Origin of the sequence: Alteromonas sp. RW2A1 (assembly GCF_001886475.1) — a bacterium.
GTDB lineage: Bacteria > Pseudomonadota > Gammaproteobacteria > Enterobacterales > Alteromonadaceae > Alteromonas > Alteromonas hispanica.
This window is the reverse complement of the sequence record NZ_CP018031.1, coordinates 1,421,614-1,536,956: the sequence shown is the minus strand read 5'-3', so window position 1 is coordinate 1,536,956 and position 115,343 is coordinate 1,421,614. Positions and strand designations below refer to the sequence as shown.

Genomic DNA, 115,343 nt, shown 5'->3' with positions numbered 1-115,343 from the left:
CGTAAAGCGCTAACCCGCCAAAAATGAGGGCTAAACCTAACCCGATAGCCATATTAGGAGAAATAGCGTTTACGGATGGGTCTATCAGGTAGGCAGATGCGCCAAAATAGTAAACGATAATCAGTAGTGCAAAGCCCGAAAGCCACGTTGTATAAGCTTCCCACTTAAACCAATGAAGCGTTGTCGGCATCTGTTCAGGCCCATAGGCATATTTAGCCACCTCGTAGAAGCCGCCGCCATGAATGGCCCAAAGATCCCCTTTTATGCCTTTATCAACCTTCCACTGCGGGGGGGCTTTAAGGTTATTATCGAGCCAGATAAAATAAAACGAAGCACCAATCCAGGCGACTCCCGCAATAACGTGAAACCATCTAACAAACAAACTGAACCAGTCAAGCCATGGCATCTAAATTCTCCTTTTTGGAATAACAGCATTGGCCGCTAATCCATGTTTCTTCAATCATACGATCATCGCCTAAAATACTGAGCGCAAAAAAGACGTCTTTAAACAGAGCATCCTTATCGATACGCAGCGCAGTAAGCTCATCAAACCTGGGTTCAACAACGATGAAATCGGCAGCGGTGCCCGGGTTGAGGTTACCAATTTCGTCATCTAACTTGTGGGCCGCTGCCGCGCCTTGAGTCATTAGATAAAAGCCTTCGAGAGGGCTAATAGGAGCGTTGCGCAGTTGACTGACTTTGTAAGCATCACCATAGGTTTTAAACATGTTGAATGTTGTTCCAGCGCCTACATCGGTGGCAAGCGCAACGTGAACATTACTCGCTCTAGCCTGTTCCATATTAAACAAACCACTGCCTAAAAATAAATTTGATGTAGGGCAGAAAGCAATGGTGGCCCTCGCTTCGCCTAATCGCTCCCATTCTTCTTGGTTAAGGTGAATTCCGTGCCCAAATACAGCGCGCTCGCGAACGAGGTTGTACTTATCATAAACATCCAGATAGCCATTAGCGCTCGGAAATAGAGATTTAACCCACGCAATTTCATCATGGTTTTCCGACAAATGAGTCTGAATAAACACATCAGTATATTGACTCGCTAATTCGCCAATAGCGCCAAGCTGTGCATCACTGCTCGTTGGTGCGAAGCGTGGAGTAAGTGCATATTTGTTGCGCCCTTTGTTGTGCCACTCATCAATTAAATCAGCGCTTTCTCGCTGGGCCAATGCTGGCGTATCTTGTAAGTTTGACGGGCAGTGCCTGTCCATACACACTTTGCCTGCAACAATAGCCATATTGATGTCACTTGCGGCGCGGAACAGGGCCTGGCTACTCGACGCATGCACAGTGGTAAATACAAAACCGGTAGTGGTTCCATTTTTAAGAAGCTGGTTTAAAAATACTTTGGCTATATGAGCGGCATGCGCTTCATCCTCAAACGCCATCTCTGCAGGAAACGTATAGTTCTCTAGCCAGCTAAGCAGTTGGTCACCGTAATTAGCGATACTTTGAGTTTGAGGGTAGTGTAGATGACTGTCTATTAAACCCGGTAATATCCATTTGCCCGAATAATCTTTTATTACAGCATCGGGATAGCGCGTGTGCATTGACGAATAGTCACCCACGTCTTGAATGGTGTTGGCCTTAACTATTAATGCACCGTCAGTGAAAATCTCAACCTTCTCATCGAAATTCAATGTTGTAGTAGGGAAGTGTGCAATGCTTGCACGCAATAGCTGTGTTGCTTCTGCGTGCTTATTTTTTAATAGCATAAACGTTAGCTGCCCCTGTAGCTGCTGAAGCCAAAGGGCGATATAAGCAGCGGTACGTGGTAGTGGCCGCCGTTTTCCTCAAGCTCAAACGCAATATCAATATGAGGATAAAAGCTTTTGCTATGGTTATTTAAAAGGTATTCCTGGCAGTGAAAACGCAGGGTGTAAGTACCGGCTTCAAACCCCTTTGCTGAGTTTTCTGCCCAGCCGTTAAATCTGCCATCGTCGTTAGTTATTCCTTCAGCAGTGCTTCCGTCGGGATAAGTAAGCGTAAGCGCTATGCCTTTTGCAGGCCTTCCGTTTGTGGTATCGAGTACATGACTTGATAATGTGTTCATATTCGTGTCCTTAATATTGCGGCTAAAACAAAAATTTAACGCCACAACTTTCGATAATCTGTGATTCAAGTTGATAAAAAAGCGTTACGCTTGCATTTATAAAACAGTGATATAAGCACCTAATTACGAAAGCGCTTTGCGCAACCTTAACAGCGTGATTTTTAGCTGCTCACCCGCAGCAATTTTTATCTCTTCATCAGTGTTATTAACGATGCGAGATTGAAGTGCTGACAGCATGGTTTCTGCTGATAACCCTGTTGCACAAATGATAAAAATAAACTTATGCTTTAAAAGATATGCCATATTCATTTCGTGCAATTGCTTGAGAGTTTCCTCAGAAGCTTTTGACGTACCCGATTGCTCACCCGCTGCTATCGCCTTAGTATTGGCAAATTTTTCTCGTAAAGAATCTACATTGCCAATCATAGGGTGGGCTTTGAAGGCCTCTAAAATGTCTTCGTTTGTGCAGGTTTCCCAAACGTTTTCGGCTTCTTGTTCCAACGCTTCTAGGCTGGTGTAAGGGCGTGCGACTACCATTCCCTCTATCCAAGCCTGAGAGGCGCAGCACTGCTCAAACCACTGGGCAGCCATTTGAGCATCTAAATAGTTTAATTCATCAAGTGTCATGTTTTACTCGTCGTCATGCTTTACTCTGTTATCCTGGCGCTCACACCTTTCATCTTGAGATGGAGGTTTTTTATCTACTGGAATCGTCTTATTGTGCAGCATAGTAATGAGTTGCGCGCTAATAGAAACCGCCACCTCAATGGGCTGTTTGCCAGGTATTGTGGGGCTGCCTATTGGCGTGTGTAATCTTGCAAGCGCAGAATCGTCAAACCCACGATGAGTGAGCTTAGTGACAAATCGCTTCGCCTTGGTTTCAGAGCCGATTAAGCCAACAAAGGGCAGTGAGGCAAATTTAAGCGCCTGTTCGGTAATTCGAAAATCTAACTGGTGGTCGTGAGTAAGAATAACTAGCCAGCTACCCGGCGGCAATTGGCTCACCTCAGAATCTGGCTCTTCTTCTACAATCACCTTTACATTGTTCGGTACATCAGTGGGGAAAAGTGCTTCACGAGCGTCTATCCAGCTAATATTCACCGGCAGTTGCGCAATAATCGGGATCAGTGCTTTAGCGACATGACCTGCACCAAATACAGCAACATGCTGCTGGTGCACATTACACACATCGAATAATACCTTCACCGCGCCTCCACAGCATTGCCCTAACTTACTGCTTAACGGGTAGCTACAAAGTTCTGTATGCGGCTTTCCAGCAACAAGTAGCTCTCTTGCAGTGTGTATCGCGTGATGCTCTAAATGGCCGCCGCCGATAGTGTCGATACTTTCACAAGCGGTTACCACCATTTTACTGCCGCTTTCTCTCGGCGCAGAGCCTGCGACACTTACTACAGTAACTAATACATAGGCCTGGTTGCTTTGTTGGCAGTGTGCAATGCCCTCATGCCAAGTTTTTGAGCGCCATGACGGAGTATTCATGACACCTCCGGAGCCGAAAAAGCGTCGCCGTATTTCGAGTGTGACGTTCTTGTTTCTGCTTCTGTGTGCATGGCCTCAGTGGTAGCAACAACTGCATTCAGCACTCTTTCCGGCGTGGCTGGCGTGTCCAGTTGCGGATCAATAGCGTAATTCGACAGACTTGAAATAGCGTCTTTTAGCGCGCACCACACAGATATTGCAAGCATAAACGGTGGCTCTCCTACTGCTTTGGAATGGTAAATACTGTCTTCGGCATTTTCCTTTCCAAACAGCTCAACATTAAAGTTAACGGGGGTGTCGCCAATGGCTGGGATCTTATAGGTAGCCATATTCTCACTGATCAGTTTGCCGCTATCATTCCATTTTAGGTCTTCGGTAGTTAGCCAGCCCATTCCCTGAATAAACGCCCCTTCAATTTGGCCAATATCTATAGCGGGGTTAAGGCTGTTACCAACATCGTGAATAATATCAACGCTATCAACCTTGTATTCACCAGTAAGGGTATCAATAGAGACTTCTGACATAGACACGCCATAAGCGAAGTAGAAAAACGGACGGCCTTCCCCCGTTTCGCGGTTATATGCGAGTTTCGGGGTTTTATAATAGCCGCTGGTAGACAGCGAGATACGCTCAAAATAGGCTGCTTGAACAAGTTCAGAGAACGCCATACTCTCGTCGTTTAAGCGCACAAGGCCATCGGTGAAGGTAACGTGATTTGCCAGCTCAGGTTTCCCAATTTTCGTGGCAAAGCAGGAAGCTAAACGAGCTTTCAATATAATACAGGCATTTTGTACCGCTTTGCCGTTCATATCTGTACCGCTTGACGCCGCGGTAGGCGAGGTGTTCGGCACTTTGTCGGTGCGCGTCGAGGTGACCTCAATCATTGATAAGTCTACCCCAAACTCGTTTGCTGCAATTTGGCCTATTTTCGTGTGTAGGCCTTGCCCCATTTCGGTTCCACCGTGGTTAACCTGAATGCTACCGTCGGTATAGATATGCACCAAAGCGCCAGCTTGATTAAGGTGCTTAGAGGTAAATGAAATGCCAAACTTTACGGGAGTCAACGCCAGTCCTTTTTTAATAATAGGGCTGGTTTGGTTAAATGCTTTTATCGATTCTCGGCGTTGCCAATACTGGGCTTTTGTCTCAAGGGCTTCAATCATGTCTGGAAGTAAGTTGTGCTCTACCTCCATCCCGTAAGGTGTTTTTGTGCCAGTGGTTTTACCGTAAAGATTACGCTTTCTAACCGTTAAGGGATCTAACCCAGTATAACGCGCAATTTTATCAATCATAGCTTCTGCCATAATCATTCCCTGAGGGCCGCCGAAGCCTCTGTACGCGGTATGAGAAACCATGTTGGTTTGCAAGCGATGACCAACAATATCGCTGTCACCTAAAAAGTATCCGTTGTCCGCATGAAACATGGCTCTGTCTACAATAGCATCAGAAAGATCGGGTGAATGCCCACAAATACCATTAATTTCCATGCGAGTAGCGGTGATCTTGCCTTCAGCGTTAAAGGCCACATCAAAGGCATTACTGAAAGGATGGCGTTTTCCCGTTACGTGCATGTCGACAAAGCGGGGAAGTCGCAACTTCACCGCTTGTTGGTTTCTATGCGCAAGTAATGCAGCGATACAGGCCCATTGGGCTGCTTGCGTTTCTTTACCCCCAAAACCACCGCCCATTCGTCGCATGTCTACCAACACACGGTGTAAGCGCACATTTAATACCTCGGCCACCAACTTTTGTACTTCACTTGGGTGTTGGCTAGAGGTGTAGATATTCATTCGATCTTCTTCATCAGGTACAGCTAAACTTACCTGACCTTCAAGATACATATGTTCTTGCCCACCAATATTAAGTGAACCGCTTACCTTGTGCTCGGCGTTTTCAAGCTGGGTATCTGCGTCACCTTGTCCAAAGCGATGCATTGGTCTTACGAAAGCTTGTTGTTCATGTGCTTGCTTCGGCGTAAGGATAGCGTCTTCGCACTCAACTTCTATTTGGCCTTTAAGTGCGGCCTGTCGTGCTAAATGCGCTGATGATGCAAGAACGGCAAATACGGGTTGCCCAAAAAACTTTATTTCGCCGTCAGCAAGTAGTGGATCGCCTTTGAATACTGGCCCTATATCTTTGTGACCGGGCACATCATCAATAGTCACAACGTCAATGACGCCCTCACTGGCACACACAGCATCAAGATTAATTGCAAAAATGCGACCTCGCGCGCAGTCGCTAAGACCTACTGCTGCATGCAGTGTGCCTTGAGGCTCAGTTATATCGTCAACATAATTCGCAGCGCCTTGCACTTGGCGAATCGCGCTTTCATGTTTTTCAGAAGTGTGAACGCGCCCGGTAGATTTGTCTTGTGAAGATGGGGTTATGAGTTTACGCATGATTCACCACTCGTGTCGCGATGGTATTGTCTGTTTGATGTTCAAGCCAAAAGCGATGCCATAAATTGGCTAGAACCGTATTTCTATAGGCTGCTGTTGCTCGCACATCGTCAATAGGGGAAAAGGCTGTCGACAGTATTTTCTTGCCAGTTTCTAAACAGCCCTTGCTTGCAAAAGGTTCTCCAACAAGCCCGTCATTTAATGCCTGACAGCCTTGTGGTGTAGCCGCCACGCCACCGAAACCAGCACTTATTTTTTCAATAATTCCATCGCTAATGGTGACATTAAATACAGCACACACTGCAGAAATATCGTCCTCCGCGCGCTTAGATATTTTGTAAGCGGCAAGGCGTTGATTATCTGACAGAAACGGAATTTCGATATGGCTTATCCACTCGCCGGTATTAAGTGCGGTCTGTCTGTAGCCAACAAAAAACTCTGTGATAGGGATTCGACGTTTGTCTGCGCCATTATCTGCAATAACTACTGCATTAAGGGCTATTAAAGCAGGCGGCATATCGCCAATGGGCGAGGCGTTGGCAACGTTGCCCCCCATAGTTGCTTGATTTCTTATGGGAAGTGACGCAAAACGGGTAATCAATTCTGCCAGCTGTGGAAAGTGGGCTAACAGCTTAGGTGTGATATCCATAAACGGGTTAGCTGCACCAATAACGAGAGAATGCTGTGTTTCGGTGCAGCCTTTTAGCTCGTTAATATGAGACAAGCTTATAAGCTTATCGATATTTTTTAGCTGTTGAGTAAAACTTAGGCTTAAATCTGTACTGCCCGCCACAAGCTTAGCTTCTGGGTTTTCCCGAATGGCTTGAGCAAGCTCAACTCGGTTTTGCGGCATTAAGAGACTGGTGGTGCCTATCTCACTATCATCATTTAAGTCTTTCAATAACTCTAAGGTGCGTGACGCATTTTGTGTAAAGTGATCGTCAGCAGGCTGTTCACAGGCGGCCAGAGTGGCGTCGATAATGGGGCGATAGCCTGTGCAACGACACAAATTCCCAGATAATGCATAAAGCACATCATCTCTATTTGGCGCGCTGTTGGTGTGATAAAGCGCAAACATCGACATAATGAAGCCCGGAGTGCAAAAACCACATTGAGAGCCGTGGTTGTCTACAAGCGCTTGCTGAACAGGGTGAAGCTTTTTACCTGAACTTAAATGTTCAACCAAAATTAATTGCTTGCCGTGAACGGCGCTCATTACAGTGATGCAGCTATTAACCGTTCTGTAATGCAGCGACGTGTAATCAGCGTTAGGCTCAGCAATTACAACGGTACACGCACCGCAGTCGCCGGCAGCGCAGCCCTCTTTTGTTCCTGTCTGCTTTTTGTATTCACGTATGTATTGAAGAAGAGTGAGATCGGCCCTCGCATTATCTATTTCAACGTGCTCTTGATTAATGAGGAAGCGAATCATATACACACCCTTTCGTTTTTTTCATTTTGATATCCGCTAATATAGCTGGATTTTGAATATAAAAGTAGACCATGTGGTCAATTTTTTGCTTATAAAAAAAGCCAGTAGGTTACATGGCTGTTTTTTTGCGTTCTTAAACTCAGTTACTTATCTAAGATAAGCAACATTCATGCAAATTTGACAGCAATGGCAAAGGCTTTAGGAAAAAGCATATATTTTCCGAGCGCAGAAAAATTCATGCTAACGTAAATGGCCTAAAAAAGAGTTTGCGCGTCACACTGGATTGGCACTAGAGTAGTGGCACATTTTGCAGGTTAACCGTGTGATAGCTGCGTTGTAACAGTGTTGTAAGCGAATATAAGAGAGCGTCTTACACGAATGCATTTAAAAGTTTATGCATATTATGATGTAAAGGAACGAACAAAAAATGATAAAGGCAAGAGGCTCCGAAATTGGTGTCGGGGCTGCAAATAGACGAAAAATAATTCAGGCTGCGGAAAAATGCTTTGCCCAATTTGGACTCAAAGGTACGGCAGTACAAAAAATAGCCGACGAGGCGGGCCTTCCGAAAACTAACGTACTCTACTATTTCAAATCGAAGCAAGAGCTTTATGTCGCGGTATTAGAAGAAACTCTATCGCTGTGGAACTCTCATTTTGATAAAGCAACGGTGGCTGATGATCCAGCTGATGTGCTAGCAACATATATCGCTGAAAAAATGGAAGTGTCTCGCATTCACCCTTTAGCATCTAAAATATTTGCGATGGAAATTATCAACGGTGCGCAAAATTTAAGTGGCTATTTTGATGAAGAGCACGGCCGCTGGATGGCTGGACGCGTTGCGCTGATCAACGCATGGATAAGTGAAGGTAAACTGCAGCCACTTAACCCTGAGTATCTACTTTATACTATTTGGGCAAGCACCCAGCACTATGCCGATTTCTCCGCTCAAATCACTCGCCTGCGCGGTAAAAAAATGACCAAGGCAGACTTTGAAGAAGCGACAAAAGAAGTTGTTAAGCTTGTATTGGGCGGCTGTGGTTTAGCGGTGCCATCGCAATTTATGGAGTAGGGAATGATAGATAGAAAAAGCGCTGCAAATTATCCTCGAGACCTAGTGGGTTATGGCCAAAATGTGCCTCACGCCAACTGGCCTGGTAATGCCAAAATCGCACTTCAGTTTGTTATCAATTACGAAGAAGGTGGCGAGAACTGCGTACTGCACGGTGACGAGTCATCTGAAGTTTTTCTTTCTGAAATTATTGGTGCGCAGGCATATAAAGATCGTCATCTTAGTATGGAGTCGATATATGAGTACGGCAGCCGAGCCGGCTTCTGGCGTCTGCACCGTTTATTTACTCAGCACCAAATACCAGTAACCGTTTTTGGTGTTACCATGGCAATGCAGCGACATCCTGAAGCGGTAGAAGCCATGCAAAGTGCTGGGTGGGAGATAGCCTGCCACGGTATGCGCTGGGTTCACTACCAACACATGGATGAGCAGCAAGAGCGCAAAGAAATTGATGACGCCATTGTGCTTCATGAGCAGTTAACGGGCAAAAAGCCCGTTGGATGGTATACCGGCCGCACAAGTCCCAATACGCTAAAACTTATTGCAGAACGAGACGATATTCTTTACTGCGCAGACTCGTATGCCGATGACTTACCGTATTTTGATAACCATTACAGCAAGCCTTTGCTTATGGTGCCGTACACTCTCGATACCAACGACATGCGGTTTGCTTCTCCTCAAGGATTTAACAGTGGCGACCAATTTTTTACCTATCTAAAAGATGCCTTTGATGTGTTGCTTGAAGAGGGAGAGGACGCGCCTAAAATGTTATCTATCGGTTTGCACAACAGAATCATCGGTCGTCCGGCGAGGTTGGCTGCCCTAAAGCGTTTTATCGAATACGTAAAATCTCACGATAAGGTGTGGTTCGCAACAAGAGAAGAGATTGCCCGACATTGGCTAAACGAGCATCCTGACAAAGGGGCCGACAACATTGATTAATGCTCAGTTTATGTGAACGAATAACTGTATAGGCTTTGCATAAATAGGCTACTATTAAGCTAAGTGGCTAATTGGCTAAATGCTAAATAGCGTTTTGCTAGTAATAATGTATAAATACAAAAAAGGATTTCAGCATGAAACTCAAAACAATCGCGATAATTGTGGGCGCATTAGCACTTACAGCATGCTCTAAACTTTCTAAAGAAAATTACGACAAGCTAGAAATGGGCATGTCACAAAATGAAGTAGAAAGCGTTCTTGGCGGTGCGGATAACTGCTCAAAAACAATGGGGACAATGGCCTGTACTTGGGGGAATGAAGAGTCTAAATACGTCAAAATTGTATTCATGGGCGATAAGGCTATTACATTTAACTACAGCGGTCTTTAACTTATCTTTCGATAACCTACTTTCAATAGCCTACTTTCAAGTCGCGGTGAGCTTGAAGCGCTAGGGCACCCTTCGCATTCACCGCGATTTTCCAAAGTCTTACTTCAAATCTAGAATATATCTGAGTATAAACACGCCAGCTAATATATAGGTTAGCCAAGTCACTTCTCGGAACTTCCCAGTACCGACTTTAATGCCCACATAGGTAATGAAACCAAGGGCTATGCCCTCACTAATGCTAAACGTCAGTGGCATGGCGATAAGGGCAACAGACGCGGTGGCTAAGGCGCCGAGGTCGTCAAAGTCAAGCTGACGAATAGACTCCATCATTAAAATACCTACCATTAACAGGGCTGGCGTAGTCGCCATTAGTGGTATTACTTTCATAAGTGGGGTGAGAAACAGCGATAATACGAAGCAGGCCGATACCACCACGGCGGTAAGCCCAGTACGTCCGCCAGCTGACACGCCTGTAGCAGACTCAACATAGCTTGTAACCGGAGACGTTCCCACCATAGCCCCTACAACACTTGCAGATGCATCTGCCGTCATTGCTGGCCCAATTTTAGGTAATCTTCCGTCTTCAGCGAGCAAATTTGCTTTTCTAGATACACCTATTAGCGTGCCAATGGTATCAAACATATTAACGAACATAAGTGCGAAAATAAGGTCCCAGGTTTGCGCGAAGTGTTCTATGGGATACCAAAGGTCCATGGCAAAAAAGGTGTTAGATATTGGCTCAGGCATACCCACAATTGCTTGCGGTGTTTGCGTTAATGTGCCCGAGTCTGTGGGAATAAACGCACCAATAACCGTAAGGGTGATAATAGAAATGAGAATGCCGCCGGTCACTTTTTTTATCATTAGCACAATAGTAAAAATTATACCTAAAAGTGCTAGCAGAACCGCGGGTTCTGAAAGGTCGCCTAATTGAACAAATGTAGCTGGATTATCAACAATAAGCTCAGCGTTTTTTAAGCCAATAAAGGCTATAAATAGGCCTATTCCACACTGCACGCCTATTTTTAGTGAGGGTGGGATAGACTCCGCAATTTTGGTTCTCACACCGGTTAACGACAAAATTAAAAACAGAATGCCGTTATAAAACACGATACCAAGTGCGGCTTCCCAGGGCACCTCTCTTCCTAAACAGATGGTAAACGCAAAAAATGCATTCAAACCCATGCCTGGTGCTAGGGCGATAGGGTAATTAGTCATAAGTGCCATTAGCAAAGTACCTAAACAGGCAGCAATGGCTGTTACGGTAATAAGGCCCTCAATAGGCATTCCGCTCAACCCTAAAATGCCAGGGTTGACTACTAAAATATACGACATAGCAGCAAAGGTAGTGAGGCCGGCAATGATTTCTGTTTTTACGGTGGTGCCGTGCTGCTGAAGTTTGAAAAGCCGCTCTATGAGGTTGTTGAACATCTAGTCATCTCTATGTGTTGAGTCAGTGATTCGTTTTAAAATAGGAGGTATCTTTCTTTTTTCGCTAACGTTGCAAGCGCAGACATTCGTTAATACGTTGTCTATCCATTATCTGTAATCGCAAAGCAAGGCTAATTTCTGAAAGTACCTGCGTTAGCCATAAGCAATTAACTGACCAAGTAGTCAACGTTTTGGCGCGTTTCATGCTACGCTTTCTCTTATTCAGTTGCTTAATGTACTTGCTGCATCGCTAAATTATCAAGCTGTCTGTAACACACCGAACCTGTTTTGGTCGCTACCGTTGATCTATAGGTGCGATCAAACGATACCTTTATAGCACTATTATGGCGCTGTGATTGCGTTGTGATGGCGCTATTGTGGTGCTATCACATGAAGCTGAGTTGCCTAACATTGTCTTACGGAAGGCATCTTTTTTCGGAGAAGCATTGTGTGAAACAGCGGCACGAAAAATAGCACTATGGAAAATATAGCGCCAATATTATTGATAAAACTGCATTTGTGGTTAAATAAGAATACGGAAAGACGCAGAAAATTATCTCCAAATTAAGAGTGTATGCACCAATGTGGTTGGCTTGCCTTTATTTGGTGCAAAAGTGAGGTGCCATGTCGCTAATCGAAACAATTAAAAATATACCGAAGGCCGAACTTCACCTTCATATTGAAGGTAGTTTAACGCCTGAACTTATGTGGCAGCTTTCAGAGAAACACAGCATAGCGCTTCCTTATAACAGTGTGGAAGAAATAGCAGATGCATATAATTTTTCAAATTTGCAAAGCTTTCTTGATCTCTATTACGCTGGCGCGGGCGTACTGATTAATGAAGATGACTTTTATCAGCTGATGTGGGCGTATCTCAGCCGCTGCTCTAATGAAAATATCGTTCATACTGAAATAATGTTCGACCCACAAACGCACACTGAGAGAGGCGTTGGTTTTGACGTTTTCATGCCTGGCTTTTTACGTGCTATTGAAGACGCAGAGCGAGAATATGGCATTTCTAGTTATCTAATTATGTCGTTTTTGCGTCATTTGCCCGAATCTGATGCTTTTGAAACACTGGCTCAAGCTCAGCCCTACGCTGACAAAATTCATGCGATAGGTTTAGACAGTTCTGAATTAGGTCACCCGCCGTCAAAGTTCCAGCGAGTCTTTAAAAAGGTGAAAGAGCAGGGCTTTAAAATAGTGGCCCACGCGGGTGAAGAGGGGCCGGCCTCTTACATTTGGGAAGCAATAAATCTGCTGGGTGTAGATAGAATTGACCATGGCGTGAGATGCCAGGAAGACCCGGCGCTCATGTCTTACTTAAAAGAAAAGCAAATACCGCTAACAGTTTGTCCACTCAGTAATTTAAAGCTTTGCGTTATTGACGATATGAGACAACATAATATCTTGTCACTTTTAGAGGAAGGGCTTTTAGTTACTGTTAACTCTGACGATCCAACTTACTTTGGCGGTTTTTTAAATGATAATTTTATCGCATTGAGCCATTCTCTAGACATGAACAAAGAGCATGTAAAAGCGTTGGCAATGAATAGTTTCAAAGCGAGTTTCTTACCACAGTCAAAAAAGCAAGAGTACTGCAATCAAATTAGTGCAATGCTTTAACCCATAATTAAATGGTTTGTGTAAAGCTGGTTCAACGATAGGTGCAGGCAGTTAGTCTGCCTGTAACTACCTGCTTAGGTATTTAAGATGATTTGCTAAATAAGGCGCCTTCATTTTTTTACGCTCTTTTCCATATGAGTAACAGTGGCTTCTATTACTGCATTGAGTTCAACAATTTCCTTGTTCACTTTATCCATTTGATTGCTTTTAGCGAGTAGCTCTATTTCAGATGCTTTTTCTCTCACCGCGTCAGCGCCCACATCTCCCGACAAGCCCTTTAACGAGTGACTTTGAAGTTGAACTTCTTCCACGTTCATGGTTTGAACAGCGTTGGAAAGTTGTTGTTGTTTAAGGTGTATTTGATCAAGATACATACTCACAATTCGATTTAATAGGGTTTCATTTCCTCCTAGTCTTGCTAGGGCGGCTTCAACATTCCAAATGTCGTGCAATTGTGTGTTCTTATCTATAGACATAAACTACTCCTCAACTCGCAAAGTTAGCGCCGGATAAAGCACCACAGTTTTGTATTAGTTCTTTTCGGTTCGAGTTCCATTAAATACTCAAGTGTGCCGCATGTCGCGATAGGTATTCGACAAATTACCCAGTCAATAAGGTAAATGTGTGCAAGACCTATTACAACCTATACTAAAGTTTTATATAATCCGGCACAGATAATGAAGTCTATGTAACCCGAACGTTATTTTTTGTATAGCAAGCTTCGGAGGTAATAAGGCCTTTATAGTCTTAGCAGCGCGTAAACTTTTATAAGAATGAACTTACACAGATTCTATTCACTATTCATGTTCCTTTTTAAAAGGCCACTTCCCAATTAAAGTCTTTATAAAAATATGTTAGAAAAAATCAAATCGCTGTCACAGTGTAAGGTGCTAATTGTTGATGATGAGCATGCAAGTAGAATTCTGCTCGAGTCGGTACTTGAACCTCATGTAGTTTGTGACACTGCAAGTAGCGGTAGGGAGGCCATAAGAAAATGCCGTCTTGAGGTTCCAGATTTGGTTCTTCTGGATATGAATATGCCCGATAAAAATGGATTAGAAGTTTGTCAGGCGCTTCGCGTGTCCCCAGAAACAGCCAATATTCCCATTATTTTTATTACCGCTACCATGGATATTCAGGTGGAAAATGCGTGTTGGGAAGTGGGCGCATCCGATTTTGTAATCAAACCAATTAACGCTTCCACCCTCACTCACCGTATTAAAACACACTTAGAAAATAAGACGCGCTTTGAGTATTTGCAGAGTATGATTTATCACGACCAGTTAACTGGTCTCTACAATCGCACTTATCTGGCAAAAGAAACGCCTCAAACGTTAAAGCAGGTTGCCAGAGATAAAGGTAGTGTTGGTGTTATTTTAGTCGATATCGACTTTTTCAAACCATTCAACGACAACTACGGGCATTTAGAGGGGGATATTTGCTTGCAGCGCGTGGCCGAAATTATTGAAAATACAGTTAAGCGCCCGAAAGATGCCGTAATTCGTTTTGGTGGCGAAGAGTTTTTAGTGGTGTTGCCGTACGCAGATTGGGATGGCGCTAAAGTGGTGTCACAAAATATTGTAAAAGCGGTGTACGACGCCAATATTCTTCACCAATATGGTGCTGAAGACCGAGTAACCATTAGCGCTGGCTATGCAGCAAATGATGCACTGGATATTATTAGCAGCTCGCTCTCAGGTGTTATTAAAGAGGCTGATATAGCGCTTTTTGATGCAAAAGATAACGGTAAAAATCGCGCCTGCGGTTTTACTAAGCGCTAAGTGGTGATAACGCTTTTTTAAATCATTCCGGATAAAAAACATTCGCTTCTATCCTATTGTTTAATATCAAACATTTACTTTTTTAAGTAATCTAAGTCGTATCAATCGTTGAATTAAAGCAGAGTTCGACACGCTTTAATTCAATACGCCTTTAAGAATTTGTTTTAGCAATTATTTTTCACCCCAACACAGGAAGGTGTTTTGGGGCAAGTTTTGGCATTGTCATCAGCGGAATGGGTGTTTAAAAGAGGTAGAAGGGATACTTAAATGATTTTTTATGACGAGCAGTCTAATTTAAATGCGGTGTTGGGTGAGCGGTTGCAAGGCACCTTTCATAACATTGTTAAAAGTGCTGCTAAAACAATGAGCGTTTTTCAATGTGTGCTCGTATGCCTGCACAAAGAGTCGGTAGAAGTTGTTGCTAAGGCTTCTTCAGCCCATGCTCCGTCATTTTCCGTCATTCCCTCATTCGCTGGGCATTTTTCTCTTGAGAGTAGTGCGGCTGAAAATAGCTTCATTGATAGCAGCGCCCTCATTGAGCAACATTTCCCTGAATCAAGTGCTTCAGCTTCTTCTGTGTTTAAAAAATGGTCGAAAACCTACTTTGGGGCCACTACCTTTTTACGTGGAAAAGCCCATCGACTTGAGGATAAATGCGTCTTCCTTGTTGCAATTAACGTAAACCCTGAACGCAAAGATGACGTTGATAAGTTGGGTTTACTCGATGAGTGGCTTGATACTGAGCTATCGAAATTTCAATTAGAGAAAGCCGAAAATAAGCAAAACACGCTGTATGAAAAGCTACAAAGTGTGGCCGACATTGGCACGTGGGAAGTTGAATTTGCCACCAATACCCTCACTTGGTCTTCGCAAACAAGAAAGATTCATGAGGTGGACAGTACCTTTAAGCCAACATTAGATTCGGCAATAAACTTCTACAAAGAGGGATTCGACAGAGATGAAATTGCCCGTATTGTTGCTAATACCATTGAAACTGGCGAGCCGTGGAGTTCAACTTTGCAACTTGTTTCGGCAAAGGGAAATATCGTTTGGATAGAAACCCACGGTATGGCTGAAATGCAAAACGGGAAGTGTTTGCGTTTATTTGGAACCTGTCAAAACGTAAACAAAGCCGTGAAACTGCGTATTGCTCTTGATGAGAAACGCCAGGAAGCCGAAGGTATTGCTGCCGAAAAAGGGGCCTTATTATCTCGGGTAAGTCATGAGTTGAAAACGCCGTTAAACGGTATAACAGGCATGTTAGAGGCAATTAAAGGAGAGAATGAAGAGGCTAGGCGAATTAAAAAAGCGGAGTTTGCCTTGCGCAGTGCAAAACGCCTCAGTGCATTGATTAATGATGTGGTCGATTACACTAGCATTATCAAGCGTGACTTTACCCTCGATATGGCTCCTTTTAACCTGAAACTTTTATTCGAAGATATCGTGAGCGTGCTCAAAATGCGCTGTGAAGATCAAAACAGTCGCTTAACTGCTTACTATGTTTTTGACTCTACTACTGTAATTCAGGGCGACGCTGCCAGGCTAGCACAGGTTATGAAAAATGTGGTGTCGTACCTTACTAAGTATTCGCAAGACAAAGAGATAGTGTTACATGTGGCTCTGAAGCAAAGAGAAAATGATGCCACACTTATGGCGTCAGTAAGTGGCAAAGAGGTAGTACTTGATGAAGACGCAGTTGCTCAATTATTCGAACCGCTTGCAGGTACAAGAGCTCAAGCCTCTGAAGAGCTCAACGACAATGGTTTAGCACTTACGGCGGCAAAACAACTTGTATCAAAAATGGAAGGGGAGCTTACGGTTAGCTCAAACGACGACCAAGGAACCTGTTTTGATATTGTCATCCCAGTAGAGTCGGTTAAGCAATGTGATGGTTTAAATGAGGAAGTGTCTTTCACTCCGGAGCTATTAGAAGAAAAAATAAACATTCTTGTGGTCGACGATAACGACATTAATAGAATGGTACTTGAGTCTATGTTCGACGGATTACCGTTTACTGTGGATAGCGCTGAAAACGGCCAAATAGCAGTGGATAAGGCACGCTCAACATCTTACGACCTTATATTTATGGATTGTGCAATGCCTGTTTTAGACGGTATTGGGGCAACGAAAGTTATTCTTGCAGAAAAACTGCTTTCTGAAATTGGACGAATTGTCGCGGTAACGGCCAATACGTCAATAGAGGATAAAAAAGCCTGTTTGGGGGCCGGTATGTCGGGCTTTTTACCAAAACCTGTAGTAAAAAACGATGTGCTTTCTCATGTTAAGCAAACGCTAGTGAGTAAGCTAACGTTTACTTGAGGTATGAACAGGAGGCCACCGTCACTACTCAAGTGACGGTGGTGTGTCTTTTACAGTATCCCAATGCTCAATAATGTAATTAGTGAACTGAACGCCAACAAGGTAGGCGCTCTCAATAGCGCTTCTCATAGCAGCATAGCCCTCACCAGAGCTCTCATTTTCTAAGTTTTGCGCTGCACAAAGGCCTGGAGGCTGCATAGTGAAGTTACTTGCCGTGCGCAATATCACCATTCTGTTTTTATCTACTAAACCCGCATTGTGTAAGTAACTCATGCTCTGCAGTGTTGCAGAGTCTTCCATACCCGACGTCATGAAGTTGCCTTTAGAGCCGGTCCAATAGGATACCCAGTTGTTTGCCCACTCGTTAAGTTTTTCGCCGTGCCAAAAGGTAGATGCAGAAAGGTGTGAGCCATAACTAACTGAAGGCTTTTTTAACGCATGTTCATAGCCTTGATACTTTGAGCGAAGGGTGTCCATAGCAGGAGTATTAGGCAGTTGTGTGTCTTTGGTTAAATCGTATGCCCATTTTGCTAGTTGTTGATTAAGTACAAACACCTCGCCATTTGGGCTTTTTTGAGTGTTTACCTTGTCTGCATTGGCATAAGGGCTATGAGTAAATAGCGGAAAATACCCCGTATCCCAATCCTCGGGTATTTCTCGTGCGTCAATTTGATGGGCTAAATCGCCATCTACTACAAAATCTGTCCACACCGCGCTTCCTATGGTGCTGTCATAAGGATCTATGCCTGCAATGCCCGCTACAATCCAATAGGCCTGCGACAGGTCGAAGCGGTCGTCTAAACCCAGCGCCATAATGGCTGCCGATGCTTTTGCTATTCCCATACCCGTTACAATACCTATTATGCCTTTTTCTTCATTAGCAAAAATATCGTGGTGTCCGTGGGGCAATGGGTATCGAGTGTCCAGTGACTGTCTTTCACGCCAAAGTTGAAACTCTCCTGGTGTATCTTCGGTATCGTCACCAATTTCGAACATACTCACCACCACTACTTTTACCTTCATTTTGGTGAGTTGATTTGCTTTCTTGGAAAGATGCGTCTTTGTTGGCGAAGAGGGCTCGGTTGATGAAGAAAACTGTGTTTTTGTAGAAGACGGTTTTAACGAAGCACTAGTTGGATGGGCATTACTTGCTGAATAAACAGCAAAAGAAGAAATACTTAAGCTTAGTAAAAGCATGTTGCTTAGCGACGTTAACGGCTTGCAAAATATACGGAAATACATAAATGACTCCAAACAAAAAAGGTAAATCTGGCGAACCAGATTTACCTTTGATCTTAGCCTAAAGCTAGCGTAACACTAGCCTATCACTAGCCTAGAACTTGTACGCAAAGGTGGCGTTCCAGTGACGAGGTAACTCTGGTAATACAATTTGACTACCAAACAAGTCTGGGAAGTTAGCACGGAAATAACGCTCGTCGGTTAAGTTTTTAACCGTTACGTTGAACGACCAGTCTTCTGCCTGATAAGACAAACCGGCATTAACTAATGTGTACGCTGGCAGTGTTACCGCCGCAGAAAAGCCAGAAGCCACTTCTTCTACATCTACCACGCTCACGTTAGCAGCATATCCATTTTGGAAGTCGTAGGTAGCGGTGAGGGTATAAATATTTTCAGGAATACCCGCTTTGCGACCGTCGGAGTTGGCAAATCCTTCACCAATCAAGTTAAGGCCAATGACGTTACCACCAAAAACCAATGACGGATCGGTAAGATTAACTAAATCTTCAGCGCCTAAAAATCCAAACTGGTTACCATTTTCCAGTGCGGTAAGGTTAATAACTTCAATGTTTGTGTAGCCTGCAGATACTACTAAGTTATCGTTTACTACCCAGCGAAGTTCAAATTCAATACCTTCGTTATTGGTGGTGTTGTTTGTTACCACGTTTTGAGTATTAAAGTCGGTACGCTCTTGTTCAAACGCCGATAGCGCGAAATATAAGGTGTCGTCTAATAGCGATCCCTTCACCCCGTATTCAATCAGTTCTGAGGTATCAAAAGCACCGCTTGAACCTGGTTGGTTCAGCTGACCTACACCAATCTCAGCGCCCTGCCCAGCAACTAGTGTAGCTTGTTCTGCAGCGGTGAAGTATGGGATAAGACCAAATCCAAATTCGTAAGAAATACTGGCATTCCAAGACCAACCATCGACGGTCTCCTCAGCATATGCAGGCGTTTCTTCACCTGTAGCGAAAAGTAATAAGTCGCTGCGCGAGGTACTTTCAATGTCAATAGTGTCGTAACGCACGCCAAGCACAAGATTTAAGCCCCAATCCCAAGTGAGATCGGTCATTGCTGCTATGCCTAAATCAAGATAATTACCCACATCGTAGTTATCGTAATTTTTACCCGAGCGGGTAGACAGCAGGCGGCGATCTAACGCAGAGGAAGGCATTGTGAGATCGCGACGGTTAAAGTATTCAAACTCAAAGTCATCGCCATGTTCAAAGTCTGTATAACGAATGGAAGGCGAGAATTGGAATTGTGCCAATAGGCTGTCTTTCTCATACTCTGTAGCGAAGATAAGTTTGTCTTCTACTACCCAACTTTCATGGAATTGAGAAAACCCGTATGCATTCTCGTTGATGTTGTCGTAATAATCGTAAAATAATTGGTTACGAATTTCCCAATCGTCAGCATAAAAAATAGTATCGAAATAAAGGGTTATAGCCTCATTACCTAGTTGGTCGTCAGGGGCAACAAGCACCTGATTGCCATTGAGTTTTGTGGTACCTACATTTTGAAGCTGCATTAACTCAGTGGCTTCATCGTCGGTAAACGCAGCGGCAGGCACGTAGAAGAAGCTATTGCCTGCAATATTCACGGCGCCATATTCTTCATGGCTAATCTGCCCATCACCATCGGTGTCTAGCGGTAATGCAGTCCCCGTAATATAAGTGCCGTCGTCAACCAAGTCCTGCGTTAAACGGTTCCAACCTGCAACTTGGTTACCGTCGTAGTCATGGTACATACCGCCAAATTCAAAACGAAGGTTGTCGGTAACGTCAATGTTAAACGAGGCTTGTAGAATAGATTGGTCGGTTTGTGTATTGTCGTAGTAGCTGTCAGAGTTCTCCACCTCACCATAGAGGTAGTATCCCATCTCTTTTCCACCCACGCTGGCAGGGCCACCAACTTCAGCAGTAAGGATGCTTTTACTCCACGACCCTGTGGTGTAGGAAAGTGCACCTGTTGGAGACTCTAAGTATTGACCAGATGATGCACGTGCAGACTTTGGATTAAAGTTGAGGTAGCCACCAATTTTAGACGGCCCGTAAATAGGCGACGCTGGACCACGAACAATATCTATACGGCTAGACGCGCCAATTGGTGTTGGGTAGTTGCCCGGGTTATCAAGTCTTTTTACACCTCTAAAGTAGTTTTCACCCGGCGTGCCTCGCACATCGAGTGAGCCGGCAACACCGAAAAACGACTGTGTAAATGTACCTGGCGCGAAAGCCACTAATTCGTCAATATCCGTGACGTTAAAACGTTCCATTTGCTCTTGTGAAATAGTTGATGCCGAGCGGGGAGTCTCTAAAATTGATTTCCCAAACCCGAAAACTGACTCTACATCCTGTCCTGGCAGGCTGCCAAGAGAGCCCGTTACTTCAATTTTTTCTACATCTGCTTCTTTTGGTGTTTCTTCTTGTGCAAATGCACTGGCAGAAATTGATGTGATAGTGCCGATACCTATGCCAATGGCAAGTGCCCGAGCAAGGGGGGATAAAGCGAACGTAGTATGTTTCATGGCTTCCTCGTATTTTATATTTTTATTGCTCTATTGATGAGCATTTTCACGCAGTTCTTGCTAATTTGTTTTATAGAGCAGAAAAAATGCCAATTTGTTGTCCAGTTGGTCTATTTTTTATTTTTCATAAGCCTTTGAAATTATTGGTTTTAATTTAATTTTTGTTTGATAGTTTTGTTGTCTTGATGTTAATAAATTGTACTGCTAAATGACTTGCACCATTATTGTGATTTATGGGCAAGCGTTGCACCAATAAATGCAACTTGTGTGAGCTAGTTCACAGGCTTTGTTACTGCCTTCGCAAATAAAGGTGGTTGTGAGGGCAAGCGTGGTTTCGCGGCTGATATACAGGGCTCAGAAGGGTCTTCGCAATCCGAAGAGTCAGATGTCGTCTGAGACAAAGCTTGATGGGGTGAGGTATCTGTCATTCTCGGAAGTGTAAGGTCGAGTAGAACCGCAGTCATCCCCGCCGAGGTGACAGGAGACAGCAAAATATTTTCTAGCCAGTTAGGCAGTTGAGCCAAAGCTTCAGGTACCATCATTACGCCTATAGCAATGCCAAGTGAGCAGGCGGTAACCAAGCTACTTCTTCTATCAAGGGCATGACTAGCCAGTAACTTAAGCCCCCCAACAGCAACCATAGCAAACATAACCAGCGTGGCACCGCCAAGCACTGGTTTGGGTATAGCTTGAAGCACGCCGCCCACAATGGGGAAGAAGCCAACCGTCACAAACATTCCTGCAACGTAAAACCCCACTTTTCTGCTGGCAATTCCGGTAAGCTGAATAACGCCATTATTCTGCCCAAACGTTGTATTTGGAAAAGTACTAAATGCACCGGCTATGATGGAGTTTATACCGTCGCCGAGAATTCCACCCTTAATGCGAGATAAATACAGCGGCCCGCTTATGGGCTGCTTGCAAAAAAGACTGTTTGCAGTGAGATCGCCTGCTGTTTCGATAGCGCTAAAAAGATAGATTAGCGCTATGGGCAAAAATAGTGAAATGTCGAAATCTATGCCAAACGCAAAGGGCTGTGGAATCGAGAGGGTAGGTAAGGTAGATAAATGTTGAAAACTTATCCCTTTTGTCATCGCCACAAAAAAGGTACCAGCAGCCATGCCAATAAAAATGGCCGACAAGCGCAACCAGTGATTAGAGGATGCGTTCAAAAAAACAATAATTAACAAAACAACCAGCCCAACGCCAAGGTTTGACACATCAGCAAACCCTTCTGCGTTAAAACCACCGGCTAAATCGATCATGCCTACGTTGATTAAGGATAAGCCAATAGCTGTGATCACTATTCCGGTAGTGAGCGGGGTAATTATCCGTTTTAGCCTTGAGATAAATAAACTGAAAATGACTTCTACTAAAGCTCCCGCCATGGTGAGGCCAAACAGGAGCGCTAAGATATCCTCCTCAGTGCCGCCTGAATTCTTAACGTGATTCCCTGCCAGTAAAAGCGCACTGATAAAGGCGAAACTGGTTCCTTGAATAGCAACCAGTCCACTTCCAACAGGGCCTATGCGTTTGGTTTGAATGGCAGTACCAATTCCGCTTACAAACAAGGCCATACTAATTAAATACGGTGTATAGTTAGTTAAACCTAACGTGGAGGCAATGATTAATGTGGGCGTTATCACGCCAACAAAGCTAGCTAGCATATGTTGAAATGCGGCAGTGAGTGACCTGAAAGCAGAGGGTTTATCGTTTAAATTGTACAGTAGGTCACTGCTTTGAGAATGACTATGAGAACTGCGCGTAGGCTCACTTTGTACGTCTTTTTCCATTTCTTTTGCATTCCGTATTGCATTTAATTCTGGGGCTGTCGATAAGTTCTAATGCATGAATAAGCCATACAAAAGAGCGGTCTCATAGAGATAAAGCAATAAGCTGACCAAGTGGTCATTAGTACCTGATATAAAGGTCGTTGAAATCCAAATAAGGTACAAACAGTGTACGAATAGGCCATAAATAAGGTATTAGAAGGTCGGGAATTGACTCTGTGTGACTTTTTAACGGTTTTAATCTTTGTATGTGCTAGGCATGAGGTGTTCGTAAAGGTGTTCGTCGAGGCGCTCATATAGAATGGAAAGGTAAGCTGTGCTCTATCAACCCTTTTTCTATGCACAATAGCTGTGCGTTTGCGATGTTAATGGTGCACTAACGTATTTAAGACATAAAAAATGACCCGAAGGTCATTTTAAGTAGATTTGAGCACTGTTATGTTAAAAGTGGTTATGTTAAAAGTGGCTATGTTAAAAGTGATTATGTTAAAAGCTTTTATTTAGATAGCTCTGATTTTAACAGCGTGAGTCGCAAGAGCCTTTTTTAAAAATGCGTATCATCATCTAAGGTGACAAAAATAGAATGCCGCACTTCGTTATAAAGCGCTTTCGAGCAATGTCCTTGACCCTCGGTATCTTCAAGCAATAAAACGTCGCCTGCACCAAGCTCAATACTATCGCCGTTAGAAACAGTAAATTCAGCCCGACCTTTCAAAATGAATAATAGCTGACGAGCAGGTGCCGGATGCCACTTGAAGTCATAGTCGGCGGGCGTTGCCCTGAATATTATTTTATCGGCTGCAAATTTTTCCGAGAGAAGACCAATAGGGCCACCGTCCTTAAGGTTAATGGTAACCTCACCAAAATGGCTTTTACCTTCATTGTCGTTATATATCCGTTTGATTTTCATAAATATTCCGTTTGAGTGTAATCAGTAGATTTATCGTTAATCAATATGTTTTTGCTTAAGTAAGTGCCAGCAATTTGTTTATAGGTAAGCGTCACAAAGCGCAGCTGCCCTAGGTGTAACGTAAGTTTTCTATGGTTTTAAACAGCACAGATAAGCTGGCTTCAACGTCCGATTCTTTTATTGATTCGCCAGGATGGTGACTTATGCCGCCTTTACAGCGTGTGAAAAGCATTGCTACCGGGCAAATATCCGCCATAGCCATGGCGTCGTGACCTGCCCCAGAGGCTAGTACTCTAGGGGCTATGCCGCTAAGCTCTACACCGTGAACTAACGCTTGTTTTAAGTTGTCATCGCACAAAACAGCGAGCGCGCTGTGTGTTTGCTCTACACTTAAGGTCACTTTGCGTTTTGCTGCAATTTCGCCGAAGTTTTGCATAATTTCGGCCAATACCGTGTCTCGCAGTGCGTCGTCTTCACTTCGTATATCAAGAGAAAAATGCGTGCGCCCAGAAATGACATTGACGCCGTTAGGGGCGTTGTCAATTTTGCCTACGGTGGCCACGACACCTGGTCGCTGATGACTAATACGCTCTACTGCTAAAATCATTTCTGCGCTTGCGGCGAGTGCATCAAAACGCATAGACATGGGAACCGTGCCGGCGTGGCCTGCCATGCCCTCTATGGTAATTGTAAATCGCTGGGCGCCAGCAATGGCACTAACCACACCCACTGGCAAGTTTTCTTGTTCTAAAACGGGCCCCTGTTCAATATGCAGTTCTATGTAACCTAATATATCGGTTCGGGAAATACTGGCACTGGAAACTTCGTCAAAGTTAAGACCAAAGTTTTCCATAGCCTGGGCAAGGCTAATGCCATCTTCATCTTTAAGATTGCGCCAGCTGTCTTGCCACTTGCCTGTGAGAGCACGACTGCCAAGTAAAGTAGTACCAAAGCGGGTGCCTTCTTCATCACAGAACCCGACAATATCGATATGAAATGGAAGTTTACGCTGCAGCCCGTCGAACATGGCTACCATTGAGATAGCGGCAACAACTCCTAACATGCCGTCGTATTTACCGCCGTTTGGCACGGTATCTAAGTGACTACCTAATATAAGGCGAGGAGCGTTAGGCACCGTAGATGTGTATCGCCCCCAAATATTACCAACGGCGTCTTGCCATGTGGTCATTCCTGCCTCAATCATCCAGCCAGACGCAAGTTGATTTGCGAGTCGATGCTGGTCGGTTAGGTAACGCCTGTCTAAGCAGTTTGGGTTCTGGCTTAAGGTGCCTAACATCTCGCACCGCGCCATAACTTGTGTAGCCAGCTCAGCGAACTCACTCATTCGTAGACTCCGCGTTGGCCTTATTGTAAACCGCCAGTGCAGCCTCTACACCAGCACCTGCTGGGCATGAGTAACCTTGCATTCTCAAAACGGTTTCAAGAGATTGTAAGGTGTGGAGTACCGCATCTTCTCGGGCGTTGTAGCCCATTGTGCCAATGCGCCAAATCTTTCCTTTTAGCGGGCCAAAGCTGGTGCCAATTTCAATATTAAAGCGAAGTAGTAAGGTTTCTCTCACTTCTTCTCCTGCTACACCATCAGGGATATACACGCCTACTACGTTGTACATTTTGTGCTTTAGGTCGCCAAAAGGGGCTAATCCCATAGCTTTAATGCCGGCCAACATGGCATCACCAGCAACCTTGTGACGGGCGATTACTTGCTGTTGTCCTTCTTCAAGGTGCACCCTAGCGCATTCTCTTGCGCAATAAAGCATGCTCGCCGCTTCGGTATGATGGTTTAAGCGCTCGTCGCCCCAGTAATCCATGATCATGGGTAAATCGAAGTAGTTCGAGCGAATTTTAGGGCCTTTTGCCCCTTCATGATGGGCGTCGCGAATACCAGCTTCAACATGATGACGAGTGCGAACAGTGCGCACAAATTTGTCGCTAAGGGTTATAGGTGAACTTCCCGACGGGCCGCCTAAGCATTTTTGCAAACCTACCGATACAGCGTCGAGTTTCCACGCATCTACGTCTAAGGGGTTGCCGCCAATAGAAGCCGTGGCGTCGCAGTAAAACAGAACATCATGAGCCTCACAAATCTCGCCAATTTCCGCAAGAGGTTGCAGCATGGTGGTAGACGTATCGCCTTGCACTGTAGCCAGCATCTTCGGCTTAACTTCTTTAATCGCAGTTTCTATTTGCTCTGGCGTAAATACTTCGCCCCAGGGAACTTCAATGGTATGCACTTCAGCATCTGCACGTTCAGCAATTTCTGCCAGCAAATGACCAAAGCGTCCAAAGATGGGAATAAGCACTTTATCGCCAGGCTCTATTGCCGACACAAGTACTGCTTCGATGCCGGCCCGTGAAGTACCGTCAACCAAGAATGTTTGTTGGTTTTTGGTATTAAAGACGTCGCGGTATAGGGCCATCACTTCGTTCATGTAGCCGGTCATTACAGGGTCGTACTGACCCACTAATTGAGTTGCCATAGCCGACAATACGCGGGGATAGCAATTAATCGGGCCAGGGCCCATTAGTAGACGCGGCGGAGGAGAAAGCGGCGAAAAACTTTGCATAAGAGAAGACTCCTAAATGAGTACCTGCGCAAGCATGCGCAGGCCGGTGATGATAAGAACGACGGCGAATATCTTCTTGAGAAGATTGGCATCTAGCTTATTGGCAATGTTTGCACCAATAGGAGCAAAAAGAACGGTTAACGGCACAATACAGGCAAAGCCTAGCAAGTTTACATAGCCGTATGTTGCAAATGGTGCATCGGGCGGCGTGGTGCCAGCGAACAGCAGGGTAACTGCTGCAGGAAGAGAAATAATAAGCCCTACCGCTGCAGCAGTGCCCACGGCTTTATGTGCTGGGTAATTGCAAAATGTAAGCGTAGGAACGGTTAATGTTCCGCCGCCAATGCCCACCATAGAACTAAATAAACCAATGCAGGTTGCCATAAGTGACTGTCCGGTTTTACCGGGTAAGCGTTTAAACAGCGCTTCTTTTCTGCCTATCAGCATGTTTATTGCCGATAATGTGGCAATAATGCCAAACAGCAGGGTAAGGAGAGTTGGGTTAACAACGGTTACCGCATAGCTACCAACAAGCACTCCAATAAGAATAAATAGCGCCCATGCTTTAAGCAGTACAAAGTCGACATTACCTTTGCTGTGGTGGGCTTTAATCGAGCTAATTGACGTTGGAACGATAGTGGCAAGGGAGGTAGCCGTAGCAATTACCATGGCGCTTTCTGAAGATACACCTAGCGCCTGGAAGAGGAAAAACAGCACTGGCACAATGACAATACCGCCCCCTACACCAAGCAGGCCTGCTAAAAGCCCAGCAAAAATGCCGGTTCCAATTAACGATAAAATTACCGTTAGGTTGTCCATTAAAAACTGCATGAATGTTTTTTCTCTTGTTGTAATTTAACGGTTAAACATGGCCTAAAAATACCTTGCCATCACTTCTCGGGTCGCTTGCACCAGTTACATCTCCGGTTTCTTGGCGAATAATGGCACCTGCATGGCCCATTAATTCATTGCAAGGGTCTACCGTGACCAAATCGTGGCCACGGGCGACTAAGCTCTCACCCACATATTCAACTAAATCGCGCTCTGCTTTCAGATTATGGCTTTCATCGCCCCAGGTGCGTCCTAGTAGCCATCGACCTAACCATATGGCTTTATCAATAGGCTGGTTGTGATACACATGACGTGCAAATAAAGCTGCTTGAGTTTGTGGCTGGCCCTCGCCACCCATGGTGCCGTAACTCATTCGACGTCCGTCGTTAAGTTCTGCAAATGCAGGGTTAAGAGTATGAAATGGTTTCAACCCTGGCGCTAAATACTGATTGCTTGCTGGGTCTAGTGAAAATGACGTGCCTCGGTTATTCCAAACAATGCCGGTTTGCGGACTTACAATACCCGAGCCAAACTCCCAATAAAGAGACTGTATGTAGCTCACCATACGGCCTTCATTGTCACAACAGCCCATCCAAATTGTATCTCCAGGCTTTGCCACGTGAGGCCACAGCTGAGCTTTTTCTATAGAAATGTGCTGTGCCATTTCATCTAACGATTCGTCGGTAAGAAGCTGTTGTAAATCAACAGGCGTGCGAGATGGATCGGTAACATTATTATTGCGGGCAATAAAGGCTTGTTTAGTGCACTCTATCAGCAGGTGTACCATGTCGGCGTCGCTTTTGCCTAAGTGCTGCACTTTATCGTAAAGAGCTAATATTATAAGCGACGCTGCGCCCTGCGTAGGAGCCGGCAAATTATAAAGCGTGCCTTTTGAAGTGGTTACGCTTAATGGTGTTACACGCTTCGCGCGGTAATTTTCAAAATCTTCAAGGCGAATAGGAGAACCTGCGGCCTCTAAATCTGCAGCTAACTTTTGCGCTAGCTCGCCGTGATAAAAGTCGTCTAGTCCTTTCTCTGCCAAATGAGCAAGGGTTTTAGAAAGCGCGGTAAGCTTCAGAATTTTGCCTTTTTTAAGTGCCTTCCCCTTAATCAGGAACTGCGCGAAGTTCTCATCATCAGCTAAATCATCAAAGGTTTTGTTACTGGCGTCGGTTAAACTTTGGGTTACTTCAATCCCCCAGTTTGCCTGGCTAATCGCCGTATCTAGCAGTGTAGAAAGTGCTAACCCATCTTTGCCACCTTGCCATTCTTTACTTATTTTAAGTGCTTCACTCCATCCAGCAACCGCGCCGGCCATGGTTAATGCCGATTTGCCGCCACGGCTAGGTATTGCATCAAAGTCTTTGTAAAAGTTAGGTGTTGCGCCCTGTGCAGCCACGCCAGAGGCATCAATACCTATTGGCGCTTTACCAGGTTCGCTAATAAGCCAAAAGCCATCGCCACCAAGGCCGTTCATGTGAGGGTATTCAACGGCAATAGACGCCGCAGCAGCAACCATAGCTTCAATAGCGGTGCCGCCTTTTTCTAAAATATTTAGCCCCACCTGAGACGCTGCAAAATGGGGAGCTGTAAATGCGATATTGGATTTTTTTGTCATTGTTATTTCCTTTGAATCTTTTATGTAATTCTTTGCACTGAATTCTCTTTGGTAATTTTTGCTCACACACAATTAACGCATAACTAACGTACAATTCGCACAGTGAGTGCATAGTTAGCGTGTCAGAAGTCTCTTGGCTAACTCGATTAGTGCAAGATCGTTGCCTTTTTTGCCCACAAGGGATAATCCACAGGGAGCGTCGTGCAGAGTAAACAGTGGTAAATGAAGCTGCGGTAGCCCGGCTAGTCCCGCTAGCGAGGTTAATGCGAGTAGGGCATTTCTGTCGTTTGCCAAAGCAGTTTCATCGGCATCACATCGCGGAGCAATACCTGGCGTAGTGGGCATGACCAAAACGTCGATGTCTTCAAAGATGTGAGTAAGGTGTTCAATTACCTTTTGCTGCTGAGCTTTAGCGGCATCAACTTGCTGGGGTGTAATTGTTTTACACCATGACAAACGCGCCATGATGTCAGTAGCAATATCTGGCTTTTCTTGTTCAATCCACTGGCCATGTTGCAGCCAAATTTCGTTGCCTTGTAAAACTCTAAAGGTAGCGGCGCTCTCAAGCTCTGTTAAATTAAGTCTTTCAGACGAAATATCGGTGGTTTTAAACTGACGGCGAATAGTTTCATTTATCCATGCATTGCACTCTTTTGAGTGGGCGACACCCTCAAACAAAGAGGAAGCAACACCAAATCGAACAGTGTCACTAAAAGCGTGCTGCGTATGACCAGGAATGCAAATTCGGCTCACTAGCTCAAAGGTGTTTAAGTCTCTCGTCATCCAACCAACTGTGTCGAATGAAGGGGCAAGTGCTACCATATTGTCGCACTCTATAATGCCGTGAGTAGGTCTCAACCCCCACAGTCCTTGATAACTTGCTGGAACGCGAATAGAACCGCCGGTATCTGTACCTAAACCAATATCTGCTAAACCGCTGCTAACGGCAACCGCGGAGCCCGATGATGATCCGCCGGGAATATGCGCAGGTGCGGCGGGGTTGGTTAACGCCGGAAAGTGCTTGTTTTGGCCATGTAAGCTGTAGGCAAGTTCATCGGTGATGGTTTTTCCTTTGAATATTGCACCTGCTTGTAGCAGTGCGCTTACTGTGCTGTTTTGTGAGTTTTCTTCTGCAACTTGCCCGTTTTCTTGTCCGTTTTGGCGTCCTTTGTATTTATTAGAGCGAGGGTGCGTTTTCAAATAGTCAGGGTTGCCCGCACCGGTCGGTAGACCAGACATATGAAAAAGATCTTTAATGGCTAGCCCAAGGCCAGCTAATGGCGCGTGTTTGTTTTCGCAATCTGCAGAAAAAGGTGTTAATACAAAAGGAGAGTTCACAGCACACTTAGTTATTATTAATGATTACCCTATGAAACAATTGTTTCATAACAAAGTCAAGAGAAACGAATGTTGCTTAATTGTTAGGTTGAAGGTGTTCTTTAAGCGTGTTGTTAAAGAAGTGCCGACTAACGCTTGGGATCTTCCAGCTCGTCCATACGCTCGTACACATCAGTAATAGCGTCTACACGATCGGATGCGGCCTCGCCAATGTGCGAATAGGTTAAATTACACAATGAAGCCACCAGGCTCATAGGCGCTGCGTAACTGTCGAAGGGAGCATCACTACCAATATGCGATACCAACAAATAGTCAACTTGTGGCTTGTAGCCCTGACCCGTGGGATCTGTGATAAGCACGGTTTTGCAGTGTTTTATATTCTCTAGCACAAATTTAAACTGGCGGGTTCGCCGTCTAAAACCAAACAAAACCACTACGTCTTTATCTATTAAATCAATAATGTCTTCGCTCAGGGTTTGCCCAGGCTGTGGTAAAACACGTACCGAACCTCGTATTTGTTTTAACTGCTGACGAAAGTGCAATGCTATCGGGTAGGCGTTCCTAAACCCAATAAGAGTAACCTGCTCTGCGCTGGCGAGCAGTTGCGCAATTGAGTTAAGTTCCTCAGCTGAGGAGCTTTGAAGGGTGGCTGCCAGGTTTTGAACTTCGCTTTCAAAATGTTGCTTATCGCTGTGGTTAGACGCCACAGGCACGCCTTGCTCTCGCAGTGCGGCTAATGCTTCTCTTGCCTGCTGATGTGATTCGAAGCCCACTTGTCGAAAAAAACGGCTAACAGTAGCTTTAGAAGTACCCACTTTCTCTGCAATAAGCGAAGTAGACTGTGACAATACAGCGATGGGGTTTTTCTGCAGATAATGGGCAATTGCTTTGCCTGCTGGTGACAGCGCTGCATAGTGCTGCGCGATTTGTTCAGTAACGTCGTTAGGGTTTTTATCTTTCATCATTTAAGCATAACACTAAAAATACAAAGTGTGCGTGTCTAGTTTACGCCTCTATTTTACGCCGTTAGTTTATGCTACGGGGGACAAGTTACAGCGCCCCAGGAACTGTTGCCACATTGAAACGTGAGACTGCACAGCCTTGCTGTATTTATCAAAACCTTCAACAGACTGCTGATAAAGATAGTCTTTAAATAAGGGGTGAAGCGCAGGATTTTGCTGCCACTTTTCCCACAGAGGCGTAAGCTTATAATGATAGTTATTCACCAAGCTACCCACGGGTTGAATTTCTTCAATAAAAAATAGATAAAACACATTTCGCAATATTTTAGCCGTATCGCTGGGTCTGCCATCAACGCAGGCGATATTGTCTAGTGCTGGTGTAAGCTCTGCGGTAAGTGGTGGTAATACCGCAGCTAGGGTGTTCTGTGTTTGCCACAAACTGGCAGGCAATCGTGCAGAAAGGATAATTTTTAGCTGGGTTTCCAACTCGCTGCTATCAACACTTTCTGCAAGTGCATCGGATGATAATAAGTCGTCTAAAAAATATAAGCTGTTAATGCTAGCCTGTGCATCTTTGTTATTCTCGCGGGCAAGAAGTCTCTCAGGGCTGTTCAACCCCAAACGCATCTCTTTACTAGTTTGGATAAGGTTGGCCCAGCTTTTCATATAATCGGCGGCTTTCGCTTGCTTCCAATCGGCTAACGTGTTGGCAAGGGCCTCATCGGTTTCTCTGAGAGCTTCTTCACAGCTTGAAAACACCGACAAAAGCTTACTCTCGTACACTAAACGCTGTGACGGAAGCTGGCTTTTACCTAAAGAAGTGTTTCGCTCTGCTACTACGCGGCCAAGTTCACAGTCTTGAATAGCGTAAAACTCTCGCAGGTTAATACTTAATCCTTCAATATCGTGCTTTAACTTTGAGCCTTCAGTCAGTCTTGGAAGCGCTGCAACTCTTGGTTCAGTGAGAGGTGTTTCCAACACGCGAGATAAACGGCTTTGATAATCGTTAAGGCTATCTTTCACCGTATTTTGACCAAAGCAACCGGTTAATAAGGTTAAGGCTAATACGGCAACGCCAATAAAAAGAGTGGGGCGCTTTGTTTTACCAGCTTGGAACACGTGTTTTTTGCTGCCCACAGTTTGAGCGAAGCAATGTTGAGTGTTGCTAGTAAACCAAAACGGACATGGCATCATAGGGTGTGTTTACCTCTTCTTCGGAGTATTTTTTATACTTTTATTCTATAATTCGGCGCTGGTATACAAACTTCGCCCGCCATCGACATAAATAATTTGCCCAGTAATATACGAGGCAGAAACCAAAAAGCTCAGCGCGTCTGCTATATCTTCAGGGCTGCCCAGTTGTTGCAGCGGTACGCTGTCAATGAGTCGTTGCTTAGCTAATTCATCCATATCGCGCTCGGGCCATAAAATAGCGCCTGGCGCTATACCGTTTATACGAACCTGAGGTGCCAGCTCTATCGCCATAGAGCGGGTGAGAGAGGCGAGCCCGGCTTTCGCGAGTAAATACACACTGTGCTTTGGAAGAGGCCGGTCTAGGTGCATATCCACCATATTAATAATACAGCCACCAGTTTGCTTAAGCGCAGGCACTAACGCTTGGGATAAAAACAACGGGCCTTTTGTGTTGCTGCCAACAAGTGAAGACCAGTCGTCTTCTGTTATCTCGCCCATGGGAGTTGGGTAAAAGCTCGATGCATTATTTACTAAAACATCTAAACGCCCCCAAGCCTCTACTGATCTCTCTGCGATAGCATTGATATGACTACTGTCACACAAATTGCCCTGCAGGCTTATCGCAGAGTTTGGACGGGAGTGATTTAGCTCGTTCACCAGTGAATTAGCTTCTTCGTATGATGAGGAATAGTGGACAACTACACGGTAGCCGTTAGCATGCAATCGCCGAGCTAATGTTGCGCCAATGCGTTTGGCTGCGCCAGTTACTAGGGCAACAGGTGCCTTGTCTTCCATAAAAAATCACTCTGATTGAACGCTATGCGTATTTTGTGCGCTTGATATCGTCAATTATCTGTTTCGCTTGAACGATATAATGAGCGCCGAATAATAACCCGTGATTTAAAATATGGTAAAGCTGATAGATTGGTTTTCTTTGTTGGTAATTTTTTTCAAGTGAGGTGTGGCTGCTGTATCCTTCAAAGAAGCTTTCGGGAAAGCCTCCAAAAAGTTCAGCCATGGCTAAGTCAGTTTCTGCATCACCAACGTAAACGGCGGGGTCGAATATCACTGGCCCCTTTTTGCTAAAGCCAATGTTGCCATGCCATAAATCGCCATGCAGCAGGGATGGGTGAGGCTGATGGAGGCTTAGTAAACGTCTTGTGTATTCAATTAAATCTTGTGCTTCGTTGTCACTAATACGCCAGATATTGTTTGCGATTAAGCGTTCTAACATAGAGCCAATGCGTTTCTCGGCGAAAAAGTCTGCCCAAGATGCCGATCTTCCATTGGTTTGAACACTGGCCCCGATAAAATTATCGTGCGGCCACCCGTAACTTGTATGCGCATTTACGGCATGTAATTTGGCAAGCATTTCACCTAGTTGAAAATAATCGGTAGGTTGAGGATCTACGAAGCGCTTATAGCAAAGCACCAAGTATTCCATGTTGGGCTCTTCATTTTTAGTTACGCCTTGGCAGATAACTTGAGGCACTTGAATGGAGTTTGTTTCCGCAAGTGCATCTAATCCTTCGGCTTCGTGTTGTAACTGTTGTGTATCATCATAACGCCGCGTTTTTACAAAATAACGGTGTGTTTCATCCCTGATAATAAAGCTTTTGTGAGTGTCGCCGCCTGAAACGGGTTCTGCTCGCTGGCAATTAAAAAATTGGCCAGTGGCTTGCGAGATATGTTCACTAATAAAATGCCACATAAAATTCCCCCCCCAACCAATAGACTTTGAACTTAAATGCTAAGTCAGACCCCGAGCCAAAACGCTAAGCCAAAAATCACGGCTCAGCACTCACCGCTAAATATTAGCCGACAATGCTTTTTAAAAATCGAACGTTACGGTTAAAAAATGAACAAATTTGATAAAGTATGATTCAAATTTCGAATATTGCACATTTAGTCACTATACGTGTTCAAAAAAAGTGCTCAAAAATACGGCGAAGTAGCAATGTTTCCGCCGAAAATCAGCAATTGCCTGGGTTTATTGCTTGGATCTGATTTTCATCATTGAAGTTGCCTATACACTCGTTATAATCGCCCATCGAAAATATATACAACGTGTTTGTTTAATATTGTGTTTGTTTTTGTATTAATGACGAAAACACAGCACATTCCGGTAATTGCGCTCAAAAATGTTGTAGGTAGTTGCCGTAGCTTCGATTGAGTAGTGACATCCATTTTTCTAGCACAGCTGTTAAGTTGCGGCGCTGCTCAATTAGTGAAAGCGATTAATACACTTTATTAAAGAACGCTATTAATAAACACTGACACAAAACGAACAGCGTATTACACGCTCACTTTTTATCAATGCAAGTGGCGCAGAGTAGGCGTCACCACTGTTAAGGAACATACATGCCTGTTATAACTCTTCCTGACGGAAGCCAGCGTGCTTTCGACAACCCAGTTTCTGTATTAGACGTTGCAAACGATATTGGCCCTGGTTTAGCCAAAGCAACCATTGCAGGAAAAGTGAACGGCGAACTTGTTGACGCGGTTGACATGATAGATGCTGACGCACAGCTTCAAATAATTACCGCTAAAGACGAAGATGGTTTAGAAATTCTTCGCCACAGCTGTGCCCACCTTTTAGGTCATGCCATCAAGCAGCTTTGGCCAAATACCAAAATGGCGATTGGCCCAGTAATCGACAACGGTTTTTATTACGATGTTGATATGGAAGAAAGCCTAACTCAGGAAGATTTAGTTAAGCTTGAAAAGCGTATGCTTGAGCTAGCCAAAACAAACTACAACGTTGTAAAAAATAAAGTGAGCTGGCAAGAAGCGCGCGACGCGTTTGAAGCGCGTGGCGAAGAATACAAAATGCAGATTCTTGACGAGAACATCAGCAAAGATGATCGTCCAGCTCTGTACATTCATGAAGAATATACAGACATGTGTCGTGGCCCTCACGTTCCAAACATGAAATTTTGTCACCACTTCAAACTTATGAAAGTGGCGGGTGCATACTGGCGTGGCGACAGCGACAACAAAATGTTGCAGCGTATATACGGCACCGCATGGGCAGACAAGAAGCAATTAAAATCTTACCTACAACGCTTAGAAGAAGCTGAAAAGCGTGACCACCGTAAAATTGGTAAAGCGCTAAATTTATTCCATTGGCAAGAAGAAGCGCCGGGCATGGTATTTTGGCACAACGACGGTTGGTCGATTTACACCGAACTAGAAAGCTTTATTCGAACCAAGCTTCGTCAATATAACTATGACGAAGTAAAAGGCCCACTTATGATGGACCGTACGCTTTGGGAAAAGAGCGGACACTGGGATAAATACGCAGAAAACATGTTTACCACAGAATCGGAAAAGCGCGAGTACGCGGTTAAGCCGATGAACTGCCCGGGTCATGTTCAAATATTCAATCAGGGTCTTAAGTCGTACCGCGATTTACCGCTACGTATGGCTGAATTTGGTTGCTGCCACCGCAACGAGCCATCAGGCGCACTGCACGGCCTAATGCGCGTTCGCGGTTTCACCCAAGACGATGCACACATTTTTTGTACAGAAGAGCAGATCTTAGAAGAGGTTAGCGGCTGTATAAAAATGGTGTACGAGACTTACGCTGCGTTCGGTTTCGATAAAGTGGCAGTTAAGCTTTCTACTCGCCCAGAAAAGCGAGTAGGAGCAGACGAAATTTGGGATAAGTCGGAAGCAGCACTTGCTGAAGCACTAAAAGCCAACGATATCGAATTTGAATATCAGCCTGGCGAAGGTGCCTTCTACGGCCCTAAAATTGAATTTACATTGCACGATTGTCTAGACAGGGCGTGGCAGTGTGGTACTGTGCAGCTCGATTTCTCAATGCCTGGACGTTTGGGTTCAACTTACGTAGCCGAAGATGGTGAGCGTAAAGTACCTGTTATGATCCACCGCGCAATTTTGGGGTCGCTAGAGCGTTTCATCGGTATTCTTACCGAAGAGTTTGCTGGCTTCTACCCATTGTGGTTAGCACCACAACAGGTTGTAGTAATGAATATTACTGATAAACAAGCAGACTACGCGCAAGATTGTGTAAAAAAACTGCAGGAATTAGGGTTTAGAGCAAAGTCTGACTTGAGAAATGAGAAGATTGGCTTTAAAATCCGTGAGCACACGCTAAGGCGTATCCCGTATATGCTAGTTGTGGGCGATAAAGAAATGGAATCTGGCGAAGTGGCAGTGCGCTCACGTCGTGGAGATGACCTCGGTAAAATGACCGTGGAAAACTTTATTGCCATGGCTCAAGAAGAAGTAATGGCAAAGACCATTAAGTAGTTGAGCGAAATTTGTGTATAATGCACACCGGAGTTTGCTTTTGGTATTTAATAACTGCTGATATCCAGCACCACGAAAGCAAACGAAAGAATTAAATGTTTGGAGGAATAGCACATTAAAGGCGCTAACAATAAGGCTCAGGGCGACAAAGCCCGCATTAACGATGAGATTAAAGCCAAAGAAGTACGTTTAATTGGCAAAGACGGAGAACAGGTTGGCGTAGTTTCACTTGCTGAAGCAACGCAGCTAGCGGAAGAAGCTACCTTAGATCTTGTAGAAATCAGTCCGAATGCTGAGCCGCCAGTCTGTAAAGTTATGGACTATGGCAAGTTCCTCTTCGAAAAAAGTAAAGCTCAGAAAGAGCAGAAGAAAAAACAGAAGCAAATTCAGGTCAAGGAGATTAAATTTCGCCCTGGCACTGATGAAGGCGATTACCAGGTAAAACTGCGCAACCTGCGTCGCTTTCTTGAGAGTGGTGATAAAGCCAAAGTCACAATCCGTTTCCGCGGACGTGAAATGGCGCACCAAGACATCGGTATAGACCTGCTAAATCGCGTTAAAAACGATTTAGAAGAGATAGCAAACTGCGAATCTTTTCCACGTCGCGTGGAAGGCCGCCAGATGATTATGGTGCTCGCCCCAACTAAGAAGTAGTAACGGTCTAAAGTTTTCAGGAATCTGCACCCTGAAACACCTTGCTGCAAACATTAACCGACACTTAAGCGACTGCACGCTGAACATGTCGATACAAAACAATGCGGAGTTTTAGCAATGCCTAAAATGAAATCTGTAAGCGGTGCCGCCAAGCGTTTCAAGAAAACGGGCTCTGGTCGCTTTAAAAGCAAGCAGTCTCACTTACGTCACATTTTGACTAAGAAGAGTACTAAGCGTAAACGTCACCTACGTGGCAAAAAATTGGTTCATGATTCTGATACTAAATTAGTTCAGCGCATGTTGCCGTACGTTTAAGACTAGGAGACTAAAGAATGGCTAGAGTAAAACGCGGCACGATTGCACGTGCTCGTCACAAAAAAGTCCTCAAGCAGGCAAAAGGGTATTACGGCGCTCGTTCACGAGTTTATCGCGTAGCGGTACAAGCTGTAACTAAAGCTGGTCAATATGCTTACCGTGACCGTCGTCAGCGTAAACGTCAATTCCGTCAATTGTGGATTGCACGTATCAATGCTGCGTCACGTCAAAATGGTTTGTCTTACAGCCGTTTCATTAACGGTTTGAAGAAAGCGTCTGTTGAAATCGATCGTAAGATCCTTGCCGACATCGCAGTACATGACAAAGCAGCTTTCAGCGCACTAGTCGAAGCGGCTAAAGGCGCATTAGCTTAATTATTAACTAATTAAGTTTAAGTTCTTTCGGGAAAAGGCGAGCAGGATGCTCGCCTTTTTCTTTTCTGTAGTTCTATCTTTTATGCTTATTTGAAATTTTTTAAGCCATCTCTTATAAAGTACAAACTGTACCTTTCCTCTTTGTTTTTAAACAATTTAAAGTTATGGGTTAAAATTCTGCCTTTATCAGCTATATAGGGTAGCGGTAATGTCTATCCCTCGTGTAAACTATCGTTTTTATTTCAAGCAAGCTTTCGCCAGCAGATTTATCTTTCTTGCGCGAAGGCCATGCAGTCATCATGCACATTGAGGAAACCATGGAGCTTGACGCGATTATCAATCAGGCGCAGAGCCAGATTGACGCTGCCCAAGATGCAGCCACATTAGACCAAGTTAGGGTCGAATTTATGGGTAAGAAAGGTAAACTTACCGACTTACTTAAAGGCTTAGGAAAGTTATCTAACGAAGAACGTCCTGCCGCTGGCCAAAAAATTAACCAAGCGAAACAGGTTATTCAGCAGGCTATTTCTGCAAAAGGCGAGCATTTACGCACTGAAGAGCTTAACAAGAAGCTTTCGGAAGAAGCGGTAGATGTTACGCTACCTGGGCGTATTGAAAAACCTGGTAACTTGCACCCGGTTAGCCGCACCATTGCACGCATAGAGTCGTTTTTTGGTGAGTTAGGCTTTTCGGTAAAAACCGGCCCTGAAATTGAAGATGGTTTCCACAATTTTGATGCGCTGAACATTCCAGCCAATCACCCCGCGCGTGCCGATCACGATACGTTTTACTTTAACCCAGACATGATGCTGCGCACGCAAACTTCTGGCGTTCAAATTCGTACTATGGAAGCGGAAAAACCGCCGCTTCGTATTATCTCGCCAGGGCGCGTGTATCGTAACGATTACGATCAAACTCACACGCCCATGTTCCACCAAGTTGAAGGCTTGATGGTAGATAAAAACGTGAGCTTTACCGAACTAAAGGGTATTTTGCACGACTTTTTACATCACTTCTTTGAAGAGTCTTTAGAAGTGCGTTTCCGCCCGTCTTACTTCCCGTTTACAGAGCCTTCTGCAGAAGTAGACGTTATGGGTAAAAACGGCCAGTGGCTTGAAGTGCTTGGCTGCGGCATGGTGCACCCGAATGTACTTAAGTCGGTTGGAATAGACCCAGAAGAATACACTGGTTTTGCCTTTGGTATGGGCGTAGAGCGTTTAACTATGTTGCGTTATGGCGTTAACGACTTACGCGCGTTCTTTGAAAACGATCTTCGTTTCCTCAAGCAGTTCAACTAAGGCAGAGTACACATGAAATTCAGTGAAAAATGGTTAAGAGAGTGGGTTAACCCGTCGCTGTCGGCACATGAGCTGTCTGAACAGTTGAGCATGGCTGGCCTAGAAGTAGACGGCGTAGAGCCTGTGGCGGGTGAGTTCACCGGCGTATTAGTGGGCGAGGTTGTAGAATGCGGTCAGCACCCTAATGCCGATAAGCTTCGCGTGACTAAAATTAACGTAGGTGGCGATGAGCTACTTGATATCGTTTGTGGTGCACCTAATTGCCGCCAGGGCATAAAAGTAGCGGTAGCCTGTGTGGGCGCGGTACTGCCTGGCAACTTTAAAATCAAAAAAGCCAAGTTGCGCGGCGAGCCGTCTTTCGGCATGCTGTGTAGTTTTTCTGAGCTAGGCATAAGCGATGATCACGACGGAATTATCGAGCTTCCAGTTGATGCGCCAGTAGGTACAGATATTCGTGAATACCTTGACCTAGACGATAACGCTATTGAAGTAGATTTAACGCCTAACCGCGCAGACTGTTTAGGCATTCGCGGTATTGCCCGTGAAGTTGGTGTGCTTAATAACTTAGACGTTTGCGAACCAGTAGTTGAAGACGTTGCCTCTACTATTGATGACAAACTTGCTATTACCCTTAGTGCAGACGATGCTTGCCCAAGATATTTAGGTCGTGTGGTTAAGGGCGTTGATGTAACTGCTGCATCACCACTGTGGCTTGTTGAAAAGCTTCGCCGCTGCGGTGTTCGTAGTATCGATCCCATTGTTGATGTCACTAATTTTGTATTGCTTGAGCTAGGTCAACCTATGCACGCATTCAATCTTGCTAGTATTGAAGGCAATGTAAATGTGCGTATGGCGAAAGAAGGCGAAAAGCTAACCCTGCTTGATGAAACAGAAGCAACGCTTAAAGAAAATACGCTAGTAATTGCAGACGATAACAAAGCGTTAGCAATGGCCGGTATTTTTGGTGGCCTTCACTCAGGGGTTACATCTGAAACAAAAGATATTTTGCTTGAAAGTGCGTTTTTTAGTCGCGATGCCATTATGGGCCGTGCTCGTCAGTATGGTTTACATACCGATGCATCGCACCGCTACGAGCGTGGCGTAGACCCTCTGCTTCAACGCAAAGCCATGGAGCGTGCTACTGCGCTTGTTCTAGAAATTTGCGGTGGTGAAGCGGGTCCGGTTGTTGAAGCGGTTTCAGAAGATAAATTGCCTAAGCAAGCCACGGTTACACTTCGTCGTGATCGCTTAACCCGTGTGTTAGGTATTAGTATCGACGATGCAAAAGTAACGGAGATGCTTAAACGTTTAGGTTTAGACGTTACTGCAACTGATAACGGCTGGAAAGCTGCGGCTCCAAGCTATCGCTTTGATATATCAATTGAAGAAGACTTAATTGAAGAGATAGCGCGAGTTTACGGCTACAACAATATTCCTAACGTTGCGCCAGCTGCGAAGCTGGCCATGCTGCCTTCGCAAGAGGCACAGTTGCCATTAGGTACAATGAAGTCGCTGTTGTTAAGCAAAGGCTATAACGAAGCCATTACGTATTCGTTCGTCGACCCGAAAATACAAAACGCGCTGTTTCCAGAGGTAAATGGCATGGTATTACCACACCCAATATCATCTGATATGTCGGTAATGCGCGTGAGTTTATGGCCAGGACTGCTAGGTGCAACTGCGTATAATCAGAAGCGTCAGCAACAGCGAATTCGACTGTTTGAAACCGGATTACGCTTTATACCTCAACAAGATGCGCCAAATGGTGTATTGCAACAGCAAGTAATTGGTGGTGTAGTAGCAGGGCGTCGTAACGAAGAACATTGGGATATGGGCGACAGCCCGGTCGATTTCTTCGATGCAAAGGCTGATGTAGAGGCTCTATTGGCACTAACTGGCAAAAACGGTGAGTTCCAATTTGAAGCAGCTGAACACAGTGCATTGCATCCGGGTATGACTGCAAAAATTTTGCTTAACGATGAAGAAGTTGGCTATATTGGTGCTATTCACCCGCAATTTACGAAATTGTTGGGCGTGAACGGTCGCGTTTTCGTGTTTGAGTTAGTGGTTGATGCTATTAGCGAGCGCAAGTTACCGTCTGCTGTACCAGTATCGCGCTTTCCATCTAATCGTCGTGATATAGCTATTACAGTAAAAGATGAAGTGCGTGTAGGAAATGTTCTTTCTTACATAGAAAAAATTGGCGTAAATCAACTAGTTGCTCTAAACTTGTTTGATGAATACAAAGGCAAGGGAATTGAACCTGGGTACAAGAGCCTTGCATTGTCACTTCATTTACAAGATCCAGAAAAAACCTTAGAAGAGGCTGAGATTCAGCACGCTGTCGACACTGTGGTAAAAGGTTTGGAATCTGAGTTTGGAGCCGCGTTAAGAGAGTAAACTATGGCATTGACCAAAGCCGAGATGGCTGAACACCTGTTCGAGAAACTAGGCATAAACAAGCGTGATGCAAAAGATCTGGTAGAGCTTTTTTTCGAAGAAATTAAAGGCGCTCTGGAATCTGGTGAGCAAGTAAAACTGTCAGGTTTTGGCAATTTCGACCTGCGTGATAAGAATGAACGTCCTGGACGTAACCCTAAAACGGGTGAAGATATTCCTATCAAAGCGCGCAGGGTGGTAACATTCCGCCCTGGTCAAAAACTTAAAAGCCGAGTTGAAAACTCAGCACCTGTCGACGAATAATTAATACGTCGCTACAATACTAAAAGAGCGAGGCTCCCTCGCTCTTTTGTGTTGCCTCTTTTCTACAGTGCATCCGCACTTGATTCTTTATGCTGTTTTCTTAGGAGGAAGTGTGAAAAAAGCACTCGTCGTTCTTTCTGTTGTAGTAATAGCCATTGCAGGTTGGTTTGTGTTTTTATCGGTAGATGCTGATAACCGTGACCAAGCGGCGTCTGCTGTTCCTGTTATTACGGTAATGGAAATTCTTCACGCCAGCGATTTACAGGCGGGTATTAAGCAGGCGGTTAAACAGAATAACGATGCGCAAATTGATTATTGGCTAGAGCAAGCAAATGAAGTGGCCGAAGCTGCTAGCTTGTCTGAAGACGATTTAGAATACCTCAACTCTAAAGCAGCGAAAGATTATGTGGTGTTTAATGCCAAACGTCAGCTTTTTAATGAAGAATTTGAGCAGCATTATTATGCACTTGAAAAAATAGATGGGCTTAAAGAAAAATATCCCGAAGCAAAGGATTTGTTTGCCAGAGCCGATGCTTTATTAGAGAAGCGAGATGCCATTATTGAGCAAATTGCTATTGCGATTGCCGGCGATGATTCGCCAAGCGACGCGGTTATGAAAGAGGCGAAACAGCAGTGGTTAACGCAAGCAAAAGCCTCGTCGACGAGCTCTTAGTTTAACTTTCACACCGACACATCTGCAAACTTCCCTTGAGTAAGTTCGGCCAAATCACTGGGCGACAGGGCCACTTCTAACCCTCGTTTACCCGCACTAACATACACAGTAGCAAACTGCTTGGCGCTTGTGTCGATAAGTGTGGATAGTCGCTTTTTCTGAGCAATAGGGCTTACTCCACCTAATATATATCCCGTTGAGGCTACTACAGCCTCGGCTTTTGCCATGGAAACTTTCTTTGCGCCTAATGCCTTGGCTACTTTTTTCTCACTCAGTTTTGTCGCAACCGGCACAACTACCACAGCGAGTTCTTCGCGCTCTGTACTTACCACTAAGGTTTTAAATACACACTCTGCGGCTAAACCTAACTTTTCAACCGCTTCAAGGCCGAAAGAGGGGGCATTACTGTCGTGCTCGTACTTTAAAACCTCGTGATGGAGCCGCTTTTTTTTAAGTAGTGTGATAGCCGGTGTCATTCTTCTTCTTTTTTGTAAAACGTGCGTGAATAAATAGGTTCACCTGGCAGTAACGGCGTGGCAGCCTGCGTTGCATAGTCATTAAAACCCGCTGTAAAAAATTCTGACAGCGGATGGCCAGACTGACCGCCAGGTAAGGTAAGGATAGCTTTCTCTAAGTGTCCAGGGCTTGCAAAAAAGCGCTGTGAAGCGCCAAAACCAGTCGACTGCACGGCTGGCATGTAAGTATCGCCAAAACCTTCAACCTCATCCATGTTTAACATGTCGCCAAAGAATGGGATTTGTGCGGAAAACGGGTGTTTTACCTTAAGCTTATTAACGCTACCCCAGCGTAGAGTATCCATATTGGCCTCAAGAGGAGAATATTTATCGAGAAGCTTATTTTTGGCGCGTCGATATGCATCTACTAATAATTCGTCGAAGGTGCCTGTTCCATGCGGTAGCCAGCTATTGGGCTGGTTGTGTATAAGTTGCCACGTGGCTGGTTCAATACCTCTAAGCAGGGAGCGACTTTGAACGCCTTGCTTATCAAGAGTTGATAATATTTCACCAAACAGCATTTGAACCACTTCTCTTCGAAAGTGCTTAACTAAGGTGTATCCAACAGAGTCTTCGCATGCACAGGCTCCCCATGTGTTGAGATAAGACAAGTCGGGTTTAAACTCTACGTTATGCATAGTAAGCAGCCCAGAGAGTAAGTTGTGCCATGGAATAAGAAATTGCGCATGGTTGTCTAGCTGAATGGCGTAAAAGTCGGTTTCTGTAAATCTGTCTTTTTCAAACAGACGCTCTCGTATTTGTTGGCCTCTTGCGCCAAGTGCGTAGCCACCATCGCCTAATCGCGGCAGGTCTTCTGCCGATATAACGCGCGCATTGGCTGTCCATATTCTTTTTGAGGATGGGTTTTTAACTACGGGCAACGACACAGCAGGTTGCGGTGTATTGTTTCTCATCTGCTCTTCGGAAATGGCGGTGTAGCTTGCTTTTTCTCTGTTAAGCACCGCGCCGCCGGGTGTCCACGCTCCGCTGCCTTTGCTATCTACCACCACTAAATTTTGTGTAGGTATTGCAATTTTTCTAGCAATGAGAAGAGCATCGTCCACTGTTTTCACTCTACCAAAATCGACTATAGCAAGGTTAGCTGCAAAATCGTGATGAGCCACCCAGTTGAGAGCATAGCGCTTACCGTTAATGGTTTTTACTGGGCCGAACTCACTCATTTCCATAGTAAATTCATGCCCAGCACTTGCATGATCAGCACTTTCACTATCAGCACTCTCATTATAAGTACCTGGCAGAGGAATTGTTTGGGTAACCGTGGTGGTAGGGGTATCGCTATTTAAAGCAACCCAGTCTACGTTGTCTAAGTTCGCATTCGTAAAGCCCCAGGCGATGTGGCCATTAGTGCCTACAACAATACCGGGTAGTCCCGGCAGCGATACGCCAGTAACCGAAATGTTTTCACCGGCCTCACTGTAATTGAGCTGCGCGCGATACCAAATAATAGGTACCCGCAGGCTTAAATGCATGTCGTTTGCTAAAAGCCCTGCGCCAGTTGCTGTTAGCTCTCCCGACACTGCATAGTTATTGCTGCCTATATCGGGAAGTTCTGTGCCATCGTACGAATAACGATTTTGGTTAATATGAGTAACTGAAACGGTGTCGTTAGCTTGAGATAAAATATTGGGGTACTCGGGTACAGGTGCATCTGACAGGGGAAGTTCACTGCCATCTAAAGCCGCTTGATAATGGCTTGGCTGGGTAATAAAACGGTAAATCTCTTCGCCAAAGGTGTCTTTAAGTGCAGTTCTTGCTAAATCGAGGTTAACTTGGCCGCCTTGCAAGTCTAAATACATACTGTAAATTACCAAGATACTGTCGGTAGGGCGCCATTGAGTTATTTCTACGCCAGCGGCAATATATTCAAAGGGCAGGGTAGTGAATTCATTTAGGGCTTCGTTAACGCCATGGGAATAACGAATAAGCAGCTCTTGTTGTTTACTTGGTAAGTTATCGAACACGGCTTGAGCGCGCTGCTCAAATTGGTGAAAGCGGGCATTTTTATCAATCTCAAGTGCCGCTTTACCTACCCAGTCTGATAAATTGCCCGATGCGGCTCTACGCTGCAGGTCCATTTGAAAAAAGCGGTCTTGGGCGTGAGCAAAGCCAAGTGCATAGGCGGCATCTAAAATTCCTTCTGCGTTTATGACCGCGTGCCCGAGAGAGTCTCTCGATAGTTGGGTAGGTTGAGCAACATGATAAGTACTACTGTTTCCCTCTAGTCGAGGCAGGCTTAAATAGAGTGTGGTATAGGCAACTGCGGCAACCACGGCAAGTAGCGCTATCGCGCCAACAACAAGCCATTTAATCCAATTTATCACGTGAATTACTCCGTTTTTTTCTCTATCCTACCCACAGAAATCAACAATGAGAAGTAATGTTTTATGACGCGTATGGCGCAATATTTTACGTCGCAATGCTTTAAGGGGATGAGCGAGGTAGCACAGTGGGCCCACTAATGCTCGATTGCATGGCAGAAGAGCTTTTGCCAGAAGAAAAAGAAAAGCTAGCGCACCCAGTTGTTGGCGGCGTAATTTTGTTTACTCGTAACTACTATGATAAGCGCCAGCTTTCGGCACTCGTAAGCGACATCCGACGCTATGCTAATAAGCCCATTCTTGTTGCAGTTGACCATGAAGGCGGGCGAGTGCAGCGTTTTCGTGAGGGCTTTACTGCCATTCCTGCTATGGGCGATATATTACGCCGCTGTAAAAGTAAGGGTAAATGTGCTAAATACGCCGAAGCCTGCGGCCTGACCCTCGCCGTTGAACTTAAGACACTAGATATTGATATTAGTTTTGCTCCTGTATTAGATATTAACGGTGTGTCGCAAGTGATTGGCGATAGGGCTTTTGCTGATAACGCTACAGACACAGTACGCATTGCTAAGTCGCTTATTCAAGGTTTAAAAGCGGCTAACATGCCAGCCATTGGAAAACACTTTCCAGGTCATGGCAGTGTAGCGCCCGATTCGCACATTGCATTGCCAGTAGATGAACGCTGTTTTGAAGAAATTAAACACACCGATATGGTGGTGTTTGAACAGCTGATAAAAAGCGAGTTGCTGGATGGCATCATGCCTGCTCACGTTATTTACAACCAAGTGTGTCAAGAGCCGGCTGGGTTTTCAGCGCGTTGGCTTCAACAAATTTTAAAGGGCGACTTAGGCTTTACTGGCGCTGTTTTCTCAGATGACTTGTCGATGCATGGTGCGTCTGTTGCTGGCGGCTATGTTGAGCGTGCCAGTGCAGCCCTTGATGCAGGCTGCGACATGGTGCTTGCGTGTAACAACATAAAAGGCGCAGAGCAAATTCTTGATGGGCTGGAGCAGCGAGTTTCTCAGCAGCTACGAGATAACGCTAATAATAAAGACAGTGCCAAAGCACTCTGCGGTGGATCATTTTACCAACGCGCACTGCCAACTGGATTAAAAGACCAATACGACAGTGCCGTGGCGCTTATTGAAAGCATGAGTGAACGCTAGCAATAGCGAGTGAGGCTGATTTTATCTGTAAGTCTTTTAGCCGCCGGCTTTTATCATTTGGGCTGTTGTGCAGTGATAGAGCATGTCGAACGCCGACATAACGGTTTCTTTGCCTACCACAAATGGATTGTTTTCGGCGTTTTCTGCGCTATCAATTGCTATTGCTGATTTATTGATTTCAGCAAACTTTTTGTCACTACCGTCGCGTTTAGGGTGGTTGGACAGGAAAACGTCAATGTTTTCTACTAACGCCAGACGGCGCATTTTGGCGGCAGATTCAGTATACGCTTTTATGCGCGGAACATCAGGGCCGTAATTAAGGCCTGTGCCGCCCCACAATATAGCTTTGTGCGTAGCGCCATCATTGGCATCATCTTTTTCCACTGCCTTGAACATCACAGAGAGAGTTCCTGGCGTGTGGCCCGGAGTGAGGTAAAAAGTAAACGTATTATTGCCTACAGTCAGTGTAGTTTCGTCATCGACTCCAATACTAACACCTACTTTTCGAGCAGGGGCTTCGCCCCAACGCGGGCTGCTAAAGCCATCGGCACCCGCCGCTAACCAGTTCCATTCGTGATTACTCATTATAATTTTAGGCGAATAAAGCTTGCTAATAAGTGACTGTCCGCCGTAGTGACTGTCCGCCGTAGTGATCGCCATGGCCATGAGTAATGATTAAATGAGAAATAGGCTTGTTGTCTAAACCAAGAGCAGCAAGACCGTCGATAATGTATTGTTGAGCTTGAGCCTCATTATTTAACGCATCAATTAGTACAATTGATTCGCCGGTATCGACTGCCCAGCTAGATACGTTGCCCGCACCAACAAAGTAGACATTTTCAAAAATTTGCGTAGGCGGCAGCGAGTTTTTTTTGCTTTGGCCTTTGCGTTTAGGATAATGAGAGCGTGATGGTTTGTGGTTTGCGTTTTCTTTGCGCTGTTTCGAGTGCTCACTGCGTTTAACACTCATATCTCGCAGCGGGCTATCAATGTCACATAAGCTAGGGTCTGTTGATCTTTGCTGTACATATTTCACTCAGCAGTACATGGGTAGCCACATCATTGAAAATGCCAGTGATACCATGCTGGCATAATTCCTGGCATGGTAGTGAGTTGTTCTTTTACTTTTGGCGAAGCAAATTATAACTCTTTACCATGCTGTTCAAAAACTAATCACGAAAGATCAACACGCCTTAGCAAAACCAGGAAATTTATCGCTATGGCGCAGCCCTTTTTGAGCCGCGTCGTAGGCTAAGTCCATACGCGATTCTTGCTTGGATTTTTTATAAGAACTTTGTCCATAAGCGTCTGAGTCATAAAAAGCCTCAGCATAAGCTAAAGGAGACAAGCTATTAATAAGCAGCACTTTAACAATAAGCTGCACAAAATTTTTGTACGCTATGAAACGTCCTTCTAGTAAACGCATTAGAACACCCAATTAATACCTAACCACAGTCTGCGGCCGTCTTCTACGTAGCCAAATTCCTCGTAGCGCATAGTTTTATCGAGTACGTTATATAAGCCTGTTTGCAATTTTATATGTCGGGTTAGTCGCGTGTTGTAACCAATATCAAAAAGGCCTACACCGGGTGATAAAATTGAGCGTGATGATACTGAAGTAAGCGCCGTCTCTTTTCCACGCACTGTCCAGCGCGACCAAATTTCGCTTTCACCGCTCAAACGATACGTGGTATTTAAGGTGAATAAATGCTTAGGCTGCTGAACTAGCGGAAGCCCTTCATTTACACCTGTTTCTTGCTCTGAGCGGGTAAAGCTGTAAGCTGCTCAAAGCCAGACGCCGTTACCGTAATGTTTTCAATGGCACGTTTTTGTGCGGCGCTGTTTTCAACCGCATCGTCATTATTGGTTTGGGCAACAGCTGTACCGAAAAGAGCACTTATTAGTGATAAAAAAATGAAAGACCTGAACATGCATTTTAAACGATTAAGTTTGATTTAGAATGTAGATGATAATTATTTTCATTTAAAAGTAAATAAAAAAGTTAAGTTCAAGTAACGTTTAACTCATTTTAGATACGCGATTTTTATACTGTAACTTCTTCGATACCGGCTTCAATGTTTAAAAAGCGCGCAAAGGTAAAAAGAAAATCGCTTAATCGATTAAGGTAAGCGTGCACCACGTCGGGAACTTCGTAGTGCTTGGCCAAACTAATTACTGCGCGCTCTGCTCTGCGGCATACCGCACGACATACATGGGCTTGTGCTGCTTGTTTGCTGCCGCCTGGCAGTACAAATGAGGTGTTAGGCGGCATTTTATTAGTTAACTCGTCAATGAGATTTTCTAGTCGTTCAATATCACTATCTTTTAGGGTAGAGCTTGCCGAGATGGCAAATCCTGCTTGAAACAAATTACGCTGTATAGTGTGCAAATACTCATGATGATGAGTGGCAACTAATGACGCTAATAGCCCTATTTGGCTATTTAACTCGTCAATATCACCATAGCTTTGTACTACTAAGTCATCCTTGTCTACTCGCACTGCTTTGTCTGCATATATCTGAGTACTGCCTTTATCGCCTGTACGGGTATAGATTTTCATGAAACCAGCTTCCTAATCTTGTGTATCTTCTGCAATGGGGCGTTTGTATCGGCGAATTTGCACGATAAAGCCAAACAATGGATGGTCGAAATAATGCAGCTGTTCACTAATCACCCTGCGTTGCTCGGCCAGTGGGATTGACACAAGTTGATAAGCTAACTGCTGAGGTTCAGTAGGCGTTAGCTCTGCGTTCTCTTGCGTATTCTCTTGTGTAGTCTCTTGTGTGTTCCCTTCTGCATTGGCAGGTGTATCAATACCTGAGCTTAAAAACGTTTCAGGCACAGGGTGACGATAAAATAATTCGCTGTCGATATGCAGATAGGGCACGCGATTTATGTATTTCAAAAACACCTTCATGCGACCGTCAATTTCCCATATAGGCGTCTGTTCGTTGTTGCCATTTTCAGTACTTGATACTTCACCATTGTCTTCGCGTTTTAATGACTGTAATTCATGAAACGTAATGGGTGAGGGTGCTTGCAGTTTCGCATCTAACTGAGCAAAAAAATCATTGTTGGTGTTGTAAAGGCTAGATGCTGAACTTGATGCTGCGCTTGTTGACGTGCTGGAGGGTGAGCCTGAGTATAAGTTCGGCTCTGAGCTTGATACAAGGTTAGATGCTGCGTTTCGTGCCGCCTCGTTCTGTAAAAAGCCTTGAGAATTCTGCGAAGCGTTATCATCAAGCATGAACGTACTTTGCGCTGAACTCGGCTCTACTTCATTGCCGTCAACATTAAACTGATCGGCATAGTTGATACCGCCAAATAGACGGACGTTAAACGCATTGTTCTTACCGAAATTCACCGGCTGACGCCATGCTACATGAAGCAGTCGCTCTAGGGCTCGGTTAGAACGAATTTGTCGTGAAATAGACGTTAGTTCATGTGTGTCACTTGAAAGTAAATGGGACGACGCACTTAACGGCCAATCGTTACCTTCTATAACAACAGGTAACTGTTTAGGGGCTGGTAAACGATTGTCTACTACGTGCTCTTGCCATTGGTATCCATTTGCTTGTGCTTTTACGCTCAACCAAGGTTTTGACATTTCGCAATAGGTAAATGCTGGCGTAGTAACGGCTGGCAGCGAATCGACACCAAAAAATGATGCCCAATAAGATGCTATTGTTTGCGGCGTTGGTGCTGGCTCAGCGGCAGATAAATCGTAATCTGAATTTGTAGCAGCTAAATCATCGATATCATCGATACGCGTTATATCTACCGATGCAGACGCGAATGTAGAGTTTGGCTGTAGCGAGTCTAACTCAGGGGAAGATAATGCGTTCTCTACTGGGTTTTGTGCTGGGTTTTCTACTAGGTTTTGTTCTGAGCTTGTTGCTGCATCGCTCTGGGCAGTTATATCGCTCTGGGCAGTTATACCGCTCTGGCTACTTATATCGCTCTTGGCAGTGCTATCTATCAGGGTTCTTTCTTCGCTTTGGTCTTTTGTGTCGCTTTGGTCTTTTGTGTCGCTTTGGGCAATAGAAACTGGCAGCGCCAAGAAGTCTTGATCGTGTTTAGGAACAGTCAACGCCGGATATTCAGGCCATGTAATCGGCAATTCGCTCTGCGGCTGGCCGTCGGCATCGCATGTGGCCAAATTTTGTTTTATCAGGCTAATGTCTGGCATAACCACAGCGCTGATAACATCTACCTCGGTGGCTGGCGTGTCGAAGGTTTCAGCGAGTTTAAACTGTTCTTCAAGTTGAGTGAGAGCGGTGTTGCGTTTAAACGCCACCACCTCCACATCAAACCACCAGTCTTCATTAGCATGAGATGGCGTGGTAGCAACTGCGGCCAATACCGCAGTAAGTGTGCACCAGCGAAATAACGTCATGTTATCGCGACTCCTTTGCAAAATCGGCAATGATATCGCTAATAAACGCAATGCGCTCTTTAGCTGTTTCGGTTTTCTTCACTAAGCGAAGTTTTTGACTTCCCTCAAATTTAAAGGTATTCGGTTTAGTTTGAACCTGTTTGATAATGTAAGCAGGGTTAACCGTGGTATTTTCTTTAAATTCCATGGTGCCGCCTTGCGCCGACAAGTCTACTTTGAGAATACCTATGGCCGCCGCTCTTATCTTAATTTCCGCTACATCAATTAGGTTTTTAGCAGGCTCTGGCAACAGCCCAAAACGGTCAATACATTCTACCTGAAACTCATCGATATCGTCTTGTGTTGTGCAGCTTGCTAAGCGTTTGTATAGCGATAAACGGGTGTTCACATCGGCAATATAATCTTCAGGCAGAAGGGCCGGTATGCGCAGCTCTACTTCTGTGTGCCCAGACATAGCATCGTCTAGCGATGGCTCTCTGCCATCTTTAAGCGCGTTTACTGCTTTATCCAGCATGTCCATATAAAGACTAAAACCGATGCTGGCGATTTGACCTGATTGGTCGTCACCTAATAGTTCACCAGCGCCGCGAATTTCTAAGTCGTGGGTAGCAAGCGCAAATCCAGCGCCTAAATCTTCTAACTGAGCAATGGCGTCTAAACGCTTGCCGGCGTCTTTGGTCATGCGTTTAGGGTGAGGCGTTAGCAAATACGCATAGGCTTGGTGGTGAGAGCGACCCACACGCCCGCGCAACTGATGCAGCTGCGCTAAGCCTAAATGATCGGCTCTGTCCATAATAATGGTATTTGCACTTGGCACATCAATACCGGTTTCAATAATAGTGGTACACACTAACACGTTATAACGCTGGTGATAAAAGTCGCTCATCACGCCTTCTAAGTCGCGTTCACGCATTTGACCATGGCCAACGGCAATGCGAGCCTCTGGCACTATTTCCGCTATTTCTTCTGCGGTTTGAGCAATACTTTCCACTTCGTTATGCAGGAAGTAAACCTGACCACCACGCAAAATTTCACGCATAATGGCTTCACGTATAGTGGCCTTATTACGCTGCTGAACAAAGGTTTTTATAGACAGGCGCCTAGCTGGTGGCGTCGCGATAATAGAAAGATCTCGCATGCCAGAAAGCGCCATATTAAGCGTGCGCGGGATAGGGGTTGCGGTAAGGGTGAGAATATCCACATCGGCCCTGAGTGATTTGAGTTTTTCTTTTTGACGTACACCAAAGCGATGCTCTTCGTCGATAATCACCAAGCCCAAATCTTTGTATTTTATATCGCTAGACAGCAGTTTGTGGGTTCCCACCACAATGTCTACTTTGCCTTCGCCAAGGCGCTCAACCACGTCTTTTTGAGCTTTTCCACTTACGAATCGGCTCATTACTTCTATTTCAAAAGGCCAGTCGGCAAAGCGATCTTTAAAGTTCTCGTAGTGCTGCTGAGCGAGCAGCGTAGTGGGTACGAGTATTGCCACCTGCTTGCCGTGATTAGCGGCTAAGAACGCGGCGCGCATTGCGACTTCGGTTTTGCCGAAGCCCACATCGCCACACACCAGGCGATCCATAGCCAGCGGATTGCCCATGTCATGCATAACTGCGGCAATTGCCTGCGCCTGATCGGGAGTTTCTTCAAAAGGAAAACTGTCGGAAAACTTTTGATAGTCATCCCAATTAATTTGATAAGCAAAGCCGGGCTTGGCGGCACGACGAGCGTATACATCTAATAGTTCGGCAGCGACGTCGCGTACTTTTTCAGCGGCTTTTTGCTTAGCTCTCGACCAAGCGTCTGATCCTAATGAGTTAACCGGTGCGCTATCGGCATCGCCACCGGTATAGCGAGAAATTAAATGCAGCGACGCAACAGGCACATATAGTTTCGACTGCTTAGCATACTCTATACATAGATATTCAGTTGTTACACCGCCAGCATCTAACGTTTGCAGGCCAAGATAGCGACCTACACCATGATCTAAATGCACTACAGGTTGCCCAATAGAAAGCTCTGCCAAGTTTCTGATGATGGCGCTTTCGTCGGTTGCGGTGCGTTTGTCGCGTAGGCGTCGTTGGCTAACCTTGTGGCCTAGCAGCTCGGTTTCAGTGATAAAGAGCAGTTCGCCTTCTTCACTCTTCCAGCGAAAGCTATGCTCTACCATGCCCACAGTAATGCCAATGGTATCGTGACTAGACAGAAAGTCGTTGAACGTATCAACGGCTTTAGGCTTTATTCCTGCTTTGGCCAGTACTGTTAATAAACCTTCTCGTCTTCCTTGCGTTTCGGCACAAAACAGTATTTTGGCTCCTTGTTTCTGTGCTTCATTAACCGTGGCAATTAAACGCTCTGCTGGAACCTTTTTTTGCGAGTTGATCGCAATGTCATCTATCTGTTCGCAATGTAAGTTGAAGCTTCCTACTTTTTCTTCAATCACCCTGCTTGCAAGTGACGCTCTTGGCCACTGTTTGATATTGCCGAACAGTTCGTCGATGGGTAAGAAAAGCTCGTTAGGAGCCAGCAGTGGACGCGCTAGGTTATAACGGTACTGCTCGTAGCGCTCTTTAACATCGGCCCAGAAAAATTCGCTGGCGTCTTTTACATCGCCGTGAAGCAGCAACAAGCTTTTGGGATGTAGATAATCGAACAAGGTTGCGGTTTGTTCAAAAAATAGCGGTAAGTAATACTCCACGCCACTTGGCATTGTGCCTTTACTTACCTGCGAGAAAATACTCTCTGAGGCATTGTTAGCGTCAAACCTTTCTAGGAAATTTTGCCGAAATAGCGTTATTGCCTCTTTGTCGGTAGGAAACTCACGAGCGGGAAGCAAACGAATTTTGTTTACCGAATCGCCGGAACGCTGGGTTTCGGTATCGAAGTATCGAATAGAGTCTATTTCATCATCAAACAGGTCTATTCTGAACGGCTGATCGCTGCCCATTGGGAAAAGATCGATAATACTACCGCGAACTGAAAATTCGCTGTGACTCATTACCTGACTAACGTGGAGGTATCCTGCTTGCTCTAGGTTGCGTCTAAATTCGTCGCGGTCTAGCGTGTCGCCTTTATTCAGCATCAACAAATATTTAGCAAGGTAATGCGTTGGCGCAAGACGCTGCATTAGCGTGTTAACGGGAACAATAAATATGCCGTCTACTTGCTGAGTAAAACGAAACAGGGTTTCTAGGCGCTGAGAAATAATATCCTGATGAGGGGAGAACGAGTCGTAGGGCAAAGTTTCCCAATCAGGAAATAACGTAACAGGGACGTCTTTGGCCGAAGGCCTGTTTGCCATAAAAAACGCGAGTTCTTTTTCTAGCTTCATTGCCGACGGCGTGTCGGCGGTAATAAGCACTATTGGGCCCTTGTACTGGGCCTGTGCTTGGCTAATACAAAGCGCGGTGCTGCTACCTTGTAATTGCCCCCATTGCTTATGATCCTGAGACGATGCGTCTTTCTTCTGCGCCGGAAGAGGCAGTGATAATAAGGTGGCTGTCATGACGTCCTATAACTGTTTAATACAATTTATACCAATGTAAGATGGCAATGAGTACTGCTGATGGTGCCGTTTAGGATCCAGATTTTTTCTCTTTTGCTCGCTTTCTAAGCTGCTGCGTTTGAATGTGCAGGCTAGCGCGCACGAGTAATTCCTGGTCTTGCTCGCGAATGGCACTAAAAATAAACGCTATATGGTAGCTATCTTCTACGGGCTCGCAAGTAATAACTTCGCCGTAACAGAATATGGCCGCCGCTTCAGCATCTAAAAACAACTTTAGCTCGGCAAGTGCGCCCACTTCTAATGATGTGTCAGACTCGACAACAACTCCGCCGCCGCCAAATTTTACCGAGCGGTTGCGCTGCTGGGGATCATCTTGCTGGTGAAGAACAAACGACATCATAAGGTCTATTTTTCTAGACTGATGATTAAGAAAGTCGGCGAGGGATTCAGCATGGTCGCCGAGGTTGCGAAGAGGTCGTATTGCTTGCGCTTCAATTGTAGCCATTTCGCTAGCGATACGAAATGCATAAGGCATTGCGTCTTCTATGGCATCTTCAGCGGGCACACTTTCGCCTTCGGCAAGAGGCCGAATGTTAACATTGATGTTCGAAGCGATTGAAAAATACTCTTCGAATTGGGCTTTTTTTTCTTCTAGACTAAGTGTGCTCACATCATTCCTCTGCCACTAATTCTTGTGCAGCCAGTAGCTTACACGTAGTATACGCACTTTACTATTTTGGGTGAATCTCGTCATCTTGCTTTTTGATTTAGCATGGTAATACGCACTGTAAAAAGCTCGAACATTTGTTAGCTTAGACAATCTCTGCCGTTTTGTGAGTAAGATTATGCTGTTTCTTGAAAAGCTGCGTGTTAGTTGTGTTGTGTTCAGTGGCGAGAGAGATTTTACTATTTATTCTAAATGCAAGGCGCTATGTCCTATCTTCTTTCAGCATCTATAGCTTATCGCTATGCCAAATCGAGAAAAGCGAATCAAACTAGCTTTGTATCTTTTATCAATCGCTTTTCGGTAGCCGGTATCGCCCTTGGTTTAATGGCGCTAATTATTGTTGTTTCAGTTATGAACGGCCTTGAAGGCCAGCTCAAGCAGCGCATTCTAGGCATTGTTCCCCATATTGAAATTACTTCTGATGCCAAGTCAGATATCAACGAAACCATCACCAAAGCCCACATATCTGCAAAAGCGAATACAAAGACGAATACAAAGACACCCACGTTAAGCGAAAACCCCGTTTCAAAGACACCCACGCAAAATAGTTCACAAGCCGTCAAAGAAGTCATAACCGAGACACCCATGCAACCAGTCGCAGACGCTGGCGAAATTTTTGATACTTCAACCCCATCGTTGCTAGATCTAATCAATGGCTATCTTAGCAAGACACCCATGCAAGAGGTTCTTGCCGTAATGGCCTACAGAGAAACTGAAGCCGTTGTTCAGTCGCGCAAAGATTTGAGGGGAGTTCAACTACACGGTATCCAGCCCCTGGGCATGAAACAGCACACTATGGTGGCGAATAATATGGAGCAGGGGCGCTTCTCTGATTTAGAGTCTGGTAGTTTTAGAGTAATAGTAGGGCGCGCATTGGCACTTAAACTCGATGTGAGAGTGGGCGACAGAATGCGAGTAATGGTAGCTGGTGCCAGCGTTTACACTCCGTTTGGTCGCATGCCTAGTCAACGTTTGGTGACTGTTTCGGGAATATTCGATATGGGCTCGCAGATGGACGACAAAGTACTGTATATGAATATTGATGATGTAAACAGACTCGTGCGCGACCCCAAAGCCAAGGGCGAGTCGGTGAGACTGTTTTTAAATGACGCGTTTAATTACCTTGCCATCGTAAATACCCTAAAAGCAGAGCTTGGTGTAAGAGCCTCACACATCAAAACCTGGCGAGAAAGACAAGGGCCCTTGTTTGACGCAGTAAAAATGGAAAAAAATATGATGATGCTAATGCTGCTGCTCATTATTGCCGTCGCCGCGTTTAACATTATATCTGCCCTGGTGATGGTGGTGTCTGAGAAACAAGGGGATATTGCGGTGTTGCAAACTCAAGGAATGACGCCAAAAACAATCATGCTCATTTTCATACTAAACGGCTTGTTCAATGGCGTAAAAGGCGCGGGAATAGGATTAATACTTGGGTGTCTCGTTACTAGTCAGTTAAATAACATACTCGAGCTGGTTAATTCTCCTCTTGCTCTTGCTGCAGACGGCAGCGGTTTACCAATTGAAATGGATATTTCGCAAATTGCGAGTATTACCTTGTTTTCAATGTTACTGTGCATTGCAGCGAGTATTTACCCTGCGTATAAAGCGATGCAAATTCAGCCATCGCAGGCACTGCAAAACGAATGATAAACAGCATGATTTAATGAGTTTTCCGTGCAAATTGGTGTGAAGTTCACTATACTCGCGGTCTTTTAAATTTCGCCCAGTGAGACGTTATGAACAAGAATTTTATCACCTCGCAATCGTTACTTCAGGACTCCTTTCGCTTGGCCGCTAAGGTATATGAAGACGGCTTCCGTCCAGACTTCATCATAGGAATTTGGCGAGGTGGCGCACCAATAGGTATTGCAGTGCAGGAATTCTTTGAGTTCAAAGACACTTCTACCGACCACATAGCGGTGCGCACATCGTCTTATTACGGTATTAATCAGCAATCAAAAGAGATCCGTGTGCACGGGTTACATTATCTGGTAGAAAACGCTAATGCTGGCGATAAACTTTTGATAGTTGACGATGTTTTTGACTCTGGTCGCAGCGTAGATGCGCTAATTAAGCAAATTAACAAGCTTATGCGTTTAAATATGCCGAAAGATATTCGTATAGCGTGCCCTTGGTACAAACCGCAAAATAACACCACAGATATCGTACCAGACTATTACGTTAACGAAAGTGACGAATGGTTGGTATTTCCTCATGAAATTGCAGGTTTGTCTGAAGAAGAAATTCGCGCTGGGAAAGGCGAGTTGGCAGAAGTTATGGATATTCTTTTCGATAAGTAATAGTGCTATTTGCGGTGTGATTTGGTGTTGTTCAACATATGCAAAATAATTACGTTCAAGATAATTACGTTCAAGATAATTACGCTCAAGATAATTACGCTCAAGATAAGCACGTTCAACATAACTAAGCATTAACCCCGCTAACCACGAAAGGGCCGCTGTGTAAGCTTACTTAAGCTAATTTATACACCTCGGCTTTTTGTTTGCTGTTAGTCATCTAAATTAGCGCGGTTCTCATCACTTGCTACCGGAAGCGTTAGTGTAAAGGTAGTGCCTACGTTCACCTCGCTATCTACCTCTATTTTACCGCCCATAGAGTCGATAATAGAAAAAGAGATATAAAGGCCGAGTCCTGTGCCTTTACCGGTTGGTTTAGTGGTATAGAAGGGGTCGAAAAGCTTCTCTAAATCGCTTTTTTCAATGCCGCTGCCCGTGTCCTTAACTTTCACAATAACATGTGAGCCATTGCTCTGGGCATCACAATACGACCGCACCGTGAGTTTACCTCCTTCATCCATAGCCTGGGCCGCATTAACGAATAAGTTAACTAAAACCTGATTGATTTTACCGGTTTTGCCCTGAATGAGAGGAACGTCTGCCAAGTCTGTCTCAATAGTGACCTTGTGTTTCATTTCACTGTTAACAAGGCGTAACCCATTGGTGATACAGTGGTTTATATTAACAGTGTCATCATCCGAAACATCAGAGCTATGAGAAAACGCACGCAGGCTGGTTATAATCTCGGTGACGCGATTGAGCCCTTCAGCCGACTCTTCGCAAATATCAGCAATTTCATCAACAATGGGGCCAATTTTATTCCCGCTAACCCATTGCTTTGCTTTATCAGCAATGTGGGCCCGTTGTTCGTCATCCTTAGCCATTGCGAGTTCGGCAACTATCTCTTGCATGTTAGTGAGCGAGGGCAATACCTCTTTAATGAACATCATGTTGCTATTAACAAACGCAATGGGATTATTAATTTCATGTGCTACGCCCGCTGCCAGAAGGCCGAGAGAGGCCATTTTCTCTGAAGAAATAAGGCTTTTCTCTACCTGAGCTTTTTCTTCTTTTAGCTTAATTGTTTCCAAAGCCATTAATTTGGCCTGAACACTCATCGACATTTGTTGCGTAAAAGTGCGGTAGCGGTTTGCCATGTCAACGTACTCTTGGGTGTAGAACCCCAGCGTTTGATGACCAAACACCATTACAGCCTGTTGATGATGCACTCTGAAAGGGCAGTACAGAGCAGATGTGATTGGCGCTTCTAGTAGGGGCAGGTGCGCTTGCCATGTAGGCTGAAGCTTAATGTTGAAAAGGGCAACCGGTGAACTTTTTATTGCCCTAGACAGTGTATCATCAACGTCCCAAAGGGTGTCTATAAGCTGCGTGTGGGTGCTATTTGTACAGCGCATTTTCCCTTTGCTATCGTTTTCCAAAACAAAGCAGACGTCGTAGCTGTACAAATTGCGAAAAATACCAAACATTTTGGTGTACAGCTCTTGCTCGTTTCTTGCAGTGAGAAGCGCTCGGGTACCCGCTAATAAGGCATCGCTTTCTTTTTTATGTGCCTCTGCTTGCTCTTTTAGTCGATAGACAAGGGCTAAGTCTTCGAGAACGTTTTCGTAATCCTTACTCATTAAGAAAAACTACCATTTAGAAAAAACTACTGCTGATATCATCAAGTTGCCATGCCTGTTTGTACCGTCTAAAAATCGTCCCTGCTCACCAAAGGTATAGGTACCGCAAATGGGTAAATGCCCAAAGGTCTTCTGTAGTGACTCGAGCATAGGGTGTATTTCGTCACCTACAGTTAGGCGACAGCCAGCACAATATACTAGTAGAACACCTGCCGGCTCTCTATCATCCGGTAGAAGCATTATCGCATTGTTGATCACGCGTTCAGCACGGGCGGTTAAACTGGCAATGCTGCCTTCCATTAGAACCAGTTCTTCGCCTTCGGTCACCTTTGAAAATACATTCAGACCACCGTCTTCACATACTTGATCTGGGTGACACAGCAGGTAATTCAATGCGCCATTTTCTAATTGAACCGGCCGACCTAATGGTGCTGTAGAGGTAAGTCCAAGTATTTGACCTCCAGACAGTTGGTTTTTAATAAGCCCGTTTGTGGCCTCGTTATAGGCTACACTCGCAGCAGTTCCATTGAGTTCTAATATGTGTCTGTTATTCGCTTTTGTGGCAATAAACTCGGTATTGGTGGGCTTGTATCCAGAGCTATAGCTTAGTCCTAGCGGGGACGAAGGATACATTACAGCCACTGCAACGCAATTTGCACCGCTGTGCTGTTGGGTGCAAATAAACCAATTGCCTTCTACTGTATTATCGGCCGCTGACCCGCCAAAGATGGGCACCTGCTCACCAACAACGCTGGTAAATCCATTTAAGATATCCTCTTCTTCACCGGGCGGTAATGCACACCATATAAGCGATGGACTTTCAAAAGGCCTGCCTGCATTTTTAAGCGCACTTTCAAGGGCACTGGCGCCGGCGTCAAAAGCACTGACTTCTGAGCAATCAGCGCTTCCAACACCAAACGCGCCATCTTCATCAGTGATGGATAACACAGAAAGCCCAGCATCGGCTTTGGCATGGACGTCATTACATATTAAGCTACCAAGACAAGACGAAGCGATTAAAAACGGGACTTTTGTCTCGGCGAGAGAGGCGGCAATCACTGCTGGATTGTGATGTGCATTCGTATAGGCAACCAGCAACGAGGCATTTTTGTCGTCACGGATTGAACGAGTGACCTCGTCAGCGGCTAAAGAGGTCTCTCTTTGATCAGATGAATAGGTTTGTATTTGCATAGGGTATATCTACATAACAACCAGAACTAATTTTGATAGCTCTAGTGTAGAAGAAAATAAGTTAAACACTTATTAACAATTAGTTATAAATATCAATTTGTTTTTAGCACTCTGGCCTACCGATTTGTACTGAAAGGCTCAGAGGTAGTGAATAAAGGGTTGATATTGAGGTTCAGCCAAAGCTTGCTGAATAGCGAAGGCAGAAGTCAGAGTGCAATAGCAATTGTTTTGAGACTTTAGCGGCGCAATTACATTTATACGAGAACATCTAACAAGGCGATGTTAAGTTATTTATTGTCGAGATAGAACTTATCGTGGAACGTATAGACCCATGTCGGCTGATAAATTACAAGCAGTGTTATGGCCATACCGTTTAAAAGAGCCTCTGGAAACACCAGTAGGGGAATAAGAACGATGTAATTCGAGAAAATAATATCCCATGTATACACACCTTCAATAAAATAATACCCACCTAATGTGAATGTTTTTAACGCAATGCCGATTGCGGCAGGGAAAAATGCGCACACGAAAATATAAACGAAAAGCTGTCGTGGTATGCGATGGAAAGAGAGCATAAAGAAAAAATACGTTACCGCGATAGGAAGCACATTGCCAAGTAGCCCGCTAATGCCAATGCTCTGCCAGCTGCCGTAACCAATAAAATGCGCCCCTATAAGCGCGATAAAGGATGAAATAACGGCGTAGCGAAAGCCTAACATCAATGTGAGTACAGAGAGGCCCAGAAAGTGTACGTCTAATCCCTCGAATATACCGGCTTTTAGCAGCCAAAGTACAAAGAGCGCCGCGGCAGTGCCAAACACCAAATGTTGTTGATGTTTGGTTTTCGCAAAGTGACCAAGATCTACTGTTTTAAGCGATGTTAAAACGAACAGCCCGTAAACCACTAGACCTAAGGTTTGCAATGTACTCACTGTTTCTCCTACGTTTTCACTCGACTACGCCGCTCGCGTTGTACGTCGATACTGCTATGTTATTTATAGGTTGCCCAAATAGGCGCATGGTCAGAGGGCTTTTCTATGCCTCTTAACTCGTAATCAATGCCCGCATCGCTTAATTTACTGTGTAGCGATGGCGTGGCAAGTATTAAGTCAATTCTTAAACCACGGTTGTCGTTGAAGCCTTTAGAGCGATAGTCGAACCACGAAAATTCATCACTTTTTTCTGGATTAAGAGAGCGATAGCTATCTTCAAATCCCCAATCTAAAAGCGTGTTTAGCCACTCTCTTTCTTCAGGCAAAAAGCTACATTTGCCGGTGCGTAACCAGCGCTTTTTGTTTTCTTCGCCTATGCCGATGTCTAAATCGGTGTGGGAAATATTTACATCACCCATAACAATCACGTTTTCATCTGGCGTGTGACTTTGATTTAAATACGACATAAGGTCTTGATAAAACTTTCGCTTGGCAGGGTATTTTGTTTCGTGCTTTTGATTTTCGCCCTGTGGAAAATATCCATTCAGGATGGTTACGGGCTCACCATTATCATTTGTCGTTTTAAGTATGATCATTCGACGCTGTGCATCTTCGTCGTCGGTAGGAAAACCCATCTCAACAGAGGTTGGCGCTTTTTTAGCTAAAAATGCTACGCCGTAGTGGCTTTTTTGACCGTGAAAAAAGACGTGGTAACCCATCTCTTCCACCGCTTTAACCGGGAACTGTTCATTGTGCACTTTGATTTCTTGCAGGCCAATGACGTCAGGCTGGTGAGTGTCTATAAGGGCTTGAAGCTGATGAAGACGGGCACGGATACCATTAATATTAAACGAGACTACTTTCATAAAATGTTTTTATTCAGATTTAACAATAGCGTTATGATATCAGAAACTGCTGCCAGAACTCACAAACGAAGTTGTTTCGCACAATTATGCAGCCAGACGGTTGTTGCTAAATCTCTTTCCTGCGCTTATTCATTACTGACGTGAATAATATCTTATAAAAACACCTGGAATAATTAAGATAATTTATACGTTTGCTATTGAACTTCTGCTTTTTGACTGCAATGCGCTTGACCCAGCTCAATCAATAACGAAAACCATGCGTTGGCATCATCAACGATAGTGTCGATACCTACTTGTGAGTTGAGCCCAAGCTGCGGGAGCTTATCTTCAACTTCTTTTTTGAAAGACACCCATGCTTTCGCGCAATCAGCCATAGTGGCGTAATACGAGGTAGGAATATTTTCATCATGCTTCGCCAATCGTCTGAGAATGATATTCGCGCCCATAGAAGAACCAAGCCAAACGTAGGAAGCTGCTATTGCGGCTGACTTCGTGTTTGTAAATGTAAGTTTAGAAGCGTGCTGCAATGTATCAGATTGATTTGCAGATGGGTTTTTGCCATCGCAGTTGGCTGCTTTACTAATATCGTGGGTGTCTCTCTTTAATGAATTGGCCACCTTTTTCGTGTTTAACATATCAAAAATTGGCGTTAGCGTGGGTGTCTCGCTAACGGTGGCTGAAACATGCTGTGCCGTAATGCGATGAAAAATGGTCATTACGCTGAGTACACTTGCGTAGGTATTGATGTTGAAATTAGACAAGCTGTGAAAAAGAGAGAATGGAGCAGTGTTTTCTAACTGAGTGTGTTTATCGTGGGTGTCTTGCTTAAGCGCCAAAAATAAATCGTGCATATATCTCGTCTTCGTTCTTTTGATGGTAGTGAAGAGATGCTTTCGTATACTTTTTGGCGGTCGACGCGCTAAAAATCACGTAAATCATATCTATGCCAATGGTATCACGAGGAAAGCAAAGCTGCACTTTGGTGTTAATGAGAATAGCCATTGCACACTTAAATGGTGCAGGTATACTTCCCCGAAATTTTTAGACGAGAATTAATGTGTTTCCAGAAACCGTAAGTGAAAAACTATCTGACGCTGTGATTGAGCAAGCAATGAAACTTTCAGCAGAAGAAAGACAAATGCTTGTTATTAGCTATGTAGTCAAAGCGAAAGAAGTGTGTTTAGTACAAGGTACAGAGGGCTTTGTAATGCTAGAAGATGATGGTGTCATTCGGCTACCTATCTTTCCACATGCAGACCTTGCCACAGCATTTGTTACAACAAATGGTTTAGATGGTACAAGCGTTAGCACACCCCTCGATGAATTTATTTCGACCTGGCTCCCTGGCTTAGAAAAAAATGGTGTGGAATTAGTGATGTTTCCCACTCAAAGCGATGTAGAGAATTTAGTAATGACAGCGCCTGAGTTGGCTGAAGAGTTAAACGCACTTTTATAGCGTTTAATCTTAGAAGATACTTTAGTAAATGGCTTATGTTGGAGAGAGTTAATGACGAAAACGCATTCTGAGCTTCTTCCACTCGCCCTTACGCTTTCACGTGCAAAAAGTTGGGAAGACTTTACTCGCACCTTGATGCTTGCTGGTAAAGCGCTGCCAGCAATGCCGCCGCAGTTAAAACAGGATGCAACATCGGTAAAGGGGTGCGAGAGCCCGGTATGGCTAGCTTATGTTGAAACCACAAGTGAAAACGGCGCTCGGTTTTTTGCATTTTCTCCCAGTAAAGTGATTCGTGGTGTGCTTGCGGTGTTGCTCGAAAAGGCAAATAGTATGGAGCAAGCTCAGCGTAGAGATTTTGACTTCGATACTTATCTAGAGGCATGCCAACTTCAGCGCTATATGAGCGAATCTAGAGGAAACGGAATAAAAGCCGTTGTCGAAAAGCTGAAAGCCTATTAAGCAAAACGAGTATGAAATAGCGTTACGACTTTTGCTAACTCCACTAGGCTTGTTTTAACCTGTTCTTTCCAGATGCCCTAGATAAGCCAGCCGCTTTAATTCGAATATGGGTTAGGGCTATTTATTTGTTTGCTTATTTTTTTCTTCAATCCATTGCGACATGTACTTTGTCGCATTGAGACTTTGATGCCACATTAACCCCTGCAAAAATAGTGATTTGCGATGATTTTCTAACTCATTACAGAGGCAAGCTATCTGGCTTGGTAACGTTATCGTGGGTGTCTTTGTAATATAGTGTTTGAGTAGAGCTTGTGCTTTTTGGCTTTCCACTTGCCACGCTTTTTCATCTTGGTAGAGCAGAATAGCTTTGTGGGCGATATCGTCTATCGTGCTTTGCACATTGCTTTTTATCTTCCCGTTTATTCCCTCGCCGTTGTCAGCATGAGTGCTAGTGGCTGAGACAATGGGCAAGCACAGGGCACCTGGCCATGTTGGTGTATTTTTATCTTTAAGATTTTTTGTACCTATTTTGCTCTCTGTATCTAATATGCCTTCTGCACCGACCCAGGTTGTAACACTTGGGGTACCTGCTTTCATGGCGTCTAATAATTTTCCTTTAATGCCTGCTCCAAATCGAATGGGCGCTAATAAAACTTTAGCGCTAGACATGACTTCATCAGCGCTTTCAGCCCATCCTTTGACTAAAAAACCTTGGCTAAGGTTGTGTAATTGAGATGCTTTTTTGGGTAGATATGCGCCATAAATGTGAAGCTCTGCGCGAGGAAGCTTTTTGCGAATGGCTGGCCAAATATGCTGCTTTAATTGCAGCACTGCATCCCAATTGGGGGCATGGCGAAAATTGCCAATATGCACAAAATGCTGACGACTAGCAAAGCCTGCGGGTTGTTCGTCATAATTTTCAACAATAAGAGGGTGCAGCCGAAGTTGCTTGCTGGGCACACGATAATGGTTTTCAAGTAAGTTTTTTTCGAACTCAGAAATAATTAGCGTAAGATCTGAACGCAATATGGCCGCAACTTCACGCTGTGCCAGTTCTGTGTTTAGGTTTCCGTTAGCAGCATTGCCGGTATTTTTTACAGCGTCGTGTCGCGCTTGTCGCAAACTGTGCAGGTCTTCTGTATTTAATATTCTAAGCGCATTAGGACACATCTCTTTTACTCGCCAAGAGAACTGCTCTTCTGTCATATATCGGTCGAATATAACCACGTCTGGTTTGAGTTCACTAATGCGGGTGTTAAACGAACTGCAGTTTAGTGCAATGGCTTCGCTGTTAACCCCAAGTGCCGCTAAATCTGCTTTGTGCACGCTGTCTGTGGCGGCAGTAAGAAACGTTACTTTATTACCGGCTTGTCGATTTTGCTTAATTATTGAAAGCATATTTTGACCTGCGGCAGACGAGTTAGGCTCAGGCCACACATAGCCGATAATAACGACGTTTAACATAGAATGATTTTATCCAACGATTTAAAAGCCGAGATAATATCAAACTACAATCGATGAATATATTTTTGCTGCCGAATTGTATTTATTCACACTTTTTAACATTTCTGATTATTAAACAGGAATAAATTGCACGGATGTAAAAGCAATTCAAATAAGACAACGTTATACTACGCCATGCCCTAGTTACTAGTTAACAGATAAGTATGTGAAAGGTATCCACATATTTTGCATTTCGCGTTTATTTAAGTTGGTATGGTATTTTTAAGTTGTTGAAAGTAGTAAAAATTATACTTTTTGCTTATACGACATTGGTTGACCATTGAGACAAAAGCGCCTATACCTTTAGAAGTAAGAGAGAAGGACGACTCGAACAACACCGACATAGCTGCATTGGAGTGAGTGCACAGATGAATTTAGATGAATTAGTTTCGAAAGCCGAAGACTTATTCGTATTGCCAGATTCCGTATTACGGCTAAAGCGCTGTATGGATGATGAATCGTCAAGCATTGAAGACATAGGCGAAATTATCGCTTTTGACCCATCGTTAGCGGCACAACTGTTGCGCGTTGCCAATTCTGCGTTATATCGCTTCCCAAATAGAATAGAAACCATTACCAAGGCTATTCAAGTTGTTGGTACGCGTTCAACCTACGATCTAGCGCTAGCGTATGGTGTTAGCCAAGCATTTAGCAAAGTTGATGCTCAAATTATTGATTTAGATAAATTTTGGGAGCATAGCGTGTCTTGCGGGCTTCTTGCTAAATATTTCGCAGATATGAGAAACACCAAAGAGCCGGAGCGCTTTTTTGTCGCTGGCTTGTTGCATAATATCGGCGAGTTGGTGGTAGTGTCTACGTTGCCCGAAGCTGCACAGCGGTGCTTGAATTTTAGTGAGCAAGTTACGCCTGCAGAACTTCAGTTTGGTGTATTAGGCTACACCTACAGTCAGGTGTCAGCGCGGCTCATCCAAAAGTGGGGGATCCCAGAAACAATTGCTACCCCTATTGCAAATATTCATAACATCCAAGATGACACATCGACAGACAACGATCGGATTTTGCAGCTTTCCTATGTGCTGTCGCTAGACAATGTAAACCCCGAAATATACCCAAGTTACCATAACTTGAAGCCAGAGTTACATGAGCAACTATCGCTCAACAAGGATGATTTGGAAGATGCATTGGATATAACCAATCTGCAGTGTATTTCAGTTATATCCCTATTTAATCCCAACGCTTTCATGCTTTATTGAAGCTTCGAAGCGTTGCAATAAACCGCGCAACTAGTCGAAAACTGCCACGGTTTGTCGGCTAATTGCGATAACTTCGTTGTCTTTATCCCAAATTGTTGCCTCGGTATGGCCATAGCCATCAGCCGCATGTCTGGTATGCGCTTTGTAAGCGAACCAATCTTCAGGCGAAACTGGCTTATGCGGATGAATAAACTCTAAGTTCCAGCTCACTGTGCTCGCAGGCGCAGGCAGCTTCATCATTTGAAGTAAGGTGGGCGGCCAGGCATCTATCATGGTGATAATGTGTGCGTCGGTTATTTGCGCTGGTGGTTGCTTAAACCTCATAAATCCGTTGTAAATACTGGTTTTCTTACGGGTAAATGGAATACCGCCGTCTTCAATAGCAAGGTCGAAATAGCGCAAAAATTTGGGCGTAATCTTTGGAATCTGCGGAATAAACTTGGCTTTGTTTGGCGCTGGCATATCGTGGGTGTCTTTGTTCTCAACTTGAATAGCTGACTTTCGGCCCATCCCGAAACACGCTTGAGAGAAAACGCAGCTTTTACCGTCTTGAATAGCGTGAGCGGTGAATTGAGATACATTTTTACCCACTCGCAATAGCGTGACTTCAATAGAAAAAGGAGTATCGAGCATGAGCGGGCCAACAAAGTTGGTAGTGAAAGAGCGTAATACTCTTTCATCGTTAATTTGTTGTTTAACCGCGGTGTAGAGCATACCTGCAGAAATTCCGCCAAAGGCAGTTCTGCCTTGCCCCCAGGTTTTCGGTATAACAAGCCCGTCAATTTTCCACGTGTTGTCGGAGGTTTGTTCAAGTGGTTCGATATTCAACAGTTCATCTACTGTCATAACTGCCTGTCTGGTCTGATGAGTATATGTGTAAATATCCTACCTCAAGCGATAGGGAACAAAAAGCCTGACTTACAAATTTTCGTTATGTTTACAAATAAGTAACAATTACTTGCCAAATAATTTACCTCATGCGTAGACTGCACTATCTTCATTTAAAAGGACTGTTATGGCCCACACAAGCGTTGAAGGTATACCAGCTGACCAAGCGGGTGCATCTAAAGGTTATCGAAACTACGTACTGTTTATTCTCACACTGGTTTATGCATTTAATTTCATCGATCGTCAGATCATAGGCATTCTTTCACCTTTCATCAAAGCCGATTTGGGGCTAGACGATGCTCAGTTAGGCTGGCTGAAAGGCATTTATTTCGCGCTTCTCTATACGGTAATGGGGATCCCAATTGCATGGCTTGCCGATAGGTATAATAGGGTAAATATAATCGCCATCTCACTAACGCTTTGGAGCGGCTTTACAGCGGCATCCGGTTTGGCAAGCAACTATTTTCAGCTGGCAGTGGCACGTATTGGCGTGGGTATTGGCGAGGCAGGCGGAAGCCCGCCATCACACAGTATAATTTCAGACTTGTTTCCCAAAGAAAAAAGAGCCGGCGCGTTGGCGATTTACTCCTTGGGCATACCATTTGGCATCATGCTCGCATTTTTTGCATCAGCGTTCTTTTTACAGGGCGGTTCAGCAGATTGGCGTACGGTTATGTATAGCGTGGGTATTCCAGGAGTTTTACTTGCGCTTGTTTTGAAATTTACCGTGAAGGAGCCCTCTCGCTCAGTTACTGCGCCCTCACAGGTAAATGATGTGAACAAACCAAGCGTTAAGAAATCGCTGAAGCAGCTTCTAAAAATACCTACATGGTGGGGTATGGCACTGGGTATTTCGTTTGGTTCATTTGGCAACTATGCCATTTCTACCTGGATCATTGATTACTATGTGCGTGCCTTTGCCGGGCTAGATATCACCCAACTTTTAATTGTGTTTGGCATCATCAACGGCACAGCCTACGCTCTTGGTGTGTGGCTTGGTGGCTATATTGCCGATAGATGGGGTAAGCAGAATAAAAAAGCGTATGCGCTACTGCCAGCGATTATGCTGATTATTGGTGTTCCCGCATTTTATGTTTCACTACAGGTTCAAGACCTATGGCTTTCGGTAGGGCTAATAGCGCTACTGTTGTTTACTAGTGGCTCTTACTTAGGTCCAAGTTTTGCAATGGCACAGACACTCGCGCCGATAAATGTTCGAGCTATGTCAACAGCGCTATTCTTCTTTGTGCTCAACATTATTGCACTTGGTGGCGGTCCTACTTTAACAGGAATAATCAGTCAGTCTCTCGTGCCTTCTTTAGGGGAAACTGAAGCATTAAGACAGGCTCTTATCTATCTTGTTGTTCCATATGCACTGTCGATAGGCGTATTTTTATGGACCAGTACTAAAATAGTGAAAGACTGGGAAATGGCAGAATCGAGGGGGTTATAGTACTATAAAACTATACTCACTAAGGGGCTGATTTTTAGCCCCTTTTCTTTTTCTTTAGGTTCAGGAGTGACATGGTGTCTTCTGCAGAATTAAGTTTTCATTTCGCCCACGCTAATGGGTTTCCCGCTGGGAGTTATAATACCCTTTTTTCTGCATTGCCTAGCAGTTTTAACCGCTTGCATGTGGAACGCTTTGGCCATGACCCAAAGATGCCGGTGAATGGAAACTGGCGCAATCAAGTTCAAGAGTTGATAAAGCATATTAAAGCTGAAAATAAAGATGACCGGGGGGTATTTGCCGTTGGGCATTCTTTTGGGGCTGTTATTTCCTATATGGCTGCGTGCGAAGAGCCAGAGCTATTTAGAGGTTTAATTCTTTTCGATCCTCCTTTAGTTGTTGGCCCAATGAGTCACTTTTTCAGAGTAGCTAAATTTACCCCTCTTATTAATAAGCTCACACCAGCCAAATTAGCGCAAACCCGAAATACGCGCTGGCCAGCCTCAACAGACATGGTGTCTTATTTTCATGGTAAGGCATTGTTCAGAGATATGGATAAGCGGTGCGTGAGAGACTATGTTAATGCGGTAACAACTAAAAATGCAGACAGCATTTCACTCACATTTAAAGCTGATGTAGAAGCCGCATTATTTAGAAACGTTCCACACAATTTAGGTAAATATAAAGGGAAACTTCGATGCCCTGCTATTTTAGTAACAGGGAAGAAAAGTAAAGTATGCCGACCTGAGATGTATGAACGTTTAATGCGGCATAACGCTATAGAGCACACAGAAATGGAGGGGGGGCACATGTTCCCGCTAGAGCATCCCGAAGCGGTAGCAAAATTTATTGCTACCACTTTACGGGAGTGGAACTGTTAAAAACGTTACAGACTTAGGTTAATATGAACCTGTGTGCTGGCCAAGCATTTCGCGTGTTACCAGCACCACACCCTTCTCCGATACTCGGAAACCTCTGGCTCTGTCTTCATCGTGGTCGTAACCAATCACCGTGCCCTCAGGGATAACGCATCCCCGGTCTATGATAACCTTCTTGAGCTTACAGCCGCGCATAATTTCAACGCCGGGCAAAATAACGGCATCTTCAATAAGCCCATAGGAATGAACGCGCACGTTAGAGAAACAAATAGAGTTTCTTAAGGTAGACCCTGAAATAATACAGCCACCAGACACAACCGAGTTAATGGCTTCACCACGTCTATCATCATCTTCCCAGACAAACTTTGCTGGCGGCAACTGCTCTTGGTACGTCCAAATAGGCCACTTTTTGTCATACAAATTAAGCTGTGGCACGGGTGCAACCATTTCCATGTTGGCATCCCAGAACGAATCAAGCGTGCCCACGTCTCGCCAGTAGGCATTATTCCCATCTGTTGCTTCGTATGGAAAGGCTTGAACTTTGTGTTCTTCAATAATGGCGGGAATAATGTCTTTACCAAAGTCTCGTTGAGAGCCCATGTTTTCAGAGTCTACTCGAAGTTGTTCGAATAAGAACTCTGTATCGAATACATAATTCCCCATCGACGCTAAGCAGTGTGTTTCGTCATGCGGCAGAGGTGTAGGGTGCTCTGGCTTCTCTTCAAAACCAATAATTCGGTAAGACTCATCTACTGACATGACACCGAAGGCACCGGCTGCCTCTTCAACTGGAACTGCCATGCAGGACACCGTCATTTTCGCACCTGATTCAACGTGTTTCGCCAGCATATCACCGTAGTCCATGCGATAAATATGGTCACCGGATAAAATCATTACGTATTTTGGTATTTCGTCTCGAATGATGTCGATATTTTGAAAAACCGCGTCTGCGGTGCCTTCATACCAGTTGTCTGAAAAACGTTGAGAGGCTGGCAAGATCTCAACAGACTCACCTAATTCTCTCTTAAAGTGGCCCCAGCCACGAACAAGGTGTCGAATAAGCGAGTGTGATTTGTATTGGGTAACAACACCGATGCGTTTGATACCTGAATTAACACAGTTTGACAGTGGGAAATCGATGATTCGAAATTTTCCGCCAAAGTAGAGTGCGGGTTTTGCTCGCCAGGCTGTGAGCTCGTGGAGTCTTGAGCCTTTACCACCTGCTAGTATTAACGCATAGGTATCGCGAGTAAGGTTGCTTATGTAACGAGAACTCCGATCAGTCATTCTTTAAAAACTCCTGTTAATAAGTGGTGCCGCTTGTTATGCAATTTGAAGAACTTGAATAATTTTAGCTATATGCGTTTCGTTGATGCTCTTTGTCGTTTCGAGTGAAGAATCTTTGAATACTAGTTTCATCTTACAGAACCCCTATAAAAATAATAGGTGCTGTTTGTTACTTTACGTCACTTTTTATTAACTTTAATGATATTTATGACATTAAGTGATTTGATGGCTGTATGGCGTTTAAGCAAAATGTTTTAAGCAAGACACCCATTCTAGGTGCTTTGTCGAGATGTTTTATAGAGACACCCAAGCTTAGAACGGCACAAGGTGCTTTATCTAGACGCTTTATCTAGACATCCATGCTTACTAAGCTGCAACTCACTGTCGATACCAAGCGAAATCAGTTTCTTGCAAAAGAGCATGAGTGTCTTTGTATTTTTTAGGTTTATATAAATCCGTTTATTGAGTTCTTTTCATTATAAATAAGAAAAATGGACGATGACTTTTGTTAATTAAATGTTATATTTTATCTGGGTAAACAAGCTGGAGTAAAACATGGGTGTGTTGAAGAAACTATTCTTTACTGTGAGTACATTAATCGTTATTGGCATCGTCGCTAGTTTTTTTATGCCTCAAAACTACACAGTAGAGAGAAGTATAATCATTGACGCAGAAACATCAGATGTTTATCCATATGTTGTCAATTTAAAGCAATGGGAGAAGTGGGGAGTGTGGTTCAAGCGTGACCCAGATATTGAGCTTTCCTATGAAGGTCCAGACCGTGCTATTGGAATGCGGCTAGAGTGGAAGAGCGAAACGCAAGGAAATGGTGAGATGGAAATTACCTTATTAGAACATAACAGTAAAGTTGGCTATTCTCTGTTCTTTCCAGAGCTTGATATGGGCTCTGATGGCGTAGTCGAAATCGAAGCTGTTGACGAAGGAAGCCGGGTAACCTGGCGCGATAAGGGAACAGTAGATAACAATCCAGTCAATAAATTTTTTATTCTCTTTATAGACGGTATTATCGGTCCTGATTTTGCGCTTGGTTTAGAAAACTTGAAAACAGTTGTTGAAAACAACGCTTAACTTACTTGATAACTCTCTATTTATTTTCTGATTATTTATAACTTGTTGATATTGAGATGATCCTTGGGGTACATCACCCGTAAAAACGACAAATAAAAAAATAGACAACCTGCCATGGTTCAAAAAAAACACCGTCTAGTTTCCGGCCTGTCTTTTAATAAGCTGGCTGATTTACTTATTTCAGCTAAAACTACGTTGCCTGCCTTGTTAATTGTTATTGGAGCCCCTGCTTGGATGGTTGGGTGGCTAGTGCCCATACGTGAGTCTGGCGCATTACTGCCTCAAGTCCTAATAAGCCTTTATCTTAGAAACAATGCCGCGAGGTATAAAGTATGGCGGATAGGTATCTGCGTTCAAATCGCATCGGTAGTTGGGATAATTTGTTCTGCGTTAATGCTTGAGGCGTTTTTTGCAGGGTGGGGGATTTTGGCATTTTTAGTTTTACTCAGTTTAGGGCGATCGGCATGTTCATTAACCGTCAAAGATATAGAAGCCGATGTAGTTCCCAAAGGTGAACGAGGCAACCTTGTGGGAATGGCGTCTACTATATCTGGCGTTATGACCTTACTCGTTGCCGTTCCGTTATTGCTTTTAGATGGCACGTTTAAAGACAACGCTTTGTTCGGTGTTCTGTTTTGTGCAGCGTTTTCTTTTATCCTCACGCTTTTTTGTATGTTCAGCTTGAAGACAAAAGTAGAGGATAATTCGAATGGAAGCGGAAATGTATTCTCTATTAAATTTGATAAAACAGTATACAAATTTGTCTTAGTTAGAGGCCTCTTTGTGCATTCAGCTCTGGTTGCCCCGTATTTTATGCTAGAGAACGGGGAAAATGCTCAAAAGCTGTTGCCCGTCTATATTGCGGCACAAGCGCTAGCTTCAATGTGTTCTTCTTTATTATGGGGGAAGGTGGCAGATTACAGCGCGAAGGTAACGCTACAAATTGCCGGTATCCTTACTATTTTATCTTGCATTGGGTTATTGGTAATTCCCAGTGAGTCGCTTCTTGTTTCTGCAACCCTTTTCTTTGTGTTATCAATTGCTCACGCTGGTGTGAGAACCGGCAGGAAAACTTACAGTCTCGATGTGAAAGAGGGGCAGGAGCGTACTGAACTCGTAGGTTTTTCAAACACTGCCATCGGGGGGATATTATTGGGATTTGGTGCGTTGTACGCTAGTCTCAGCCCTTTTTTATCATTTTCTGTTGTGTATATTATGACGGCAATGATGATTGTTGCCACTATTTCAACGCTGATATTGCCAAAGGAGAAGTAACTAAACTGCGGTATCAAAAAGCATCTTTGCCGGTGTCATTCCCACCATTCGTTTTCTCTTCGTGCTCTTTTTAAAACGAAGCATGCTTTCAGATGAGCCGATAACAAAAGAAAAGGACGTTTCGATAGTTTTACATGCCGTATCCCAGGTGTCTGCTCTAAAGCCCATTTGTTCAGGTAGACCAGAGTGGCATAGAGAGGCCTTTTTGTGTGTAGTGTCTGAGCTAGTGATAAATTCCATGTTTCTTTTAAGCAAGCTTAGGTAACTATCGAATGAAAATGGAATTGTTTTTTCACCTTCTATTCCCTCACTTTCTTTGAATTTCACTAAGCCTTTGGTTTTCCATTGCTGTTTTTTGCCTTTGTTTAAAGCCGCTTTTAGTCGTACGAGAACACTGGTGTGACTTAAGTCATATAGACTGGTCGCTATACCTGCGCGAAATGGATTTAAATCTACGTAAGCCATACATGCTAACAATGCGCGCTCGTCGAGTAGTGCTTGTGATTTGAATCTTCCCTCCCAAAATCTACCAGTACACTCGTCTTCTTTATTTGCTTTCCTGGCGATGAACTCGTTTAAGTTTCGCATGAACCAGCTAATGCTTTGCAGCCTTTCTCTGTAGATTTTCGCAGTTGAAGCTACGGTTTTGTGTTCACTATCTGTTAATTCTATCCCCATAAGATATTTTTGTGTGAGCAAAGTACCGCGGTGCATTTTATGCCACTGTATTAACGTTTTCTTAGTATCCCATCGTCTTGCAGAATGCTGATCAACGCGCAATATTACATGAACATGGTTGCTCATCACTGCATAAGAACAAATATCGATAGCGAAAACACTCGCGAGAAATAGCAAACGTTGTTCAACCCAGTCTTTACGGTGCTCGTAACTTTCTCCTGTCGCATGGTCTACTCCACATAGGAATGACTTACGTACGCAACGAGAAATACAGTGATAAAAAGGCGTATCCGCTAGGCTTATTTGTGATTTTCGACTTTGTGGCATATAGCTGCATTTTTATAGAAAAATAGACCATTAAGCTATCACCCTCATATCTCGATTAAACCTGACACAAAGACGGTTTTTGAAACCTCTTAGCTTCGAATAGCTACAAAGACACCCACGATATCGCCGACTCAGCTTCTCCCGCTTACAAAAATAATACGATGGGTGTCTTGCCTAGAATTTCTTGCTAAGAAAGCGTTAAACGGTTCGATAAAACTCTTAAATAGCGTGGGTGTCTCGCTAAAGGTTTTTCTATAAGCCCAAGATGCTTCTAACCAAATCAAATTGACGTTTAAGTGGGTGAACTTTCTGGCAACTCATCAAAGCCTGGGATGCTTATCGCAAGTTGCCAGACATAAGATTACCGAGCTAGAAGGGCATTAGCCACTTTTGATGAGGGAACTTTATTTACAACCTCAGAGATAAATTGAGTAGCAACAAGAAGCTTCTCCATATCAATTCCAGTATTTATACCCATTCCATTAAGCATATAAAGTACATCTTCCGTTGCAACGTTGCCACTGGCGCCTCTAGCGTAAGGACACCCTCCAAGACCTGCCACGGCGGAATCTATTGTTGCGACACCATACTCCAATGCCGAGTAAAGATTTACAAGAGCTTGTCCATAAGTGTCGTGAAAATGAACAGCGAGCTGTTCGATATTCACCACACTTAAAACACTATCAAGAAGTCTTTTAGTGGCAACTGGAGTTCCAGTTCCAATAGTATCGCCGAGAGATATTTCATAGCAGCCCATATCTATAAGGCGCTTGGATACATCAGCAACTGATCTTGGCGATATCCCTCCCTCGTAAGGGCAGCCCATAACACACGATACGTATCCACGTACCTTTATGTTATGGGTATTTGCTTTTGCAATAACGGGTTCAAATTTTTTCAAACTCTCTTCTATCGAACAGTTAATGTTTTTCATTGAGAACGACTCTGACGCTGCACCGAATACAGCCACCTCCTCAACTCCTGACTCAATTGCTGCATCTAACCCCTTAATGTTTGGCGTAAGCGCAGAGTAGGTGATTGAAGGGCTCTTCTCTATACCTGAAAAGATATCGCCAGAGTCTGCCATTTGTGGCACCCATTTGGGAGAAACAAAACTTCCTGCCTCAATGCGCTTGATACCGGTCTTCGAAAGCAAGTTTATAAAGTTTATCTTCTCTTCAACGCTTACTATCGATTTTTCATTCTGTAGTCCGTCTCTTGGGCCGACTTCAACAATACTTACTACTTTAGGCATGGTCATTGTTGTATAACTCCTTATGAATCCGCATTCGTGAATTCGAGAAGTAAAGCCCCGCCATCAACCAATTCACCTGGCTCAAAATAGAAGCTATTTACCACGCCATCACTAGGTGCCGTGATGCTATGTTCCATTTTCATTGCTTCCATTACTAAAATAGGTTCACCTTTTTTAACCTGTTCTCCTGGTTTGACTAAGTGCGCCACAATGGTGCCGTTCATGGGGGCATCGAAGTTTGAATTGCCATTGTTATGATCATCGTCGCCGTGTGAAGGAGCGACAACGCTGAAGTTAATATGGGTGTCTTGGTTAAACAAACCAAACTCATCATCTTTTACCGCAAAGGTATACCGTGACTCAATACCGTTTATGTTGGCACGTAATTGATGATTATTAATCGATCCGCTCACGATGAAAGTGTTGTCTCCAACCACTACTTCCCAGGCCTCAGATGTCTCACTACCGAGTGTATGGTTTACCTTGACGTGAAACTCTTCCTCTCCAACAAGAACCGTAACCTGTTCTTTGTATGTCGAATTCGCGCGCCATGCGCCCGTAGTAAACCAAGGCGACGACTCATGCGAATGCTTACCAGAGACATCCATGCTTTTACCAAGACGACGATGAAGAATGGCTAACAACGCCATTGCGGGTAATTTTGCTTGGGTGTCTCGCTTCACTTCGGCAAAAAGTGCATCGTTGTGCTTGTCTACAAAAGTGGTAGTTAATTCAGCGGCTTGGAAAGCGGAAAAACTGGCTACGCGCTTAAGGAATTCAATATTGGTTGTAACACCGGCAATATGATAATCGCCAAGTGCATGAAGCAAGCGCTTAAGGGCGATATCACGAGACTCTCCCCATACCACAAGCTTTGCAATCATGGGGTCGTAATAAACACTCACCTCGTCGCCCTGAATAACCCCTGTATCTACTCGCACTAAACTTGACTGCTCAGGTGGCTGTAGCAAATGCAAAGTGCCGGTAGAGGGTAAAAAGTTATTGGCAGGGTCTTCAGCGTAGATACGCGCTTCGAATGAGTGTCCGTTTAGCGTGAGCTCTTGCTGAGTTTTTGGTAACGCATTTCCCTCTGCAACACTCAGTTGCCACTGAACTAAATCTTCGCCTGTTATCATTTCAGTAACGGGATGTTCTACCTGAAGGCGAGTGTTCATTTCCATGAAATAGAAGGACCCGTCTTCATCAAGTAAAAACTCGACTGTACCTGCGCCCTCATAATTAATGGCCTTCGCCGCTAATATTGCCGCCTCGCCCATACGCTCTCGTATTTCTTGCGACATGTTTGGAGCTGGGGCTTCCTCAATAATTTTTTGATGTCGGCGCTGAACCGAACAGTCGCGCTCGAAAAGATAAACGCCGTTGCCGTGGCTATCACAGAAAACCTGAATTTCAACGTGACGAGGGCGAGTGAGGTACTTTTCTACTAGCATATGGTCGTCGCCGAAGCTTGCCATAGACTCTCGTTTAGCCGCATTCAGTGCTTGAGTAAATTCACTCTCGTTCCATACCTGTCGCATACCTTTGCCGCCGCCACCTGCCGCAGCTTTCAGTAATACAGGGTAGCCCATTTCGTCGGCAGATTTTTTCAGCGTGGACTCTTGCTGATCATCACCGTGATAGCCAGGTACCAGTGGCACGCCAGCCTCTTCCATAATGCGTTTAGCCGCAGACTTAGAGCCCATAGCCTCTATTGCTGAGGCGGGAGGGCCCACAAAAATAATGTTGTTAGATTTACAGAGGTTGGCAAATTCTGCGTTTTCTGACAAGAAACCGTAGCCTGGATGAATCGCGTCTACCCCTAAGGTTTTAGCGTGCTCAATAATAAGATCGCCGCGCAAATAACTTTCCTTTGAGGGTGCAGGGCCCAGATTCACCGCCTCGTCTGCCATAGCAACATGACGAGCATTGGCGTCAGCATCAGAGTAAACCGCAACCGTTTGAATGCCTAAAAGTTTGGCTGTTTTCATTACTCTGCAGGCAATTTCGCCTCGGTTCGCTATTAAAAGTTTGTTTATCATTATTTTGTCTCCAACCAAGCCGCGCTGCGTTTTTCAAGAAAAGCGGAAAGACCCTCTTGGCCTTCTTCTGACGTTCTCACTTTTGCTATTAATTTACTGGTCTCATCGAGCATTTGAGCGTCTACTGTTTTGTGAGACACCCATTGTACTAATGCTTTTGATTGAGATACCGCTTGTGGACCGTTTTTGAGAATTTTTTCAATAATGTCATCAACGGTGCTGTCTAACTCGTCCTCGTTGACAACTTCGCTTAATAGGCCTAGGCGTCTAGCGCGGCGTGCAGAAAATACTTCAGCAGTTTGAAAATATCGTCTGCAGATCCGTGTGCCCATAGCTTCTATCACGTACGGGCTTATGGTTGCTGGTATTAGTCCGATTTTGACTTCGCTCAAGCAAAACTTGCTTAGCTTACTTCCGATGGCGATGTCGCAGCAGGCAATAAGGCCTATAGCGCCGCCAAACGCCGCGCCTTGAACTCTTGCTATAGTAGGCTTTGGAAGTGTATATAGCGTGTGAAGCATAGTAGCGAGTGCCATTGCGTCGTTGTGATTTTGCTCTTCGGTATAGCTGGCCATCTTTTTCATCCAGTTCAGATCTGCGCCGGCGCTAAAACTTTTGCCCTCGGCCTGCAAAACCACGGCACGTACTGTGTCGTTGCTACCCGCTTTCTTAAAAAGATGCTCTAGCTCTTTGATCATTTCATCATTGAAGGCGTTATGCTTTTCAGCTCTGTTCAATGTGATAACGGCGATGTTGTCATCGTTAATACGATAGGTTACTGCGTTTTCCATATGTTTAGCTCCTACATTCTGAATATGCCGAATTGAGTTTCCTCAATGGGCTTATTGAGTGCTGCAGATAGCGACAAACCAAGCACTAAACGTGTATCTGCGGGATCGATGACACCATCATCCCAAAGTCGTGCAGACGCATAGTATGGATGTCCCTGTTCCTCGTATTTTTCTATAACTGGCTGCTTAAATTGCGCCTCTTCCTCATCGCTCCAACTTTCGCCCGCGCGTTCTTTTTGGTCGCGTTTAACTTGTGCTAACACGCCGGCTGCTTGTTCTCCGCCCATTACCGAAATTCGTGCGTTCGGCCACATGAACATGAAGCGTGGGTCGTAGGCTCTGCCGCACATGCCATAGTTACCGGCACCAAAACTTCCGCCAATTAGAACAGTAAGCTTCGGCACTTTGGCACAGGCTACAGCCGTCACCATTTTTGCACCGTGTTTGGCAATCCCGCCGTGTTCATATTGCTTTCCGACCATGAAACCAGTGATGTTTTGCAAGAAAACGAGTGGGATTTTTCGCTTGGCACATAATTCAACAAAATGGGCACCTTTCATGGCGCTCTCGCCAAACAAAATACCGTTGTTGGCCACTATACCAACGGGGTTTCCAAAGATTCGAGCGAATCCGCAAACCAGAGTGGTTCCATAAAGTGGTTTAAACTCATCAAAATCAGACTCATCTACAATACGAGCAATGATTTCGCGTACGTCGAAGGTTTGCCTGCTGTCTTTTGGCACGATGCCGTAAATCTCTTTAGGGTCAAATTTAGGCGGTTTGGGTTCTTTTACGTCGAGCAACTGAGGCTTTTCTCTGTTTAGTCGAGAAACAGCATTTCTTGCAAGCGAAAGGGCATGGTGATCATTATTTGCGAGTTGGTCTGCAACGCCGGATATGCGTGTGTGAACATCACCACCGCCGAGTTCTTCGGCAGTTACAACTTCGCCAGTAGCCGCTTTTACGAGTGGCGGGCCACCCAAGAAAATAGTGGCTTGCTCCTTTACGATAATACTTTCATCTGCCATAGCTGGAACATATGCGCCGCCTGCCGTACAAGACCCCATAACCACTGCAATTTGAGGGATGTTTTTGGCAGACATATTGGCCTGGTTAAAGAAGATCCGGCCAAAATGATCTCTGTCAGGAAACACTTCATCTTGACGAGGTAAATTTGCGCCACCAGAGTCGACTAAATAAATGCAAGGGAGATTATTTTGCTCGGCAATTTCTTGCGCTCTTAAATGTTTTTTCACTGTAAGAGGGTAGTAGGTGCCACCTTTTACCGTAGCGTCGTTCGCTACAATCATACATTCGGTGCCTGCTACCATTCCGATACCGGCCACTACTCCTGCACAAGGCACGTAATCATCGTACACTTCCCACGCCGCTAGCTGACCAATTTCAAGAAAAGGAGTGTCGTCGTCTAAAAGCGCGTTAATTCTGTCTCTTGGAAGAAGTTTGCCTCTTGAGATATGGCGCTCTGCCGCTTTTTCACCACCTCCAAGGGATATTTTTTGAATTTTTTCATACAAGTCATCCACTTGCGCTTGCATATGGTCGCGATTGGCGATGAAGGTTTCAGATTTGGTATTAACACTTGAACGTAGAACGGGCATACCCCCTCCTGTGTAATAGCGCTTCGATAGTGGCGCTATTGATTTGTTGTTTGAACTTTTTATATTCGTATTAAGAAGACGTGTTACGAAGACACCCATGCAAAAATTTAGCTAGCATAACGGCACCGTTGCGACTGTTATAAAGACACCCATCTAACTACTCCGGTTAGAATGGGTGTCTCTGTATTGTCTTCTCTGTGTTGTCTGTGGTGCCACTGAGGCACAAACTATTTCGATTCGTTAAATAGCTCGCGACCTATCAGCATTCTTCTAATTTCAGATGTACCTGCACCAATTTCATAAAGCTTGGCATCGCGAAGGAGTCGACCAGTAGGGTACTCGTTGATATACCCATTACCACCAAGTAACTGTATAGCGTCTAATGCTATTTTGGTCGCTAACTCTGCGGAATATAGAATTGCGCCGGCAGCGTCTTTACGCGTTGTTTCTCCGCGATCGCATGATTGGGCTACAGCGTAAACGTAGGCCCGTGAAGCGTTCATCTGGGTATACATGTCTGCCACTTTGCCCTGTACGAGTTGAAATTGCCCAATCGACTGACCGAACTGCTCTCTGTCGTGAACATAAGGCACCACAATGTCCATACAAGCCTGCATAATGCCCAGAGGGCCGCCGGACAGTACGAGGCGTTCATAGTCTAAACCACTCATAAGCACGCGCACGCCTTCGCCTTCACTGCCTAGTATGTTTTCAGCTGGCACTTCGCAATCTTCAAACACAAGCTCACAAGTGTTTGAAGAGCGCATGCCTAGTTTGTCGAGTTTCTGTGCCCTGCTAAAACCCGGGAAGTCGCGTTCAACAATAAATGCTGTAATGCCACGAGGGCCTGCAGATGGGTCTGTTTTCGCGTAAATAACAAAGGTGTGCGCATCTGGTCCGTTGGTGATCCACATTTTATTGCCATTTAAAATGTACTTATCCCCGCGCTTTTCTGCGCGCAATTTCATGCTTACCACATCAGAGCCCGCGTTAGGCTCACTCATAGCAAGAGCACCGATGTGCTCACCAGACACTAATTTAGGAAGATACTTTTCCTTTTGAGCCTCATTACCATTTCGGTAAATTTGATTAACGCACAGGTTGGAATGAGCGCCATAGCTTAAGCCAATACCGCCAGAAGCTCTGCTCACTTCTTCCATTGCAATGGTGTGCGCTAGGTAGCCCATGCCAGAGCCACCGTATTGTTCAGAAACAGTGACACCATTTAGGCCCATGTCGCCAAGCTTTGTCCAAAGATGGTTTGGAAATTGATTGTCTTCGTCAGCCTGAGCCGCTAACGGCGCGATTTCTTTTTGCGCAAATTGATACACTTGATCACGAAGCATATCCATTTCTTCGCCAAGGCCAAAATTCATTGTAGGGTAGGAGGTGTTCATGCGATTTTTCCTCGTTTGAGTTCTGCGAGTTCTTCTCTACATCTGGTTTCAACGTCGTCCAGTTCTGTCATCAACATTTGTATGTCTTCTAATTGTTGATTAAGAACCGCACGCTTTTGCTCGGACATCTCTAACATAGCTTCTAGCTGAACGGCCGAGTTCGGATTACTGTCGTACATGTCAAACAAGGTTTTCACCTCAGCAAGTGAAAAACCAAGACGCTTACCGCGTAAAATCAGCTTTAGGCGCACTCGATCTTTGTTAAGATAAACGCGGTTTTGACCGGTGCGAGTGGGCGATAAAAGACCTTGTTCCTCGTAAAAACGAATGGAACGCGGCGTAATATCGAACTCTCTCGCAAGCTCACCTATAGCGAAAGTAGTTTCATTTTCCGACTTGCTCATTACATGTACCTTGTCGTGAAGCATTTTCTTGCTGTCCAAAAAATATGTGAGTGGACTAAATATGTCCTCAACGCTGCGCATTAGCGCGTCACTAGTCACCTGTTAATGCTCAATCGGTTTAACTGCCTTACCACCTAGTCCTTGCCTAGTTTTATCATTGTTCTGGAACAACATTAGGCGAAAGAATGTTTTTCTTGTGTCGATACCGTGGGTGTCTCTGTTCTCTGTTTTGCACCTACTAACTTGATCGGTAAGTAAAAAAGAACGCGCTGTTAGTTTTATTTTCCCCAAGTATCAAACAAGACTGTTGTGTTTGGTTGACAGAACCTTTTGACAGGTTTACGTTAACGTTAATTACATTTTACGTAAAGGTAAAGTAACATTTTGCTAACGTCAATTTTTCATGAAGACGGACTTTGTTTAGCTGGGTTGTGGGTGTTTACTTTTGTATACAAAGCGGTAAGCGTTATCGCCTAAGTGATTAAATTAATTGAATATTAAAGGTAATGTTATGAGTGATAAAACAGTTGTTATCGTAGCTGCAAAGCGTACTCCAATGGGTGGGTTTAACGGCAGTTTAGCACCGCTGAGTGCAACTGACTTGGGCGAGATTGCTATTAGGGCGACATGTGAAAGCATGGATGTCTCGCAAATTGATGAGGTTGTTATGGGCTGTGTACTGCCTGCTGGGTTGGGGCAATCGCCGGCCCGTCAGGCGTCTTTAGGTGCAGGTTTACCACTTAGTGCAGGCGTAACGACCATTAACAAAGTATGCGGTTCTGGGCTAAAAGCGGTGATGATTGCACACGACCTGATAAAAGCAGGTAGCGCCGAAACCGTGGTAGCTGGCGGCATGGAAAGCATGAGTAATGCGCCTTACATGCTACCGAAAGCGCGCACGGGGTATCGTATGGGTCATGGTCAAGTACTTGATCATATGATGCTAGACGGGCTTGAAAATGCCTATGATGGCAAAGCTATGGGATGTTTTGCGCAAGACACTGCAGACAGCGAAAATATCACTCGCGAACAAATGGATGACTTTGCGTTGAGTTCGCTTTCAAAAGCCCATGAAGCCATCAACAGCGGCACGTTTAAAGATGAAATAGTTGAGGTGACTATTTCTGGTAGAAAAGGGGATGTCGTTGTAGACACTGATGAAGGCCCTGGCTCTGCGAAGCCGGAAAAAATTCCTTCATTACGTCCAGCGTTTAAGAAAGACGGAACTGTGACTGCAGCAAACTCTAGCTCCATATCTGACGGTGCTGCAGCACTATTGGTCATGAGCGAGGATAAAGCTAAAGAAATGGGGTTAACGCCACTGGCCAAAGTGGTTGCCCACGCGACACACTCTATTGAACCTGAAAACTTCACCGTGGCACCGGTCGGCGCGATGGAAAAAGTTCTAGACAAAGCGGGCTGGTCGAAGGATGAGGTTGACTTATTTGAAATCAATGAAGCTTTCGCCATGGTCACCATGCTAGCGATGAAAAAGCTTAATCTTGATGCCAGTAAGGTTAACGTAAAAGGTGGTGCATGTGCCCTTGGTCATCCAATTGGTGCTTCTGGAGCGAGGCTGTTGGTTACTTTGCTGCACGCGCTTAAGCAACAAGATAAGAAGCGCGGTATTGCATCATTATGCATAGGCGGCGGTGAGGGTGTGGCTCTTGCAGTTGAAATGATGTAGCCTTCAGGCCAAGGTTTACATTGTTAAATAACTTCAATGCTGGCAATGGCACCCATTTGGGTGCCATTCATGTTTTAATGATCAAAGAAAAATAATAAGAACGTTCTATGGCGCTAAAAAATCTAATTTCACTGTCTTGCGTGGTTGCGTTTGCCTTTGGTTGCTCGACTCGTCCAGAACACCCACCTATTGGGAATGAAAGCAACCAAAGTACAAAAGTTGAACAGGTTGCCTATAGCACGTTGTCCACTCTCCCTGCGTCTGCGCCAACTAGCGTATACGCTTACGGCAATTCAGAATTACAAACAATTTCCTATTGGCAAGCAAAGGCCGAGGCTTCACATAACGGACAAGTAGCCAATAAAGCGATTATTTTTATTCACGGCGGCTGCTGGTTAAATGCTTATGACTTATCTCATGGGAAAGGCTTTTACACGTCACTGGCCAACGAGGGTATTGATACGTTTGCTGTAGAATATCGACGAAGCGGTGATGAAGGAGGAGGTTGGCCTGGCAGCCTAGAAGATGTTAAAAGCGGAGTTAGTCATTCACTTTTTGAACTCTCCAAGCTTGGCCCCAAAGAAGTGTATATTATTGGCCATTCTGCAGGTGGTCATTTGGCGCTTCTTGCTTCTCAAAATACAGCATCGATACCCGATAACATCACTATAAAATCGGTGATAGGTCTTGCTGCAATTACAGATATTGCACAATACGCTCGAGGTGAAAATAGCTGCCAAACGGCTACAACGGCGTTTATGGGGGATACGCCAGATAACATCCCTTATGACTATAAAAAGGCTACACCACAGTTAAGTCGCATTCCGTTTCCTGTCATTCTTATGCAAGGTAACGAGGATAATATTGTACCTACTCGTCACAGTATCGATGATAATGCACAGACGATTTCTATTCCCAACGGGGGCCACTTTGACTGGCTTCACCCTCAAACTGACTCTTACAAAGCACTTATTAAGGTAGTGACAGCAAATGATTAATAAGGTTTTTTCCGCCAAGCAATTAGACGATAAAGATCCCTTGCGCCATGTAGCGGAAAGATTTTCGTTACCACCTAATACGGTTTATCTAGACGGTAATTCGTTGGGCCCTCTCCCGAAAGCAGCACAGTCAAGAGCTCAAGAAGTGGTAAATAATCAATGGGGTACAGATTTAATTAAAAGTTGGAATTGTCACGACTGGATTAATCTACCGCAAAAAGTAGGGGATAAAACTGGGGCTCTGATTGGCGCTGGAAAAGGGCAGGTAGTTTGTTGTGATTCCATCTCCATCAATTTATTTAAAGTACTGAGCGCAGCGCTTAAAATGCGTCCCGAACGCAAGGTTATCGCTACCACGCGAGATAATTTTCCTACCGATATTTACATGGTGCAGGGCCTACTCAGTCTTCTTGGTGATGAGTACAGTATTCGATACATTGATGAAGCTGATATTGAGAGCCAACTAACCGACGATATAGCCGTGTTGATGCTCACTCAAGTCAACTTTCGTTCTGGCTTTAAGCAAAATATGGAAGCTGTTACACGACAAGCGCATACAATGGGCATATTGACGCTATGGGATTTGGCACATAGCGCTGGCGCATTTGTTGTGGATTTAGACGAATGCCAAGTAGATTTTGCCGTTGGTTGCACATATAAATACTTGAATGGAGGTCCGGGTGCTCCGGCGTTTGTGTATGTTGCACAAAGGCATCAGGAGGAATACAGGCAGCCTCTATCTGGGTGGATGGGCCACAAATCGCCCTTTGCTTTCACGCCTGACTACGAGGCGCAAAATTCAGTTAATCAAAATTTGTGCGGAACACCGGCAATTTTGAGCATGAGTGTACTTGATGCGGCACTTTCTGTATTTGAGGGTGTCACCTTGAAAGCCATTGATGAGAAATCGAAAAAACTACAGGCGTTTTTTGCTGCGGAAGGTAAACGAGCTGGGTTGTGTGATTATATGGAAATAGTTAGCCCAGCAATTGAAAACCGAGGTAGCCAGCTCGCGCTCTCACATTCAGATGCCTATGCCATATGCCAGGCATGGATTGCTGAAGGTGTTATTGCCGATTTTCGTGCGCCAAATATTTTACGTATAGGTTTTGCTCCGTTGTATCTTTCTTTTGCCGACATTGAGTTGGCCGTTCATAAACTCGCCGAGATTATGCAAAATAAAACGTATGAAAACGAGGTGTTTCAGCGCAAACAGCACGTAACTTAGCCAGTTAGCGACGTAGTTGGACTTATTCGGGCCAAAGTCGTTGCAAATTAGCTTAGGTCAATGAATACTTGCCCCATAGTTTGTAGTTTCTTAATTCCAGTAAGTATGATTTCAAAGTTAGTTCGAAACATTGGGTGGGCAGCATTTACGCTCGTAAATGTTTTCTTTTGCCAAGCTTTCGCTCAGGTCGAAAATAGTATCGAAAGCGACATACTTAACAATAACGTTGAAGAAGTTACCTATTGTATCGATCCTAACTGGGCGCCTTACGAAGCAATTCGCAATAATCGCCATGTGGGCATCTCCGCGCAATACCTAGCGCTGATAGAGGATCTAGCCGACCTGTCGTTTACCCTCGTGCCAACTGAAAACTGGCAGCAGAGTTTAGAATATGTTCAGCAGGGGCGATGTCAGGTTATTCCAATGCTGAATACGTCAGACTATCGGCGCCAGTTTCTCGACTTCAGCCTCCCGTATTTCGAGGCGCCCAATGTACTAGTGGCCAAAGAGGGAACACCCATGGTCCAAGGATATTCTGGGCTTGGTAATCGTACAGTGGGTATAGTTGATGGTTACCGTCAGCTTGAATACATCTATCGTCATTACCCCAATGTTCGTATTTCTATGTTGTCCTCAGAGCAAGAGGGGTTGAAACAACTTCTCGATAATAAATTCGATGTGCTTGTAGGCTCTCTGCTGAGTATGAATATGCATATTAATAATCAAGATCTAGAGGGGTTAAGCATAGTGGGGTACGCCGAGCCTCATGATTCTCTCGCTTTTGGGGTCAATAAATCATCCAGCCATTTAATTAAAAAATTAAACTTTGCCATTGAACGCATACCTGAAGAAAAGAAAGTGGCTATTTATAAGCAATGGAACAATGTTAAAGTGCGTGAAAGCCGCAACTACTCAGTTTTGTTGTTGTGTGTAGTTTTTGTATTAATTGTACTAATAGGGCTTATATATCGCAGTCGCTACCTGCGTGAATACAAGCATGTTTTGGCTAGCAAAGACACGCGAATCGGTGAGTTGAAGGCCGCTTTATTAGAAAAGAATCGTGCTTTGGCGTACTTATCTGCTCATGACAAAATAACCGGTTTGTATAATCGAAATCACATGATCCAACGAGCAGAAGAAGAAATTTCTCGTTTCCAACGATTTCACACTACTGCAACGCTTATTATTATCTCGCTTGAACAGCGCAATAATAAAGAGAGAGCAATCGATGATTTTGTTCGCGAAGATATGCTCAAGCGCTGTGCATCAAGCTGCTTGAGCACCATCCGAGAAGTGGATGTAGTATCTAGGTTTAATGAGCAGCAATTCATTATATTGTGCCCCCAAACACAACTAGACGCCGCAGAAACATTGGCTGCTAGGTTGTTAGAGAGCATCAAAAAACAGAAAAGCCTCATGTCGATGATGAAAGTGTCAATTGGCTTAGCTGAGCTTAAAGATGAGGAAGAGTTTTCAGACTGGTATGAACGTACGTTGGCAGCCTTAAATAAAACGGATAGGTTAGGGTGCGACATCGCTGCTTCACATGATTAGCAGACAGAGTCTTGTCAATCAAAACTAAAATAGTAAGTTAGACCAGCTAATACGAGTAGCTGGCCTAGAATAAGCCAAGCACAGATTAAACGATAGGGTCGTAATGCCATTGGTGTGCATCGTAGCGAACGCGTGAGCGATTGTATTCTCTTTCAGAACGCCAGTTTCTATTATTCAACTTAGCAGTAACCCCTGCATAAAGTCGCTTGTTAGCAATAAGTTTTACGTCTGATTGATAACTTTCTTTAGCAACTTTTATCTCATAGGCTTTTGCTTCAATCCACTCGAGCAGCGCAGTTTCATTGTTAAATAGCTCAAGGGCGTCTGTCATTTTTCGCTTTAATTCTTTAGGAACCTTTTTGCTTTTTAGCAGGTCAAATTTTTCTTTATGCTTTAAATTGTTTTCGCGAATTTGCTTAAGTAGCTCATCAATGCCGTCCTTTCGTTCCAGCAATTGGTTAAAGCCGGGGCTAAAGTCAATTTTCAATGTACTACCAGATACTGCGCCTAAAGTTCCGGCTTCCACTCTGCCTTGGCTTACTATGTCACAAGCAAATAAATTGCCCATTGGGTTGTCAATTTGACCCACCACAACGGCACCGCCACAACGAACCCTACTGTAGGCAAGTTGCCTTCCAATTGTGACATCGCCTTTGCATTGCATTTCGACACCTTGGCCATGCTGCACGTGAATACTGCCAGCAGCAATAAGCTTGCATTGATATTCGCCTTCAGTGTCATTTACTTTGCCCATCGCGCCTTCGGTAATAATAATATCGCCGCCAGACTCGATATAGGCCGATTCTACAAAGCCATTGATTGTGACATCACCAGACGCTTTTATCTGCATCTTCTCGGTAACATCGCCATTAACCAAAACAGCACCTTCATAATTAACATGACCAGAGCCCACGTTTACGCCGCTACAAATGAAAGTGTCGTCTATATTCATTATCTGGTCTCGGTATTTAGGCATACCAGATATGGCAGAGATGAGCAGGTTAGAGTCGCTGTCTGATACTACAGTGCCTGTACCCATCTTAAACTCAAGCCATTCGCCAGCAACGCTTGGCAGCTTATTACCTTTAACGTCAAAACCAGAGCGGCCTTGCGTCGGTGCTGTTCGTTTAAGTACAGGTGTGTCAACCTTCACGCAGATCACTTCGCCAAGATTACGCATGTCAACGCGCTCACCGCCCTGTGATTGGGGGCGCAAAATTCTGTCCAGTGCATTGGGTACCAAGGGAACAAATTTAGAGTTCTTGCCATTTCTTGGAGGCAAACCTTTTGCAATTGTCTCTTCAAGAATTTCGCCGCTAGTAGCATTTTGGGCTCTCTTTAAAAGCGCTTTAATGCGTTTGGTACTTATTCCTTTTACAATTTTATTTTTCATTGCAAGAGACATAACTGCGGCAAAAGAGGGTAATCTGCCACCATAAGGTGTTGTAAGAACCAAATTGGCAGTCATAGAATCTTCGGGGATGCGAAACTCGACTTCCGCATTTTTTCGCTCACCAATGCGTTCTTGCACTATGGTGCCATCATCGGTTTTGAAATAATGGTTGGCAGTATCGCATGCCGATTTTAACGCTTTCTCTGAAATATAAAGACCAGATGTCTCGCCGCTTTCCAGCTGTTTGCGGATCTCACTCATATCAACGTCTGCTTCAAACTCGGTAGGGTTAAGCATTAAATTGATATAGGTTCTAGATTTGTCGAAGCTAATTGTTACGCCATTCATGAAAACATAATCCCCTGAGCGCTTATTGGTTTTATTATCGGCTGCTCATATTCTTTCTAAATAGTACTACTCACTAATGCGTTTCTGCCTTGCGAGGTAACAGTACCGCTAATCCGTTAGCTATCAATTTATTCTTATAACGGCTTTACGTCAAAGGTTTTCAGCATATTGAAATAGTGCGCGCAAAATTGCCTGTTTATCGGGGTTGTCGCTATGCTCATGAGCCAGTTGTTCAAGCTTCACCAAATAAGTATCTAATGTAATGGAGCCGTTTGACGAAGCGTCGGTTAATCGTGATTGGCGATGGCGTTGCCAGCGCGTCATCTCATCCGCTGTCAGGGTATTTGGGTAGTTTCTAGCGCGGTATCTAAAGAGTAAAGTTCGCAAGCCTTGATGTTGGGTTAAATCTGCAAGAGCCGGCAAATTTTCAGGGCTAGCCGCGACAACTTGTTCGCACCAGCGTCTGTCTGCATCGCTTAAAAAGCCTCCGCTATAGAGCGCGTGGTCGATGTCGTTCTCGTCGTGCTCGTCTTCAGCGCTGTACACAGCAATCAGCTTTTCTGCAATTTCAGGATGAGAGGCTAGTTTGCGATAGTTATCTAGGCATTTCTCGCGATCAAGTCCTAAACGCATGGCGTTTTCTTCTGACATTGCTTTTGCCGTAGTAATAAAAGGCGAGCGATTGGCGTGGATTAATTTTACACCCGGACGCTCCTTTTTATCGGCAAAGTGTTCGGATGGTGCGTAGAGCTTTTGTTTTATCTCCTCGGGTGAATCATGAATTAGGCTATCAACGTCATGAGATAAATCGACAGTAATGAATCCGTTGCCGTTTTTGGGATGTTTCGCAATAGGCATTATCCATGTACAACAACCTTGGGCAGCAGGTAACTTCGATGATATGTGCAGTAATACAGAGGGCTTCGAGAGGTCAATCTGCTCCATAACAGCGTGTTTGTTTCTTAGCGAAAATGCATAATCAAACAGTCGTGGTTGCTTCTCTTTAATTAGCTTAGCCAAGGCTATAGTGGCGTAGACATCGCTTAAAGCATCATGGGCATTACCGTGCTCTAAATTGTTGGCTTGCGTGAGTAGTTCTAATCTAAAGCTTGGTGTTCCGTCATCCCGTTCCGGCCACTCAATGCCCTCTGGACGCAGTGCATAGCATGCACGGGCAAGATCTATAATATCCCACCTGCTATTTCCGTTGCGCCATTCTCTTGCATATGGGTCGAAGAAGTTTCGATAAAAAAGAAATCTCGCCACCTCATCATCGAATCGAATACTGTTGTAACCCACACTGCACGTATTGGGGAGAGACATTTCTTCAAAGATCTTAGAGGCAAAGTCGGCCTCGTTCATGCCATCTCTTAAGGTTTGTTGAGGTGTAATACCCGTAACAAGGCAGGCCTCTGGGTGGGGAAGGTAGTCGTTTGCTATTGCAGACATTATATTGATGGGCTTTCCCACAATATTTAAGTTTTCATCTGTTCGCACTGCTGCAAACTGGCAAGGCAAATCTTTGTGCGTATTAGTGCCAAACGTTTCAAAGTCGTGCCATAAAAAGGTAGGTGTCTGCATAACCGCCAAAGTTGCTCCGTAAATAGGGTGCCATTAATTTTCGTAGAGTTTACACGGCAAGGCGTTGAGCGCCAACTTTGCATCGTATTATTGTCCTGCTCGGTTATAAGAAAGGTGATAAAAACGGCAGTAAAATGCTCCCTTCAATGGGCAAGAATTAAGCGCATAAAGAGTAAACCATATAGCTATCTAAATTTATTATTTTTGCTGGTTTTCCGCGGGCCAATAAAAGGTGTAAAAAATTTGTTAAAAGGACTGGCTTGAAAGGGGTTAGCGGTCTACGCTAAAACTGTGAGGGAAATGTCGCTTTCACCGAAATTAATAATAAATACTAAGTCGTTACGAAGACTTGTTTCATACGCTGTTTTGCAAAGTTGTTATTGTATGTAGCGGTAGGCGCAACGACAGGAGATAAGAAATGGAATCGTTGCAAGTCAGTGATTATATGAACACCCATCCCGTAAAGCTAACCGTGGAAATGCCGGTTGCACAAGCCGTCGAAGCATTGCTTTCTAGTAATCAAAGTGGCGGCCCTGTGTTGGATAAAAAAGGCAAAGTCATTGGTTTTCTTTCCGAACAAGACTGTATTGCCACAATGATTGCGTCGAGTTATTACCGTGAACAAATATGTCGCGTTGGGGACATAATGAAGTCTCCTGTGCTTTCTGTTAAACCGTATATGTCGGTAATTGAATTAGGCGAGTTGTTCTTGAAACAAAAACCAAAAGTATATCCGGTGGTTGATGACGATGGTGTTTTGTTAGGCTGCATTAATCGAACGTCGGTTTTAAGAGCAATTGATGTGCAGTTAAAAGACGGCTATCAGCACGCTGTTTAACCTGCATCGACCGAATAAATTTCAGACAAGCAGATAATTGTTGAACACGGCTTGTTTTGCAGCAAAAACATTCAAGGGGCTCTATGACCAGAGCCCCCAAGCTCTCTTACTTTCAATTATGCAAACATGAATTTAGCATTCAATCTATAAACTTATGCTTATTGCTTATGCAATATGGTTGTTCAATTTTCTTTGCAATAAAAATAAAACCTTTTATGCTTTCGTCTCATTTTTAAATAGACGCAACATAAAACGAGTTATCAGTGCATTCAACTAATTCCGTCGCGCCAAATCCTTTGGGGCTTACGCCCATACTCCTTTTTGTTATTCTGGTAGTTGTTACCGGAATAACGACTAACGATATTACCTCTATGCCAATATTGGTGGCGTTTTTCATCAGTGCAGGCTACGGACTTTGCTTAAATCCGAAGGGGAACAAAGTAAGCTTCTCTGAAAAGGTGCAAACCTTTTGCCAGGGAGGGGGAGATAAGAACATTATTCTGCTGGTACTTATCTTTCTACTCGCAGGTGCTTTTTATGCTGTGACCATTGATATAGGCGCACGAGACGCGACGGTAAACATGGCGCTGCAATTCGTTCCTTCTTCGTTGATACTCCCCGGCTTGTTTTTAATTTGTTGTTTTATCTCTTTTGCCATGGGAACTTCCATGGGCACCATTACTGCGCTATCTCCTATTGGGGCAGGTCTTGCTACTAACCTTGGTTTGCCTATTGAAATGGCGTTAGGAATTGTAGTTGGAGGTGCGATGTTCGGAGATAACCTTTCATTTGTATCAGACACCACAATAGCAGCAACAAGAACCCAAGGTGTGCAGCTTAAAGACAAGTTTAGAGCAAACCTTATGGTGGCATTGCCCGCGTGCATAGTAACCATGATTTTACTGTTGCTAGTGGATGTTGATACATCGGGCATTGTAGAGTCGAAAGATTATGACTTATGGAGAATATTGCCGTATCTATGCATTATTGGTTTCGCGCTAAGTGGCTTTAACGTGATTAGTGTATTGGCCGTAGGCATTGCAAGTGCATGTGCAGTGGGCTTGGTGCAGAGCAGTTTTACGCCACTTACCATGATGCAGAGTATCCAAAAGGGAATGGGGTGGATGCAAGATCTCGCTATGATTGCCATTACCATTGGCGGTATTGTCGCGCTAATGCATGCCAACGGTGGAATAACATGGCTAATACAGCGCTTAACAAAGCGGGTGCAAACCAAGAAAGGGGCAGAATTTAGTATTGCTGGATTAGTGAGCTTTCTTGATATTACTACCGCGAACAACACTATTGCCATTGTAACTGCGGGTCCAATTGCCAAAGATTTGAATAAGAAGTACGGGGTAGACCCACGAAGAACGGCCTCGTTATTAGATATCTTCTCCTGTAGCTTTCAAGGGCTTGTTCCTTACGGAGCACAGTTGCTTAGTGCAGCTGCCGTAGTGGGGATATCTCCGTTAGCAATTACACCTTACTGCTGGTACCCCATGCTCATTTTCGTGTTTGGTATTGCAGCCATAAGTCTTGGGTTTCCCCGTTTTGGCACCCCATTAGATGATGAGTTAACCCATACATCCTAAATCTACGTACAATTGGCCAATGCTAATTGTATTGGCCAATTGCAAGTGATTGGCGTGTGTTGTAATGCGTTGTTCTAAATACACCTCTTTGCTCATGATGTGTTTACTGCATTTATTTTGTCGCTGGTATTTTGGCTGATAGGTTCGCTGAGCATGTCGCTGACTTTGTCTCTTACAAACGCTGACTTTGTCATTAACATACGCTGGCTTTTTCGGTGGCTATCTTCTAGGATCGACGCCCCATTTTTATTTGAAAGCTCAAACGTTATTATCTGTAGGATGTTACCTTGTCTTCACCCATAGCAATAAAACCGCTTTATCAGGAACTTGATGCGTGCCTTACAGCAGATAAGTTTCGCTTGAAACGACGAATCACCCAGCTTGCGAAATCGGCTAAAGGGGACGGTCGAAATGATGAGAAGCTGCTTCAGCAATTTGAAAAATTAAAGCGCGACATAACACATTCCGCAGAGAAAAAAGCGCAGCGCAAAGCAAACCTTCCGGATGTTGAATATCCGCCACTTCCTGTTTCCGATAAAAAAGAAGACATAAAGGAAGCCATTGCGAATAATCAGGTTGTCATTGTTGCTGGTGAAACGGGCTCAGGAAAGACCACACAGCTGCCTAAAATTTGTTTAGAGTTAGGCCGTGGTGTAGACGGTATGATTGCTCATACACAGCCACGTAGACTTGCTGCACGCAGCGTAGCCACTCGAATAGCTGAAGAGCTCAACACGCCGCTAGGTGAAAAAGTCGGTTTCAAAATTCGGTTTAGCGATCAGGTGAGCGAACGTAGCTACGTTAAATTAATGACCGACGGTATGTTACTGGCGGAAATGCAACAAGATCGGTTTTTAAATCAGTACGACACGATAATTATTGATGAAGCCCATGAACGCAGCTTAAATATCGACTTTTTACTTGGCTATTTACGTCAGCTTCTAGATAAGCGCCCTGATCTTAAACTCATTATAACGTCTGCCACTATCGACCCTGAGCGCTTTTCTAAGCACTTTAATAACGCGCCTATCATAGAAGTCAGTGGGCGAACCTATCCTGTAGAAGTCCGTTACCGAGCGGCCGAAGATAACGACGATGACATCGACCAGTCAGACGCTATCGTTCAAGCGGTAGACGAGCTTATGGGGGAGGCGCCGGGTGATATCTTGATATTTTTGAGCGGAGAGCGGGAAATTCGCGACACTCAAGATGCGCTTAGTAAGCAGCATTATCGCAATACAGAGGTAGTGCCGCTCTACGCACGCCTGTCAGCATCTGAGCAAAATCGTATCTTCCAGTCTCATAGTGGAAGACGTATCGTGCTGGCTACCAACGTGGCTGAAACCTCTCTTACCGTGCCAGGTATTAAATATGTAATCGACCCCGGTTTTGCCCGGATATCTCGCTACAGCGCGCGTAGTAAAGTTCAACGCCTGCCAATAGAGCCTATTTCACAGGCTTCTGCAAACCAGCGGGCCGGTCGATGCGGCCGTGTGTCTGACGGTATTTGTATTCGTTTGTACAGCGAAGATGATTATCTAGGTCGCCCAGACTTCACCGACCCAGAAATACTCAGGACAAATTTAGCCTCAGTAATTCTGCAAATGCTAGCGCTGGGACTAGGCGATATCGCTGCCTTTCCGTTTGTGCAGCCGCCGGATAATCGCAACATTAATGATGGTTTTAGACTGCTTGAAGAAATTCAGGCTATTGCCAAGCGCAATGGCAAAATGCAGTTAACAAAGATGGGCAGAAATATCGCCAGGCTTCCTATAGATCCACGCTATGCTCGAATGGTGATAGAAGCTGATGCTACCAATGCGCTAAGCGAGGTTATGGTGATTGCAGCTGGGCTCTCTATTCAGGATCCGCGAGAGCGCCCGCAGGAGAAGCGCCAGCAGGCAGACGAAAGTCACAGTGAATATCAAGATAAAGATTCGGATTTTATTAGCTTACTGAATTTATGGCTTGGGTTCAGAGAGCAGCAAAACAATCTTAGTCAAAACCAACTTAGAAAATGGTGCAAAACGCGTTTTATTAACTATTTGCGTATGCGGGAATGGCAGGACATTGTCAGCCAGCTTAAAAAGTCGATAGCCGAGCTAGGTTTGGGGATCTCAAATCAAGAAGCAGATTACCAGGCGATTCACCAGGCCATTGCTAGTGGGCTTCTGTCTCACCTTGGTTTTAAAGATAAAGACCGAGAGTACTTAGGCTCTAGAAATACAAGCTTTATGATATTTCCCGGTTCGGGGTTATCAAAAGCTCAGCCAAAATGGATTATGGCGGCAGAGTTAGTCGAAACATCGAAGCTGTTTGCACGTATGGTGGCTAAAATTGACCCTGCTTGGGTTGAGCCATTAGCAACACACGTTACCCAGCACAGTTACTCAGAGCCTCACTGGTCGAAAAAGCGAGGGGCGGTAATCGCTTTTGAAAAGGTCACGCTTTTTGGCTTGCCTATTGTTATGAAGCGAGCCAAAGTTTACAGCCAGATAGACCCTGCTATTTGTCACGAGTTATTCATACGAGAGGCGTTGGTTGCCGGAAACACAAAAATCAACTTTGGCTTTTTACAAGAAAACCAAGCGCTATTAGAGCAGGCAGATGAGTTTGAACAAAAAACGCGACGCCGAGACTTAGTTGTAGACGATGAAGAGCTTGCCCATTTTTACGCTCAGAAAGTACCGGTAGAAGCCAACAACGAAGCCGCCTTTAAAAAATGGTTCAGGCAGCATGGTAGCAATGAAGGTCTCACCTTTACTGAAGAAGATGTGTATAGGCAGCAACCCGGTCAATCGGTAGCGAATGCATTTCCTGATGTATGGCGACAGGGAAACATTACTCTTCCTCTTCGCTATAACTTTGAGCCAAATGCGAAAGATGATGGCGTAACGGTGGTGATACCTCTACCTGTACTGAATCAGGTTGATGATGTTGGTTTCGACTGGCTTGTGCCCGGGTTAAGACACGAGCTAATTGTGGGCATGATTAAAACATTACCTAAACGTTTGCGCCGAAACTTTGTGCCAGCGCCGAATTTTGCTGATGCTTGTCTCTCGGATATAAGCGAAACCGATAAGAATAATCGCCCTGTTGCCATGATGGATGCGGTTGCGGATAAGCTGCGTAAAATGACAGGCGTAGTGATTGAGCCTGAAGAGTGGAATTTTGAGCAGTTAGACAAACACCTTAAAATGCACTTTGCAGTAGTTAATGATAACGGTGATAACATTGCCACAGGTGACGACTTACATCAGTTAAAGCAGCAGTGTGCAGGCCAGGTTCAAAAGACATTTGAAAAAGCCGCCACTCCCGAATTAGAGCGCAGTGACATTGAGCAATGGGATTTCGAGGATATCCCGGCCACCTTTGTACAAAAAGTGGGTGGATTTGAGGTGCAAGCGTTTCCCGCATTGGTGAAGCGCGGTGACAAGGTCGATATTGCGCTAGTTGATGAGGCAGATAAGGCAGTTGCTGAGCACCGTCAGGGAGTAAATGTGCTGATTAAAAATGCAATGCCGTCTCCGCTTAATTACTTGCAAAATAAGCTTCCCAATAAAGCTAAGCTCGGTTTGTATTTTAATCCTTTTGGTCAGGTAAAAGCGCTAATCGACGACTGTATATTTGCGGGGATTGACGCCCTGGTATCAGATTATTGCAAAGAGCACGATACCGATATTCGAACTAAAGCCGATTTTGAGGCCTGTTTAGACAAAGTCCGCGCAGATATCAACGATAAGGTGCTGAATATTGCTAAGCAAGTTGAGCAAGGGCTTACGTTAGCGCACCAGTGTCAAAAGCTGATGAAAGGAAATGTTCCCCTTAACATGGTAAATGCCCTGGGCGATTGTAAAGGCCATTTATCATCGCTGGTGTTTCCAGGGTTTGCTTCTTATATTGGTGAGGCAAGACTTGATGACTGGAATCGTTACATAAAGGGTCTTTCTCGCAGGTTAGAGAAGCTCCCTATAGATCCACATAAAGATAGACAGCATCAGCTTACTATAGAGAAATGTGTTAACGAGTGGGAAAAAGCGCGAAGTAAATTTCCGAAAGGTAAGGTGCCAGCGGCGCTCGACGAAGCGAGATGGATGATTGAAGAGTTAAGGGTATCGCTGTTCGCACAGCAACTTGGCACGGCTTATCCCATATCTGCAAAACGTATAAGCCTGTTTTTAAGTGATTTTTAAACCTTGCTATTAGTGAAAATTTGAACACATAATTGTATGGAATCTAGTCACGCGGTTTGACAAGTCAAAATCCTCAATCTATAACAAGATTAGGGTAGTAAGCGTGAGCTAAAAATCAGAGGAAGTAGACATGCTAGGGTACGACGATAAGCGTAATTTTTTCAGGATGATGGTTAACTCGCCGTGTCAGTTACAGGTTACCGATGATGAATCGAGCCGTACGATGCAGGCAATGTGTAGGGATATCAGCGCTACCGGTATGTCGTTAGAGGTCGACGAACCCGCTATAGAAGTTGGAACGCAGATTAGCGTGGCGATAGAGTCGTCTAGCTCACAAATACCTTCACTCGCCGCGCTTGCTAATGTAGTGCGTTGTGAACCAGAGTCGGAATCGAGTTGCATTATTGGGGTGGAAATCACCCAAATGAAGTAAGTCGGTTTAGGAAATAATTGTTCTTAGTGCTCTGCTGTCTTGACGAAGCGTCGGGTAGATAGCCATTCTCTAAAAACAATTATTTCCTTTTCGAGAGAGGGCCTTTTGTACTTAAGCGCCTCTTTTAAATCGCTCCCTTTTTAATCTAGATGTTTCCCAGCGCTCTGTCGCTTGTTTGTTCTGCTCCTGCTCTTAAGCTCATCATTTTTGTACCACCTCTTTGCGTTACTGATATTTGGTTACGCCTCTTAGTTCGGAAAAATCGATTGCCTTGGTAAATTAATTCGGTTTTCATCTTTTGTTGATTTTGATAATAATTCTCATTACGATATTTAAAGCGTACGAATTTTTGTTTTCAAATGCTGGCTTACAAGTTAAAGCTGCTAATTGCATTCGAGTTCAAAACCAACATGACAGAGGCTATTTTATGAAAAAGACGATGACATTCGCTATTATGCATTTTGCGGTTGCGTTTACCGTAGCCTACCTGCTAACCGGCAGTATGGTTGTTGGTGGGTTAGTCGCATTGGTAGAGCCTGCCATTAATACGGTAGCCTTTTATTTTCATGAGTTAGTGTGGAAAAAGTTGGAAGACAAAAAGGCGCGAGAAAGTATCGCGCCAACGCTATCTGCCTTTTAACGTAGCGCTACTGGCGTATTAACAGTACGCTACTGGGGCAACGGTTTAAGTTTTTATCTACAGCGAAGGTACACAAATCCTAGTCGTCGGTTACTTCACACACCAAACCTTTTAGATAATAGCCCTCTGGATAACTTCCAATGATGGGATGATCTGAGGCCTGATTAAGCCGTGCAATTATTTTTATGGTTCTACCTGCGTCTAGCGCTGCATCTGCGACAATTTTTTGAAAAAGGTCGGCAGGCATAAGCCCAGAGCAACTAAAAGTAAGCAAAAGGCCGCCAGATTTCACTGCATGAATGCCATACATGTTTATATCTTTATAGCCTCTTGCTGCTCTGTTTAACGTTGCTTTGTTATCCACGAATTTTGGAGGGTCTAAAATCACCATATCAAACTGCGTACCTTCAGCGTGGTATTCACGCAAAGCTTTGAACACATCTTTATTGATATAGTGAGATTTACTGCCATCGAGTTCATTAATCTCAACATGATGCTTGGCCAGGTTCAAAGCAGGTTGTGACACATCAACATTCGTTACCGACTTTGCGCCACCGGCTAATGCATAGCATGAAAAGGTGCCCGTGTAGCTAAAGCAGTTAAGTACATCTGCATCTTTGGCGTATTGTCCGGCTGCCGCACGGCTATCTCTCTGGTCGAGATAAAACCCTGTTTTATGTCCGCTTTCAATATCGACAACAATATTAAGTCCGTTTTCTTTTACCGTAACTTGGTTTGGCGGTGTGCCGTGTAAAACGCCTACTACAGGCTCTAAACCTTCTTTTTTACGAACGTCTACATCACTTCGCTCGTAGATGTGAACATCGGGCAGTAATTTGGTAATAGCCCAAACAATTTTGCTTCTATGTTTTTCCCCGCCCGCACTTAGTAGTTGTAAAACTGCGACATTATCGTAAAGGTCGATAGTGATACCCGGTAAACCGTCACTTTCAGACGCCACCCATCTAAATGCATTGGTCTGCCGTGGGTCAAATAAACGTCTGCGCAGTGCTAGCGCTTTTTCTAACTTACGCATGAAAAAACCATTATCGATGCTTTCATCTTGCTTAAACGTCCACATACGAATGCGTATTTTTGAATCAGGGGAGTAGGCACCGCGTCCCAGCCAGTCGCCCTGCGAATCTAAAACATCAACGGTATCACCTAGTTTTGCTCGACCTTTTACCTCATCTACAGCACTTTCAAAAACCCAAGGGTGACGGCGGCGCAGTGATTTATCTCTGTTGGGTTGTAAAATTACTTGTGCGGACATATAAGTTCTCGTATCTGATAAGGTAGGTAAAATGGAACAGCGCGGATTATAGCGAATATTCTTGTTTTGTGTGTCGGTATCTTTGTCATGCATAGCTCAAACTCGTCAGGTTCAGCGAAAATGAGCGGGCTTTCTGTCACAATATGGTGCTGAAGCGAACTATACGTTGCCCTATCGCGTAATCAAAACGCGCAATCAAAATCGATCCAAAAATAGTAAAGCAAGATGGCGTTCGGTAGGAATATACAGCTCGCTCAATTCAACTGCGCTCAACATAGGAGATGACATGTATTACGTAGATTTCGAAAAAGGGTGCTCACCCACTGAACTGAATGTTAAAGAGAGAGCGTCATACGTGCTGCCAAATGGCATGGTAAAAGTTGAAGTGAGTGCGTTTGGTATTAACCGAGCCGATACGTTACAGCGTCAGGGACACTATCCGCCACCGCCCGGGGAAAGTGCTATTTTAGGGCTTGAAGTAGCAGGGACAGTTGTAGAGGTTGCACCTGATGTGTCTAACTTTAAGCAGGGCGACCGTGTTTTTGGTTTAGTTGCTGGTGGAGGCTATGCAACAGAGGCCATTGTTAATCCGGCCCATTTAATGCCTATTCCTGAAAATATGCCTTTTTTTGAGGCCGCGGGTTTAGCAGAAGTATTTTTAACTGCGTTTCAGTGCCTGCGAACCATCGCTCATGTGAAACCCGCTCAGCGGGCACTTATCCACGGTGGGGCAAGCGGGGTGGGGCTTGCGGCTACTCAATTGTGTCGATATTGGGGAGTGCATGCAGCCGTCACAGCTTCATCATCACAGAAGCTGTCGCTGTGTGAACAAAATGGGGCAGAACAATTAGTTAACTACAAAACTCAAAGCTTTGTCGATGAACTTAAAGCAGTATGGCCCGATGGCGTTGACATGGTACTGGATATGGTTGGAGGGGATTACCTCAATAAAAACTTAAGCGTGCTCAAACAGGACGGCATAATTGTAAACTTAGCCATGCTGGCTGGGCGCTATGCTGATAAGCTCGACATGGCATTACTATTGGGCAAGCGCGCTACGTTGACCGGAACCACGCTTCGCAATCGCAGCGATGATTACAAAGCTAAGCTAATTAGTGACTTTTCTACAGTATGCTTACCGGCTTTTGCCACTGGCGAGCTAAAAGTGAACATAGACACTCACTACAAAATCGACGATATTGATAAGCCCCATGCACGATTGGAGAACAACGATACAAAGGGCAAACTCACGGTTTCGTGGTAAAAATTACACCGCAAACGTATTAACCGACAAAGCCGCTATCAGGCGTTGTCGGTTTCGATTCTGCTGCAGTTCTAGCAAGCACATCACAACGCTCGTTCTCGGGGTGGCCGGAATGACCTTTTACCCAGTGCCAATTAACCGAATGTTTTTTTACCGCCTCGTCTAAACGTTTCCAAAGGTCGGCATTTTTAACCGGCTTTTTATCTGATGTTTTCCATCCATTTTTACGCCAATTATGGATCCACTGGTTGATACCATTTTTTACGTACTGGCTGTCTGTAGTGAGATCAACCTGGCAGGCTTCGGTTAGAGAGTTCAGCGCTTCAATAGGTGCAAGCAATTCCATTCGGTTGTTTGTTGTGTGCGCAAAGCCTCCGCTGAGTTCCTTGCGGTGGCCCTTGTAAATAAGCACAGCGCCATAGCCGCCCGGTCCGGGATTACCTAAGCAAGAGCCATCGGTATAAATATCTATGGATTTTTGTACGTTTTCTTGAGCCACGTGGTGTCCTATCGTGTTAAGCAGTAACCTAAGTGTTATGCATTTATTTTGGGTTTTCCCTTAGCCTGCAGCAAAGGGGTTGATATACTATCAAAAAATAGAAACACAATAATAGTAGAGGATGTATGCGCCAGATTGTATTAGATACTGAAACAACCGGTATTGACCCAAAAGAAGGCCATCGAATTATTGAGATTGGTTGCGTTGAAGTGGTCAATCGCCGACTGACAGGTAATCATTTTCACGCATATATAAACCCAGGTCGTCATATTGAGCAAGAGGCTATTGAAGTTCACGGCATTACAAATGAATTTCTAAGCGACAAGCCAGTTTTTTCAACCGTTGCTAACGACTTTATTGAGTTTATAAAAGGGGCTCAGCTCGTCATTCACAACGCGCCTTTTGACGTTGGATTTATGGATCATGAGTTTGGTATGGAGCCAAGCACCAAAGGCGTGGTGACAGATCAAATTTGCGATGTTCTAGATACGCTAGTGCTTGCAAGAAAAATGCATCCTGGCCAAAAAAATAACCTAGACGCTCTATGTAAGCGCTACGGCATTGATAATAGCCACCGTACTCTCCACGGAGCATTACTTGATGCAGAGATTTTAGCCGACGTCTACCTGCTAATGACTGGCGGTCAGACAAAGTTGAGACTGGCATCAACGGGAAGCAGTGATGCCGACTCCACGGCTGTAAGACGCATCGAGCGAACGGGAAATAAATTAAAGGTTATTAAAGCTACCGCCGATGAATTAGCACAGCATGAAGCCCGTTTAGATATAGTTCAGGACGCAGGTGGTAACTGTTTGTGGCGCCCTAAATCAATAAGCGAGTCGTGAGGCGAAATAAAAAAGCTGGGTTAAGCTTTAGATAAAACATTGCCCACGAGCTTTTACAATTGGCTAAATGACGGCTTTTCATCAACCTTTGAAAGTATAATAGAAGACTTAGTGCAGGAGCATGGCTACGTGAAATTGTGGATTTATTGTGCGATCGTTATTCTGAGCGCCTGGTGTACAAACACAGCTTCGCAATCGTTGCGAGAACAGCAGGATATGCTTCAGCAGGCTGCAGACGGTGCAGTAACTGACTCACAAGAAACCACAAAATCCGTCGATACATCGGTCATTACCGAACTAGGTGATGAATACACAAATTCCATAGAACTATTAAAAAACCGCTTTCGCATCGATTACAATGTCGAAGAAATAACTATGGTATTTTTTCGAGAGTATGGCTCCGCACCGGTTGTACTTGTTCGCCCAGATGGCTCAAAATTATTTCAGGGTAGAGTGGATGAAGAGCGAGTAGAGTGGTACGACTCAGACTCTTTCGACATGATCACCATTAAAAATCCCGTACCAGGCCCTTGGCAAGCAGTCGGGCAGGTACTTCCAGAAAGTCGAATAATGGTTGTTTCTGATGTGGAGTTAACCGCCGAACCACTTCCAGACTTACTTTTTTCTGGTGAAATTCTAAAATCCACCGCGTATTTAACCAATGGAGGTAAAGCCATTGATGTTAATGAGTTCCGAAACGTGGTAGATGTTGATATCGAATTTATCAGCACAAATAACGCTAATTACGATAATTTCGGCGCCACTGACGAACTCATAGCCACGTTCAAAGATAATGGTTTGGGCATGGATGAGAAACCCGGAGACGGAATTTTTACCGGGCAATTTAACTTAAAAATTGCGCCAGGAGAGTGGAAGCCGGTCTTTAGGGTTACCACTCCTATGGTCACCCGAGAGCAAGAGGGAACGCCCATTATTTTAGAGGAGAACCCGGTTGCTATTTCAGTGCAATTAGATGACGGAAATATTGGGTATCACAACTTTATTATCGATGTAGACAGAGAGCTTGTTGAAATTCAGTCACTGTTAGTCGACGGCAAAGTGCGTTTTCCTAATGGCGATACACAAAATTTTTCGCTTACCGAAGGTGGCGATCAAGCAAGGGAATACCAAATCATAGCGTATGAAAAAGGTGTTTTTCGTGTGAAGCTAACCGCATACGGCACCACAGTTAATGGTAGAGACTTTATCTTAGACGTACCTGAATATACCTTTTTAGGTAAAGGGCCCGTAGAACCAGAAGTTGAAGATCCGCTGGTTTATGGAGAAGATCCTATCGTTGATGGCAGTGCGCCACTGCTTGGTGAGCAGCAAGAAATCGCTAAAAGTATGCCAGAGCAGACTAAAGAAGACGAAATCGACTCAGACACGTTTATACTTTTAATTGTTGCGGTTAATGGCTCTATCATCGTTCTAGGTCTTCTGGCTGCAGGTATCATCATTATTATGCGCAAGAAGAAAGCGTCGCCAGTTGCGCCCAAGGCAAAAACCAAAAAGGCTGACATAGATGATTCTTCGTTAGTGTTAGACGAGAAACCGAAAGGGCTTAAACGGTTGTTTGGGATGTTTAAAAAGAAAAAACAAAACGAAGGCGAAAAGTAATTTTCGCGAGCTTTTTAAAACTCTGTCAAAATCCGTTTTTAATTTGTTCGTCTTGAGCTTTATTTCAACATAATGTTTATTTAACAGACAAACAAACTGCAGATGACAATTTTATTGAGAAAAAGCATTGACTCCACATTGGGGAATACGTATTATCTGCGCCGCAGTGAGGGCACGGGGTTACAGCAATCCAATTAACTCACTGATAACATTGAAGATGTGGAGCGGTAGTTCAGTTGGTTAGAATACCGGCCTGTCACGCCGGGGGTCGCGGGTTCGAGTCCCGTCCGCTCCGCCACTTTCAATGATATAGCTAAAAGGTCTTCGGAGCGGTAGTTCAGTTGGTTAGAATACCGGCCTGTCACGCCGGGGGTCGCGGGTTCGAGTCCCGTCCGCTCCGCCATTTAGCTATACAATAAAGCAACACAAAGCAATCTCGATTATGTGGAGCGGTAGTTCAGTTGGTTAGAATACCGGCCTGTCACGCCGGGGGTCGCGGGTTCGAGTCCCGTCCGCTCCGCCATTAATCGATAAATTGTGTCGCGTTATTATTTTACCCATTGTGTGGAGCGGTAGTTCAGTTGGTTAGAATACCGGCCTGTCACGCCGGGGGTCGCGGGTTCGAGTCCCGTCCGCTCCGCCATCAATGGTAAGCAAGTCTTCAAATTCTCCCACTCAATTTCCTAATCTATCTTTTCACTCACGTTTCAGCATCGTTGAGAAAGTCAATTACCAATTTCACCTGTCTAATTCACCCGCCTAGGCTTGATAAATCTTCGGATGTAACCAAGTGCCCTATATAGCATCGTGAATACGGTGAGTTTCCAAACGAATTATGTTGTCGCACTAGATAAAAGCCTCAATTCATAAAGCCCACGAAAAGTGGTTTATTTAAACAATAAAGACATTACTTTTCTTGTTTAAAGCTTAATGAAAACCATAAATCTGAAACGTTTCTAACAAATGTTTAATCTCTAAAAGCGTTTATTAGACACAAAGTTCAAGTGTTTTTTTCTGCGATTAGTCTACGATGCTCAGTTGATAATCATATTAATTTTTGCGCAAGTTATGACACGTCCGAACACAAATAATTATTTTTTGGCCGACAATGCTAAAGCAGTCTTCGCATCCTTATTGTGCGTAATTGCAGTCACTCTATTACTTGCCTTAATCACCTTCTCTTTTGTTAAAACGCAGGAGGAGGCGCGCGCTCGACAAATCTTAAATAATGTTGGCATGGTATTTCGAGATGCGGAGTTAACGCTCGACCACCTAAATAGCCTTGCGTTTAAAGTATGTAGCGATGAACACTTGTTTGAAATGAGAAAAACCTTGTTTCGCTCTCGCTTTGTGAAAGAAATTGGATTCTACGAGAACGATAAATTATCCTGCAGCACCTACCTTGGTATTCTAGATACCCCCTTTGAGGACGCAAAGCCAGACTTCGTTACAGCACTAGATGATATTTTTTGGATAAATACACCTCTTCAGTTATTCGAGCAAAGGTCTACGGGCACTGTAGTGAGAAGAGGGCGTTACAATGCGGTATTAGATATGAACAGCGTTATTGGCTTTAGTAACGCACAAGACTGGCAGCTTTTTTATAACGGCGACAAATTCTACCCGATGGCGGGCAATCCCACACTCATTAATAGAACTTTGAGTAATGAGATGCTGGCGAAGCCTCAACTCTTCTCTCTTAATTTTATTTTGTGCAATAAAACGTATTCTCATACGTGCCTAAAAGTTGTCCCAGACTACAAACGTCTTATGAACCTTCATGCCGGTAAATTGTTTTTATTTTTCCTAATCATGCTAATGACGGCAGCATTTTCCCATATGGTGACGTTTAATTTCCTTCGCCGCAGACGTTCAATAGAGTATCGAGTTAAAAAAGGGCTGCAACAGGGGAGTTTCTTCTGCGTTTATCAGCCCTTCGTCAACCTTCGTACTGGACAAGTTATTGGATGTGAGGTGCTTAGCCGTTTTGAAGATGACTTTGGCGTTATATTTCCAGATGAGTTTATTCCGTACATAAAATCTCTTGATAAAACCTGGGAGTTCACCCTTGATATGATCAAAAAGTCGATGTCGGAGCTTACAAGTAATCCTGATATTCCAGAGGGATTTAAAGTTTCTTTCAATCTTTTCCCAGTAGACTTCACTCGTAACGGTTGCTTAGATCTCGACTTTGTTCAAGCGCTCAACACTAAGCAGTTTAAACTTGTCTTAGAAATTACAGAAGATGAGCAAATAGCAACCCAAAGTGCTGTAAAACATATTAAGTCGCTAAAGAGCAAAGGGTTCTTATTCGCTATCGATGACTTTGGCGTAGGCTATTCTAATTTAGGACAGTTGCAAACATTGAGTTGTGATTACCTCAAAATAGATCGAAGCTTTGTGATGGAAATGGAAGAGCACAGCATTCGTTCGTCTCTTATTCCTCATATCGTCAGTATAGCCGAGGGGCTCAACGTGAAGCTTATTGCAGAAGGTGTGGAAAACAGTGAGCAAGCGAAAGAGTTGCGTAGCTTGTCAGTAGGCTTTGGGCAAGGCTGGCTTTACGGTAGACCTCAATCGGTTGAAAATTTGGCGGAGTGCGTAAAAAGCAACGTCTAAATTATTGAATGGCTTTTATTTTCTATTTGGTGTTGCTGGTGTTTAACGGTAACATTTGCACAAAGAGAAAAAGAGCAGAAAAAACGTATGCAAGATGTGCTTCGTTGCCACAATATTCATAAAAGCTACCATGACGGTAGCAATGTTACCCCCGTTCTCCACGATGTGTCGCTGTCTATCAATGCCGGAGAGCACGTGGCTATCCTAGGAAGCTCTGGCTCGGGTAAAAGTACTTTGCTGCATTTGTTGGGCGGTCTGGATACGCCTAGCAGTGGAGAGGTTCACTTCAAGGGAAAATCTCTTAATTCTCTAAGCGCGAATGCATTGGCAACGCTTCGCAATGAAGAAATGGGTTTTATCTACCAATTTCATCATCTGTTGGGTGAGTTTTCAGCATTAGAAAATGTCGCTATGCCGCTTCGTATTCGTGGTCTTTCTGCGTCAGCAGCGCAAGAAAAAGCGCGGGCTATGCTTGATGAGGTCGGTTTGTCACATCGTTTAGACCACCTTCCAGCAGAGATGTCTGGGGGCGAGCGCCAACGTACAGCGATAGCACGAGCCTTAGTGACAGAGCCTTCTGTTGTGCTTGCCGACGAGCCAACTGGTAATTTGGACGACACGACGGGCGATCAAATTTACAAACTCCTTACTGCTCTGAGCGAGCAAAAGCGAACCGCTTTTGTTGTTGTAACTCACGACATAAGCCTCGCTAAAAAGATGGACAGAGTACTGCGTATAAAAGACGGTAGGTTAGTTCAGTCTAGTGCCGAAGAGGTCTAGGGCGCATGTTTGCATTTGAACTAGCCAAACAGTTTCGTAAATCCGGCTCTCAGCAGCGTTTTATTTCATTCATTTCTATGTCTTCTACCGTTGGTATCGCGCTAGGATGCTTTGTTCTCATTTTATTACTCAGTGTTATGAATGGCTTTGAAAAGGAGCTTACCAGCAGGATCTTAAGTGTTATTCCTCATGGTGAACTATACAGTGTTGATAATAGGGGCATTGATAATTTGGAGGCCCAGCGTTACCGTTTAGAGCAGGACAAGCGGATAGCACGCATTACGCCTTACACTAAACTTACCGGTATGCTGCAGTTCAAAGGTGAGCTAAAGGCCGTAGAGTTAACGGGTATTATTCCTTCAGAAAACACTTCTCAATACAAAGAGCGAGTAACAGATAAACAGTGGGCAGCGTTTACGGCTGAACCAAAGGGGGTCTTAGTTGGTCAGGGAATAGCAGAGAAGCTTCAGCTTTCCGTTGGCGACCCTATACAGGTTTTGGTGCCAGTGACAACAAACGACTTATCGTTTAAAGCACCTAAAACTGTTTCTTTAATTGTCAGTGGTTTTTTATCAATAGGTGGCGAGCTAGACAACTTAGTAGGACTAATGCATCTTGATACAGCGTCAAATGCCGCAGAATTGCAATCTCGTGCACAAGGACTTCAATTTACATTTTATGACGCATACTCGGCCAACACCATAATGCGCGAGATAGGCTACAGCTACCCTCAAGCTGTTTACATGTCTGATTGGACGCGAACCCAGGGCCACTTATATAACGACATCCAGTTGGTAAGAGCAGTCGTGTACATAGCGTTGATTTTAGTTATTGGGGTGGCGTGCTTTAATATTGTGTCTTCCCTTGTTATGGCAGTAAGAGAAAAACAAGCAGCTATCGCAATTCTAAAAACGATGGGGGCTACAGACGCATTAATACGCTCAATATTTATTTTTCAGGGCGCTATCAACGGTGTTGTAGGTATAACGGTTGGTGTGGCTTTAGCGTTACTTGTCACCCCCAATTTATCATCTATTGTGTTATTCGTTGAAAATGCGTTAGGCATTGAAGTGCTCTCAGGCGATATCTATTTTATCGACTTTTTACCCTCAGAACTTCAATGGCAAGACGTGTTAATCACAACTTTTGTGGCCTTAACCTTGTGTATAATGGCAACCTTATATCCCGCACAAAAGGCGGCGAAGATCTCGCCCTCATCCTCGCTTCACTAATAAGCATATTACCTTTGAGCCCGATTTCTATTTAAAAATAAGGCTTCGAGGAAACAAGAAAATCGAGAAAGGGCTTTGAGATAAATGACCATAAAAAAGGTAGCAAAATAGCTACCTTTTTTCGTTTCAGTCTTCCCTGCTTATATTCTTTGCTGGGCAGAGGGGCGTTTTACTTATTGCGTTCGAAATGCTCGAAGTCAACGTCTTCTTGCTTTTCGCCTGCGTTAGGGTCGTTAAATATATCCTCATCTAACGCGCCTTCGCTTTTAGCCACTACGCACGACACCATACAGTCTCCTGTGATGTTTACCGCGGTACGGGTCATATCTAGAAGTCTGTCTACACCAATAATAAGTGCAATACCTTCCACCGGTAAATTTACCTGCTGCAGCACCATGGCAAGCATTATAAGACCCACACCTGGCACACCTGCCGTGCCGATTGAGGCTAATGTGGCGGTAAGTACTACCATCATGTAATCGCCTAAACTCAAATCGACAGCGTAAACCTGAGCGATAAATACGGTGGCAACACCCTGCATAATCGCTGTGCCATCCATATTTATGGTAGCGCCTAATGGTAACGTGAAGGACGACACGGAGTTCCCTACACCTAGCTTGTTTCTGGCAGTCTCCATTGTAACAGGCAGTGTTGCACTGCTGCTTGATGTACTAAATGCAAACAAAGCAGCGTCGCGCATTTTTCTCAGTAGCGTAATAGGGTTTAGACCAGCTAGCACTTTCAGCAATACTGAATAAGTCACTAATCCGTGCAAAATAAGTACGCCAAATACCAAGAAGAAATACTTAGCTAAGCTAAGAATAGTATCGCCACCGATAGTCGAAAACAGTTTGGCCATCAGCACGTAAACGCCATAGGGTGCAAGGTTCATGATAATAGTAACAAGGCGCATGATAACGGTGTTGATGTCTTCAAACACTGCGGTTAGGCGCTTGCCTGCGCTTCCCGTCATTGCCATTGCTATGCCAAATAGCACAGCAAAAACAATTATTTGCAGCATATTCCCTTGTGCCATAGAATTGATTGGGTTACTTGGGAACATATTGACAATAACATCAGACAGGCTTGGCGCTTCTTTTGCCTGAAAGGTTGTCTCTGTTGTTAAATTTAGTCCTTCGCCTGGCGCAATAATTAGGGCTATACTCATTGCCAGTGTTATCGCAATCGCGGTTGTGACAACATAAAGGCCAACCGACTTTGCGCCTAAGCGACCAAGCTTACTGGGGTCAGATAAGGTACTTGTTCCGCAGATGAGCGAGACGAATACCAATGGCACTACCAGCATTTTCAGGCTGGCAATAAATATTTGGCCTAAAGTTGAAAATATACCTTCTACAAGAATGTTATACGTAGAGAGCTCTAAACCGAATATCGAAAATGTGAAATCTCCGCTATCATCAAACAATAATTGGAGAAACACGCCGGTTAAGATACCGGTTGCCATGCCGATAAAGATACGGGCGGTTAAACTATACTTGTGTGCAGATTGAGACATGAAAGTTCCCTGTGCATTATTATATTTTTTAGTCTTCCGTAGTGTGCCAGATTCATTTGATTTTTAAACATAAAAAACGACGCAATTGCCATTAATAGAGGTTCAGGAACGAATTATGCGGACATTAGCGAAGACGCTAAGCTTATTTAGCGCAATATTTATGCTAACAGCATGTGGGGGAGGCGGTTCTGTCTCAAGAAACGATACGGACAACGGTACTGGTAACGGTGGCGGTGGAACCACTACGCCAACTTATACAGTTTCTCTCGCTCTAGAGAATGCCAATGGTGAAAGCGATAGCAATTTATCAGAAAACAACAGCCTCACCGTTGTAGCCACAGTCACCGATCAAGACGGTAATGCACTGTCTGATAGCTTAGTGACGTTTGCGCTGGACAATGCCGCGCTGGCAACCTTTGCCAATGACACGGGCACAGCACGCACCAATGACAGCGGGGTAGCGCGTATAGGCCTTAATGCCAGTACCGCCTCGGGCGACGGCCAAATTACTGCTAGTCTGAATACTGGTGAAACTGGAACGACGACATTTTCGGCAACCGCTGCAACAACGGGCTCTACAGAATCTTCCGTATCACTGATATTGCAAAATAGTGACGGTGAACAAGACAATGAGCTCTCTACAAACAATGCACTTACCGCTGTAGCGACGGTTACTGACGCAGACGGGAACCCTCAAGATGACATATTGCTAACTTTCTCACTTAGTAACAGCGACTTGGCAGAGTTTTCAAATGACACTGCAACTGCACTGACGGACGAGAATGGTATTGCGTCAATTGGTATGGCGGTAAGTGACTTGTCTGGCGATGGTGAAGTTATCGTGACGTTACCAACGGGAGAGTCAGATTCTACTACGTTTAGTTCTTCAGGTCGTACTAGCGTGAGTGAAGAGCCGGCTTCGCTAGAGCTATTTGCAGATAGTATTCAATTAGCATCAAGCGGAAGCGATGAAGTTGAATTAATCGCACTGGTAAAAAACGAGCAAAGTGTACTTATGGAAGGTGTGGAAGTGAGTTTTTCTGCACCCAGCGAAGATGGTGTTGAACTGCAGCTTATTCAAACTACTACAGCGGCAGATGGCACTGCTCGCGCTCTTCTGTCTACGCGAAACAACGCAGCTAATCGTATAGTAACCGTTTCGGCACAAGCAGGTTCGCTAAGCCCAGAAAACGTTTCTATTGAAATCGACGGAACCGAAGTTACGGTAAATGGCGCTTCATCAGTTATTTTAAACGATATGGTGAATTACACCATTCGTGTTCAGGATTCTGACGGCACTTCAATACTCAACCAAACTGTTCAGCTTGAGGCCAGCGGCGGTTCACTTGGCGCATCAGAGGTAAATACTGGCTCCACAGGTCAAGCGACAGTGTCATATACTGCGACTAACTCGGGTGAAAATACCATTACTGCAACTGCGTTAAATGCAAGCGCTACGTTTACTGTTCAAGTACAACAGGACGAATTCAATTTCGTAAACCTTCCTACTGAAGAAGTACCCGTAGGTCAACAGCAGTCCATTACGGTGCAATGGCGCCAAAATAATGCACCGGTAGTGGGTGAAGATGTAACCTTTAGTGCTTCTCGTGGCGTGATAAGCGGTGCATCAACGGTGGCAACAGATGCAAACGGTGAGGCTACGATTAGCATAAGCTCTACGAATGCTGGTATTTCATCTATCACGGCTACTGCAACAGATGGAAATGGCGATGTGCTTGTGTCTGCGCTAACGCAAATTGAGTTTGTTGCTACCACGCCACATACACTCATTGCTGATGCGTCACCAGATTTATTGGGTCCAGATGGTCAAACTAGCACTATCAGTGCGGTAGTGAGAGACGTAGACGGAAACTTGGTGAAAGACAGTGTCGTCAACTTTACTGTGTCAGACGTTTCAACTGGTTTTGTCTCGCCTTCACAGGCTACCACTGATAGTAAAGGTATCGCTACTACGGTATTTACATCAGGATCTGTATCAACACCTGATGCAGTAGTTATTACGGCCTTTGTGGCTGATGATCCTGCAATAGAAGATGATGTTGTGCTAACTGTTGGTAACCGAGCGTTTGATATATCTATTGGTACCGGTAATGAGCTGGAAGAGCCAACCTCTACAACCTATTTGAAACGTTTCAGCGTGTTTGTATCAGACTCTGTAGGTCAACCCGTTAGCGGTGTCGAACTTACTGCATCTGTTACCCCAGTGAAGTTCGTTGATGGCGGTGAGTATCGCACCGGCTTTTGGGTTTACAATGATGAAGAGTCGATTTGGCAGGCTATCGTGAACCAAAGGTGTGAAACAGAGGATGTTAATGACAACGGCATTTTAGACACAACGCCTCGTCTTGAAGATACCAATGGTGATGGCACGCTTACGCCAGGTTCAGTAGGAACAATCACATTTGCGGTAGACTCAGTGACAGATGAGAATGGCTATGCAGAACTTGAGTACCGATACCCCGCAAGCTATGCGGTTTGGTACGATGCCGTTATTTCTGTATTCGGTCAGTCTACGGGTAGTGAAGCAAAAGCATCAATGCATTACACATTAAGCATTTCTGCTGATGATGTAACTGATGAGGGGTCATCTCCGCCTGCCAATCCGTTTGGCGTAACAGACCAATGTACTGAGGTGACTCCATAATATCGAGGTAGTGGAATTACGATATGGATTCAACCTTTTACGCATCAACAAAGCCGGCATCAATGCCTGTCTCTTGATCACAAGTCGATATCAAGAGACAGGGCTAGCTCATAGCCTTCAAGGATGGTTTGCAGTTTGAACCATCCTTGCCATATGACTTTCACCCAATGAGTTAAGTGAAAGATCTGATCAGAGTTGGAAGGAAGAGTTCAAAAAAATCCCCACTAATTACTTAGTAGGGATTTGTGTATAAGAGACAGGCATCAATGCCGGCTTTGTTATATCAGATGAACGCTTTAATGATAGCTGTGTAAGCCTTTCAGATTAGGTTGTTAACCCTGCTGGAACGGATACACCGATCCTAGCTGAAGTATTTGCGTCAGCTCGTCAAGGGCAGTGCGAGATTCAATCAGTAGCTGCGGATCTCTTAAGTCATCTTCGCTTAATTCATCGCGATAATGCTTATCTATCCATGCATTTAGTCGCGCGAATTGTGCATCGTTTATCAGAGTAGACTGATTTACGCCGTTCAGCTCTTCTTCACTCATTGCCACACGCAAACGCAAACACGCCGGGCCGCCACCATTTCGCATGCTTTGTTTAACGTCAAAATAATTTACCGACTTTATTGGCGTATCCAGAGTGACAAGATTGTCTAAATAGGCTTTAACTGACTCGTTCTCAGCACAGTCGGTAGGCGCAATAATCGTCATTTCACCATTTGGCAGAGTAATAATTTGCGTATTAAACAAATAGGTTTTCACTGCGTCTTGCACAGACACTTTCGCAGTAGGCACTTCAATGAAGTGTAGTGGCTTGTCACCAAACTTACGTTGTAGCTCAGCAAACCCTTTTTCCTTTTCGTGAAACGCTTGTTCGTGGAAGAAGAGCACGTTTTGATTGCCGACAGCGATTACATCGTTGTGAAATACACCTTGGTCAATCACATCAGGATTTTGCTGCATGTAAACAACGCCTTCGTCCCTTAGACCATGTAATCTAGCCACGGCTTGGCAGGCCTCTAAAGCTTGTCTTGCTGGGTATTTTGTTGGTGCAGGCTTTGACGGGTCAAAAGCATGTCGGCCATAAACAAATAACTCAACTCCTGCTTCGCTATAATCGTTGCACAAACGAGTATGGTTCGCAGCACCTTCGTCGCCAAAATGGTCATTATCTGGCAAGTGTTGGTGATGAGCAAAGTAGGTTTCATTGGCAAACGTACCGCGCAAAATGTTGCCGGTAACTTGCGGTTCTAAAGACCTGTGAAACTTGTTTGTTAAGTTTGCAGGGGTAAAATGCACTCGTCCATCTGCCGTATCGGCACTAGGAGACACAGTGGCGGCATTTGCAGTCCACATGCTACTAGCAGAGCAACATGCTAAAAATATCTCGCGAGATTGCTTTGCAGCGCTTTCTAGTACGCGTGCATCAGTGCCTGAAAAACCTAATCGACGCAGTGCGTTAATGTCAGGGCGTTCTTGCGGTGCCAATACGCCTTGCTTCATTCCCATGTCTGATAATGCTTTCGCTTTTGCTAACCCTTGTTTGGCTGCTTGCTTTGGGCTACTTACCGCATTGGCGTTGTTGAGAGAAGCAACATTACCGAATGATAAACCGGCATAGTTGTGGGTTGGGCCAACAAGGCCATCAAAATTCACTTCAAATTGCTTCATACTTTCCCTCTATTTGGTGTTTGGGCATTTGAACGCTACGCTGTATAGTTCTAGGCATTCAGCGAGGCGTAAAACAATCGCGCTTTTTTATCACCAGTGCTCATTTAACGATTGATAGGAGGCGCCGGTGTTAGTGGAATGGCTGGCATTATACGGCTTTTAAAGGCTTTGCCAATCGTACTGGTTGTTTCTTGTACAGTTTTTGTGTGAGATTGAAGCAAGCGAAAGAATAAGTATGAAGAAGATCTTGTTTTCCATTCACTTTGTAGATATATGTTAAAAAAGAGCGCGCACCCTATATATAGTGCAAGGTTGCATCAATTTTCGGTATTTGACGTAATAAGTCATTTAAAATCAATAGGTTTAGTTCAATTATATGGCAAAATCACTGGTCATAGTCGAGTCACCAGCCAAAGCAAAAACGATAAATAAATATCTCGGTAAAGATTTTATCGTAAAAAGTTCGGTTGGCCATGTTCGGGATCTTCCAACGAAGGCGTTAGGCAATGTAGAGCCTAAAAAACCGGCAAAAGAACTCAAAACATACAGCGAAGAAGCGCGGCAAGAATATCTTCGTCGACATGAATATTTAAAGCTTGTAGACCGAATGGGTGTCGACCCTGAAAAAAACTGGCATGCGCACTACCAAGTGTTGCAGGGCAAAGAAAAAGTTGTCAGTGAGCTAAAAAAGTTAGCCAAAGATGCAGACACCATCTATCTCGCAACCGATTTGGATCGCGAGGGAGAAGCTATTGCTTGGCACTTACAAGAGTTACTAGGCAGCAAGGGTAAAACTTATCAACGTGTGGTTTTCAACGAAATCACTAAAAATGCCATTCAAGATGCATTCTCAGCCCCTGGCGAACTGAATATCTCTCGTGTAAATGCGCAGCAAGCACGACGTTTCCTAGATAGAGTTGTAGGCTTTATGGTGTCGCCCTTGCTTTGGAAAAAAGTGGCCCGAGGGTTATCTGCAGGTCGTGTTCAGTCTGTTGCAGTGCGTTTGGTGGTAGAGCGTGAGCGGGAAATAAA

Annotated in this window: 95 protein-coding genes and 4 tRNA genes (2 of these 99 only partly in view); 45 read left to right on the top strand and 54 right to left on the bottom strand. The window is 44.5% G+C overall.

The window, feature by feature from the left end; all coding sequences use genetic code 11:
• The 7 genes from BM528_RS06875 to xdhA all read right to left on the bottom strand — a co-directional run.
• Positions 1-406, bottom strand: partial view of a urate hydroxylase PuuD gene (locus BM528_RS06875; protein WP_071979251.1) — the 5' end (the start) only. 926 nt of this gene lie to the left of the window's left edge; only the first 406 of its 1,332 coding nucleotides appear in the window; its start codon is at positions 404-406; the stop codon falls past the left edge of the window.
• Positions 393-1,730 (bottom strand): guanine deaminase, encoded by a 1,338-nt coding sequence (guaD, locus tag BM528_RS06870; protein WP_071979250.1) that lies wholly within the window; start codon positions 1,728-1,730, stop codon positions 393-395. Before guaD ends, BM528_RS06875 begins: the two co-directional genes overlap by 14 nt.
• Positions 1,731-1,735: 5 nt before the next feature.
• The gene (uraH, locus tag BM528_RS06865; RefSeq protein ID WP_071979249.1) at positions 1,736-2,068 is read right to left on the bottom strand and encodes a hydroxyisourate hydrolase; all 333 of its coding nucleotides are present in this window, start codon (positions 2,066-2,068) and stop codon (positions 1,736-1,738) included.
• Positions 2,069-2,191: 123 nt separating this feature from the next.
• Positions 2,192-2,695 carry a 2-oxo-4-hydroxy-4-carboxy-5-ureidoimidazoline decarboxylase gene (uraD, locus tag BM528_RS06860; protein ID WP_071979248.1) on the bottom strand — a complete coding sequence of 168 codons (504 nt, stop codon included), beginning with the start codon at positions 2,693-2,695 and terminating at the stop codon, positions 2,192-2,194.
• A 3-nt stretch (positions 2,696-2,698) separates the two neighbouring features.
• Positions 2,699-3,568 (bottom strand): xanthine dehydrogenase accessory protein XdhC, encoded by an 870-nt coding sequence (gene xdhC, locus BM528_RS06855; RefSeq protein WP_071979247.1) that lies wholly within the window; start codon positions 3,566-3,568, stop codon positions 2,699-2,701.
• Positions 3,565-5,967 (bottom strand): xanthine dehydrogenase molybdopterin binding subunit, encoded by a 2,403-nt coding sequence (xdhB, locus tag BM528_RS06850; RefSeq protein ID WP_083595227.1) that lies wholly within the window; start codon positions 5,965-5,967, stop codon positions 3,565-3,567. Before xdhB ends, xdhC begins: the two co-directional genes overlap by 4 nt.
• A complete protein-coding gene (xdhA, locus tag BM528_RS06845) occupies positions 5,960-7,399 on the bottom strand; it encodes a xanthine dehydrogenase small subunit (RefSeq protein ID WP_071979246.1) in 1,440 nt (479 codons plus the stop codon). The genes xdhB and xdhA overlap by 8 nt, the downstream gene beginning before the upstream one ends.
• A 427-nt stretch (positions 7,400-7,826) precedes the next feature.
• Between xdhA and BM528_RS06840 the strand changes: the two genes are divergently transcribed.
• From BM528_RS06840 to BM528_RS06830, 3 genes are all read left to right on the top strand, one after another.
• Positions 7,827-8,471: a TetR family transcriptional regulator C-terminal domain-containing protein gene (locus BM528_RS06840; RefSeq protein WP_071979245.1), complete on the top strand. Its 645-nt coding sequence runs from the start codon at positions 7,827-7,829 to the stop codon at positions 8,469-8,471.
• 3 nt (positions 8,472-8,474) lie between these two features.
• A complete protein-coding gene (gene puuE, locus BM528_RS06835) occupies positions 8,475-9,413 on the top strand; it encodes an allantoinase PuuE (RefSeq protein ID WP_071979244.1) in 939 nt (312 codons plus the stop codon).
• 134 nt (positions 9,414-9,547) lie between these two features.
• A complete protein-coding gene (locus tag BM528_RS06830) occupies positions 9,548-9,802 on the top strand; it encodes a DUF3862 domain-containing protein (RefSeq protein WP_071979243.1) in 255 nt (84 codons plus the stop codon).
• A gap of 99 nt (positions 9,803-9,901) precedes the next feature.
• On the opposite strand, the gene BM528_RS06825 is transcribed toward BM528_RS06830, so the two are convergent.
• Positions 9,902-11,233 (bottom strand): NCS2 family permease, encoded by a 1,332-nt coding sequence (locus tag BM528_RS06825; RefSeq protein ID WP_071979242.1) that lies wholly within the window; start codon positions 11,231-11,233, stop codon positions 9,902-9,904.
• A 624-nt stretch (positions 11,234-11,857) separates the two neighbouring features.
• Between BM528_RS06825 and BM528_RS06820 the strand changes: the two genes are divergently transcribed.
• The gene (locus BM528_RS06820; RefSeq protein WP_071979241.1) at positions 11,858-12,859 is read left to right on the top strand and encodes an adenosine deaminase; all 1,002 of its coding nucleotides are present in this window, start codon (positions 11,858-11,860) and stop codon (positions 12,857-12,859) included.
• A gap of 110 nt (positions 12,860-12,969) precedes the next feature.
• On the opposite strand, the gene BM528_RS06815 is transcribed toward BM528_RS06820, so the two are convergent.
• The gene (locus tag BM528_RS06815) at positions 12,970-13,335 is read right to left on the bottom strand and encodes an Hpt domain-containing protein (protein WP_071979240.1); all 366 of its coding nucleotides are present in this window, start codon (positions 13,333-13,335) and stop codon (positions 12,970-12,972) included.
• Positions 13,336-13,710: 375 nt separating this feature from the next.
• Between BM528_RS06815 and BM528_RS06810 the strand changes: the two genes are divergently transcribed.
• Positions 13,711-14,640 carry a GGDEF domain-containing response regulator gene (locus BM528_RS06810; protein ID WP_071979239.1) on the top strand — a complete coding sequence of 310 codons (930 nt, stop codon included), beginning with the start codon at positions 13,711-13,713 and terminating at the stop codon, positions 14,638-14,640.
• A gap of 267 nt (positions 14,641-14,907) precedes the next feature.
• On the top strand, positions 14,908-16,959 hold the full coding sequence (locus BM528_RS06805; protein ID WP_071979238.1) for a response regulator: 2,052 nt from the start codon (positions 14,908-14,910) through the stop codon (positions 16,957-16,959).
• Positions 16,960-16,983: 24 nt separating this feature from the next.
• On the opposite strand, the gene BM528_RS06800 is transcribed toward BM528_RS06805, so the two are convergent.
• The 13 genes from BM528_RS06800 to BM528_RS06740 all read right to left on the bottom strand — a co-directional run bounded on the left by BM528_RS06800 (position 16,984) and on the right by BM528_RS06740 (position 33,667).
• Positions 16,984-18,201, bottom strand: a complete 1,218-nt coding sequence (locus tag BM528_RS06800; protein WP_232230595.1) for a purine nucleoside permease — start codon at positions 18,199-18,201, stop codon at positions 16,984-16,986.
• Positions 18,202-18,292: 91 nt separating this feature from the next.
• Positions 18,293-20,728, bottom strand: a complete 2,436-nt coding sequence (locus tag BM528_RS06795) for a TonB-dependent siderophore receptor (RefSeq protein ID WP_071979237.1) — start codon at positions 20,726-20,728, stop codon at positions 18,293-18,295.
• Positions 20,729-21,000: 272 nt separating this feature from the next.
• On the bottom strand, positions 21,001-22,521 hold the full coding sequence (locus BM528_RS06790) for a uracil-xanthine permease family protein (RefSeq protein ID WP_083595226.1): 1,521 nt from the start codon (positions 22,519-22,521) through the stop codon (positions 21,001-21,003).
• 541 nt (positions 22,522-23,062) lie between these two features.
• Complete coding sequence (locus BM528_RS06785; protein WP_071979236.1) at positions 23,063-23,428, bottom strand: AraC family ligand binding domain-containing protein; 366 nt, start codon at positions 23,426-23,428, stop codon at positions 23,063-23,065.
• Between the two features lie 109 nt (positions 23,429-23,537).
• On the bottom strand, positions 23,538-24,773 hold the full coding sequence (locus BM528_RS06780; protein WP_071979235.1) for an allantoate amidohydrolase: 1,236 nt from the start codon (positions 24,771-24,773) through the stop codon (positions 23,538-23,540).
• Entirely contained in the window at positions 24,766-26,013 is a 1,248-nt protein-coding gene (locus tag BM528_RS06775; protein ID WP_071979234.1) for a pyridoxal-phosphate-dependent aminotransferase family protein, read from the bottom strand. The genes BM528_RS06780 and BM528_RS06775 overlap by 8 nt, the downstream gene beginning before the upstream one ends.
• A 12-nt stretch (positions 26,014-26,025) precedes the next feature.
• Positions 26,026-26,844 carry a sulfite exporter TauE/SafE family protein gene (locus BM528_RS06770; protein WP_071979233.1) on the bottom strand — a complete coding sequence of 273 codons (819 nt, stop codon included), beginning with the start codon at positions 26,842-26,844 and terminating at the stop codon, positions 26,026-26,028.
• 31 nt (positions 26,845-26,875) lie between these two features.
• Complete coding sequence (locus tag BM528_RS06765) at positions 26,876-28,462, bottom strand: gamma-glutamyltransferase family protein (RefSeq protein ID WP_071979232.1); 1,587 nt, start codon at positions 28,460-28,462, stop codon at positions 26,876-26,878.
• A 114-nt stretch (positions 28,463-28,576) separates the two neighbouring features.
• Positions 28,577-29,800 (bottom strand): amidase, encoded by a 1,224-nt coding sequence (locus BM528_RS06760; protein WP_232230594.1) that lies wholly within the window; start codon positions 29,798-29,800, stop codon positions 28,577-28,579.
• Positions 29,801-29,928: 128 nt separating this feature from the next.
• Entirely contained in the window at positions 29,929-30,765 is an 837-nt protein-coding gene (locus tag BM528_RS06755) for a MurR/RpiR family transcriptional regulator (RefSeq protein WP_232230592.1), read from the bottom strand.
• 66 nt (positions 30,766-30,831) lie between these two features.
• Positions 30,832-31,881 carry a DUF3080 family protein gene (locus tag BM528_RS06750; protein WP_232230591.1) on the bottom strand — a complete coding sequence of 350 codons (1,050 nt, stop codon included), beginning with the start codon at positions 31,879-31,881 and terminating at the stop codon, positions 30,832-30,834.
• Positions 31,882-32,001: 120 nt separating this feature from the next.
• On the bottom strand, positions 32,002-32,751 hold the full coding sequence (locus BM528_RS06745; RefSeq protein ID WP_071979230.1) for a pteridine reductase: 750 nt from the start codon (positions 32,749-32,751) through the stop codon (positions 32,002-32,004).
• 22 nt (positions 32,752-32,773) lie between these two features.
• Positions 32,774-33,667 carry a fructosamine kinase family protein gene (locus BM528_RS06740; RefSeq protein WP_071979229.1) on the bottom strand — a complete coding sequence of 298 codons (894 nt, stop codon included), beginning with the start codon at positions 33,665-33,667 and terminating at the stop codon, positions 32,774-32,776.
• 650 nt (positions 33,668-34,317) lie between these two features.
• Between BM528_RS06740 and thrS the strand changes: the two genes are divergently transcribed.
• From thrS to BM528_RS06700, 8 genes are all read left to right on the top strand, one after another.
• A complete protein-coding gene (gene thrS, locus BM528_RS06735; RefSeq protein WP_071979228.1) occupies positions 34,318-36,234 on the top strand; it encodes a threonine--tRNA ligase in 1,917 nt (638 codons plus the stop codon).
• Between the two features lie 114 nt (positions 36,235-36,348).
• Positions 36,349-36,888, top strand: coding sequence for a translation initiation factor IF-3 (gene infC / locus BM528_RS06730; RefSeq protein WP_071979227.1), 540 nt, complete (start codon positions 36,349-36,351; stop codon positions 36,886-36,888).
• Positions 36,889-37,005: 117 nt separating this feature from the next.
• Positions 37,006-37,203: a 50S ribosomal protein L35 gene (rpmI, locus tag BM528_RS06725; RefSeq protein ID WP_071979226.1), complete on the top strand. Its 198-nt coding sequence runs from the start codon at positions 37,006-37,008 to the stop codon at positions 37,201-37,203.
• Positions 37,204-37,220: 17 nt separating this feature from the next.
• On the top strand, positions 37,221-37,577 hold the full coding sequence (rplT, locus tag BM528_RS06720) for a 50S ribosomal protein L20 (RefSeq protein ID WP_071979225.1): 357 nt from the start codon (positions 37,221-37,223) through the stop codon (positions 37,575-37,577).
• A 317-nt stretch (positions 37,578-37,894) separates the two neighbouring features.
• Complete coding sequence (gene pheS / locus BM528_RS06715) at positions 37,895-38,875, top strand: phenylalanine--tRNA ligase subunit alpha (RefSeq protein ID WP_071981198.1); 981 nt, start codon at positions 37,895-37,897, stop codon at positions 38,873-38,875.
• Between the two features lie 12 nt (positions 38,876-38,887).
• The gene (gene pheT / locus BM528_RS06710) at positions 38,888-41,275 is read left to right on the top strand and encodes a phenylalanine--tRNA ligase subunit beta (RefSeq protein ID WP_071979224.1); all 2,388 of its coding nucleotides are present in this window, start codon (positions 38,888-38,890) and stop codon (positions 41,273-41,275) included.
• Between the two features lie 3 nt (positions 41,276-41,278).
• A complete protein-coding gene (ihfA, locus tag BM528_RS06705) occupies positions 41,279-41,578 on the top strand; it encodes an integration host factor subunit alpha (protein WP_032095099.1) in 300 nt (99 codons plus the stop codon).
• Positions 41,579-41,690: 112 nt separating this feature from the next.
• A complete protein-coding gene (locus BM528_RS06700; RefSeq protein ID WP_071979223.1) occupies positions 41,691-42,251 on the top strand; it encodes a hypothetical protein in 561 nt (186 codons plus the stop codon).
• A gap of 8 nt (positions 42,252-42,259) precedes the next feature.
• On the opposite strand, the gene ybaK is transcribed toward BM528_RS06700, so the two are convergent.
• Together ybaK and BM528_RS06690 are read right to left on the bottom strand one after the other, a co-directional pair.
• Entirely contained in the window at positions 42,260-42,727 is a 468-nt protein-coding gene (gene ybaK, locus BM528_RS06695; RefSeq protein ID WP_071979222.1) for a Cys-tRNA(Pro) deacylase, read from the bottom strand.
• A complete protein-coding gene (locus BM528_RS06690) occupies positions 42,724-45,108 on the bottom strand; it encodes a penicillin acylase family protein (protein WP_071979221.1) in 2,385 nt (794 codons plus the stop codon). The genes ybaK and BM528_RS06690 overlap by 4 nt, the downstream gene beginning before the upstream one ends.
• 137 nt (positions 45,109-45,245) lie before the next feature.
• Here BM528_RS06690 and nagZ point away from each other — a divergent pair, with 137 nt between their 5' ends.
• A complete protein-coding gene (gene nagZ / locus BM528_RS06685; RefSeq protein ID WP_071979220.1) occupies positions 45,246-46,271 on the top strand; it encodes a beta-N-acetylhexosaminidase in 1,026 nt (341 codons plus the stop codon).
• Positions 46,272-46,307: 36 nt separating this feature from the next.
• Here the strand turns inward: nagZ and BM528_RS06680 are convergent, their stop codons facing one another.
• From BM528_RS06680 to BM528_RS06650, 9 genes are all read right to left on the bottom strand, one after another.
• Positions 46,308-46,856 carry a hypothetical protein gene (locus BM528_RS06680; RefSeq protein WP_071979219.1) on the bottom strand — a complete coding sequence of 183 codons (549 nt, stop codon included), beginning with the start codon at positions 46,854-46,856 and terminating at the stop codon, positions 46,308-46,310.
• A gap of 25 nt (positions 46,857-46,881) precedes the next feature.
• Complete coding sequence (locus BM528_RS06675) at positions 46,882-47,241, bottom strand: MBL fold metallo-hydrolase (RefSeq protein ID WP_156844036.1); 360 nt, start codon at positions 47,239-47,241, stop codon at positions 46,882-46,884.
• Positions 47,242-47,454: 213 nt separating this feature from the next.
• On the bottom strand, positions 47,455-47,697 hold the full coding sequence (locus tag BM528_RS18470) for a hypothetical protein (protein ID WP_156844035.1): 243 nt from the start codon (positions 47,695-47,697) through the stop codon (positions 47,455-47,457).
• Positions 47,697-47,951: a hypothetical protein gene (locus tag BM528_RS06670; protein WP_332249008.1), complete on the bottom strand. Its 255-nt coding sequence runs from the start codon at positions 47,949-47,951 to the stop codon at positions 47,697-47,699. The genes BM528_RS18470 and BM528_RS06670 overlap by 1 nt, the downstream gene beginning before the upstream one ends.
• Before the next feature lie 62 nt (positions 47,952-48,013).
• A complete protein-coding gene (locus BM528_RS18465) occupies positions 48,014-48,202 on the bottom strand; it encodes a hypothetical protein (protein ID WP_100972330.1) in 189 nt (62 codons plus the stop codon).
• A gap of 113 nt (positions 48,203-48,315) precedes the next feature.
• Positions 48,316-48,831, bottom strand: a complete 516-nt coding sequence (locus BM528_RS06665; RefSeq protein ID WP_071979217.1) for a cob(I)yrinic acid a,c-diamide adenosyltransferase — start codon at positions 48,829-48,831, stop codon at positions 48,316-48,318.
• 12 nt (positions 48,832-48,843) lie between these two features.
• Positions 48,844-50,667 (bottom strand): CsiV family protein, encoded by a 1,824-nt coding sequence (locus tag BM528_RS06660; protein ID WP_071979216.1) that lies wholly within the window; start codon positions 50,665-50,667, stop codon positions 48,844-48,846.
• Position 50,668: 1 nt separating this feature from the next.
• Positions 50,669-54,172 (bottom strand): transcription-repair coupling factor, encoded by a 3,504-nt coding sequence (gene mfd, locus BM528_RS06655; RefSeq protein ID WP_071979215.1) that lies wholly within the window; start codon positions 54,170-54,172, stop codon positions 50,669-50,671.
• 70 nt (positions 54,173-54,242) lie between these two features.
• Positions 54,243-54,842 carry a PilZ domain-containing protein gene (locus tag BM528_RS06650; RefSeq protein WP_071979214.1) on the bottom strand — a complete coding sequence of 200 codons (600 nt, stop codon included), beginning with the start codon at positions 54,840-54,842 and terminating at the stop codon, positions 54,243-54,245.
• 261 nt (positions 54,843-55,103) lie between these two features.
• Here BM528_RS06650 and BM528_RS06645 point away from each other — a divergent pair, with 261 nt between their 5' ends.
• Positions 55,104-56,549 carry an FtsX-like permease family protein gene (locus tag BM528_RS06645; protein ID WP_071979213.1) on the top strand — a complete coding sequence of 482 codons (1,446 nt, stop codon included), beginning with the start codon at positions 55,104-55,106 and terminating at the stop codon, positions 56,547-56,549.
• 89 nt (positions 56,550-56,638) lie between these two features.
• Entirely contained in the window at positions 56,639-57,202 is a 564-nt protein-coding gene (locus tag BM528_RS06640) for a phosphoribosyltransferase (RefSeq protein WP_071979212.1), read from the top strand.
• A gap of 209 nt (positions 57,203-57,411) precedes the next feature.
• Here the strand turns inward: BM528_RS06640 and BM528_RS06635 are convergent, their stop codons facing one another.
• The 5 genes from BM528_RS06635 to BM528_RS06615 all read right to left on the bottom strand — a co-directional run bounded on the left by BM528_RS06635 (position 57,412) and on the right by BM528_RS06615 (position 62,679).
• Positions 57,412-58,839 carry an ATP-binding protein gene (locus BM528_RS06635; protein WP_071979211.1) on the bottom strand — a complete coding sequence of 476 codons (1,428 nt, stop codon included), beginning with the start codon at positions 58,837-58,839 and terminating at the stop codon, positions 57,412-57,414.
• A gap of 9 nt (positions 58,840-58,848) precedes the next feature.
• Entirely contained in the window at positions 58,849-60,030 is a 1,182-nt protein-coding gene (locus BM528_RS06630) for an FIST signal transduction protein (RefSeq protein WP_071979210.1), read from the bottom strand.
• A 287-nt stretch (positions 60,031-60,317) separates the two neighbouring features.
• Entirely contained in the window at positions 60,318-60,962 is a 645-nt protein-coding gene (locus BM528_RS06625; RefSeq protein WP_071979209.1) for an energy-coupling factor ABC transporter permease, read from the bottom strand.
• A 59-nt stretch (positions 60,963-61,021) separates the two neighbouring features.
• A complete protein-coding gene (gene xthA, locus BM528_RS06620) occupies positions 61,022-61,828 on the bottom strand; it encodes an exodeoxyribonuclease III (RefSeq protein WP_071979208.1) in 807 nt (268 codons plus the stop codon).
• 194 nt (positions 61,829-62,022) lie between these two features.
• Complete coding sequence (locus BM528_RS06615) at positions 62,023-62,679, bottom strand: biliverdin-producing heme oxygenase (protein ID WP_071979207.1); 657 nt, start codon at positions 62,677-62,679, stop codon at positions 62,023-62,025.
• Between the two features lie 206 nt (positions 62,680-62,885).
• On the opposite strand from BM528_RS06615, the gene BM528_RS06610 reads away from it, so the two are divergent.
• Positions 62,886-63,284, top strand: a complete 399-nt coding sequence (locus BM528_RS06610) for a DUF2750 domain-containing protein (RefSeq protein ID WP_071979206.1) — start codon at positions 62,886-62,888, stop codon at positions 63,282-63,284.
• Positions 63,285-63,335: 51 nt separating this feature from the next.
• Entirely contained in the window at positions 63,336-63,743 is a 408-nt protein-coding gene (locus BM528_RS06605) for a SufE family protein (protein ID WP_071979205.1), read from the top strand.
• Between the two features lie 117 nt (positions 63,744-63,860).
• Here BM528_RS06605 and BM528_RS06600 read toward each other — a convergent pair whose 3' ends face one another.
• Complete coding sequence (locus BM528_RS06600; RefSeq protein ID WP_071979204.1) at positions 63,861-65,207, bottom strand: glycosyltransferase; 1,347 nt, start codon at positions 65,205-65,207, stop codon at positions 63,861-63,863.
• A 407-nt stretch (positions 65,208-65,614) separates the two neighbouring features.
• On the opposite strand from BM528_RS06600, the gene BM528_RS06595 reads away from it, so the two are divergent.
• Positions 65,615-66,460, top strand: a complete 846-nt coding sequence (locus BM528_RS06595) for an HDOD domain-containing protein (protein WP_071979203.1) — start codon at positions 65,615-65,617, stop codon at positions 66,458-66,460.
• A 30-nt stretch (positions 66,461-66,490) separates the two neighbouring features.
• Here BM528_RS06595 and BM528_RS06590 read toward each other — a convergent pair whose 3' ends face one another.
• A complete protein-coding gene (locus BM528_RS06590; RefSeq protein ID WP_071979202.1) occupies positions 66,491-67,306 on the bottom strand; it encodes an acyl-CoA thioesterase in 816 nt (271 codons plus the stop codon).
• 169 nt (positions 67,307-67,475) lie between these two features.
• Here BM528_RS06590 and BM528_RS06585 point away from each other — a divergent pair, with 169 nt between their 5' ends.
• Together BM528_RS06585 and BM528_RS06580 are read left to right on the top strand one after the other, a co-directional pair.
• Positions 67,476-68,801, top strand: coding sequence for a spinster family MFS transporter (locus BM528_RS06585; RefSeq protein WP_071979201.1), 1,326 nt, complete (start codon positions 67,476-67,478; stop codon positions 68,799-68,801).
• 74 nt (positions 68,802-68,875) lie between these two features.
• Entirely contained in the window at positions 68,876-69,679 is an 804-nt protein-coding gene (locus tag BM528_RS06580; RefSeq protein WP_083595366.1) for an alpha/beta fold hydrolase, read from the top strand.
• Positions 69,680-69,697: 18 nt separating this feature from the next.
• Here BM528_RS06580 and glgC read toward each other — a convergent pair whose 3' ends face one another.
• Positions 69,698-70,963 (bottom strand): glucose-1-phosphate adenylyltransferase, encoded by a 1,266-nt coding sequence (gene glgC / locus BM528_RS06575; RefSeq protein WP_071979199.1) that lies wholly within the window; start codon positions 70,961-70,963, stop codon positions 69,698-69,700.
• A 555-nt stretch (positions 70,964-71,518) separates the two neighbouring features.
• Between glgC and BM528_RS06570 the strand changes: the two genes are divergently transcribed.
• Both BM528_RS06570 and BM528_RS06565 read left to right on the top strand, forming a co-directional pair.
• On the top strand, positions 71,519-72,052 hold the full coding sequence (locus BM528_RS06570) for an SRPBCC family protein (RefSeq protein WP_071979198.1): 534 nt from the start codon (positions 71,519-71,521) through the stop codon (positions 72,050-72,052).
• A 114-nt stretch (positions 72,053-72,166) separates the two neighbouring features.
• Complete coding sequence (locus BM528_RS06565) at positions 72,167-73,327, top strand: MFS transporter (protein WP_071979197.1); 1,161 nt, start codon at positions 72,167-72,169, stop codon at positions 73,325-73,327.
• On the opposite strand, the gene BM528_RS06560 is transcribed toward BM528_RS06565, so the two are convergent.
• The 7 genes from BM528_RS06560 to BM528_RS06530 form a co-directional block, all read right to left on the bottom strand.
• Complete coding sequence (locus BM528_RS06560; protein WP_071979196.1) at positions 73,328-74,332, bottom strand: transposase; 1,005 nt, start codon at positions 74,330-74,332, stop codon at positions 73,328-73,330. It lies immediately after the preceding gene.
• Between the two features lie 361 nt (positions 74,333-74,693).
• On the bottom strand, positions 74,694-75,593 hold the full coding sequence (locus BM528_RS06555; RefSeq protein WP_071979195.1) for a hydroxymethylglutaryl-CoA lyase: 900 nt from the start codon (positions 75,591-75,593) through the stop codon (positions 74,694-74,696).
• Between the two features lie 14 nt (positions 75,594-75,607).
• Positions 75,608-77,626, bottom strand: coding sequence for an acetyl/propionyl/methylcrotonyl-CoA carboxylase subunit alpha (locus tag BM528_RS06550; RefSeq protein ID WP_071979194.1), 2,019 nt, complete (start codon positions 77,624-77,626; stop codon positions 75,608-75,610).
• Complete coding sequence (locus BM528_RS06545) at positions 77,626-78,417, bottom strand: enoyl-CoA hydratase/isomerase family protein (protein WP_071979193.1); 792 nt, start codon at positions 78,415-78,417, stop codon at positions 77,626-77,628. Before BM528_RS06545 ends, BM528_RS06550 begins: the two co-directional genes overlap by 1 nt.
• 11 nt (positions 78,418-78,428) lie before the next feature.
• Positions 78,429-80,036: a carboxyl transferase domain-containing protein gene (locus BM528_RS06540; protein WP_071979192.1), complete on the bottom strand. Its 1,608-nt coding sequence runs from the start codon at positions 80,034-80,036 to the stop codon at positions 78,429-78,431.
• A gap of 227 nt (positions 80,037-80,263) precedes the next feature.
• A complete protein-coding gene (locus BM528_RS06535) occupies positions 80,264-81,433 on the bottom strand; it encodes an isovaleryl-CoA dehydrogenase (protein ID WP_071979191.1) in 1,170 nt (389 codons plus the stop codon).
• On the bottom strand, positions 81,430-81,837 hold the full coding sequence (locus tag BM528_RS06530; RefSeq protein WP_071979190.1) for a MerR family transcriptional regulator: 408 nt from the start codon (positions 81,835-81,837) through the stop codon (positions 81,430-81,432). Before BM528_RS06530 ends, BM528_RS06535 begins: the two co-directional genes overlap by 4 nt.
• A 511-nt stretch (positions 81,838-82,348) precedes the next feature.
• On the opposite strand from BM528_RS06530, the gene BM528_RS06525 reads away from it, so the two are divergent.
• The 4 genes from BM528_RS06525 to BM528_RS06510 all read left to right on the top strand — a co-directional run bounded on the left by BM528_RS06525 (position 82,349) and on the right by BM528_RS06510 (position 87,304).
• Positions 82,349-83,524: a thiolase family protein gene (locus BM528_RS06525; protein ID WP_071979189.1), complete on the top strand. Its 1,176-nt coding sequence runs from the start codon at positions 82,349-82,351 to the stop codon at positions 83,522-83,524.
• Positions 83,525-83,631: 107 nt separating this feature from the next.
• On the top strand, positions 83,632-84,522 hold the full coding sequence (locus tag BM528_RS06520) for an alpha/beta hydrolase family protein (RefSeq protein ID WP_071979188.1): 891 nt from the start codon (positions 83,632-83,634) through the stop codon (positions 84,520-84,522).
• Positions 84,515-85,750: a kynureninase gene (gene kynU / locus BM528_RS06515; RefSeq protein ID WP_071979187.1), complete on the top strand. Its 1,236-nt coding sequence runs from the start codon at positions 84,515-84,517 to the stop codon at positions 85,748-85,750. The genes BM528_RS06520 and kynU overlap by 8 nt, the downstream gene beginning before the upstream one ends.
• 105 nt (positions 85,751-85,855) lie before the next feature.
• The gene (locus BM528_RS06510) at positions 85,856-87,304 is read left to right on the top strand and encodes a diguanylate cyclase (protein WP_071979186.1); all 1,449 of its coding nucleotides are present in this window, start codon (positions 85,856-85,858) and stop codon (positions 87,302-87,304) included.
• Between the two features lie 85 nt (positions 87,305-87,389).
• On the opposite strand, the gene BM528_RS06505 is transcribed toward BM528_RS06510, so the two are convergent.
• Together BM528_RS06505 and sbcB are read right to left on the bottom strand one after the other, a co-directional pair.
• On the bottom strand, positions 87,390-89,045 hold the full coding sequence (locus tag BM528_RS06505; protein WP_071979185.1) for a DUF342 domain-containing protein: 1,656 nt from the start codon (positions 89,043-89,045) through the stop codon (positions 87,390-87,392).
• A gap of 150 nt (positions 89,046-89,195) precedes the next feature.
• On the bottom strand, positions 89,196-90,626 hold the full coding sequence (gene sbcB / locus BM528_RS06500) for an exodeoxyribonuclease I (RefSeq protein WP_071981197.1): 1,431 nt from the start codon (positions 90,624-90,626) through the stop codon (positions 89,196-89,198).
• 418 nt (positions 90,627-91,044) lie between these two features.
• On the opposite strand from sbcB, the gene BM528_RS06495 reads away from it, so the two are divergent.
• From BM528_RS06495 to BM528_RS06475, 5 genes are all read left to right on the top strand, one after another.
• Positions 91,045-91,464, top strand: coding sequence for a CBS domain-containing protein (locus tag BM528_RS06495; protein ID WP_071979184.1), 420 nt, complete (start codon positions 91,045-91,047; stop codon positions 91,462-91,464).
• A gap of 263 nt (positions 91,465-91,727) precedes the next feature.
• Positions 91,728-93,059: a Na+/H+ antiporter NhaC family protein gene (locus BM528_RS06490; RefSeq protein ID WP_071979183.1), complete on the top strand. Its 1,332-nt coding sequence runs from the start codon at positions 91,728-91,730 to the stop codon at positions 93,057-93,059.
• Between the two features lie 287 nt (positions 93,060-93,346).
• Positions 93,347-97,252, top strand: coding sequence for an ATP-dependent RNA helicase HrpA (hrpA, locus tag BM528_RS06485; protein ID WP_071979182.1), 3,906 nt, complete (start codon positions 93,347-93,349; stop codon positions 97,250-97,252).
• A gap of 130 nt (positions 97,253-97,382) precedes the next feature.
• Positions 97,383-97,685: a PilZ domain-containing protein gene (locus BM528_RS06480; protein WP_071979181.1), complete on the top strand. Its 303-nt coding sequence runs from the start codon at positions 97,383-97,385 to the stop codon at positions 97,683-97,685.
• 427 nt (positions 97,686-98,112) lie between these two features.
• Positions 98,113-98,325, top strand: coding sequence for a DUF2061 domain-containing protein (locus BM528_RS06475; RefSeq protein ID WP_071981196.1), 213 nt, complete (start codon positions 98,113-98,115; stop codon positions 98,323-98,325).
• A gap of 79 nt (positions 98,326-98,404) precedes the next feature.
• Here the strand turns inward: BM528_RS06475 and BM528_RS06470 are convergent, their stop codons facing one another.
• Positions 98,405-99,598: a class I SAM-dependent rRNA methyltransferase gene (locus BM528_RS06470; RefSeq protein ID WP_071981195.1), complete on the bottom strand. Its 1,194-nt coding sequence runs from the start codon at positions 99,596-99,598 to the stop codon at positions 98,405-98,407.
• A 286-nt stretch (positions 99,599-99,884) separates the two neighbouring features.
• On the opposite strand from BM528_RS06470, the gene BM528_RS06465 reads away from it, so the two are divergent.
• The gene (locus BM528_RS06465; protein WP_071979180.1) at positions 99,885-100,862 is read left to right on the top strand and encodes an NAD(P)H-quinone oxidoreductase; all 978 of its coding nucleotides are present in this window, start codon (positions 99,885-99,887) and stop codon (positions 100,860-100,862) included.
• 19 nt (positions 100,863-100,881) lie between these two features.
• Here the strand turns inward: BM528_RS06465 and rnhA are convergent, their stop codons facing one another.
• Positions 100,882-101,361 (bottom strand): ribonuclease HI, encoded by a 480-nt coding sequence (gene rnhA, locus BM528_RS06460; RefSeq protein ID WP_071979179.1) that lies wholly within the window; start codon positions 101,359-101,361, stop codon positions 100,882-100,884.
• Positions 101,362-101,486: 125 nt separating this feature from the next.
• Between rnhA and dnaQ the strand changes: the two genes are divergently transcribed.
• The 9 genes from dnaQ (at position 101,487) to BM528_RS06415 (ending at position 108,457) form a co-directional block, all read left to right on the top strand.
• Entirely contained in the window at positions 101,487-102,206 is a 720-nt protein-coding gene (gene dnaQ, locus BM528_RS06455) for a DNA polymerase III subunit epsilon (protein WP_071979178.1), read from the top strand.
• 216 nt (positions 102,207-102,422) lie between these two features.
• The gene (locus BM528_RS06450; protein ID WP_156844096.1) at positions 102,423-103,826 is read left to right on the top strand and encodes a TIGR03503 family protein; all 1,404 of its coding nucleotides are present in this window, start codon (positions 102,423-102,425) and stop codon (positions 103,824-103,826) included.
• A gap of 221 nt (positions 103,827-104,047) precedes the next feature.
• Positions 104,048-104,124: transfer RNA gene (locus tag BM528_RS06445), tRNA-Asp, on the top strand.
• 28 nt (positions 104,125-104,152) lie between these two features.
• A tRNA-Asp gene (locus tag BM528_RS06440) sits at positions 104,153-104,229 on the top strand.
• Between the two features lie 43 nt (positions 104,230-104,272).
• A tRNA-Asp gene (locus BM528_RS06435) sits at positions 104,273-104,349 on the top strand.
• Positions 104,350-104,392: 43 nt separating this feature from the next.
• Positions 104,393-104,469, top strand: a tRNA-Asp gene (locus BM528_RS06430).
• A gap of 425 nt (positions 104,470-104,894) precedes the next feature.
• Complete coding sequence (locus tag BM528_RS06425; protein ID WP_071981193.1) at positions 104,895-106,445, top strand: EAL domain-containing protein; 1,551 nt, start codon at positions 104,895-104,897, stop codon at positions 106,443-106,445.
• Positions 106,446-106,532: 87 nt separating this feature from the next.
• Complete coding sequence (gene lolD, locus BM528_RS06420) at positions 106,533-107,225, top strand: lipoprotein-releasing ABC transporter ATP-binding protein LolD (protein WP_071979177.1); 693 nt, start codon at positions 106,533-106,535, stop codon at positions 107,223-107,225.
• 5 nt (positions 107,226-107,230) lie between these two features.
• Entirely contained in the window at positions 107,231-108,457 is a 1,227-nt protein-coding gene (locus BM528_RS06415) for a lipoprotein-releasing ABC transporter permease subunit (protein ID WP_071979176.1), read from the top strand.
• A 169-nt stretch (positions 108,458-108,626) separates the two neighbouring features.
• On the opposite strand, the gene BM528_RS06410 is transcribed toward BM528_RS06415, so the two are convergent.
• On the bottom strand, positions 108,627-109,973 hold the full coding sequence (locus BM528_RS06410) for a dicarboxylate/amino acid:cation symporter (protein WP_071979175.1): 1,347 nt from the start codon (positions 109,971-109,973) through the stop codon (positions 108,627-108,629).
• 115 nt (positions 109,974-110,088) lie between these two features.
• Between BM528_RS06410 and BM528_RS06405 the strand changes: the two genes are divergently transcribed.
• Entirely contained in the window at positions 110,089-112,638 is a 2,550-nt protein-coding gene (locus tag BM528_RS06405; RefSeq protein ID WP_071979174.1) for an Ig-like domain-containing protein, read from the top strand.
• 332 nt (positions 112,639-112,970) lie between these two features.
• Here the strand turns inward: BM528_RS06405 and astB are convergent, their stop codons facing one another.
• Positions 112,971-114,311, bottom strand: coding sequence for an N-succinylarginine dihydrolase (gene astB, locus BM528_RS06400; protein ID WP_071979173.1), 1,341 nt, complete (start codon positions 114,309-114,311; stop codon positions 112,971-112,973).
• Between the two features lie 376 nt (positions 114,312-114,687).
• Between astB and topA the strand changes: the two genes are divergently transcribed.
• Positions 114,688-115,343 carry the beginning of a type I DNA topoisomerase gene (gene topA / locus BM528_RS06395; RefSeq protein ID WP_071979172.1) on the top strand. 2,032 nt of this gene lie beyond the right edge of the window, so only the first 656 of its 2,688 coding nucleotides appear in the window; it begins with the start codon at positions 114,688-114,690; its stop codon lies beyond the right edge, outside the window.

What these genes read in the sequence shown, in the direction of transcription:
- guaD (WP_071979250.1), bottom strand. Translation starts at nt 1,730, where the DNA reads ATGCTATTAAAAAATAAGCACGCAGAAGCAACACAGCTATTGCGTGCA.
- uraH (WP_071979249.1), bottom strand. Translation starts at nt 2,068, where the DNA reads ATGAACACATTATCAAGTCATGTACTCGATACCACAAACGGAAGGCCT.
- uraD (WP_071979248.1), bottom strand. Translation starts at nt 2,695, where the DNA reads ATGACACTTGATGAATTAAACTATTTAGATGCTCAAATGGCTGCCCAG.
- xdhC (WP_071979247.1), bottom strand. Translation starts at nt 3,568, where the DNA reads ATGAATACTCCGTCATGGCGCTCAAAAACTTGGCATGAGGGCATTGCA.
- xdhB (WP_083595227.1), bottom strand. Translation starts at nt 5,967, where the DNA reads ATGCGTAAACTCATAACCCCATCTTCACAAGACAAATCTACCGGGCGC.
- xdhA (WP_071979246.1), bottom strand. Translation starts at nt 7,399, where the DNA reads ATGATTCGCTTCCTCATTAATCAAGAGCACGTTGAAATAGATAATGCG.
- BM528_RS06840 (WP_071979245.1), top strand. Translation starts at nt 7,827, where the DNA reads ATGATAAAGGCAAGAGGCTCCGAAATTGGTGTCGGGGCTGCAAATAGA.
- puuE (WP_071979244.1), top strand. Translation starts at nt 8,475, where the DNA reads ATGATAGATAGAAAAAGCGCTGCAAATTATCCTCGAGACCTAGTGGGT.
- BM528_RS06830 (WP_071979243.1), top strand. Translation starts at nt 9,548, where the DNA reads ATGAAACTCAAAACAATCGCGATAATTGTGGGCGCATTAGCACTTACA.
- BM528_RS06825 (WP_071979242.1), bottom strand. Translation starts at nt 11,233, where the DNA reads ATGTTCAACAACCTCATAGAGCGGCTTTTCAAACTTCAGCAGCACGGC.
- BM528_RS06820 (WP_071979241.1), top strand. Translation starts at nt 11,858, where the DNA reads ATGTCGCTAATCGAAACAATTAAAAATATACCGAAGGCCGAACTTCAC.
- BM528_RS06815 (WP_071979240.1), bottom strand. Translation starts at nt 13,335, where the DNA reads ATGTCTATAGATAAGAACACACAATTGCACGACATTTGGAATGTTGAA.
- BM528_RS06810 (WP_071979239.1), top strand. Translation starts at nt 13,711, where the DNA reads ATGTTAGAAAAAATCAAATCGCTGTCACAGTGTAAGGTGCTAATTGTT.
- BM528_RS06805 (WP_071979238.1), top strand. Translation starts at nt 14,908, where the DNA reads ATGATTTTTTATGACGAGCAGTCTAATTTAAATGCGGTGTTGGGTGAG.
- BM528_RS06800 (WP_232230595.1), bottom strand. Translation starts at nt 18,201, where the DNA reads ATGTATTTCCGTATATTTTGCAAGCCGTTAACGTCGCTAAGCAACATG.
- BM528_RS06795 (WP_071979237.1), bottom strand. Translation starts at nt 20,728, where the DNA reads ATGAAACATACTACGTTCGCTTTATCCCCCCTTGCTCGGGCACTTGCC.
- BM528_RS06790 (WP_083595226.1), bottom strand. Translation starts at nt 22,521, where the DNA reads ATGGAAAAAGACGTACAAAGTGAGCCTACGCGCAGTTCTCATAGTCAT.
- BM528_RS06785 (WP_071979236.1), bottom strand. Translation starts at nt 23,428, where the DNA reads ATGAAAATCAAACGGATATATAACGACAATGAAGGTAAAAGCCATTTT.
- BM528_RS06780 (WP_071979235.1), bottom strand. Translation starts at nt 24,773, where the DNA reads ATGAGTGAGTTCGCTGAGCTGGCTACACAAGTTATGGCGCGGTGCGAG.
- BM528_RS06775 (WP_071979234.1), bottom strand. Translation starts at nt 26,013, where the DNA reads ATGCAAAGTTTTTCGCCGCTTTCTCCTCCGCCGCGTCTACTAATGGGC.
- BM528_RS06770 (WP_071979233.1), bottom strand. Translation starts at nt 26,844, where the DNA reads ATGCAGTTTTTAATGGACAACCTAACGGTAATTTTATCGTTAATTGGA.
- BM528_RS06765 (WP_071979232.1), bottom strand. Translation starts at nt 28,462, where the DNA reads ATGACAAAAAAATCCAATATCGCATTTACAGCTCCCCATTTTGCAGCG.
- BM528_RS06755 (WP_232230592.1), bottom strand. Translation starts at nt 30,765, where the DNA reads ATGATGAAAGATAAAAACCCTAACGACGTTACTGAACAAATCGCGCAG.
- BM528_RS06745 (WP_071979230.1), bottom strand. Translation starts at nt 32,751, where the DNA reads ATGGAAGACAAGGCACCTGTTGCCCTAGTAACTGGCGCAGCCAAACGC.
- BM528_RS06740 (WP_071979229.1), bottom strand. Translation starts at nt 33,667, where the DNA reads ATGTGGCATTTTATTAGTGAACATATCTCGCAAGCCACTGGCCAATTT.
- thrS (WP_071979228.1), top strand. Translation starts at nt 34,318, where the DNA reads ATGCCTGTTATAACTCTTCCTGACGGAAGCCAGCGTGCTTTCGACAAC.
- rpmI (WP_071979226.1), top strand. Translation starts at nt 37,006, where the DNA reads ATGCCTAAAATGAAATCTGTAAGCGGTGCCGCCAAGCGTTTCAAGAAA.
- rplT (WP_071979225.1), top strand. Translation starts at nt 37,221, where the DNA reads ATGGCTAGAGTAAAACGCGGCACGATTGCACGTGCTCGTCACAAAAAA.
- pheS (WP_071981198.1), top strand. Translation starts at nt 37,895, where the DNA reads ATGGAGCTTGACGCGATTATCAATCAGGCGCAGAGCCAGATTGACGCT.
- pheT (WP_071979224.1), top strand. Translation starts at nt 38,888, where the DNA reads ATGAAATTCAGTGAAAAATGGTTAAGAGAGTGGGTTAACCCGTCGCTG.
- ihfA (WP_032095099.1), top strand. Translation starts at nt 41,279, where the DNA reads ATGGCATTGACCAAAGCCGAGATGGCTGAACACCTGTTCGAGAAACTA.
- ybaK (WP_071979222.1), bottom strand. Translation starts at nt 42,727, where the DNA reads ATGACACCGGCTATCACACTACTTAAAAAAAAGCGGCTCCATCACGAG.
- nagZ (WP_071979220.1), top strand. Translation starts at nt 45,246, where the DNA reads ATGCTCGATTGCATGGCAGAAGAGCTTTTGCCAGAAGAAAAAGAAAAG.
- BM528_RS06680 (WP_071979219.1), bottom strand. Translation starts at nt 46,856, where the DNA reads ATGAGTAATCACGAATGGAACTGGTTAGCGGCGGGTGCCGATGGCTTT.
- BM528_RS06675 (WP_156844036.1), bottom strand. Translation starts at nt 47,241, where the DNA reads ATGAGTGTTAAACGCAGTGAGCACTCGAAACAGCGCAAAGAAAACGCA.
- BM528_RS18470 (WP_156844035.1), bottom strand. Translation starts at nt 47,697, where the DNA reads ATGCGTTTACTAGAAGGACGTTTCATAGCGTACAAAAATTTTGTGCAG.
- BM528_RS18465 (WP_100972330.1), bottom strand. Translation starts at nt 48,202, where the DNA reads ATGTTCAGGTCTTTCATTTTTTTATCACTAATAAGTGCTCTTTTCGGT.
- BM528_RS06665 (WP_071979217.1), bottom strand. Translation starts at nt 48,831, where the DNA reads ATGAAAATCTATACCCGTACAGGCGATAAAGGCAGTACTCAGATATAT.
- BM528_RS06660 (WP_071979216.1), bottom strand. Translation starts at nt 50,667, where the DNA reads ATGACGTTATTTCGCTGGTGCACACTTACTGCGGTATTGGCCGCAGTT.
- mfd (WP_071979215.1), bottom strand. Translation starts at nt 54,172, where the DNA reads ATGACAGCCACCTTATTATCACTGCCTCTTCCGGCGCAGAAGAAAGAC.
- BM528_RS06645 (WP_071979213.1), top strand. Translation starts at nt 55,104, where the DNA reads ATGTCCTATCTTCTTTCAGCATCTATAGCTTATCGCTATGCCAAATCG.
- BM528_RS06640 (WP_071979212.1), top strand. Translation starts at nt 56,639, where the DNA reads ATGAACAAGAATTTTATCACCTCGCAATCGTTACTTCAGGACTCCTTT.
- BM528_RS06635 (WP_071979211.1), bottom strand. Translation starts at nt 58,839, where the DNA reads ATGAGTAAGGATTACGAAAACGTTCTCGAAGACTTAGCCCTTGTCTAT.
- BM528_RS06630 (WP_071979210.1), bottom strand. Translation starts at nt 60,030, where the DNA reads ATGCAAATACAAACCTATTCATCTGATCAAAGAGAGACCTCTTTAGCC.
- xthA (WP_071979208.1), bottom strand. Translation starts at nt 61,828, where the DNA reads ATGAAAGTAGTCTCGTTTAATATTAATGGTATCCGTGCCCGTCTTCAT.
- BM528_RS06615 (WP_071979207.1), bottom strand. Translation starts at nt 62,679, where the DNA reads ATGCACGATTTATTTTTGGCGCTTAAGCAAGACACCCACGATAAACAC.
- BM528_RS06605 (WP_071979205.1), top strand. Translation starts at nt 63,336, where the DNA reads ATGACGAAAACGCATTCTGAGCTTCTTCCACTCGCCCTTACGCTTTCA.
- BM528_RS06600 (WP_071979204.1), bottom strand. Translation starts at nt 65,207, where the DNA reads ATGTTAAACGTCGTTATTATCGGCTATGTGTGGCCTGAGCCTAACTCG.
- BM528_RS06595 (WP_071979203.1), top strand. Translation starts at nt 65,615, where the DNA reads ATGAATTTAGATGAATTAGTTTCGAAAGCCGAAGACTTATTCGTATTG.
- BM528_RS06590 (WP_071979202.1), bottom strand. Translation starts at nt 67,306, where the DNA reads ATGACAGTAGATGAACTGTTGAATATCGAACCACTTGAACAAACCTCC.
- BM528_RS06585 (WP_071979201.1), top strand. Translation starts at nt 67,476, where the DNA reads ATGGCCCACACAAGCGTTGAAGGTATACCAGCTGACCAAGCGGGTGCA.
- glgC (WP_071979199.1), bottom strand. Translation starts at nt 70,963, where the DNA reads ATGACTGATCGGAGTTCTCGTTACATAAGCAACCTTACTCGCGATACC.
- BM528_RS06570 (WP_071979198.1), top strand. Translation starts at nt 71,519, where the DNA reads ATGGGTGTGTTGAAGAAACTATTCTTTACTGTGAGTACATTAATCGTT.
- BM528_RS06565 (WP_071979197.1), top strand. Translation starts at nt 72,167, where the DNA reads ATGGTTCAAAAAAAACACCGTCTAGTTTCCGGCCTGTCTTTTAATAAG.
- BM528_RS06560 (WP_071979196.1), bottom strand. Translation starts at nt 74,332, where the DNA reads ATGCCACAAAGTCGAAAATCACAAATAAGCCTAGCGGATACGCCTTTT.
- BM528_RS06555 (WP_071979195.1), bottom strand. Translation starts at nt 75,593, where the DNA reads ATGACCATGCCTAAAGTAGTAAGTATTGTTGAAGTCGGCCCAAGAGAC.
- BM528_RS06550 (WP_071979194.1), bottom strand. Translation starts at nt 77,626, where the DNA reads ATGATAAACAAACTTTTAATAGCGAACCGAGGCGAAATTGCCTGCAGA.
- BM528_RS06545 (WP_071979193.1), bottom strand. Translation starts at nt 78,417, where the DNA reads ATGGAAAACGCAGTAACCTATCGTATTAACGATGACAACATCGCCGTT.
- BM528_RS06540 (WP_071979192.1), bottom strand. Translation starts at nt 80,036, where the DNA reads ATGCCCGTTCTACGTTCAAGTGTTAATACCAAATCTGAAACCTTCATC.
- BM528_RS06535 (WP_071979191.1), bottom strand. Translation starts at nt 81,433, where the DNA reads ATGAACACCTCCTACCCTACAATGAATTTTGGCCTTGGCGAAGAAATG.
- BM528_RS06530 (WP_071979190.1), bottom strand. Translation starts at nt 81,837, where the DNA reads ATGAGCAAGTCGGAAAATGAAACTACTTTCGCTATAGGTGAGCTTGCG.
- BM528_RS06525 (WP_071979189.1), top strand. Translation starts at nt 82,349, where the DNA reads ATGAGTGATAAAACAGTTGTTATCGTAGCTGCAAAGCGTACTCCAATG.
- BM528_RS06520 (WP_071979188.1), top strand. Translation starts at nt 83,632, where the DNA reads ATGGCGCTAAAAAATCTAATTTCACTGTCTTGCGTGGTTGCGTTTGCC.
- kynU (WP_071979187.1), top strand. Translation starts at nt 84,515, where the DNA reads ATGATTAATAAGGTTTTTTCCGCCAAGCAATTAGACGATAAAGATCCC.
- BM528_RS06510 (WP_071979186.1), top strand. Translation starts at nt 85,856, where the DNA reads ATGATTTCAAAGTTAGTTCGAAACATTGGGTGGGCAGCATTTACGCTC.
- BM528_RS06505 (WP_071979185.1), bottom strand. Translation starts at nt 89,045, where the DNA reads ATGAATGGCGTAACAATTAGCTTCGACAAATCTAGAACCTATATCAAT.
- sbcB (WP_071981197.1), bottom strand. Translation starts at nt 90,626, where the DNA reads ATGCAGACACCTACCTTTTTATGGCACGACTTTGAAACGTTTGGCACT.
- BM528_RS06495 (WP_071979184.1), top strand. Translation starts at nt 91,045, where the DNA reads ATGGAATCGTTGCAAGTCAGTGATTATATGAACACCCATCCCGTAAAG.
- BM528_RS06480 (WP_071979181.1), top strand. Translation starts at nt 97,383, where the DNA reads ATGCTAGGGTACGACGATAAGCGTAATTTTTTCAGGATGATGGTTAAC.
- BM528_RS06475 (WP_071981196.1), top strand. Translation starts at nt 98,113, where the DNA reads ATGAAAAAGACGATGACATTCGCTATTATGCATTTTGCGGTTGCGTTT.
- BM528_RS06470 (WP_071981195.1), bottom strand. Translation starts at nt 99,598, where the DNA reads ATGTCCGCACAAGTAATTTTACAACCCAACAGAGATAAATCACTGCGC.
- BM528_RS06465 (WP_071979180.1), top strand. Translation starts at nt 99,885, where the DNA reads ATGTATTACGTAGATTTCGAAAAAGGGTGCTCACCCACTGAACTGAAT.
- dnaQ (WP_071979178.1), top strand. Translation starts at nt 101,487, where the DNA reads ATGCGCCAGATTGTATTAGATACTGAAACAACCGGTATTGACCCAAAA.
- BM528_RS06450 (WP_156844096.1), top strand. Translation starts at nt 102,423, where the DNA reads ATGCTTCAGCAGGCTGCAGACGGTGCAGTAACTGACTCACAAGAAACC.
- BM528_RS06425 (WP_071981193.1), top strand. Translation starts at nt 104,895, where the DNA reads ATGACACGTCCGAACACAAATAATTATTTTTTGGCCGACAATGCTAAA.
- lolD (WP_071979177.1), top strand. Translation starts at nt 106,533, where the DNA reads ATGCAAGATGTGCTTCGTTGCCACAATATTCATAAAAGCTACCATGAC.
- BM528_RS06415 (WP_071979176.1), top strand. Translation starts at nt 107,231, where the DNA reads ATGTTTGCATTTGAACTAGCCAAACAGTTTCGTAAATCCGGCTCTCAG.
- BM528_RS06410 (WP_071979175.1), bottom strand. Translation starts at nt 109,973, where the DNA reads ATGTCTCAATCTGCACACAAGTATAGTTTAACCGCCCGTATCTTTATC.
- BM528_RS06405 (WP_071979174.1), top strand. Translation starts at nt 110,089, where the DNA reads ATGCGGACATTAGCGAAGACGCTAAGCTTATTTAGCGCAATATTTATG.
- astB (WP_071979173.1), bottom strand. Translation starts at nt 114,311, where the DNA reads ATGAAGCAATTTGAAGTGAATTTTGATGGCCTTGTTGGCCCAACCCAC.